The organism is Streptomyces sp. NBC_01808 (genome assembly GCF_035917395.1).
GTDB lineage: Bacteria > Actinomycetota > Actinomycetes > Streptomycetales > Streptomycetaceae > Streptomyces.
This window is the reverse complement of sequence record NZ_CP109072.1, coordinates 3,991,797-4,106,070: the sequence shown is the minus strand read 5'-3', so window position 1 is coordinate 4,106,070 and position 114,274 is coordinate 3,991,797. Positions and strand designations below refer to the sequence as shown.

At 72.1% G+C, this 114,274-nt stretch carries 102 protein-coding genes, 1 tRNA gene and 2 pseudogenes (2 of these 105 only partly in view); 49 read left to right on the top strand and 56 right to left on the bottom strand.

The window, feature by feature from the left end:
• Positions 1-250 carry the 3' portion of an MFS transporter gene (locus OG946_RS17840; protein ID WP_326797065.1) on the top strand. It extends 1,265 nt beyond the left edge of the window, so only the last 250 of its 1,515 coding nucleotides appear in the window; its start codon lies beyond the left edge, outside the window; the stop codon is at positions 248-250.
• A gap of 67 nt (positions 251-317) precedes the next feature.
• Here OG946_RS17840 and OG946_RS17835 read toward each other — a convergent pair.
• The 9 genes from OG946_RS17835 to dnaA all read right to left on the bottom strand — a co-directional run bounded on the left by OG946_RS17835 (position 318) and on the right by dnaA (position 13,130).
• Positions 318-391 (bottom strand) — tRNA-Ile (locus OG946_RS17835).
• Between the two features lie 68 nt (positions 392-459).
• Positions 460-1,230 (bottom strand): DUF3566 domain-containing protein, encoded by a 771-nt coding sequence (locus OG946_RS17830; protein ID WP_326797064.1) that lies wholly within the window; start codon positions 1,228-1,230, stop codon positions 460-462.
• Between the two features lie 3 nt (positions 1,231-1,233).
• Entirely contained in the window at positions 1,234-3,852 is a 2,619-nt protein-coding gene (gyrA, locus tag OG946_RS17825) for a DNA gyrase subunit A (protein WP_326797063.1), read from the bottom strand.
• Between the two features lie 104 nt (positions 3,853-3,956).
• Complete coding sequence (gene gyrB, locus OG946_RS17820; RefSeq protein ID WP_326797062.1) at positions 3,957-6,086, bottom strand: DNA topoisomerase (ATP-hydrolyzing) subunit B; 2,130 nt, start codon at positions 6,084-6,086, stop codon at positions 3,957-3,959.
• A gap of 292 nt (positions 6,087-6,378) precedes the next feature.
• On the bottom strand, positions 6,379-6,975 hold the full coding sequence (locus OG946_RS17815; RefSeq protein ID WP_326797061.1) for a DUF721 domain-containing protein: 597 nt from the start codon (positions 6,973-6,975) through the stop codon (positions 6,379-6,381).
• Complete coding sequence (recF, locus tag OG946_RS17810) at positions 6,972-8,105, bottom strand: DNA replication/repair protein RecF (RefSeq protein ID WP_326797060.1); 1,134 nt, start codon at positions 8,103-8,105, stop codon at positions 6,972-6,974. Before recF ends, OG946_RS17815 begins: the two co-directional genes overlap by 4 nt.
• A gap of 96 nt (positions 8,106-8,201) precedes the next feature.
• Positions 8,202-9,080: a phosphogluconate dehydrogenase (NAD(+)-dependent, decarboxylating) gene (gene gnd, locus OG946_RS17805; protein ID WP_326797059.1), complete on the bottom strand. Its 879-nt coding sequence runs from the start codon at positions 9,078-9,080 to the stop codon at positions 8,202-8,204.
• A gap of 54 nt (positions 9,081-9,134) precedes the next feature.
• Positions 9,135-10,274, bottom strand: a complete 1,140-nt coding sequence (gene dnaN / locus OG946_RS17800; RefSeq protein WP_326797058.1) for a DNA polymerase III subunit beta — start codon at positions 10,272-10,274, stop codon at positions 9,135-9,137.
• Positions 10,275-11,168: 894 nt separating this feature from the next.
• The gene (dnaA, locus tag OG946_RS17795; protein ID WP_326797057.1) at positions 11,169-13,130 is read right to left on the bottom strand and encodes a chromosomal replication initiator protein DnaA; all 1,962 of its coding nucleotides are present in this window, start codon (positions 13,128-13,130) and stop codon (positions 11,169-11,171) included.
• Positions 13,131-13,500: 370 nt separating this feature from the next.
• Between dnaA and rpmH the strand changes: the two genes are divergently transcribed.
• From rpmH to OG946_RS17750, 9 genes are all read left to right on the top strand, one after another.
• Positions 13,501-13,638 (top strand): 50S ribosomal protein L34, encoded by a 138-nt coding sequence (gene rpmH / locus OG946_RS17790; RefSeq protein ID WP_027741629.1) that lies wholly within the window; start codon positions 13,501-13,503, stop codon positions 13,636-13,638.
• 15 nt (positions 13,639-13,653) lie between these two features.
• The gene (gene rnpA, locus OG946_RS17785; protein ID WP_326797056.1) at positions 13,654-14,022 is read left to right on the top strand and encodes a ribonuclease P protein component; all 369 of its coding nucleotides are present in this window, start codon (positions 13,654-13,656) and stop codon (positions 14,020-14,022) included.
• A complete protein-coding gene (gene yidD, locus OG946_RS17780) occupies positions 14,019-14,303 on the top strand; it encodes a membrane protein insertion efficiency factor YidD (protein WP_018838819.1) in 285 nt (94 codons plus the stop codon). Before rnpA ends, yidD begins: the two co-directional genes overlap by 4 nt.
• Positions 14,304-14,306: 3 nt before the next feature.
• Positions 14,307-15,578 carry a membrane protein insertase YidC gene (gene yidC / locus OG946_RS17775; RefSeq protein WP_326797055.1) on the top strand — a complete coding sequence of 424 codons (1,272 nt, stop codon included), beginning with the start codon at positions 14,307-14,309 and terminating at the stop codon, positions 15,576-15,578.
• Between the two features lie 56 nt (positions 15,579-15,634).
• Positions 15,635-16,150 carry a Jag family protein gene (locus tag OG946_RS17770; RefSeq protein WP_326800294.1) on the top strand — a complete coding sequence of 172 codons (516 nt, stop codon included), beginning with the start codon at positions 15,635-15,637 and terminating at the stop codon, positions 16,148-16,150.
• 108 nt (positions 16,151-16,258) lie between these two features.
• On the top strand, positions 16,259-16,987 hold the full coding sequence (rsmG, locus tag OG946_RS17765) for a 16S rRNA (guanine(527)-N(7))-methyltransferase RsmG (protein ID WP_326797054.1): 729 nt from the start codon (positions 16,259-16,261) through the stop codon (positions 16,985-16,987).
• A gap of 236 nt (positions 16,988-17,223) precedes the next feature.
• Positions 17,224-18,267 (top strand): ParA family protein, encoded by a 1,044-nt coding sequence (locus tag OG946_RS17760; RefSeq protein ID WP_078898328.1) that lies wholly within the window; start codon positions 17,224-17,226, stop codon positions 18,265-18,267.
• Positions 18,264-19,364, top strand: coding sequence for a ParB/RepB/Spo0J family partition protein (locus tag OG946_RS17755; protein WP_173534860.1), 1,101 nt, complete (start codon positions 18,264-18,266; stop codon positions 19,362-19,364). Before OG946_RS17760 ends, OG946_RS17755 begins: the two co-directional genes overlap by 4 nt.
• Before the next feature lie 121 nt (positions 19,365-19,485).
• Positions 19,486-20,103, top strand: coding sequence for a GNAT family N-acetyltransferase (locus OG946_RS17750; protein WP_326797053.1), 618 nt, complete (start codon positions 19,486-19,488; stop codon positions 20,101-20,103).
• 114 nt (positions 20,104-20,217) lie between these two features.
• Here OG946_RS17750 and trxA read toward each other — a convergent pair whose 3' ends face one another.
• The 7 genes from trxA to OG946_RS17715 form a co-directional block, all read right to left on the bottom strand.
• On the bottom strand, positions 20,218-20,577 hold the full coding sequence (gene trxA / locus OG946_RS17745; protein ID WP_346429540.1) for a thioredoxin: 360 nt from the start codon (positions 20,575-20,577) through the stop codon (positions 20,218-20,220).
• Positions 20,578-20,589: 12 nt separating this feature from the next.
• Complete coding sequence (gene trxB / locus OG946_RS17740; RefSeq protein WP_326797052.1) at positions 20,590-21,567, bottom strand: thioredoxin-disulfide reductase; 978 nt, start codon at positions 21,565-21,567, stop codon at positions 20,590-20,592.
• A 119-nt stretch (positions 21,568-21,686) separates the two neighbouring features.
• Positions 21,687-22,643: an anti-sigma factor family protein gene (locus OG946_RS17735; protein WP_326797051.1), complete on the bottom strand. Its 957-nt coding sequence runs from the start codon at positions 22,641-22,643 to the stop codon at positions 21,687-21,689.
• On the bottom strand, positions 22,640-23,326 hold the full coding sequence (gene sigM, locus OG946_RS17730; protein ID WP_326797050.1) for an RNA polymerase sigma factor SigM: 687 nt from the start codon (positions 23,324-23,326) through the stop codon (positions 22,640-22,642). The genes OG946_RS17735 and sigM overlap by 4 nt, the downstream gene beginning before the upstream one ends.
• A gap of 32 nt (positions 23,327-23,358) precedes the next feature.
• Entirely contained in the window at positions 23,359-25,224 is a 1,866-nt protein-coding gene (locus tag OG946_RS17725; protein ID WP_326797049.1) for a protein kinase family protein, read from the bottom strand.
• A gap of 111 nt (positions 25,225-25,335) precedes the next feature.
• Positions 25,336-28,173, bottom strand: a complete 2,838-nt coding sequence (gene murJ / locus OG946_RS17720; protein ID WP_326800293.1) for a murein biosynthesis integral membrane protein MurJ — start codon at positions 28,171-28,173, stop codon at positions 25,336-25,338.
• Positions 28,174-28,221: 48 nt separating this feature from the next.
• A complete protein-coding gene (locus OG946_RS17715; RefSeq protein WP_326800292.1) occupies positions 28,222-30,630 on the bottom strand; it encodes a DUF6049 family protein in 2,409 nt (802 codons plus the stop codon).
• 232 nt (positions 30,631-30,862) lie between these two features.
• Here OG946_RS17715 and OG946_RS17710 point away from each other — a divergent pair, with 232 nt between their 5' ends.
• Positions 30,863-32,323, top strand: a complete 1,461-nt coding sequence (locus OG946_RS17710; RefSeq protein WP_326797048.1) for a CCA tRNA nucleotidyltransferase — start codon at positions 30,863-30,865, stop codon at positions 32,321-32,323.
• Positions 32,324-32,384: 61 nt separating this feature from the next.
• Here OG946_RS17710 and OG946_RS17705 read toward each other — a convergent pair whose 3' ends face one another.
• The 3 genes from OG946_RS17705 to OG946_RS17695 all read right to left on the bottom strand — a co-directional run bounded on the left by OG946_RS17705 (position 32,385) and on the right by OG946_RS17695 (position 35,596).
• The gene (locus OG946_RS17705; protein ID WP_326797047.1) at positions 32,385-33,719 is read right to left on the bottom strand and encodes an MFS transporter; all 1,335 of its coding nucleotides are present in this window, start codon (positions 33,717-33,719) and stop codon (positions 32,385-32,387) included.
• Between the two features lie 84 nt (positions 33,720-33,803).
• The gene (locus OG946_RS17700; protein WP_326797046.1) at positions 33,804-34,886 is read right to left on the bottom strand and encodes an inositol-3-phosphate synthase; all 1,083 of its coding nucleotides are present in this window, start codon (positions 34,884-34,886) and stop codon (positions 33,804-33,806) included.
• 47 nt (positions 34,887-34,933) lie between these two features.
• Positions 34,934-35,596 carry a PadR family transcriptional regulator gene (locus OG946_RS17695; protein WP_047016789.1) on the bottom strand — a complete coding sequence of 221 codons (663 nt, stop codon included), beginning with the start codon at positions 35,594-35,596 and terminating at the stop codon, positions 34,934-34,936.
• A gap of 399 nt (positions 35,597-35,995) precedes the next feature.
• On the opposite strand from OG946_RS17695, the gene OG946_RS17690 reads away from it, so the two are divergent.
• Positions 35,996-38,710 (top strand): transglycosylase domain-containing protein, encoded by a 2,715-nt coding sequence (locus OG946_RS17690; RefSeq protein ID WP_326797045.1) that lies wholly within the window; start codon positions 35,996-35,998, stop codon positions 38,708-38,710.
• 149 nt (positions 38,711-38,859) lie between these two features.
• Positions 38,860-40,452: a glycosyltransferase family 87 protein gene (locus OG946_RS17685; RefSeq protein ID WP_326797044.1), complete on the top strand. Its 1,593-nt coding sequence runs from the start codon at positions 38,860-38,862 to the stop codon at positions 40,450-40,452.
• A gap of 158 nt (positions 40,453-40,610) precedes the next feature.
• Here the strand turns inward: OG946_RS17685 and OG946_RS17680 are convergent, their stop codons facing one another.
• The 3 genes from OG946_RS17680 to OG946_RS17670 all read right to left on the bottom strand — a co-directional run bounded on the left by OG946_RS17680 (position 40,611) and on the right by OG946_RS17670 (position 43,380).
• Positions 40,611-41,642 carry an alanine racemase gene (locus OG946_RS17680; RefSeq protein WP_047016786.1) on the bottom strand — a complete coding sequence of 344 codons (1,032 nt, stop codon included), beginning with the start codon at positions 41,640-41,642 and terminating at the stop codon, positions 40,611-40,613.
• 82 nt (positions 41,643-41,724) lie between these two features.
• Complete coding sequence (locus OG946_RS17675) at positions 41,725-42,843, bottom strand: lipid II:glycine glycyltransferase FemX (RefSeq protein WP_326797043.1); 1,119 nt, start codon at positions 42,841-42,843, stop codon at positions 41,725-41,727.
• A 231-nt stretch (positions 42,844-43,074) separates the two neighbouring features.
• Complete coding sequence (locus tag OG946_RS17670; protein WP_326797042.1) at positions 43,075-43,380, bottom strand: hypothetical protein; 306 nt, start codon at positions 43,378-43,380, stop codon at positions 43,075-43,077.
• A gap of 294 nt (positions 43,381-43,674) precedes the next feature.
• On the opposite strand from OG946_RS17670, the gene rpsF reads away from it, so the two are divergent.
• The 4 genes from rpsF (at position 43,675) to rplI (ending at position 45,523) form a co-directional block, all read left to right on the top strand.
• On the top strand, positions 43,675-43,965 hold the full coding sequence (gene rpsF, locus OG946_RS17665) for a 30S ribosomal protein S6 (RefSeq protein WP_018838796.1): 291 nt from the start codon (positions 43,675-43,677) through the stop codon (positions 43,963-43,965).
• Between the two features lie 170 nt (positions 43,966-44,135).
• Positions 44,136-44,747, top strand: a complete 612-nt coding sequence (locus OG946_RS17660; protein WP_326797041.1) for a single-stranded DNA-binding protein — start codon at positions 44,136-44,138, stop codon at positions 44,745-44,747.
• Positions 44,748-44,820: 73 nt separating this feature from the next.
• The gene (rpsR, locus tag OG946_RS17655; RefSeq protein ID WP_018838794.1) at positions 44,821-45,057 is read left to right on the top strand and encodes a 30S ribosomal protein S18; all 237 of its coding nucleotides are present in this window, start codon (positions 44,821-44,823) and stop codon (positions 45,055-45,057) included.
• Between the two features lie 19 nt (positions 45,058-45,076).
• Positions 45,077-45,523, top strand: a complete 447-nt coding sequence (rplI, locus tag OG946_RS17650; protein ID WP_027741613.1) for a 50S ribosomal protein L9 — start codon at positions 45,077-45,079, stop codon at positions 45,521-45,523.
• Positions 45,524-45,712: 189 nt separating this feature from the next.
• On the opposite strand, the gene OG946_RS17645 is transcribed toward rplI, so the two are convergent.
• Complete coding sequence (locus OG946_RS17645) at positions 45,713-47,086, bottom strand: MATE family efflux transporter (RefSeq protein ID WP_326797040.1); 1,374 nt, start codon at positions 47,084-47,086, stop codon at positions 45,713-45,715.
• Between the two features lie 505 nt (positions 47,087-47,591).
• Between OG946_RS17645 and dnaB the strand changes: the two genes are divergently transcribed.
• Complete coding sequence (gene dnaB / locus OG946_RS17640; RefSeq protein ID WP_326800291.1) at positions 47,592-50,216, top strand: replicative DNA helicase; 2,625 nt, start codon at positions 47,592-47,594, stop codon at positions 50,214-50,216.
• 125 nt (positions 50,217-50,341) lie between these two features.
• Here dnaB and OG946_RS17635 read toward each other — a convergent pair whose 3' ends face one another.
• Complete coding sequence (locus OG946_RS17635) at positions 50,342-50,905, bottom strand: dihydrofolate reductase family protein (RefSeq protein ID WP_326797039.1); 564 nt, start codon at positions 50,903-50,905, stop codon at positions 50,342-50,344.
• Between the two features lie 327 nt (positions 50,906-51,232).
• Here OG946_RS17635 and OG946_RS17630 point away from each other — a divergent pair, with 327 nt between their 5' ends.
• The 3 genes from OG946_RS17630 to OG946_RS17620 all read left to right on the top strand — a co-directional run bounded on the left by OG946_RS17630 (position 51,233) and on the right by OG946_RS17620 (position 52,959).
• Positions 51,233-51,577: a hypothetical protein gene (locus OG946_RS17630; protein ID WP_326797038.1), complete on the top strand. Its 345-nt coding sequence runs from the start codon at positions 51,233-51,235 to the stop codon at positions 51,575-51,577.
• A 611-nt stretch (positions 51,578-52,188) separates the two neighbouring features.
• Complete coding sequence (locus OG946_RS17625; RefSeq protein WP_326797037.1) at positions 52,189-52,602, top strand: NADAR family protein; 414 nt, start codon at positions 52,189-52,191, stop codon at positions 52,600-52,602.
• Between the two features lie 54 nt (positions 52,603-52,656).
• Positions 52,657-52,959 (top strand): hypothetical protein, encoded by a 303-nt coding sequence (locus tag OG946_RS17620; protein WP_326800290.1) that lies wholly within the window; start codon positions 52,657-52,659, stop codon positions 52,957-52,959.
• Positions 52,960-53,005: 46 nt separating this feature from the next.
• Here the strand turns inward: OG946_RS17620 and OG946_RS17615 are convergent.
• A pseudogene (locus OG946_RS17615) lies at positions 53,006-53,134 on the bottom strand (peptide deformylase); the annotation flags it as partial.
• Between the two features lie 15 nt (positions 53,135-53,149).
• Between OG946_RS17615 and OG946_RS17610 the strand changes: the two are divergent.
• Positions 53,150-53,644 carry a winged helix-turn-helix domain-containing protein gene (locus OG946_RS17610; protein ID WP_442814628.1) on the top strand — a complete coding sequence of 165 codons (495 nt, stop codon included), beginning with the start codon at positions 53,150-53,152 and terminating at the stop codon, positions 53,642-53,644.
• A 25-nt stretch (positions 53,645-53,669) separates the two neighbouring features.
• Here the strand turns inward: OG946_RS17610 and OG946_RS17605 are convergent, their stop codons facing one another.
• Genes OG946_RS17605 through OG946_RS17585 form a run of 5 tightly spaced genes read right to left on the bottom strand, consistent with a single transcriptional unit; the run spans position 53,670 to position 58,011 of the window.
• On the bottom strand, positions 53,670-54,329 hold the full coding sequence (locus tag OG946_RS17605; RefSeq protein ID WP_326797036.1) for a hypothetical protein: 660 nt from the start codon (positions 54,327-54,329) through the stop codon (positions 53,670-53,672).
• A 40-nt stretch (positions 54,330-54,369) separates the two neighbouring features.
• On the bottom strand, positions 54,370-55,089 hold the full coding sequence (locus OG946_RS17600) for an ABC transporter permease (protein WP_326800288.1): 720 nt from the start codon (positions 55,087-55,089) through the stop codon (positions 54,370-54,372).
• A gap of 21 nt (positions 55,090-55,110) precedes the next feature.
• Positions 55,111-56,022 (bottom strand): ABC transporter ATP-binding protein, encoded by a 912-nt coding sequence (locus tag OG946_RS17595; protein ID WP_326797035.1) that lies wholly within the window; start codon positions 56,020-56,022, stop codon positions 55,111-55,113.
• On the bottom strand, positions 56,019-56,993 hold the full coding sequence (locus OG946_RS17590; RefSeq protein WP_326797034.1) for an ABC transporter permease: 975 nt from the start codon (positions 56,991-56,993) through the stop codon (positions 56,019-56,021). Before OG946_RS17590 ends, OG946_RS17595 begins: the two co-directional genes overlap by 4 nt.
• Positions 56,983-58,011, bottom strand: a complete 1,029-nt coding sequence (locus OG946_RS17585; protein WP_326797033.1) for an ABC transporter ATP-binding protein — start codon at positions 58,009-58,011, stop codon at positions 56,983-56,985. The genes OG946_RS17590 and OG946_RS17585 overlap by 11 nt, the downstream gene beginning before the upstream one ends.
• Positions 58,012-58,333: 322 nt before the next feature.
• On the opposite strand from OG946_RS17585, the gene OG946_RS17580 reads away from it, so the two are divergent.
• From OG946_RS17580 to OG946_RS17560, 5 genes are all read left to right on the top strand, one after another.
• Positions 58,334-60,103: an SDR family oxidoreductase gene (locus OG946_RS17580; protein WP_326797032.1), complete on the top strand. Its 1,770-nt coding sequence runs from the start codon at positions 58,334-58,336 to the stop codon at positions 60,101-60,103.
• Between the two features lie 239 nt (positions 60,104-60,342).
• The gene (locus OG946_RS17575; RefSeq protein ID WP_326797031.1) at positions 60,343-61,290 is read left to right on the top strand and encodes a MerR family transcriptional regulator; all 948 of its coding nucleotides are present in this window, start codon (positions 60,343-60,345) and stop codon (positions 61,288-61,290) included.
• Positions 61,291-61,508: 218 nt separating this feature from the next.
• On the top strand, positions 61,509-62,537 hold the full coding sequence (locus OG946_RS17570; protein WP_326797030.1) for a hypothetical protein: 1,029 nt from the start codon (positions 61,509-61,511) through the stop codon (positions 62,535-62,537).
• 59 nt (positions 62,538-62,596) lie between these two features.
• Positions 62,597-63,658: a CobW family GTP-binding protein gene (locus OG946_RS17565; protein WP_326797029.1), complete on the top strand. Its 1,062-nt coding sequence runs from the start codon at positions 62,597-62,599 to the stop codon at positions 63,656-63,658.
• A 166-nt stretch (positions 63,659-63,824) separates the two neighbouring features.
• Positions 63,825-65,000, top strand: coding sequence for a hypothetical protein (locus OG946_RS17560; RefSeq protein WP_326797028.1), 1,176 nt, complete (start codon positions 63,825-63,827; stop codon positions 64,998-65,000).
• 54 nt (positions 65,001-65,054) lie between these two features.
• Here OG946_RS17560 and OG946_RS17555 read toward each other — a convergent pair whose 3' ends face one another.
• Positions 65,055-65,408 (bottom strand): hypothetical protein, encoded by a 354-nt coding sequence (locus tag OG946_RS17555; protein WP_326797027.1) that lies wholly within the window; start codon positions 65,406-65,408, stop codon positions 65,055-65,057.
• Between the two features lie 248 nt (positions 65,409-65,656).
• Here OG946_RS17555 and OG946_RS17550 point away from each other — a divergent pair, with 248 nt between their 5' ends.
• Positions 65,657-66,208, top strand: a complete 552-nt coding sequence (locus OG946_RS17550) for a hypothetical protein (protein ID WP_326797026.1) — start codon at positions 65,657-65,659, stop codon at positions 66,206-66,208.
• Positions 66,209-66,290: 82 nt separating this feature from the next.
• Positions 66,291-67,184 carry an LLM class flavin-dependent oxidoreductase gene (locus tag OG946_RS17545; RefSeq protein WP_326797025.1) on the top strand — a complete coding sequence of 298 codons (894 nt, stop codon included), beginning with the start codon at positions 66,291-66,293 and terminating at the stop codon, positions 67,182-67,184.
• A gap of 43 nt (positions 67,185-67,227) precedes the next feature.
• Here OG946_RS17545 and OG946_RS17540 read toward each other — a convergent pair whose 3' ends face one another.
• Complete coding sequence (locus OG946_RS17540) at positions 67,228-68,112, bottom strand: serine hydrolase (protein WP_326800287.1); 885 nt, start codon at positions 68,110-68,112, stop codon at positions 67,228-67,230.
• A 116-nt stretch (positions 68,113-68,228) separates the two neighbouring features.
• Between OG946_RS17540 and OG946_RS17535 the strand changes: the two are divergent.
• A pseudogene (locus tag OG946_RS17535) lies at positions 68,229-68,660 on the top strand (penicillin-binding transpeptidase domain-containing protein); the annotation flags it as partial.
• A 108-nt stretch (positions 68,661-68,768) separates the two neighbouring features.
• Entirely contained in the window at positions 68,769-69,626 is an 858-nt protein-coding gene (locus OG946_RS17530) for an HAD family hydrolase (RefSeq protein WP_326797024.1), read from the top strand.
• A gap of 198 nt (positions 69,627-69,824) precedes the next feature.
• Here OG946_RS17530 and OG946_RS17525 read toward each other — a convergent pair whose 3' ends face one another.
• From OG946_RS17525 to hisC, 5 genes are all read right to left on the bottom strand, one after another.
• On the bottom strand, positions 69,825-71,564 hold the full coding sequence (locus OG946_RS17525; RefSeq protein ID WP_326797023.1) for a GAF domain-containing protein: 1,740 nt from the start codon (positions 71,562-71,564) through the stop codon (positions 69,825-69,827).
• Entirely contained in the window at positions 71,561-75,505 is a 3,945-nt protein-coding gene (gene cydD, locus OG946_RS17520; RefSeq protein ID WP_326800286.1) for a thiol reductant ABC exporter subunit CydD, read from the bottom strand. Before cydD ends, OG946_RS17525 begins: the two co-directional genes overlap by 4 nt.
• 1 nt (position 75,506) lies before the next feature.
• Positions 75,507-76,595, bottom strand: coding sequence for a cytochrome d ubiquinol oxidase subunit II (gene cydB / locus OG946_RS17515; protein ID WP_326797022.1), 1,089 nt, complete (start codon positions 76,593-76,595; stop codon positions 75,507-75,509).
• A gap of 17 nt (positions 76,596-76,612) precedes the next feature.
• The gene (locus OG946_RS17510; RefSeq protein WP_326797021.1) at positions 76,613-78,136 is read right to left on the bottom strand and encodes a cytochrome ubiquinol oxidase subunit I; all 1,524 of its coding nucleotides are present in this window, start codon (positions 78,134-78,136) and stop codon (positions 76,613-76,615) included.
• Positions 78,137-78,514: 378 nt separating this feature from the next.
• Positions 78,515-79,603, bottom strand: coding sequence for a histidinol-phosphate transaminase (gene hisC, locus OG946_RS17505; protein WP_326800285.1), 1,089 nt, complete (start codon positions 79,601-79,603; stop codon positions 78,515-78,517).
• A 513-nt stretch (positions 79,604-80,116) separates the two neighbouring features.
• On the opposite strand from hisC, the gene OG946_RS17500 reads away from it, so the two are divergent.
• From OG946_RS17500 to OG946_RS17485, 4 genes are all read left to right on the top strand, one after another.
• The gene (locus OG946_RS17500; protein WP_018838761.1) at positions 80,117-81,211 is read left to right on the top strand and encodes a LacI family DNA-binding transcriptional regulator; all 1,095 of its coding nucleotides are present in this window, start codon (positions 80,117-80,119) and stop codon (positions 81,209-81,211) included.
• A gap of 459 nt (positions 81,212-81,670) precedes the next feature.
• Complete coding sequence (locus tag OG946_RS17495; protein ID WP_326797020.1) at positions 81,671-82,675, top strand: metallophosphoesterase; 1,005 nt, start codon at positions 81,671-81,673, stop codon at positions 82,673-82,675.
• A 176-nt stretch (positions 82,676-82,851) separates the two neighbouring features.
• Positions 82,852-83,745: a hypothetical protein gene (locus OG946_RS17490; protein ID WP_326797019.1), complete on the top strand. Its 894-nt coding sequence runs from the start codon at positions 82,852-82,854 to the stop codon at positions 83,743-83,745.
• 92 nt (positions 83,746-83,837) lie between these two features.
• Complete coding sequence (locus OG946_RS17485) at positions 83,838-84,470, top strand: HAD family hydrolase (RefSeq protein WP_326797018.1); 633 nt, start codon at positions 83,838-83,840, stop codon at positions 84,468-84,470.
• A gap of 7 nt (positions 84,471-84,477) precedes the next feature.
• Here OG946_RS17485 and OG946_RS17480 read toward each other — a convergent pair whose 3' ends face one another.
• From OG946_RS17480 to OG946_RS17455, 6 genes are all read right to left on the bottom strand, one after another.
• Positions 84,478-84,951 carry an NUDIX hydrolase gene (locus tag OG946_RS17480; protein ID WP_326797017.1) on the bottom strand — a complete coding sequence of 158 codons (474 nt, stop codon included), beginning with the start codon at positions 84,949-84,951 and terminating at the stop codon, positions 84,478-84,480.
• Between the two features lie 165 nt (positions 84,952-85,116).
• Positions 85,117-85,815, bottom strand: coding sequence for a WGxxGxxG family protein (locus OG946_RS17475; RefSeq protein ID WP_326797016.1), 699 nt, complete (start codon positions 85,813-85,815; stop codon positions 85,117-85,119).
• 153 nt (positions 85,816-85,968) lie between these two features.
• Positions 85,969-87,225 (bottom strand): cystathionine gamma-lyase, encoded by a 1,257-nt coding sequence (locus OG946_RS17470; RefSeq protein WP_326797015.1) that lies wholly within the window; start codon positions 87,223-87,225, stop codon positions 85,969-85,971.
• Positions 87,222-88,232: a fructosamine kinase family protein gene (locus OG946_RS17465; RefSeq protein ID WP_326797014.1), complete on the bottom strand. Its 1,011-nt coding sequence runs from the start codon at positions 88,230-88,232 to the stop codon at positions 87,222-87,224. Before OG946_RS17465 ends, OG946_RS17470 begins: the two co-directional genes overlap by 4 nt.
• Positions 88,229-88,750 (bottom strand): low molecular weight protein-tyrosine-phosphatase, encoded by a 522-nt coding sequence (locus OG946_RS17460; protein ID WP_326797013.1) that lies wholly within the window; start codon positions 88,748-88,750, stop codon positions 88,229-88,231. Before OG946_RS17460 ends, OG946_RS17465 begins: the two co-directional genes overlap by 4 nt.
• A 104-nt stretch (positions 88,751-88,854) precedes the next feature.
• Positions 88,855-89,229, bottom strand: coding sequence for a phage holin family protein (locus OG946_RS17455; protein WP_326797012.1), 375 nt, complete (start codon positions 89,227-89,229; stop codon positions 88,855-88,857).
• 56 nt (positions 89,230-89,285) lie between these two features.
• Between OG946_RS17455 and OG946_RS17450 the strand changes: the two genes are divergently transcribed.
• A complete protein-coding gene (locus OG946_RS17450; RefSeq protein ID WP_101423481.1) occupies positions 89,286-89,603 on the top strand; it encodes a cupin domain-containing protein in 318 nt (105 codons plus the stop codon).
• Positions 89,604-89,739: 136 nt separating this feature from the next.
• Complete coding sequence (locus OG946_RS17445) at positions 89,740-89,952, top strand: DUF5326 family protein (protein WP_047020110.1); 213 nt, start codon at positions 89,740-89,742, stop codon at positions 89,950-89,952.
• A gap of 25 nt (positions 89,953-89,977) precedes the next feature.
• Here OG946_RS17445 and OG946_RS17440 read toward each other — a convergent pair whose 3' ends face one another.
• On the bottom strand, positions 89,978-91,471 hold the full coding sequence (locus tag OG946_RS17440) for a YibE/F family protein (protein ID WP_326797011.1): 1,494 nt from the start codon (positions 91,469-91,471) through the stop codon (positions 89,978-89,980).
• Between the two features lie 197 nt (positions 91,472-91,668).
• On the opposite strand from OG946_RS17440, the gene thiC reads away from it, so the two are divergent.
• A complete protein-coding gene (gene thiC / locus OG946_RS17435) occupies positions 91,669-93,477 on the top strand; it encodes a phosphomethylpyrimidine synthase ThiC (protein ID WP_326797010.1) in 1,809 nt (602 codons plus the stop codon).
• Between the two features lie 208 nt (positions 93,478-93,685).
• On the opposite strand, the gene OG946_RS17430 is transcribed toward thiC, so the two are convergent.
• Positions 93,686-94,366, bottom strand: a complete 681-nt coding sequence (locus OG946_RS17430) for a hypothetical protein (RefSeq protein WP_326797009.1) — start codon at positions 94,364-94,366, stop codon at positions 93,686-93,688.
• A 206-nt stretch (positions 94,367-94,572) separates the two neighbouring features.
• On the opposite strand from OG946_RS17430, the gene OG946_RS17425 reads away from it, so the two are divergent.
• Positions 94,573-95,457 (top strand): IS982 family transposase, encoded by an 885-nt coding sequence (locus OG946_RS17425; protein ID WP_326794281.1) that lies wholly within the window; start codon positions 94,573-94,575, stop codon positions 95,455-95,457.
• Positions 95,458-95,644: 187 nt separating this feature from the next.
• Positions 95,645-95,791, top strand: coding sequence for a hypothetical protein (locus tag OG946_RS17420; protein WP_326797008.1), 147 nt, complete (start codon positions 95,645-95,647; stop codon positions 95,789-95,791).
• Positions 95,792-95,978: 187 nt separating this feature from the next.
• Here OG946_RS17420 and OG946_RS17415 read toward each other — a convergent pair whose 3' ends face one another.
• Positions 95,979-96,554, bottom strand: a complete 576-nt coding sequence (locus OG946_RS17415) for a DUF4240 domain-containing protein (protein WP_326797007.1) — start codon at positions 96,552-96,554, stop codon at positions 95,979-95,981.
• Positions 96,555-96,884: 330 nt separating this feature from the next.
• Here OG946_RS17415 and OG946_RS17410 point away from each other — a divergent pair, with 330 nt between their 5' ends.
• Complete coding sequence (locus OG946_RS17410; protein WP_326800284.1) at positions 96,885-97,643, top strand: GNAT family N-acetyltransferase; 759 nt, start codon at positions 96,885-96,887, stop codon at positions 97,641-97,643.
• 22 nt (positions 97,644-97,665) lie between these two features.
• On the opposite strand, the gene OG946_RS17405 is transcribed toward OG946_RS17410, so the two are convergent.
• Both OG946_RS17405 and OG946_RS17400 read right to left on the bottom strand, forming a co-directional pair.
• Positions 97,666-98,421, bottom strand: a complete 756-nt coding sequence (locus OG946_RS17405; RefSeq protein ID WP_326797006.1) for a hypothetical protein — start codon at positions 98,419-98,421, stop codon at positions 97,666-97,668.
• A 250-nt stretch (positions 98,422-98,671) separates the two neighbouring features.
• On the bottom strand, positions 98,672-99,292 hold the full coding sequence (locus OG946_RS17400; protein ID WP_326797005.1) for a Repetin: 621 nt from the start codon (positions 99,290-99,292) through the stop codon (positions 98,672-98,674).
• Positions 99,293-99,666: 374 nt separating this feature from the next.
• On the opposite strand from OG946_RS17400, the gene OG946_RS17395 reads away from it, so the two are divergent.
• On the top strand, positions 99,667-101,220 hold the full coding sequence (locus tag OG946_RS17395; RefSeq protein ID WP_326797004.1) for a VWA domain-containing protein: 1,554 nt from the start codon (positions 99,667-99,669) through the stop codon (positions 101,218-101,220).
• A 174-nt stretch (positions 101,221-101,394) separates the two neighbouring features.
• Here OG946_RS17395 and OG946_RS17390 read toward each other — a convergent pair whose 3' ends face one another.
• Complete coding sequence (locus tag OG946_RS17390) at positions 101,395-102,291, bottom strand: alpha/beta fold hydrolase (protein ID WP_326797003.1); 897 nt, start codon at positions 102,289-102,291, stop codon at positions 101,395-101,397.
• A 102-nt stretch (positions 102,292-102,393) separates the two neighbouring features.
• Here OG946_RS17390 and OG946_RS17385 point away from each other — a divergent pair, with 102 nt between their 5' ends.
• Positions 102,394-103,062 carry a winged helix-turn-helix transcriptional regulator gene (locus OG946_RS17385; RefSeq protein WP_326797002.1) on the top strand — a complete coding sequence of 223 codons (669 nt, stop codon included), beginning with the start codon at positions 102,394-102,396 and terminating at the stop codon, positions 103,060-103,062.
• A 100-nt stretch (positions 103,063-103,162) separates the two neighbouring features.
• On the opposite strand, the gene OG946_RS17380 is transcribed toward OG946_RS17385, so the two are convergent.
• Complete coding sequence (locus OG946_RS17380) at positions 103,163-103,636, bottom strand: MarR family winged helix-turn-helix transcriptional regulator (protein WP_326797001.1); 474 nt, start codon at positions 103,634-103,636, stop codon at positions 103,163-103,165.
• Between the two features lie 69 nt (positions 103,637-103,705).
• Between OG946_RS17380 and OG946_RS17375 the strand changes: the two genes are divergently transcribed.
• On the top strand, positions 103,706-104,083 hold the full coding sequence (locus tag OG946_RS17375) for a cupin domain-containing protein (RefSeq protein WP_326797000.1): 378 nt from the start codon (positions 103,706-103,708) through the stop codon (positions 104,081-104,083).
• Between the two features lie 101 nt (positions 104,084-104,184).
• Here the strand turns inward: OG946_RS17375 and OG946_RS17370 are convergent, their stop codons facing one another.
• Positions 104,185-105,525, bottom strand: coding sequence for an MFS transporter (locus tag OG946_RS17370; RefSeq protein ID WP_326796999.1), 1,341 nt, complete (start codon positions 105,523-105,525; stop codon positions 104,185-104,187).
• A 159-nt stretch (positions 105,526-105,684) separates the two neighbouring features.
• Between OG946_RS17370 and OG946_RS17365 the strand changes: the two genes are divergently transcribed.
• The 3 genes from OG946_RS17365 (at position 105,685) to OG946_RS17355 (ending at position 108,041) form a co-directional block, all read left to right on the top strand.
• Positions 105,685-106,146 carry a MarR family winged helix-turn-helix transcriptional regulator gene (locus tag OG946_RS17365; RefSeq protein WP_326800283.1) on the top strand — a complete coding sequence of 154 codons (462 nt, stop codon included), beginning with the start codon at positions 105,685-105,687 and terminating at the stop codon, positions 106,144-106,146.
• Positions 106,147-106,236: 90 nt separating this feature from the next.
• Entirely contained in the window at positions 106,237-106,689 is a 453-nt protein-coding gene (locus tag OG946_RS17360) for a GNAT family N-acetyltransferase (RefSeq protein ID WP_326796998.1), read from the top strand.
• 197 nt (positions 106,690-106,886) lie between these two features.
• Positions 106,887-108,041 (top strand): winged helix DNA-binding domain-containing protein, encoded by a 1,155-nt coding sequence (locus OG946_RS17355; protein WP_326796997.1) that lies wholly within the window; start codon positions 106,887-106,889, stop codon positions 108,039-108,041.
• Between the two features lie 184 nt (positions 108,042-108,225).
• Here the strand turns inward: OG946_RS17355 and OG946_RS17350 are convergent, their stop codons facing one another.
• Entirely contained in the window at positions 108,226-109,596 is a 1,371-nt protein-coding gene (locus OG946_RS17350; RefSeq protein ID WP_326796996.1) for a serine hydrolase domain-containing protein, read from the bottom strand.
• Between the two features lie 9 nt (positions 109,597-109,605).
• Positions 109,606-110,691: a DMT family transporter gene (locus tag OG946_RS17345; RefSeq protein WP_326796995.1), complete on the bottom strand. Its 1,086-nt coding sequence runs from the start codon at positions 110,689-110,691 to the stop codon at positions 109,606-109,608.
• Positions 110,692-110,764: 73 nt separating this feature from the next.
• Here OG946_RS17345 and OG946_RS17340 point away from each other — a divergent pair, with 73 nt between their 5' ends.
• Entirely contained in the window at positions 110,765-111,712 is a 948-nt protein-coding gene (locus OG946_RS17340; RefSeq protein ID WP_326796994.1) for a LysR family transcriptional regulator, read from the top strand.
• A gap of 64 nt (positions 111,713-111,776) precedes the next feature.
• On the top strand, positions 111,777-112,334 hold the full coding sequence (locus tag OG946_RS17335) for a GNAT family N-acetyltransferase (RefSeq protein WP_326796993.1): 558 nt from the start codon (positions 111,777-111,779) through the stop codon (positions 112,332-112,334).
• A gap of 55 nt (positions 112,335-112,389) precedes the next feature.
• Here OG946_RS17335 and OG946_RS17330 read toward each other — a convergent pair whose 3' ends face one another.
• From OG946_RS17330 to OG946_RS17320, 3 genes are all read right to left on the bottom strand, one after another.
• On the bottom strand, positions 112,390-113,070 hold the full coding sequence (locus tag OG946_RS17330; RefSeq protein ID WP_326796992.1) for an HAD family hydrolase: 681 nt from the start codon (positions 113,068-113,070) through the stop codon (positions 112,390-112,392).
• A 75-nt stretch (positions 113,071-113,145) separates the two neighbouring features.
• A complete protein-coding gene (locus tag OG946_RS17325; RefSeq protein WP_326796991.1) occupies positions 113,146-113,838 on the bottom strand; it encodes a response regulator transcription factor in 693 nt (230 codons plus the stop codon).
• On the bottom strand, positions 113,835-114,274 hold the final stretch of the coding sequence (locus tag OG946_RS17320; protein ID WP_442814627.1) for a sensor histidine kinase. The gene runs 853 nt beyond the window's last position; the window shows 440 of its 1,293 coding nt (coding positions 854-1,293); its start codon lies off the right edge, out of view; its stop codon occupies positions 113,835-113,837. Before OG946_RS17320 ends, OG946_RS17325 begins: the two co-directional genes overlap by 4 nt.

The following is a 114,274-nucleotide window of genomic DNA, read 5'->3' as shown; positions in this document are numbered from 1 at the left end:
CTCCGGCGTCGGCGAGCGGGACGCCGGCGGCGTCTCGGGCCTCGTCAACACCTCGCGCCAGATCGGCGCGGTGCTGGGCCTGGCGATCCTCGGCGCGGTCGCCTCCGCGGGCCACGGCGCCCCCGAGGACGGCTACGCCCGCGCCTTCCTGGCCGCCGGCATCATCACCGCCGCCTCGATGCTCCTGGTCCCCTTCCTCCCCCGCCCGGGCAAGCAGACCCGGCCGGTCTCCGGGTCCGTAGCCGCATGAGTTCAACTGCATGACAAAGGCGAAGGGCGCCTCCTCGTCACGAGAAGGCGCCCTTCGCCATTTCCGGTGCGGCTACCAGGACTTGAACCTGGGGCCTCATCCTTATCAGGGATGCGCTCTAACCGACTGAGCTATAGCCGCGCGCTGCACAGAGATTACCCCACCGCCGAGCCGCGGCCCAAATCCATAGCGGGCGTACCCGGCGGGCGCTACTCGTCCTCCGCCAGCGTGACCTCGATGCCGCCGACGAAGCCCGCGGAGAGGTTGTAGATGAACGCGCCCAGCGTCGCCAGTGCCGTGGCGAGGACCACGTCGATCAGCGCCACCACCGCCGTGAACCCGACCACCCGGGGCAGCGACAGGAACGACTCCAGGTCGAAGCCTGCCGAGTCGTCCGAGCCGGTGGCCTCGCTGATCGTGCCGCCGACCGTGCTGAAGACGCCCATCGCGTCCAGCACCATCCACAGCACCGTCACCGCCACGATCGTGCAGATGCCGAGCGCGATGGAGAGCAGGAAGCTGACCTTCATCACCGACCACGGGTCGGCCTTCGCGATCCGCAGCCGCGCCTTGCGGGTGCGCGGGACGGTCCTGGCGCCGGTACGCGACCTGCGTACGCCGGCGGCCGTCTGCTGCGCCTGCTCGTACGCCTGACCGCCGCGCCCCGCCGTATGCCCCCCGGCGTGCCCGCCGCCGTCCACGCCGGCCGGCGGGGTGTACGCCTGCGGCGGGTGGTGCGGCGCCGCCGGGGCCCCGGGGGCCGCCGACGGCGGGGGCATCGGGCCCTCGGGGGCGCTTTCGTACGGATACGCGTGCCCCTGCGGGTCCTCCGCGCCCCCGGCACCCGCGGCACCAGAGGCGCCGCGTCTGCGCCGGCCGCCGTGCCCGCCGCCGGCGTCGTCCGGACCCGGCGGGGGGTTCGGCTGCGCGTACCCCTCCGCCCTTGCCGGCCCGGCGCCGGCACCCGTGGCTCCACTCACGACCTACTCCTCGCCTTCACCGTCCGCGGCGGGGCCCTGGGCCCCGGCGTCCGCGCTCCCGGCCTCGTCGGCGGCGTCGGCGGCCTCCTCGACCTCCTCCGCCTCCCGACCGGCTTCGGCGTTCCGCGCGATGCCGACCACGGCGTCCCGCTTCCCCAGGTTGATCAGTTGGACGCCCATGGTGTCACGGCCCGTCTCCCTGACCTCGTCGACCCGCGTACGGATCACGCCGCCGCCGAGCGTGATGGCGAGGATCTCATCCGACTCCTCCACCACCAGCGCGCCCACCAGCGAACCCCGGTCCTCCACCAGCTTCGCCGCCTTGATGCCGAGGCCACCTCGTCCCTGAACGCGATAGTCGTCCACGTTCGTGCGCTTCGCGTACCCGCCGTCGGTGGCGGTGAACACGAACGTACCGGGCCGCACGACATTCATCGAGAGGAGTTCGTCACCCTCGCGGAAGCTCATGCCCTTCACGCCGGAGGTCGCGCGGCCCATCGGGCGCAGCGCCTCGTCCGTTGCGGTGAACCGGATCGATTGGGCCTTCCTGCTGACGAGCAGCAGGTCGTCCTCGGGCGACACCAGCTCGGCGCCGATCACCTCGTCCGGCGAGCCGTCGGGCATCTCCCGCAGGTTGACGGCGATCACGCCGCCCTGGCGCGGCGAGTCGTAGTCCTTGAGCACCGTCTTCTTCACCAGCCCGGCCTTGGTGGCGAGCACCAGGTACGGGGCGGCCTCGTAGTCCCGGATCGCCAGGATCTCCGCGATGTGCTCGTCGGGCTGGAACGCCAGCAGGTTCGCGACGTGCTGGCCCTTGGCGTCGCGTCCCGCGTCCGGCAGCTCGTACGCCTTGGCGCGGTACACCCGGCCCTTGTTCGTGAAGAACAGCAGCCAGTGGTGGGTGGTGGAGACGAAGAAGTGGTCGACGATGTCGTCCTCGCGCAGCCGCGCCCCGCGTACGCCCTTGCCGCCGCGCTTCTGCGCGCGGTAGTCGTTCGTCTTCGTCCGCTTCAGATAGCCGCCGCGGGTGATCGTGACGACGATGTCCTCCTCGGCGATCAGGTCCTCGATGGACACGTCGCCGTCGAAGGGCACGAGCTGCGTACGCCGGTCGTCGCCGAACTTCGCGACGATCGCCGCCAGCTCCTCACTGATGATCTGCCGCTGCCGCTCGGGGGAGGCGAGGATCGCGTTGTAGTCGTCGATCTTCGCCTGCAGGTCGTCGTGCTCCGCGGTGATCTTCTGCCGCTCCAGGGCGGCCAGCCGGCGGAGCTGCATCTCCAGGATCGCGTTCGCCTGGATCTCGTCGATCTCCAGCAGGTCCATCAGGCCCCGGCGCGCCACGTCCACGGTCTGGGAGGCCCGGATCAGCGCGATGACCTCGTCGATGGCGTCCAGCGCCTTCAGCAGGCCGCGCAGGATGTGCGCCCGCTCCTCGGCCTTGCGCAGCCGGAAGGTGGTGCGGCGGACGATGACGTCGATCTGGTGCTCCACCCAGTGGCGGATGAAGGCGTCCAGCGACAGCGTGCGCGGCACGCCGTCGACCAGCGCCAGCATGTTGGCGCCGAAGTTCGTCTGCAGGTCGGTGTGCTTGTAGAGGTTGTTCAGCACGACCTTCGCGACGGCGTCCCGGCGCAGCACGATGACCAGCCGCTGGCCCGTACGCGACGAGGTCTCGTCCCGGACGTCGGCGATGCCCGTCAGCCGGCCGTCCTTCACCCCGTCGGCGATCTTCTGCGCGAGGTTGTCGGGGTTGACCTGGTACGGCAGCTCGGTGACCACCAGGCACTGCCGGTCCTGGATCTCCTCGACCTCGACCACCGCGCGCATCGGGATCGAGCCGCGGCCGGTGCGGTACGCCTCCTCGATGCCCTTGCGGCCGACGACCAGCGCGCCGCTGGGGAAGTCGGGGCCCTTGATGCGCCCCAGGAGGGCTTCGAGCAGCTCGTCGTTGGACGCCTGGGGGTGCTCCAGGTACCACTGCACCCCTTCGGCGACCTCCCGCAGGTTGTGCGGCGGGATGTTCGTCGCCATGCCGACCGCGATCCCCGCCGAGCCGTTGATCAGCAGGTTCGGGAAGCGGGCGGGCAGGACGGTGGGCTCCTGGGAGCGGCCGTCGTAGTTGTCCCCGAAGTCGACGGTCTCCTCGTCGATGTCGCGGAGCATCTCCATGGCGAGCTGCGCCATGCGGCACTCGGTGTAGCGCATGGCGGCGGCCGGGTCGTTGCCCGGGGAGCCGAAGTTGCCGTTGCCGTCGACGAGCGGCATCCGCATCGACCAGGGCTGGGCCAGCCGCACCAGGGCGTCGTAGATCGCCGAGTCGCCGTGCGGGTGGTAGTTGCCCATGACGTCGCCGACGACGCGCGCGCACTTGAAGTAGCCGCGCTCCGGGCGGTAGCCGCCCTCGTACATCGAGTACAGGACGCGGCGGTGCACGGGCTTCAGGCCGTCGCGGATGTCCGGCAGCGCACGCGAGACGATGACGCTCATCGCGTAGTCGAGATAGCTGCGCTGCATCTCCGTCTCGAGCGAGACGGCGTCCACGCGCAGCACGATGCCGCCGTCTTCGCCCTCGCCGTCCGGCTGCGGGTCGGGGTTCTGGGGAGTGAGCTCGTCGGCCATTGCGGGTCTTTTCTACCTTTTCGAAGAGGTCTCGAAGGCGGTCGGTCGCACCCGGGCGGGGACCCCGGGAAACCCGGGCGGAGGGCCGCCCGGGCGGGGCCGACTCAGATGTCGAGGAAGCGGACGTCCTTGGCGTTGCGCTGGATGAACGAGCGGCGCGCCTCGACGTCCTCGCCCATGAGCACGGAGAACAGGTCGTCGGCCGCGGCGGCGTCGTCGAGCGTCACCTGGCGCAGCACGCGGTGCGCCTGGTCCATGGTGGTGATCCGCAGCTCCTCCGCGTTCATCTCGCCCAGGCCCTTGAAGCGCTGGATCGAGTCGTCCCTGATCCGCTTGCCCTGCGAGCGGCCCAGCTCGATGAGCTGGTCCCGCTCGCGGTCGGAGTAGGCGTACTCGAACTCGTCCCTGGTCCACTTGATCTTGTACAGCGGCGGCTGGGCCAGGAAGACGTGCCCGCCCTCGATCAGCGGGCGCATGAAGCGGAACAGCAGCGTCAGCAGCAGGGTCTGGATGTGCTGGCCGTCGACGTCCGCGTCGGCCATCAGCACGATCTTGTGATAGCGCAGCTTGTCGAGGTCGAAGTCCTCGTGGATGCCGGTGCCGAACGCCGAGATCAGCGCCTGCACCTCGGTGTTCTGCAGCACCCGGTCGATCCGGGCCTTCTCCACGTTCAGGATCTTGCCGCGGATCGGGAGGATCGCCTGGTACCGCGGGTTGCGGCCGGACTTCGCCGAGCCGCCCGCGGAGTCGCCCTCCACGATGAAGATCTCGCACTTGGACGGGTCGTTCGACTGGCAGTCGCTCAGCTTGCCCGGCAGCGACGCGGTCTCCAGCAGCCCCTTGCGCCGCGTCAGGTCGCGCGCCTTGCGGGCGGCCACGCGGGCCGTCGCCGCCTGGATGGACTTGCGGACGATGTCCGCGGCCTCGTTCGGGTTCCGGTCGAGCCAGTCCGTCAGGTGCTCGTGCGTGACCTTCTGCACGAAGGTCTTCGCCTCCGTGTTGCCCAGCTTGGTCTTCGTCTGGCCCTCGAACTGGGGCTCGCCCAGCCGGACCGAGATGATCGCCGTCAGGCCCTCGCGGATGTCCTCGCCGGTGAGGTTGTCGTCCTTCTCGCGGAGCAGCTTCTTGTCCCGCGCGTACCGGTTGATCAGCCCCGTCAGCGCGGCCCGGAAGCCCTCCTCGTGCGTACCGCCCTCGTGGGTGTGGATGACATTCGCGAAGCTGTACACGCCCTCGCTGTACTGCGTGTTCCACTGCATCGCGATCTCGACGGACATCAGCCGCTCGGTGTCCGCGGCCTCGAAGTCGATCACGGAGGGGTGCACCGGCTCGCCCTTGCGCGAGTTCAGGTGGCGTACGAAGTCGGAGATGCCGCCCTCGTAGTGGTACGTGACGCTGCGCGCCTTGTCCTCGTCCTCGTCGCCCGCGGTGTCCGCGCCCGAGGTCTGCTTGGCCGCCGCCCGCTCGTCGGTGAGCGAGATGGTCAGGCCCTTGTTGAGGAACGCCATCTCCTGGAAGCGGCGCGACAGCGTCTCGAACGAGTAGTCCGTCGTCTCGAAGACGTCGCCGTCCGCCCAGAACGTGACCGTGGTGCCGGTCTCGTCCGTCTCCTCGTTCCGCGCCAGCGGCTCGGTCGGGATGCCCAGCTTGTAGTCCTGCGTCCAGCGGTAGCCGTCGGTCCTGACCTCCACCGACAGCCGGGTCGAGAGCGCGTTCACGACCGAGACGCCGACGCCGTGCAGACCGCCGGAGACCGCGTAGCCGCCGCCGCCGAACTTGCCGCCGGCGTGCAGGACGGTCAGCACGACCTCCACCGCCGGCTTGTTCTCCGACGGCACGATGCCCACGGGGATGCCGCGGCCGTTGTCGACGACGCGCACGCCGCCGTCGGCGAGCAGCGTCACCTCGATCGTGTCCGCGTGGCCGGCCATCGCCTCGTCCACCGAGTTGTCCACGACCTCCTGCACCAGGTGGTGCAGACCGCGCTCACCGGTCGAGCCGATGTACATGCCCGGGCGCTTGCGTACGGCGTCGAGGCCCTCCAGGACCGTGATCGCGTTCGCGTCGTACGCCGCGTCCTCGACGGCCTCCGCGTCCGCGCGGACGTGCGCCCGTGCGGCCTCAGCGGCCGCCTCCGCGGCGCCGTCGGCGCCTGGAGGCACGTTCTCGCTGGTAGGGATGTTCTCGTTGGAGTTGCCGGAATCGGCCACGAAGCGCCCTTTCTGGCACAGCACGGGCTACTCTCCTGGCTGAGCGGGAGCGGCCGCGTCGTTGTTGGTCGGCGTGTTCCGCAAGTGGGCGGGTTGCTCCCCAGTCTACCGGTAGGCCACGACAGAATGGCGGTTTGCCGGTGCCTGAACCCGCATGTGGCGCCCTGAACATCTGCCCGCCGAGGGGGACTGCACACACCGGGGCCTGCAGAGCCTCTGAGCGCCACTCAGCGCTTCGGGGCGTCAACCATCAGCTACTGTGACCGACCTCACTCCATCACAGGTTTACCGCCGGGGTTCAGCAGAAGGTACGGGCCTACCCGTACGTGTCCCCGGGCCCCTGGCTCCCCGGCGCCCGCAGCGGCCCGAAGCGCCGCCCGCCGCCCCCGGGACCCACCACTTTGATCAGCTTCACGGTGCCGTGGCCCAGCTCCTCGTTGAGCCGCGCCACCAACTGCGGCGCCAGCAGCCGCAACTGCGTCGCCCACGCCGTGGAGTCGCACTTCACCACGAGCACCCGCTCCTGCTCGTCGTACCGCTCGGGCGCGCAGTGCTGCGCCACCTCGGGACCGACGAGCTGCGGCCAGCGGCCCATCACGCCGCCCACCGCCGCCGGCGCCTCCCAGCCGCGCTCGGTGATCAGCCTGCTCACCGCGGCACCCAGCGGCAGCGGATCGCGGCCGTCGGCGCGGGCGCCCGAGCGCAGCCCGCCGCCGCGGCGGGCCTGCCGGCGCTGCTGCGCCGCCGCACCCCGCGCACGGGCCTCCGCCCGCGCCGCCCGCAGGGCCACGCGCGCCAGGTCGACCCCGGAGGGCTCGGGAGCGGCGGGGGCCTCCGCGGACTCCGCGGCCCCGGAGTCCGCGGACGGGGCCGGGCGGGCGGCACCCCCGGGGCGTACGGGCTCCTCGCTCATCCGCGCTCCACCCGCCCGTCGGCCACCGTGAACCGCACCCCCGCCAGCGCCCCCGGCACGTCCTCCGCCACCGCCGCCGTCACGAGCACCTGCTCGCCGGGCGCCACCAGCTCCGCCAGCCGCTCCCGCCGCCGCGCGTCCAGCTCCGCGAACACGTCATCCAGCACCAGCACCGGCTCCCCGCCGCCCTCGCCGCGCAGCAGCTCGTACGACGCGAGCCGCAGCGCCAGCGCGTACGACCACGACTCCCCGTGCGACGCATAGCCCTTCGCCGGCAACTCGCCCAGCTTCAGCACCAGATCGTCGCGGTGCGGACCGACCAGCGTCACGCCCCGCTCGATCTCCTGCTTGCGCGCCTCCGCCATCGCCTCCAGCAGCAGCCCCGCGAACTCCTCGCGCGTACGCGCCTCCGCGAACCGCCCGCCCGCCGGCGACCTGTACTCGCACGCCGTCGGTCCGCCGCCCGGTGCCACCTGCTCGTACGCCTTGTCCACCAGCGGCTGCAGCACCGCGATCAGCTCCAGCCGCTGCGCCAGCAGCTCCGCCCCGGCCCGCGCCAGATGCTGATCCCAGACGTCCAGCGTCGACAGGTCGAGCTGCCGCCCGCCGTGCCGCCGCGCCATCGCGGCCGTCTTCAGCAGCGTGTTGCGCTGCTTGAGCACCCGGTCGTAGTCGCTGCGCACCCCCGCAAGCCGCGGCGCCCGCGCCGTGATCAGCTCGTCGAGGAAGCGGCGCCGCTGGTCCGGGTCGCCCTTGACCAGCGCCAGGTCCTCCGGCGCGAACAGCACGGAACGCAGCACGCCCAGCACATCGCGCGGCCGCACCTGCGACGAGCGGTTCAGCCGCGCCCGGTTCGCCTTGCCCGGGTTCAGCTCCAGCTCCACGAGCTGCTGCCGGCCGTCCTGCGTCACCGCGGCCCGTACCACCGCACGCGCCGCGCCCATGCGCACCAGCGGCGCGTCCGCGGACACCCGGTGGCTGCCCAGCGTCGCGAGATAGCCGACCGCCTCGACCAGGTTCGTCTTGCCCTGGCCGTTCGGCCCGACGAAGGCCGTCACCCCCGGGTCGAGGGGCACCTCCGCCCGCTCGTACGAACGGAAGTCGGCCAGCGAGAGATGAGTCACGTGCATAGCCCGACGCCGACCTCCCCAGGCACTCGGCCGATTCAGCTTCGACTCAGCTTGGGCGAACAACGGGCCGGTGCTCCCGCCGGCCGCCCGGCAGAGCTACTTCTCCTCCTTGACCGCGTGGCCGCCGAACTGGTTCCGCAGCGCGGCGATCATCTTCATCTGCGGCGAGTCGTCCTGGCGCGAGGCGAACCGGGCGAAGAGCGAGGCCGTGATCGCCGGCAGCGGCACGGCGTGGTCGATCGCCGCCTCCACGGTCCACCGGCCCTCGCCGGAGTCCTCCGCGTACCCGCGGAGCTTGCCCAGGTGCTCGTCGTCGTCCAGCGCCCGGACCGCCAGGTCCAGCAGCCAGGAGCGGATGACCGTGCCCTCCTGCCAGGAGCGGAAGACCTCGCGCACGTCGGTGACCGAGTCCGCGGCCTCCAGCAGCTCCCAGCCCTCGGCGAAGGCCTGCATCATCGCGTACTCGATGCCGTTGTGGACCATCTTCGCGAAGTGCCCCGCGCCGACCTTGCCGGCGTGGACGGCGCCGTACTCGCCCTCCGGCTTCAGCGCGTCGAAGACGGGCTGCACCCGCGCCACGTGCTCGGCGTCGCCGCCGCACATCAGGGCATAGCCGTTCTCCAGGCCCCACACGCCCCCGGAGACACCGCAGTCCACGAAGCCGATGCCCTTCGCACCCAGCTCCTCGGCGTGCTTCTCGTCGTCCGTCCAGCGCGAGTTGCCACCGTCCACGAGCACGTCGCCGGGCTCCAGCAGCTCGCCGAGCTCGTCGACGGTCGACTGCGTGGCCGCGCCCGCGGGCACCATCACCCACACCACACGAGGGGCGGGCAGCGCGTCCACAAGCTCCCGCAGGCTGTGGACATCGGCTCTGTCCGGGTGGTGGTCGTACCCCACGACGGTGTGGCCCGCGCGCCGGATGCGCTCACGCATGTTCCCGCCCATCCGGCCGAGACCCACAAGACCGAGCTCCATCACTGCCCCTTCGTCCGTCTGCGCGTCCTATCGGGTCCGAGCCTACGCCGGACCTCAGCCGCTCAGCCGCACGGGCATGATCAGGTACTTGTACGCCTCGTCCGCCTCGGCGTCGAGCGCGGGCTTGCCGCTGAGCAGCGCCGGCTTCGTCGACGTCGTGAACGAGAGCTGCGCCGCGGGAGAGTCGATCGCGCTCAGCCCGTCGAGGAGGAACACCGGGTTGAAGGCGATCGAGATGTCGTCGCCCTCCAACTGCGCGTCCACCCTTTCCACAGCCTGTGCGTCGTCGCTCGACCCGGCCTCCAGGGTCAGCACGCCCTGCTCGAAGCTCAGCCGCACCGGCGTGTTCCGCTCGGCCACCAGCGCCACGCGCTTGACGGCCTCGACGAACGGCGGGGTCTCGATGACCGCCACCGAGTTGAACTCCGTGGGGAACAGCGTGCGGTACTTCGGCAGGTCGCCCTCGATCAGCCGCGTCGTCGTCCGCCGGCCGGCGCCCTCGAAGCCGATCAGGCCCTCGCCGGCACCGGCGCCCGACAGCGCGAGCGTCACGATGTCGCCGCTGGTCAGCGACTTGGCGGTGTCCAGGAGCGTCTTGGCGGGGACGAGCGCCACCGAGGAGGCGTCGGCGGTCTCCGGCTTCCACAGGAACTCGCGGACCGCGAAGCGGTACCGGTCCGTGGAGGCCAGCGTGACCGTGTCGCCCTCGATCTCGATGCGCACACCCGTGAGCACCGGCAGGGTGTCGTCCCGGCCCGCGGCGATGGCGACCTGGGCGACGGCGGCGGCGAAGACCTCGCCGGAGACCGTGCCGGTCGCGGTCGGCATCTCCGGCAGCGCCGGATACTCCTCCACAGGCAGGGTGTGGAGTGTGAACCGCGAGGAGCCGCAGACCACGGTGACCCGGACGCCGTCGGTGGAGATCTCCACAGGCCTGTTGGGAAGTGCACGGGAGATGTCGGCGAGCAGCCGCCCGGAGACGAGGACCGTGCCGTCCTCCTCCACGTCCGCCTCCACGGAGACGCGGGCGGAGACCTCGTAGTCGAAGCCGGAGAGGCTGAGCGTCCCGCCGTCCGCGCCGTCGGCCTTCAGCAGCAGTCCGGCGAGCACCGGCGCGGGCGGCCGGGCCGGGAGGCTGCGCGCTGCCCACGCCACTGCCTCCGCGAGTACGTCGCGCTCCACCCGGATCTTCACGGAGACCGCCTCCTGGTGCTCTCGGCCCTTGCCGGCTCGGTTGGTGTGGGGGACCAGTCTGACGCACGGCACCGACACAGGGGGCAGGTCGGGGTCAACTCGTCGCTGCCGCTCTTGGAGGCCGTCGACCGCACTTGTGCACAGGCCCCGCTTCGAAGCGGATTCCGAGCTAGCTACGTGTAGAGGTAGTAGTAGGGCTTGTGGAAACCGTGGAAAACCCTGTCTGAGCAGGTCAGCCCGCGAATTTTGCCCACAGGCGGGTTGGGGACGAAGAGTGGATAACCCGCTGTTCCTGTGGACGATGCCCGGCTGTACACAGGCCGTTCACAGGCGGGGGCCACTTAGCCACAGCTCCATCCCCAGAGTTACCCGGGTTTCTGCACAGCCAATCCTGCCTCTCGGTGTGACGGCTTTCACTCGATCCGGTGAAGGGGCGCGTTGCGTTGCCGAACAGTGGACAAACTTGTGGACAGGCTGTGTACAGAGCGGGGTTTTCTGTGGGTGAGTGGTCTTCCGCGGTGGACAGCGCTCGGCACCGATCGAGCCGGTGGCGGGTGTCCACAGGTTGTGGGCAACGCTCGCCCACAAATCCACACCCCGATGAGCTGCGCGGACGCGAGTTGTCCAGACCGCGTCCACACCCGCCCGTGGGTAACTCACCGATCCCCAGGGTGTGGACGGCGAAAAAGCCGCCAAGGTGTGGAGAAGTGCCTGGTCAGGGCCTGAAATCGAACAGGGCGCGGGGGCTCGGCTGTTCGGGTACGTGCCGGGGGCAGCAGGACGCGTGCGGAGGACCTGTGCAGAACCGGCTGCCGGGGGACGCATGGGACCCCGCGAGGCGCTGTGGAGCGGCGCGGGGCGGGGTGCGGGACGTACGGAACGGCGGCGGGGCCGCTAGCTGTTCTTGATGCGGTTGGTCAGCTCGGTGACCTGGTTGTAGATCGAGCGCCGCTCGGCCATCAGCGCCCGGATCTTGCGGTCCGCGTGCATGACCGTGGTGTGGTCCCGGTTGCCGAACTGGGCGCCGATCTTCGGCAGGGAGAGGTCTGTCAGCTCCCGGCACAGGTACATGGCGATCTGGCGCGCGGTGACCAGCACACGGCTGCGGGAGGAGCCGCACAGGTCCTCCACCGTCAGCCCGAAGTAGTCGGCGGTGGCGGCCATGATCGCGGCGGCGGTGATCTCCGGGGCCGCGTCCTCGCCGCCGGGGATGAGGTCCTTCAGCACGATCTCGGTGAGCCCGAGGTCCACCGGCTGCCTGTTGAGCGAGGCGAAGGCCGTGACCCGGATCAGGGCGCCCTCCAGCTCGCGGATGTTGCGGGAGATCCGGGAGGCGATGAACTCCAGCACCTCCGGCGGGGCGTTCAACTGCTCCTGGACCGCCTTCTTGCGCAGGATCGCGATCCGGGTCTCCAGCTCCGGCGGCTGCACGTCGGTGATCAGGCCCCACTCGAAGCGGTTGCGGAGCCGGTCCTCCAGGGTGATCAGTTGCTTGGGCGGCCGGTCGCTGGAGAGCACGATCTGCTTGTTCGCGTTGTGCAGGGTGTTGAAGGTGTGGAAGAACTCCTCCTGCGTCGACTCCTTGCTCGCCAGGAACTGGACGTCGTCGACCAGGAGGATGTCCATGTCACGGTAGCGCTTGCGGAACGTGTCCGCCTTGCCGTCGCGGATGGAGTTGATGAACTCGTTGGTGAACTCCTCGGAGCTCACGTACCGCACCCGGGTGCCGGGATAGAGGCTGCGGGCGTAGTGGCCGATGGCGTGCAGCAGGTGCGTCTTGCCCAGGCCGGACTCGCCGTAGATGAACAGCGGGTTGTACGCCTTGGCCGGAGCCTCGGCGACGGCGACCGCCGCGGCGTGCGCGAAGCGGTTGGAGGCGCCGATGACGAAGGTGTCGAAGAGGTACTTCGGGTTCAGCCGCGCGGTCGGCTCGCCGGGTCCTGTCGCCGGGGCGGGCTGGGCGGCGAGCGGGCCGGGCGCGCCGCTGGGCGCGGGCAGCTCGACGTTCCCCATGGCCTGCACCAGCGGCGGGATCGGGGCGCCGGAGGGGCTGTGGCCGCCGGGGTGGCCTCCCGTGTGCCCGCCGGGGTGGTTCCCGGGGTGCGCGTACCGGTCGTGAGCGGGGCGCTGCGCGAGGTGGTCGTGGGCCGAGTAGAAGTCCGTGCGGTCGGTCCCCGCCGAGGTGTCCGGCTGGGCGCCGGGCGGGCCCGGGTGGTGGTCGGCGCGGGGCCAGGCGGCCGGCGCCGGGCGCGGCTGCGCGTACTCGGGGTACGTCGGGGCGGCGGTGGGGAGGCGGTCGTCCCCGGGTGCCGGGCGGCTGTACGCGTCGTACGGCGGCTCGGGCAGCGGCCCGCCGTGACTCTGGTGCGGCGGCTGGTGGGTCTGGTGGGCCTGGTGGGCCTGGTGGCTCTGGTGCGTGGGCTGCGCGGCGGGGTGCGGCAGCGGGAGGTGCGGGGCGCCGGGGTGCGCGGCCTGCTCGTGCGCCGGCGGCTGCGGAGCCTGCGGGGAATGGGGTACGTGCGGGGCGTGCCCGCCCGCCTCGGGGCCCGGCTGCGGCGGCGGGGCCTGCTGCGGCTTCGACTCGGGCTCGCCGGGGCTGACGGTGACGGCCAGCCCGATGGGCTGGTGGCAGGCGTGGCTCAGCGCATCGGTGATCTTGGAGGCGAGGCGGCCCTCGAAGACGCCCTTCGCGTACTCGTTGGGCACGGCCAGCACCGCGGTCCCGGCGACGAGAACGAGCGGCTGGCAGTCACGCAGCCAGCGGTGGTCCTTGGCCTCGATGCCCTGGTCGTCCGCGAGCAGCCGCTCGAGCACGCGTGGCCACACTGCAGCGAGATCGGCAGGCAGGTCGGCCACGGGGCACGCTCTTTCAGGTCACGGCAGGTCACGAAGGTGTGATCTCGGGACGGGTGGGATGGATCCGCGCAAGGGTCGGAAGTCCAGCCACGGTAGTCACGCCGAGCTGCCCCATTCAAGTCGCTGTCCACAGGCTGTGCACAGTGTCCTGTGGCGTGTCGGTCGCACAGAGCGAGTTTGACCGGACGGCGGCTGCCCGCGTACCGTGTCGAGGTCGAGATGTCGACGGCTGCTGCCGCCTGCCTCCGATCAGTCTCAGGCCGCGACAGTGATCATGTCACGTGTCGGGCGATGACGAGCCGGCTCGAGGGCGCACGGTGGCAGCCGTTCGGCGCCTAACCACCCGTGCCAACTTTCCTGGAGCCCCCGAGTGAGCAAGCGCACTTTCCAGCCGAACAACCGCAAGCGTGCCAAGACGCACGGCTTCCGGCTGCGTATGCGTACCCGCGCCGGCCGTGCCATCGTCACGGCCCGTCGCAACAAGGGCCGCGCACGCCTGTCCGCCTGACCCCTTGGTGTGCTCGTGCTGCCCGCTGAGCACCGGCTGCGGCGGCGCGAGGACTTCGCCCGAGCGGTACGCCGCGGACGACGGGCCGCCCGCCCGCTACTCGTCGTCCATCTGAACAGCAGCGGAGACCCGCATGCCGTCGGGGAGGACGCCTCCCCGACGCGTGCGGGTTTCGTCGTCAGCAGGGCCGTCGGACCGGCGGTCGCGCGCAACCTCGTCAAGCGTCGCCTGCGTCATCTCCTACGGGATCGGTTGGATCTGCTGCCCGCAGGTAGCCTGGTGGTCGTACGGGCGCTGCCCGGCGCCGCGGAGGCCGGCTACGACCGGCTGCGCGATGACCTGGACGCAGCGCTGGGGCGGTTGCTGGGAAGGGCGCCGCGATGAAGTATCCGCTGCTTTGGTTGATCAAGCTGTACCAGTGGACCATCAGCCCGCTGCTGGGGCCGGTCTGCAAGTACTACCCGTCGTGCTCGCACTACGGCTATGAGGCGATCAGGCTGCACGGTGCGGTCAAAGGCACGGGCCTGACCGCCTGGCGCATCCTGCGCTGCAACCCGTGGTCGCTCGGCGGGGTCGATCACGTTCCGCCCCGCAAGCATCCGGTCTGGCACCAGCGGCTGCGCAGCCGCCTGGGCAAGACGCAGCCCAAGGCCCAAGGAGCCTGATTCGTGGACACGGTCCTCAAACCTCTCTATATCGCCGTTTCCTGGATCATCGTCCAGTTCCACTCGCTGTTCAGCCTGGTCTTCGACCCGGCCAGCGGCTGGGCATGGGGGCTGTCCATCGTGGCGCTGGTGGTCGTGATCCGGATCGCGCTGATCCCGCTGTTCGTGAAGCAGATCAAGGCGACGCGGAACATGCAGGTGCTCCAGCCGAAGATGAAGGCGATCCAGGAGCGCTACAAGAGCGACAAGCAGCGCCAGTCCGAGGAGATGATGAAGCTGTACCGGGAGACGGGTACCAACCCGCTCTCGAGCTGTCTTCCGATCCTCGCCCAGTCCCCGTTCTTCCTGGCGCTCTTCCAGGTGCTGAACAAGATCGCCGGTAACAACGAGGTCGGCGTCCTCAACGCGTCGCAGGTCGCGGAGGCCCGGCAGGCCCACGTCTTCGGTGCCCCGATCGCGGCGAAGTTCATGGACAGCGCGAGCAAGGTGGAGAGCCTCGGCGCCACGCTCGCCGACGTGCGGGTCGTCACCGTCATCATGATCGTGCTGATGTCGGGGTCGCAGTTCTACACGCAGCGCCAGCTCATGACGAAGAACGTCGACCTCACGGTCAAGACGCCGTTCATGCAGCAGCAGAAGATGCTGATGTACATCTTCCCGGTCATGTTCGCCGTCTTCGGCATCAACTTCCCGGTCGGCGTCCTGATCTACTGGCTGACGACCAACGTGTGGTCCATGGGCCAGCAGATGTACGTGATCAAGCGGAACCCCACCCCGGGCAGCAAGTCCTACGGGCACCTGCTGGAGCGCATGCAGAAGCACGTCATCGACCGCGGCGGCGTGCGCGGCCGCCGCGACCGCTACGTCGTCAAGCAGATGGTCGCCAAGGGCAAGGACCGCAACGAGGACGAGCGGAAGTTCGTCTCCGCGCTGGCCAAGCACGACCTGCTGCCCCAGGCGGACGGCACCATCGTCAAGAGCGAGACTCCGCTGGCGGACGCCAAGCCCGGCGGCGGCGACCCCGGCCGGCGGCAGCAGCCGAAGCGGCAGTCGAAGTCCCAGCGCCGCAGCCACGCCCAGTCCGGCGGCTCCGGCCAGCAGCAGGAGGACGCGGACGGCGCCGCGGAGCCCGAGGACAAGAAGCCCGCGTCGAGCGCCGCGAAGAAGAAGGCGGGCGGCTCATCCGGCCGCGGCGGTGCGGGCGGCAACGCCCGTAACGGGAAGTCCGGTCAGCGCAAGGGGCCGCAGCGGCCCAAGCACCCGTCGAAGAAGTAAGAAGGAGTCCCCACGTGACGGACACCGCGTCCACGACCGGCGAAACCGGTTCGGACATCGAGGCCCAGCCCGAGCAGCCCGAGGCCACGGCCGAGGACGTCCTGACGCGCCTGGAGCAGGAAGGCGAGATCGCCGCCGACTATCTGGAGGAGCTGCTCGACATCGCGGACCTCGACGGCGACATCGACATGGACGTCGAGGGCGGCCGGGCCTCGGTGTCGATCATCGGCGAAGGGTCGTCGGACCGCCATCTGCAGAAGCTGGTGGGGCGCGAAGGCGAGGTGCTGGAGGCGCTGCAGGAGCTGACCCGGCTGGCCGTGCACCGGGAGACGGGCGACCGCAGCCGGCTGATGCTGGACATCGCGGGGTTCCGGGCACGCAAGCGCGCGGAGCTGACCGAGCTGGGCACCGAGGCCGTCGAGCGGGTCAAGGAGAGCGGCGAGCCGGAGAAGCTGCGGCCGATGTCCCCCTTCGAGCGCAAGGTGGTGCACGATGCGGTGAAGGCCGCGGGGCTGCGCAGCGAGTCGGAGGGCGAGGAGCCCGAGCGCCGCGTGGTCGTGCTCCCGGCCTGACCGGAACGTCGATGCTCCGCCCCTGGGCCGGTTGATCCGACCGGCCCAGACTGCTCCCTGTCACCTGCCGTCGCCCGCCCACCCGTGCTCCAGCGAGAGGACGTTCCCGTGTCCGAAGTAGCGGATCTTCCGCCGGCGCCGGAAGCCGCCGACAAGGTCTTCGGCGGTGCCCTTCCGGACGCGGTGCGCTACGCCGAGCTGCTGGCCGACACGGCGGTGACCCGCGGGCTGATCGGCCCGCGGGAGGTCCCCCGGCTGTGGGAGCGGCACCTGCTGAACTGCGCGGTGCTCGCCGAAGTGGTGCCCGACGGCGTCGCGGTCTGCGACGTGGGCTCGGGCGCGGGGCTGCCGGGCATCCCGCTGGCCCTCGTCCGTCCCGACCTGCGGATCACGCTGCTGGAGCCGCTGCTGCGGCGCACCCGGTTTCTGCAGGAGGTCACCGAGCTGCTGGGGCTGGAGCAACAGGTGACCGTCGTCCGCGGCCGGGCCGAGGAGGTCCTCGGCACGCTGGAGCCCGTCCATGTGGTCACCGCGCGGGCGGTCGCCCCGCTGGACCGGCTGGCCGGCTGGGGCGTTCCGCTGCTGCGCCCGTACGGTGAGATGCTGGCGCTCAAGGGCGAGAGCGCCGAGGAAGAACTGCGCGCCTCAAAGGCCGCGCTGCACAAGCTCGGCGTCACGCAGACCGAGATCGTGCAGGTCGGAGCCGATGTGGTGGACCCGCCGGCGACTGTCGTGCGGGCCGTGGTGGGCGAGAGTCCCGGAGGCGTGCGCTTCGCCGCCAAGCGGGCCCGCGCCGCTCGTAAGGGCGGTCGCGGTGGGCACGGCCGACGCCGTTAGTCTGCTCGTATCCGAAAGAGGGCCGATCGGTCCATTAAAGCCGCCTACCGTACATGCACCGGAGTGTCGCTGCGGTAGGGCCCGCGGGGCTGTGCATCGTGTTTCACGTGAAACATCGTTCGTTGCTCCCCGGGATCCTCAGCCGAGGACGCGGTGCCGCAGAGGCCCGCGAGTCGGCTGTGGATAAGGAATCATCCACAGGAGAACGGGCCTCGCTGGTTCGCGACCCCGAAAGCATGGCAGGCTCTGTGCAGTGCGAGTCTGAAGTCGAGGAGAGTGAATCCTTGCGGTCCGACGCCAATGTCGCGGGGCCGATGGCCGATCCGGTCCCCGGTCCCCGCTCCGAATCGGCGGATGTTTCACGTGAAACACCGCCTCCGATGGACGACACTCCGATCGGCCGTGCCGCTCAACTCGCCGTAGAGGCGCTCGGGCGGGCCGGTCAGGGTCTGCCGCGCCCTGAGCAGACCCGTGTGATGGTCGTCGCCAACCAGAAGGGTGGGGTCGGCAAGACCACCACCACGGTCAACCTGGCGGCATCACTGGCCCTGCACGGGGCCCGGGTGCTGGTCATCGACCTCGACCCGCAGGGCAATGCCTCGACCGCACTGGGCGTCGACCACCACGCGGAGGTGCCTTCGGTCTACGACGTGCTGGTGGAGGCCAAGCCGCTGGCCGAGGTGGTGCAGCCGGTCCCCGATGTCGAGGGGCTGTTCTGTGCGCCGGCGACGATCGATCTCGCGGGCGCGGAGATCGAGTTGGTCTCGCTGGTGGCGCGGGAGAGCCGGCTGAAGCGCGCGATCGACGCCTACGAGCAGCCGTTGGACTACATCTTCATCGACTGCCCGCCCTCGCTCGGCCTGTTGACCGTCAACGCCATGGTGGCGGGCAACGAGGTGCTCATCCCCATCCAGTGCGAGTACTACGCGCTGGAGGGGCTGGGCCAATTGCTCCACAACGTCGACCTGGTGCGCGGGCATCTCAACCCCCGGCTCCATGTGTCGACGATCCTCCTCACGATGTACGACGGGAGGACGCGCCTGGCCTCCCAGGTGGCGGACGAGGTCCGCGGCCACTTCGGCAACGAGGTGCTGAGGACCAGCATCCCGCGCTCGGTGCGTATCTCCGAGGCACCGAGCTACGGGCAGACGGTCCTCACCTACGATCCGGGGTCGAGCGGCTCGCTCTCCTATCTGGAGGCGGCCCGCGAGATGGCCCTGCGCGGTATGCCCAGACAGGGCGAAGCTCATCACGAGCGGCACGACGGAGGGGCTCAGTGACGGAACGACGCAGAGGGCTGGGTCGCGGGCTGGGGGCGCTGATCCCCGCCGCCCCCACTCCCGCCGATGACTCGGGACCGCTGGTCGGCGGCGCCACCATGTCGCCTGGAGCGGTGCCGGTCATAGTGTCGGAGCGGGCGCCGCAGCCCGAGCCGCAGGGGTACGAGGAGCAGGTGCCGCCGGAGCACGCCTACGAGGCGCCGCCGGCCGTCGAGGGTGCCGCGGACAGCGGCGAAGTGGCCGGTGCGCACTTCGCCGAGGTTCCGCTGGACGCCATCACGCCGAACCCGCGGCAGCCCCGTGAGGTGTTCGACGAGGACTCTCTCGCCGAACTGGTCACCTCCATCCAGGAGGTCGGGCTCCTCCAGCCGGTCGTCGTCCGCCGGCTGGGCTCGGACCGCTATGAGCTGGTCATGGGTGAGCGCCGCTGGCGTGCCTGCCGCGAGGCGGGCATGGAGCGGATTCCCGCGATCGTCCGCGCCACGGACGACGAGAAGCTCCTCCTGGACGCGCTGCTCGAAAACCTGCATCGAGCACAGCTCAACCCGCTGGAAGAGGCCGCCGCCTACGACCAGTTGCTGCGGGACTTCGAGTGCACGCACGACCAGCTCGCCGATCGGATCGGCCGCTCCCGTCCCCAGGTCTCCAACACGCTGCGGCTGCTGCGGCTCTCGCCGCCCGTGCAGCGGCGGGTGGCGGCCGGGGTGATCTCGGCGGGCCATGCGCGGGCGCTGTTGTCCGTGGAGGACGCCAGCGAGCAGGACCGGCTGGCGCACCGCATCGTGGCCGAGGGGCTGTCGGTGCGGGCGGTTGAGGAGATCGTGACCCTGATGGCGTCGGAGCCCAAGACCGGGCGCCGGCCGAAGGCGCCGCGTGCGGGCAACCGGATGTCTCCGGCGCTGACCGATCTGGCATCCCGGCTCTCCGACCGCTTCGAGACCCGGGTGAAGGTCGACCTGGGGCAGAAGAAGGGGAAGATCGTCGTCGAGTTCGCCTCGATAGAGGATCTGGAGCGCATCCTCGGATCGATGGCGCCCGGCGAGGGTAGGGTGCTGGAGAAGAAGCTGAGCGACGAGGACGCCGACGAGGACGAGTGACCCCTCCCCTCGATACCCACGAGACAGGCCGCGGATGGAATCCGCGGCCTGTTTTGTCGTCTCCGGATACGATGCATACGGGTATCGAGGGGGATGCCGGTGAAGGAGAGGATCGGGCTGCATGGGGCGAAGGCTCGTACCGCTCACCCTGGACAATCTCCCGGACTTTCCCAGGCGGTGCCGTTCGTGTGTCTTCTGGGAGCTGGATCCTGTCAGCGGTGAAGCGGCCGCCAAGTCCGGGAACCCTGAGCGGGAGAAGGAGGCATGGATCTCCTCCGTCCTGCTGGAGTGGGGCTCCTGCGGCCGGGTCCTCTACGTCGACGATGTGCCGGCCGGGTTCGTGATGTACGCCCCGCCCGCCTACGTGCCCCGCTCCCTCGCCTTTCCGACGAGCCCGGTGTCGGCGGACGCCGTCCAGCTCATGACCGCATGGCTGAACCCGGGATATCAGGGGCAGGGCCTGGGCCGGACCCTCGTCCAGACGGTCGCGAAGGATCTGCTGCGCCGGGGCGTCAAAGCCGTCGAGGCGTTCGGAGACGCGGCCTGGAAGGAGCCCGCGTGCGTACTGCCGGCGGACCATCTGGTGGCGGTCGGCTTCAAGACCGTACGGCCCCACTACCGCCATCCCCGGATGCGGCTGGAGCTGCGCTCCGCGATCTCCTGGAAGGAGGATGTGGAGCTGGCGCTCGACAAGCTGCTCGGCGGTGCGCGCAAGGATCCGGTGCTGCGGCCGCTCTGACTCCGCGTCCCGGCGCGACGAAGGGCCCGTCCCCCACGGGGACGGGCCCTTCGGCTTCGGCGGCTGCGTTTCACACGCCGAGCGGACGTTTCACGTGAAACGAGGTTCGCTTCGTCAGCCGATGAACTCGCTGAGGTCCCGCTCCAGGGCGGTCTTCGGCTTGGCGCCGACGATGGTCTTCACGACCTCGCCGCCCTGGTAGACGTTCATCGTCGGGATCGACATGATGCCGTACTTCGCGGCCGTCGCCGGGTTCTCGTCGATGTTGAGCTTGACGATGGTGATCTTCTCGGGGTTCTCCGCGGCGATGGCCTCCAGCGATGGGGCGATCTGGCGGCACGGGCCGCACCAGGCAGCCCAGAAGTCAACCAGTACGGGCTTGTCGCTCTTGAGGACCTTCTCCTCGAAGTCCGCATCGGTTGCGGTCACCGTGGCACCGGCCATGGCGTACTCCTTACGTCGTTGTGCGTTGATGGCTGCTCGGTCTCAGACGGCGTCTGCGACCTTCTCCGGCTCCGCCGACTTCTCCTTGTCAGCGATCGCGGCGAGGTAGCGCTCGGCGTCCAGCGCCGAAGAGCAACCCGTCCCGGCGGCGGTGATCGCCTGGCGGTAGGTGTGGTCGACAACGTCGCCCGATGCGAAGACCCCGGGGAGGTTGGTGCGGGTGGAGGGGGCGTCGACCGTGAGGTAGCCCTCCCCGTCGAGTTCCAACTGCCCCTTGAACAGTTCCGTGCGCGGGTCGTGCCCGATGGCGATGAACAGACCCGTGACCGCGATCTCGGACTCCTCGCCTGTCTTGGTGTTCCTGAGGGTCAGACCGGAGAGCTTGTCGCCGCCCTGGATGGCGGAGACCTCGCTGTCCCAGATGAACGAGATCTTCGGGTCCGCGAAGGCCCGCTCCTGCATCGCCTTGCTGGCGCGCAGGCTGTCCCGGCGGTGAACGACCGTGACGCTCTTGGCGAAGCGGGAGAGGAACGTGGCCTCCTCCATCGCGGTGTCGCCACCGCCGACGACCACGATGTCCTGCTCGCGGAAGAAGAAGCCGTCACAGGTGGCACACCACGAGATGCCCCGGCCGGACAGTTCGTCCTCCCGGGGCAGCCCCAGCTTGCGGTGCTGCGATCCGGTGGAGACGATCACGGTCCGCGCGCGGTGCACCGTGCCCGCGGTGTCGGTGACGGTCTTGATGTCGCCGGTGAGGTCCACGGACACCACGTCGTCGGGGACGAGCTCGGCGCCGAAGCGCTCCGCCTGTGCCCGCATGTTGTCCATCAGATCCGGGCCCATGATCCCGTCGCGGAACCCCGGGAAGTTCTCCACGTCCGTGGTGTTCATGAGCGCGCCACCCGCGGTGACGGCGCCTTCGAAGACCAGCGGCTGCAGCGCGGCGCGGGCGGTGTACAGCGCGGCGGTATAGCCCGCCGGCCCCGAGCCGATGATGATCACGTTGCGAACGTCGCTCACGGACTCTTCCTTGTCTACGACCGGCTGCCTGAAGGGGCGGGGAACGCTTACGTCCTGTCCCTCTCGCCCACTCAACGGATCCTACGGGCCGGACATTCCCGTGGGTGGGTGGGCGCGGCTCAGGGTCGCTGGAAGGTGTCGCGGTGCAGAATCTCGCCCGGCTGGTCCGGGGAGGCGGCGCAGGAAGAATCCACCACGTAGGCGTCCACTCGCTGAGTGTCGCCGGGGTGCGGCAGCACGACGACGTAGACGGGGGTTCCCTCGTACGTGTCGCTCTCGGCAGCGAGCGGCGTCTCGGAGCGGTTGACGGCGGCCCGTACGCACTCGGGCATCTGCGGGGCGTCCCCCTCGGCGACGAACGGGTCGTCGCCGCTGTCGGCCGTGCCCTCGCCGGCGCCGCCGCCCTCGCGTCGCTCGGGCTGCTGGAGCATGCCGAGGACGCGGGACTCCAGCGAGTCGGCGCTCAGCGGCCCCTGGCTGCTGTCGCTCGGCGCGACCTTCGGGGCGTTCCCCTGGGACTGCTCTTGGTTGGCCGTCATGTCTACGGCCCTGTCGTCGTTGCCGCCGCTCTCCGGGAGCTGGAAGAGGACGACGGTGAGCGCGACGAGCGCGGCCGCCCCGGCGGCGCCGAGGAGGACGCGTGGCCAGCGCCGGGCACGCCGGCCGGGGCCGGCGGCGTCCGTGCGGTGTGCGGCGGGCCGGCGGTGCGAGCGGCGGGGTCGTGTTTCACGTGAAACGGCCTCGCGCGGCGCGGGCACATGGGTCTCCGGCGGCGCGGTTTCACGTGAAACATCGGCGGCGGACACATCAGCGTCGTACCGCGCCTCGGCCGCCAGCGCGGCGTCGATACGCCCCGCGATCTCGGCCGGCATCGGGGCGGGCTCCGGGAGGCTGCCGAGGAGCCCGCGTACGCCGTCGAGGGCCTCCTGGATCTCACGGCAGGTGGCGCACTCGTCGAGATGGCGGTGGAGCTGCTGCGTGCGGGCGGGGGAGGTCAGCCCCTCGGCGAGGTCGGCCAGTTCTTCGACCTCCGGGTGGCCGTCGTCGGCGCCGGAGGACTGCGGGGGCTGCGTCATGGCTTCTCACCTCCACCCTTCGCCGCGCGTACGTCGTTCTGCTCTGCCGTCGGTGGGACGGATGTCCCCTGCGCCGGGTTCCGTCCGCCCGCCCCGGAGTCGGCGGCGGACAGCCGCAGATGACGTACGAGAGGAAGGAGACGGGCCCGACCGCGGGCGCAGCGACTCTTCACGGTACCCGCGGGAACGCCGAGGATGTCGGCGGCCTCCGCCACGGGATAGCCCGCCATGTCGACGAGCACCAGGGCGGCCCGCTGGTCCACGGGCAGGGTCGCCAGCGCCTCGCGTAGCTCCCGGCCGGTGTCCTCCCGCTCTGCGGGCGCCTCGGCGGACTCCTCCGGCTCCAGCAACTGCTCGAAGTGCTCGGTGTCCGCAACCGGTGCCGCGCGGCGGCTGGCGGCCTTGCGGGCCCGGTCCAGACAGGCGTTCACGGTGATGCGGTGCAGCCAGGTGGTGACGGCGGACTGGCCGCGGAAGGTGTGCGCCGCGCGGAAGGCGGAGAGCAGCGCGTCCTGCACCGCGTCCGCGGCCTCCTCGCGGTCGCCCAGGGTGCGGAGCGCCACCGCCCACAGCCGGTCCCGGTGGCGCCGGACGATCTCGGCGAAGGCGTGCGGGTCCTCGCCGGAGACATGGCGGGCGAGGAGCGTGCGGTCGTCGACGTCGCCGCCGCTGGCGTTCTCCAACGCCGACCCCTCCCCCTGGTCGAGTACTGCGCTCAGCTCCGAATCTGGATGTCGGAGATCTTGCCACGGAAGTTGCCCTCGTTCGACGGCGGAATCTCCGTGAGCCACAGCAGAACGTACTGGGTGACGACCGGCTTGGTGGGCTTGAGCGTCAGATTGGTGCCGTTCGCCGCGTCGAACTCCTCGAAGCCGGAGAGATCCGTCGGCATCGACGCCGTGTCCTGAGGGGTGGCCATGGCCGTCAGCTTGCTGTCGCCGATGAGGGAGACCTTCACGCTGCCGACGCGCTGGGGCTCACCGAGGTCCAGGACCAGCCCGACGCCCTCCTTGAGGTTCCCGAAGACCGCGCTGGTGTACCACTTGGTCTCCCAGTAGCTCGACGGGTCGGAGTCGTAGGCCGCGGGCACGCTGCTCGGGGACTCGCTGCCGGTGCCGTACGGGTCGAAGTCCTGGGCGCTCTCGATCTCCACCGGCTTGCCGCCCTCGCGGCCGCCGCCGGAGCCTCCGCCCCCGCCGCCGGGCTGGGCCGCGGAGTTGCCGGTGTCGCCGCTGCGGCCGTCGTGGTTGATGAGGGCATCGGCGAGCTGCCAACTGCCGAGGGCGAGCGCGACGATCAGCAGCACGGACACGCACCACTTCACGGCCTTCCCGGTCCGCCCCGGCAGCGTGGGCGGGGCGGTCGGCGGCACGGCGGCGGCGGGGCGCGCGGCGGGCCCTCCGGGGCGGCCGCCGCTCTGCGCGTAGCCCTGCTGGTACGTCGTCTGCTGGTACGGCGCGGGCCGCGGGTACTGCGGCTCCGGCGGGCGGATGCGCGGCAGCTCGGCGCAGGCGGCGCTCAGCTCCGCGGGCGTCGTACACGGCCGCGGGTGCGCCGCGGCGGCGGGGGAGCCGGCCGCGAGCGCGCGCATGGCCAGCTCCGAGAGCCCGCGGTGCACCCCCGCGCGTACCTTCTCCGGCGCGATGAGGCCCACGTGCTTGGGCAGCCCGGCCAGCCCGTAGGCGTCCCCCTCGTACGGCCAGCGGCCCGTCAGCGCGGCGTACAGCAGCGCGCCGACGGCTTCGGTGTCGGTGCGCTGCGGGTCGTCCGCCTCGGTGCCGTGCAGCGCCGCGTGGATGGACAGCCCGCGGATGCGCCACTGCCCGCTGCCCGTCCGCAGCACGGCGGACGGCGTGAGCCTCAGATGCGCGAGGTCCTTGCGGTGGGCGGCGGCCAGCGCCTGGGAGACCTGTGTGACGAGTTCGTACGCCTCGTGCGGCTCCATCGGCGCGCCGCCGGCGAGCAGCGTGGACAACTCGGTGGCGTCGGGGAGCCATTCGTGGACCACGTAGACGACGTCGTCCTCCTCGACGGCGTCGAGGACCTGGACGAAGCGCGGGTCGCCGATGAGGGCCGCGGCGCGGGCGGCGTCGAGGACGGCCTCGGCGTGGTCGTGCCCGGCGGCCAGGACGTGGACGCCGACGGCGCGGCGGAGTTTCTCGTCGACCGCGCGCCAACTGCTGAAGCCGTCGAGGCGGGTGACGCACTCCTCCAGCCGGTAGCGGTCGGCGAGCTTGTGGCCGCTGTGCATGTCGGCGACGGGAACTCCGGCCCGTGGCGGCTCCTCGGGTGCGGGCGGCTCCGTGGCCGGGGCGTCCGCGGCGGGAGGCTCCGCGGCGGCCGGTTGCGCATCACCGGCTTCCGCATCACCGGCTTCCGCATCACCGGCTTCCGCATCACCGGCTTCCGTCTCGGCGGCTTCCGCGGTGCCGGAGTCGGGGGCTGCCGCGGCACGGGCCCCGGCAGCGGGCGTCTCCGCGGCGCCCGTTGGGTCTTCCGTGTCCGCCGCCCCAGTCGTGTCGGCCGCATCGCTGCGGTCGGCCGCCGAGCCGTCGACGGCTGCCGTGCTCCGTTCCGCCACCGCCGTTCCTGCCTCCCCAACTCTCGTGTCGTACAGCCGCGCCATGACAATTGTGCCCACAGCCTCACGTCATCCACGACACACGGCGATGACGGAAGGTTGTGCCCCCGGTTACCGGCCGAGGCGGCCGCGGACCATCCCCATCATCGCGTTCAGCTCCTGGATCCGCATCCGCCGGGCGGCCACGTAGAAGATCGCGCCGAGCACGAGCGAGCCGGCGACGAGCGCCGCGAGGGACCCCGTGACGCCCTCGCCGAGCTTGTCCGTCACGACCCACGCGGTCGCGCCGCCGGCGAGCGCCGCCGGGATACTGGCGCCGATGAGGCGGGCGTACGTGCGAACGACGCGGGAGCCGTCCAGGTCGTTGGTCCGCATCCGCTGCTTCAGCCGCCGCCAGGCGACGCCGACGCCGACCAGGTACGCGATGCCGTAGCAGGCGGCGAAGCCGATGACCGCCTGCCGGTCGGGCAGCACGAGGAAGCAGATCCCCGAGCCGGCCGCGAAGACAGCGGAGACGATCAGGGTGTTGTAGAAGGGCGTGCGGGTGTCCTCGTAGGCGTAGAAGCCGCGCAGCACGACGTACTGCACGGAGAAGGGGATCAGCCCGAGGCCGAAGGCCATCAGGACGTAGCCGATCGAGGTGGCCGCGTCGCTGCCGACCGCGGCGAAGAGCAGGGTGCACATCGGGATGCCGAGGGCGACGAGCGCGAAGGAGATCGGGACGATGGCGACGGCCGAGGTGCGCAGGCCGTGCGAGATGTCGTCGCGCACCGCGTGGGGGTCGCCGTCGGCCGCGGCCCGGGAGATACGCGGCAGCATCGCGGCCATCACCGAGACCGTGATGATCGCCTGCGGCATCTGCCAGATCAACTGGGCATTCTGGAAGGCCATGATGCCGGTGCCCTCGTGGCCCTCCTCGGAGGCGGACTCGCCGGCCCAGGTGGCGAGCTGTGTGACGACGATCATGCCGGCCTGGTTGGCGAGGACGAAGAAGAACGTCCACTTGGCGAGCGTGGCCGCCTTGCCGAGCCCGTGGCCCTTCCAGTCGAAGCGCGGCCGGATCTTGAAGCCCGTCTGCCGCAGGTACGGGATCATCGCCAGCGACTGCACCACGAGGCCCAGGAGCGTGCCGACGCCGAGGAGCCGCACGCCCTCCGCCGGGATGGTGGTCTCGTCCATCGCCGAGGAGTCGGAGGTGCCGTAGACCCAGAGGAAGAGGCCGAAGGTGGCGATGATGACGATGTTGTTGAGGACCGGCGTCCACATCATCGGGCCGAAGCTGCCGCGCGCGTTGAGGATCTGCCCCATCACCACGTGGATGCCCATGAAGAAGATGGTGGGCAGGCAGTACTGCGCGAAGGTGATCGCGACCTCGTTGGAGTGCGGGTTGTCGGCGATCTTCACCGACATCGCGCGGATGAGCAGCGGGGCGGCGAAGACCGCGATGAGGACCATCCCGCCGAGGATCACCGAGACGAGGGTCAGCAGCCGGTTCGCGTAGGCGATGCCGCCGTCGGGGTCGTTCTTCATCGCGCGCACGAGCTGCGGGACGAAGACGGAGTTGAGGCCGCCGCCGATGGTGAGGATGTAGATCATCGTCGGCAGCGTGTACGCGACGGTGTAGGTGTCGCCGAGGACCGCGACGCCCAGGGCCGCGGAGATCACCAGCGTGCGCAGGAACCCCGTGATGCGTGAGACGAGGGTGCCGGCGGCCATGACGGCGCTGGAGCGCGCCAGGCTCGCGACGCGGCCGCCGCGGCGCTGCGGCGGTACGGGCGCGGGCGCCGCCGCGGGCTGCGGCTGGAGGCCCAGCGGCGGCGGCTGCGGGGCGCGCTGGTCGCGGAAGAGGTGGGCGAAGGCGTCCGGCTCCGGCTGCGCCGGGCGGCCGGCTCCGGTGACGAGGTCGTCCATGCCGACGAACTGGGTGGTCTCGTCGCCGTAGCGCAGGTGCCGGGTGGGTCCGTCGGGCTCGGGCGCGGGCGGGTCGGCCCACTGGCGGGGGTCCGTGCGGTAGTGCGGCGAGGGCGGCTGCTGGTACGGCGGCTGGGCGGCGGGCTGGCTGCCCGCGGGCGGCGGGGGGTGGGCGGCGTGGTCGTAGAACGCGTCGCCGAGGGGGTCGGCGCGCTGCTGGTACGGGTCGGGCGCGTAGGCGTCCTGGAGGTACGGGTCGTGGGAGTAGGGCGCCGACGGGTTGGGCGCTGCCTGGGCGGCGGCCTGGCCGTACGGGTCCCGGGGGTCGGCGTGCGGGTGCTGCGGCTGCCCGCCCTGAGGGTGGTGCGACTGCTGCGGGTAGTGCGGGGCCCGGGGGTCGCTCTGCTGGTACGGGGAGCGCGGGTCGTGCGGCGCCTGGGGGGCGGAGGGCTGAGGGCCGGCGGCGTACGGGTCGGCGGGACGGCCGTAGGGGTCCTGGCCCGGCCTGCCGTACGGGTCGGGCGCGTGCTGGCCGCCGGGCTGCTGCCCCTGGTGCGCGGGGGGCACGGGCCTGCCGTACTGATCGGGATGGCCCTGCTGCGGGGGACCACTGTGCTGCTGCTGCGGCTGCGGCTGCCCGTAGTGGGGCTGCTGGCCGTGCTGTCCGGGCTGTGGGTGCTGACCGTGCTGTGCGTGCTGGCCGTGCTGGCCGGGCTCACCGTGCTGCGCGTACGGGTCCTGCGCCCCCGGGTGGGCCTGGGGCGGGTGCTGGGCGTAGGGGTCGGGAGCGGCGGGGTGTCCGTAGTGGCCCGGGGTGCCCTGGCCGTACGGGTCGGCGGCGGGCGGGGCGTAGTGCTCCTGCGGGTACTGCGCGTACGGGTCCTGGACGGGCTGCGCGTAGGGGTCGGGCGCGTACGGATCGGCGTTCTGCTGGTCGGCCGGGGACTGCTGGTGGGCAGGCGGAGGCGACCCGGCGGGCGGAAGGTTCGCGGGATCGCCGGCGCCCTGACTGCGGTCACCGTCGTACGGCGCGTTCATCGACACCCCACAAGGGTCATGGCCGGCCTGGAAACGGCCTGGTCGTTCTCACCGCTCCACTCTCTCACTGGCACCCGACCGGGCACCGCTTTCCGTGTCGGTGTCGTCGGCACGGTCGCCCCCGGTGAGGTGCGTTCCGTGTGCCTCCTTGTCAGCTTCCCCGGTATCGCCGTCGCTACCGGGATCCGCCGGGTCCTCCGGGCTCCCGGCACCCCCGGTGCCGCCGCCCCCGTCCCCGTTTTCGTCCTCTTCCCCGTTCCCGTCCGCCTCTTCGTCCGCCTCGTCGCCCGCCTCCGCGGTCCGGGCGGCGCGCTTGCGCTGCGAGTACATGCGTACCCCGGCCAGGACGAGCAGCAGGATCCCGGCGCCGATGACGAGCAGCACCGTGGAGGTGATGGACGTCACCTCCACCTGGAAGGTCTTCTCCGCGCCGAAGGGCCTGCCGTCCGCGGTGTAGAGCTGGGCGGTGATGGTCACCGGGCCGCTGGCCCGCGCGGACGCCTCGAACTTCACGGAGGTGCTGTGGCCGCCCGCCACCTCGATGGACTGCCGCTCCTCCTCGATCCGCAGCCGGCTGGGCACGTCCGACGTCAGCCGCAGCTCCAGCCCGCGGACGTTCTGCAGGAGGTTGTTCTGCACCGTCACCGGGATCGTGCCGCTGTTGCCGGAGAGGGTGAGGTCCGACTTGTCGATGAGCTGCACCTGCGAGGTGAGGTCCTCCAGGTAACCCTGCACCTCCCGCCGGAACGCCTCCGCCTCCGTCTTCCGCCCGCGCCACTGCGTGGACATCTCGCGCAGCAGCGCGTTGCCGAAGGGAACGGTGACCCGGAGGCTGTTGTCGAGGATGACGGAGAAGTTGTCGAGGTGCTGCCGGGTGTCGAGGATCCGCTCGAAGGCCTCGCGCGGGATCTCCTGCTTCCGCAGCTTCTTCGGGTACGCCCCGGTGCTCGGCACCGCCCTGTTGGCGCCCGGGTCCGCCGGCTCCACCGCGGCGCTGCTGAGGTTCAGCGGCGTCATCCACGTGCTGGTGTCGAGGTCGCCGAGCGCCTCGGCCATCGCCTGCACCTGGCCGAGCGTGGGGGTGCGCTGCGGGGCGACCACGATGCTGCGCTGCAGATTGGGCTGCTGCAGCGTCGTCACGAGGGTCTGGGCCAGGTACTCCTGGATGGCCAGGGAGTACGTCTCCGCCCGGCTCATGTCCCCCTCGAAGGCCCGGGAGAGCTGTGCGTCGGCCACCAGCGCCGTCCGGCCGCCGCCGATGGGGCGGGCCGCGGTCGGCGTATACGACAGGCCGCTCTCGGTCATGCTGTCGCTGCGGGCGAGGACCCACTGTGCCCCGGCCGCGCCCGCGACGCCGACGATGCGCTTGTCGATCGCGCCCTCCGCCGGCCAGGCGAGGTCGGTCTCCGGCTCCAGGTGCAGGACCGACCCCACGGTCTTTTGGGCCAGGGTGGTGGCGTCGCCGAGCTGGTCGAGGGTGCCGGGCACCTTGCGGCCGCGGTGGGCGATGGCGGCCAGGTCGGGGTCGCCGAAGGGCAGCGCGACGACCTCGCGGCCCTTCACGGCGTTCTGCAGGTCGGCCAGCCACTGCCGGGCGGTGTCCTGGCCCTTGCCGGGTACGGTCTCGCCGTCCTCGTCCACCACGTTGTACGCCTCCGTCATCGCGGACGCCGTGGCCAGCAGGTCCGGATCGATGACCCACGTCACGGGCAGCTCCTCGCCGAGCGCGACCATCTGCTGCAGCCGGCCGCCGGGCTCCATCTGCTCCAGCAGCCGGTCGCTGGCGAGCACCGGCGTCTGCTGCTCGTCCGCCTCCGCCTCGGTGCGCGCGGTGAGCTGGGGGGTGGCGATGACGGGCCAGACGAAGGTGAGCCGGGTCTTGGTCGACAGGTCGTCGGGCTGCCAGGGGAGGAAGGTGTGCTCGATGCCGAGCACCTGCTCGTAGCCGGCGTCCGCGGAGGTACCGCTGAGGGAGACCGCGAGCTGGTAGACGCCGGGCGCGTCCAGCGGCAGCCGGTTCACGGGGATCGTGATGCTGAAGTCGCGGCTCATCCCGGGAGCCAGGGTCTTCAGCTCCTCGGTGCCGGGGCCGTCGATCTCCGCCCCGTCGTAGTCCGAGAGCCAGCCCGTGCGCTCGCTGGCCTGGGTGACCTCGCTGCGGCTCGTCAGCGGGCCGCTGAGGCGCAGGGAGACATGCGGGTCGGTGATCTTGGCGTCGGTCTTGTTGGTGACCTTGCCGGAGACCGTCAGGTCGTCGCCCCCGGAGGGGACGGAGGGGTTCAGATAGTCCACGGACACGTTCACCGAGCGGGAGCCGGACGGCTGCGCGTGGGCCGTGCCCGCCGTCGGCACCTGCACGAGTGCGGCCGGCAGCAGCAGCGCCACGAGCAGCAGGGCGGTCAGCAGCCGCCGGTGGGCCGGGGGACGGGCGGGAAGGCCGCCCGGGGACCCGGTCAAATGTGCCAGCTCGGCCACGCGCTCGCCCGTCCTCATTGTCCTCGTGCCCGGCCCGCGGCCTTGTGCCGCCTGCCTTGGACCCCGATGGTAACGAGGTACGGGACGCCGGGTGGCGGGGACCGCGTCAACCCTCGGGCGCTCCGCCACCTGATCGGCACCGGGGGCGTACGGAGAGGCCGCGGAGGGTGGCCAGTTGCGGTCACGCGGCGCACGGGCCGTACCCTGTTCTGTTGTGCCGAATGCCCGCGAAGACCACCGAACCCAGCAGGCCACGCTCAGCCGTGCCCAGCGCAGCGCCGTCAGCGAGCTGCTGCGCGTCTCCCCCGTCGCCGACGACCTGGCGCACCGCTTCCAGGACGCCGGCGCCCGGCTGGCGCTCGTGGGCGGCTCCGTACGGGACGCGCTGCTCGGCCGGCTCGGCAACGACCTCGACTTCACCACCGACGCCCGCCCGGAGCGGGTGCTCGACATCGTCCGGCCGTGGGCCGACGCGGTGTGGGAGGTCGGTATCGCGTTCGGCACCGTCGGTTGCCGCAAGGGCGATCTGCTGATCGAGATCACCACGTACCGCTCCGAGGCGTACGACCGGACGTCGCGCAAGCCCGAGGTGTCGTACGGGGACTCCATCGAGGAGGACCTCGTCCGCCGCGACTTCACGGTCAACGCGATGGCCGTGGCGCTGCCGGAGAAGGAGTTCGTCGACCCGCACGGCGGTCTGGACGATCTGGCGGCCCGGGTGCTGCGCACCCCCGGCACCCCGCAGGAGTCCTTCGGCGACGACCCGCTGCGGATGATGCGGGCCGCGCGGTTCGCGGCCCAGTTGGGCTTCGAGGTGGCGCCGGAGGTCGTCGCGGCGATGACGGACATGGCCGCGCGCATCGAGATCGTGTCCGCCGAGCGGGTGAGGGACGAGCTGAACAAGCTGCTCCTGGCCCCCCGCCCGCGCCTGGGTCTGCACCTCCTCGTCGACACCGGGCTGGCCGGGCACGTGCTGCCGGAGCTGCCCGCGCTGCGGCTGGAGCGCGACGAGCACCACCGGCACAAGGACGTCTACGAGCACTCCCTGATCGTGCTGGAGCAGGCCATCGCGCTGGAGGAGAACGGGCCCGACCTGGTGCTGCGGCTCGCGGCGCTGCTCCACGACATCGGCAAGCCGCGTACACGCCGCTTCGAGAAGGACGGCCGGGTCTCCTTCCACCACCACGAGGTGGTGGGCGCCAAGATGACCAAGGCCCGGATGACGAAGCTGAAGTACGCCAACGACCAGATCAGGGACGTCTCCCGGCTGGTCGAGCTGCACCTGCGCTTCCACGGCTACGGCACCGGCGAGTGGACCGACTCCGCGGTGCGCCGCTATGTGCGCGACGCCGGGCCGCTGCTGGAGCGGCTGCACAAGCTGACCCGCTCCGACTGCACCACGCGCAACAAGCGCAAGGCGCTGGCCCTGCAGCGGGCGTACGACGGGCTGGAGGAGCGCATCGCCCGGCTGCAGGCGCAGGAAGAGCTGGATGCGATCCGCCCGGACCTCGACGGCAACGAGATCATGAAGATCCTCGGCATCGGCCCCGGGCCGGCGGTCGGTGGCGCGTACCGGCACATGCTGGAGCTGCGGCTGGAGCACGGGCCGATGGGGCACGAGGCGGCGGTCGAGGCGCTGCGCGCGTGGTGGGCGGAGCAGAACCCGCCGGCGTAGGGCCTACGGTCCCGTAGGCCGGCGGCATACGGGGACGGCGGCACCGCCGCGGGCGCGGGCGTCACGTTTCACGTGAAACATGCGGCTCGGCGCCGCCCTCCAGGACCGGCGGGTGCCCCTCCTCCGCGGGCGCGTGTTTCACGTGAAACATCGACAAGGCGACGGCCGCGAAGATCACCGAGACTCCCACCACGAGCAGCGCCGAGCGTCCGTCCGCGGGCAGCAGCGCCGCCGCGGCCGCGGCAGCGCCCACGAAGGCGACGTTGAAGAGCATGTCGTAGAGGGAGAAGACCCGGCCGCGGTACGCGTCGTCCACCGACGACTGCACCACCGTGTCCGTCGTGATCTTGGCACCCTGCGTCGTCACCCCGAGGACGAACGCCGCGACCAGCATCGGCCCCGGCGCGAAGGACAGCGCCAGCACCGGCGTCAGCACCGCCGCCAGCGCCGCGCACAGCGTCATCCAGCCGGTCCTGCCCAGCCGCGTCACCAGCGACGGCGTCACCACCGCCGCGACGAAGAACCCCAGCCCCGACAGCCCGACGGCCACGCCGAGCAGCGCCATGCCGTCGTCCTCGCCGTCGGACCAGGCGTAGCGGCAGAGCATCAGCAGCATCACGGTCAGCGCGCCGAAGCAGAAGCGCATCAGGCCCATGGCGGACAGCGCCTGTGCCGCCTCGCGCCGCTCACGCAGATGCCGTACCCCTGCGACGAGCCCGCGCGCGGTGCTGGCGACCGCCGCCCTTATCCGCGGCAGCACCAGCTCCGGGTCCGGCCCCAGCGCCCCCGGCGCCATCCGCAGCGACGCCAGCGCCGCGCAGAGATACAGCCCCGAGCCGACCAGCACCGTCAGCGCGTCCGCCGTGCCCCCCTGGGGCCCGGCCAGCCCGACGAGGAAGGCGACGCCGCCGCCGGCCGTGGCGGCCAGCGTGCCCGCGGTCGGCGACAGGGAGTTGCCGACCACGAGCTGCTCCTCGGTGTCCACCACGCGCGGCAGCGCGGCGGAGAGCCCGGACAGCACGAAGCGGTTGACGCCGGTGACGGAGAGCGCGGACAGATAGAACAGCCAGTCCGGCACCCCGGCCAGCAGCAGCGCCGCCGTGCCCGCGGCGAAGACGGCGCGCAGCAGGTTCCCGTACAGCAGCACCTGCCGGCGCCGCCAGCGGTCCAGCAGGACCCCCGCGAAGGGGCCGACGAGCGAGTACGGCAGCAGCAGCACCGCCATCGCGGAGGCGATGGCGGCCGGCGAGGTCTGCCGCTCGGGGGAGAAGACCACGTACGCGGCAAGCGCCACCTGGTAGACGCCGTCGGCGCCCTGGGAGAGCAGCCGTACGGCCAGTAGCCGGCGGAAGCCGTGCAGCCGCAGCAGGCTGCGGAGGTCGCGGACAACGGGCATGGCGTTCAGCATCACATGCCCAGGGGCCCCGGGCTGCAGCCCGGGGCCCCTGAAGACGGCGAGTCGTCGGCGGTGGAGTGGCGCTCAGCGCTCGACTTCGCCGCGGATGAACTTCTCCACGCTCTCCCGCGCCTCGTCGTCGAAGTACTGCACGGGCGGGGACTTCATGAAGTACGAGGACGCGGAGAGCACCGGGCCGCCGATGCCGCGGTCCTTGGCGATCTTCGCGGCGCGCAGCGCGTCGATGATGATGCCCGCGGAGTTCGGGGAGTCCCAGACCTCCAGCTTGTACTCCAGGTTGAGCGGCACCTCGCCGAAGGCGCGGCCCTCCAGCCGCACGTACGCCCACTTGCGGTCGTCCAGCCAGGCGACGTAGTCCGACGGGCCGATGTGCACGTTGTGCTCGCCCAGGTCGCGGTCGGGGATCTGGGATGTGACGGCCTGGGTCTTGGAGATCTTCTTGGACTCCAGCCGGTCACGCTCCAGCATGTTCTTGAAGTCCATGTTGCCGCCGACGTTGAGCTGCATCGTACGGTCCAGGATGACGCCCCGGTCCTCGAAGAGCTTCGCCATGACGCGGTGCGTGATGGTGGCGCCGACCTGCGACTTGATGTCGTCGCCGACGATCGGCACGCCCGCCGCGGTGAACTTGTCCGCCCACTCCTTGGTGCCCGCGATGAACACCGGCAGCGCGTTGACGAAGCCCACGCCGGCGTCGATGGCGCACTGCGCGTAGAACTTCGCGGCGTCCTCGGAGCCCACCGGCAGGTAGCAGACCAGCACGTCGACCTGCCGGTCCCGCAGCACCTGCGCGACGTCGACCGGCTCCTCGGCGGACTCCTCGATCGTCTCGCGGTAGTAGCGCCCGAGGCCGTCGAGCGTGTGGCCGCGCTGCACGGTCACGCCGCTGTTGGGCACGTCGCAGATCTTGATGGTGTTGTTCTCGCTCGCCCCGATGGCGTCGGCCAGGTCGAGGCCCACCTTCTTGGCGTCGACGTCGAACGCCGCGACGAACTCGACGTCACGGACGTGGTAGTCGCCGAACTGGACGTGCATCAGCCCGGGCACCCGGCTGCCGGGGGCGGCGTCCTTGTAGAACTCGACGCCCTGCACGAGGGACGCGGCGCAGTTGCCCACGCCGACGATGGCTACACGAACCGAACCCATTGACGGTTGCTCCCTGTTTTTCGTTGAGGCCGTGCCAGGGCAGGGCCTCAGATGGCGGTGTCGTCGGACGGATCCGGCCGGGTGCTGTCCCGGTCACGGGGCAGGCCGCCCGTCTCTGCTGAACCGGCGTTCCCCGAAGGGCGCTCGTCGCGCCCCGCCCGTTCGCTCTCGATCAGCTCGGTCAGCCAGCGCACCTCGCGCTCGACGGACTCCATCCCGTGCCGCTGCAGCTCCAGGGTGTAGTCGTCGAGTCGCTCGCGCGTGCGCGCCAGCGACGTCCGCATCTTGTCCAGGCGCTCCTCCAGCCGGCTGCGCCGGCCTTCGAGCACCCGGACCCGTACGTCACGCGACGTCTGGCCGAAGAAGGCGAAGCGGACGCCGAAGTGCTCGTCCTCCCACGCCTCGGGCCCGGTTTGGGCGAGCAGTTCCTCGAAGTGCTCCTTGCCCTCGGCCGTCAGCCGGTAGACGATCTTGGCGCGCCGGCCCGCCAGCGGTACGGCGGGACCGTCCTGTGGTGCAGGAGCGGTCTCCTCCGTCAGCCATCCCTGCGCGACGAGAGTCTTCAGACAGGGATAAAGGCTGCCGTAGCTGAACGCGCGGAACACCCCCAGCGAGCTGTTGAGCCGCTTGCGCAGCTCGTAGCCGTGCATGGGGGACTCGCGGAGCAGGCCGAGGATGGCGAATTCCAGGATGCCTGAGCGCCTGCTCATCGCCGCCTCCTTCCGTGCCGCGGATGTCCCGCTCTGGTTATACCGGGCCGATGTGTCGCACCGATGTGTCGCGCGGATGTATCGACTCGATACATCTAAACGATAGGCCGGTGCTCGGGCAGCAGCAAGTGAGGGTTCTGTGAACGGCGTCACATCGGCTTGACCGGGCGCGCCGAAGTGTCCGGTAAAGCGCGTAATACCCGGCGCAAAGCGGGCAACGCCGGTGCGTACTCTGTTCCGCATGCTGTCCGAAGGGAACCGAGAGCCGCATGCGGACGTCTTCGTCCTCGGTACAGTGCGGCTGGTTGCCAGAGGACAGAGAACCGGTCGTGCATCGGGGGGACCGGCTGACAGAAAACGCCCACAGGCGATGCCACCTGTTCGAGGAGTAGTCCCTTCATGAGCGAGCACCGTCGCAAGCCGCCGAACAGCGGCCGCGGAGGAGGCCGTCACGGCGCGCACTCCGGCCGCCGCGGGACGCCCGGCGCGGACGGGGGCGCCGCGGCCGGCCGCCGGGCCGCCGGAGGCGGCGGTGGCAGAAGGAGAGCCCCCGACGGGAACACCGCCTACGGCGCGGGCGCCGCAGCCGGTGCGGGCGCGGGCGCGGCAGCCGGAGCAGCCGCCGGACACGGCCGCAGCCACTCCGCCGCCGGCGGCTACGACGGCCCGCGCCGCAGGCGCCGCCCCGAGCCGCCGCCGCGGAAGCGGTTCATCGACTACCCCCGCTCCAACCACACCGGCCTGCGCCGCTGGCTCCCCTCCTGGAAGCAGGTCACGGGGATGTGCGTGCTCGGCTTCGGCCTGCTCGTCGGCCTGTTCATCCTCGGCTACATGCTGGTGACCGTGCCCAAGGTCGCCGATGCCGCCATGGCGCAGAACAACGTCTACTACTGGTCCGACGGCACCCAGATGGCCACGTACGGCGGCGAGAAGAACCGCCAGGAGGTCGATCTGGAGGACATCCCGAAGGAGATGCAGAACGCGGTCATCGCCGCGGAGAACGCCACCTTCTACTCCGACCCGGGCATCGACCCCAAGGGCATCACCCGCGCCGTCCTCAACATGGCAGGCGGCGGCTCCACCCAGAGCGGCTCGACCATCACCCAGCAGTATGTGAAGAACGCCATGCTCAACGACCAGTCGCAGACGCTCTCCCGCAAGGTCAAGGAGCTGTTCGTCTCCATCAAGGTGGGCGCGAAGGTCGACAAGAACGACATCCTCGCCGGCTATCTCAACACCGCGTACTACGGCCGCGGCGCCTACGGCATCCAGGCCGCCGCCCAGGCGTACTTCCGCGTCGACGCCGAGGACCTCAAGCCTGACCAGTCCGCCTTCCTCGCCGCCGTCCTCAAGGGTCCCGACCTCTACGACCCCCAGGGCGGCTCGGTCCCGGGGGCCTCGCCGGAGGAGAACCGCAAGCGCGCCGAGGCGCGCTGGGAGTGGATCCTCGACCGGCAGACCGAGGTCGAGCTGGACGGCCAGAAGATGATGTCGCCGGCCGAGCGGGCCAAGTACGACAAGTTCCCCGAGATCGAGGAGTACAACCCCAGCTCGGGTCTGACGGGGCAGAAGGGCTATCTCATCGAGACGGCCAACCGCTACGTCCTGAAGAACTCCAACATCGGCAAGGAAGAGCTGGAGCGCGGCGGCTACCGCATCTACACGACCTTCGACAAGAAGAAGGTCGCGCAGATGGAGAAGGCGGTCGACGACGCCCGCAAGGAGTACCTCGACCCGAAGACCCGGGACAAGGACAAGTACGTCCAGTTCGGCGGGGCCTCGGTCGATCCGGCGTCGGGGAGGATCGTCGCCCTCTACGGCGGCGAGGGCTTCGACAAGGACCACTTCTCCAACAACGCCGACACCCTCGGCGTACCCGTGGGCTCCACCTGGAAGCCGTTCGTCCTCGCGTCCGCCTTCGAGAACGGCACGTACCGCAGCGAGGGCGAGCCGATCTCGCCCGAGAGCAAGTACAACGGCAACAACGAGATCATCATCCGGGACCAGAACGGCGACCCGATGCCCGGTCCGGGAGGCGATGACTTCCGGCAGGTCAACGAGGCCGACAAGAGCTACGGCTACGTCGACCTCAACATGGCCACCGGGCTCTCCATCAACACCCCGTACGTCCAGCTCGGCATCGACGTGGGGCTGAACAACGTCCGCAAGACGGCCGAGAACCTGGGCATCCTCGAGGACTCGATGGACCCGAACAACAACGCCTCGTTCTCCATCGGCACCTCGACCCCCAGCGCCATCCGCATGGCCAGCGCGTACGGAACGTTCGCCGCCTCCGGCGAGCACATCGAGCCGTACTCCGTGACGAAGGTGGTCAAGGACGGCAAGGAGCTGGGCGGGTACGACGAGCACCCCACGAAGCGCGGCATCGACGCGGAAGTAGCCGACACTGTCACGAAGGTGATGAAGGAGAACGTCATCGAGGGTGAGTTCGGCGAGTACGGCAGCGGCACCGGCGCCGCCGCGCGCGACTTGGAGCGGCCCGCGGCGGGCAAGACCGGTACCACGGACAAGAACAAGTCCGCCTGGTGGGTCGGCTACACCCCGCAGCTCTCCACGGCCGTCACCCTCTTCCGTACCGATCCGCGCAGCGACAAGCAGGAACTGCTGTCGATGAACGGAACCGGCGGCTTCGACTCCATCCACGGTGGCCAGATCCCGACCGAGATCTGGACCAACTACATGAAGGCCGCCCTGAAGGGCGAGGAGGTCAAGGACTTCCCGGAGCCCGGCCCGCTGGGCGAGAAGGTCGACGGCGGCGGCGTCCCCAGCCCCACCCAGTCGTCGATCGAGCCCGAGCCGACCGAGACCGAGCCCAGCGAGGAGCCGGACGACCCCACCAGCAGCCCGCCGCCCTCGACCTCGCCCCCGCCGAGCCAGACGTGCGAGCCGTGGGACCTGGAGTGCCAGTCCGGCGGCGCCACCAACGGCGGTGATCCCGGCGGTGAGACGGACGGGGAGACGACCACCGGTGAGACGAACGGAGAAACGACCACCGGTGAGACGACCGGGGAGACGGACAGCGGCGGCCAGCCCAACGGCGGCGGCAACGCCGGATCGAACGGCGGCGACGACGGCGGAGGACTGATCCCATGACGGCGGTTCCCGGATCCCGGGGGCCGGCGGCCTAGCCGGGAGTCCCGTTTCCCGAAACGGCGGCGGATGGATCCCATCCGCCGCCGTCGGCGTGCAGGGGGAGCCCGTACCGGACAGACGTGTCGGCCCTCGTACGGCAGGATGGCTCCATGACGAGCGTGGACCACGACCCGGCCCGGCGGCCGGCCGCCGCCCCGGCGCCGGACGAGCCGCCCGTCGCCCCCACCCGGCACGACGAGATCGCCGCCCGCGGCAGCGAGGTCCTCGGTGGCCCGCTCGGGCGCCGGGCGCTGCTCGGCGGCTCCTGGTGGACTCCGGTGCGGGTGATCGCGCTCGTGGCGATCGGGATGTTCGCGCTCGGCATGGTGCAGAAGTACCCGTGCTACGACGGCGCCTGGTTCTCCGGCGCCAACGCCCAGTACACCCGCGCCTGCTACTCCGACATCCCGCACCTCTACCAGGGCCGCGGCTTCGCCGACGACCTCACGCCGTACTTCGACCGCATCCCGCCGGAGGCGTCCGGCGGGATGGAGTTCCTCGAGTACCCGGTCCTGACCGGGCTCTTCATGGAGGTCGCCTCCTGGCTCACACCCGGCGGCGACGACCTCGTGCACCGCGAGCAGGTCTACTGGCTCGTCAACGCCGGCATGCTGATGATCTGCGTCGCGATCGTCGCCGTCTGCGTCGCCCGTACGCACCGCCGCCGGCCCTGGGACGCGCTCCTCGTCGCCCTCGCCCCCGCGCTCGCGCTCACCGCGACGATCAACTGGGACCTGCTCGCCGTCGCCCTCACCGCCGCCGCGATGCTCGCCTGGTCCCGCAGCCGCCCCGTCGCCGCCGGCGTGCTCCTCGGCCTCGCCACCGCCGCCAAGCTGTACCCCGTGCTGCTGCTGTGGCCACTGCTGCTGCTCTGTCTGCGGGCCGGGCGGCTACGGCAGTTCGCCACCGCGACCGCCGCCGCGGCGGGCGCCTGGCTCGTCGTCAACCTGCCCGTGATGATCAAGGCGCCGGACGGCTGGGCGAAGTTCTACACCTTCAGCCAGGAGCGGGGCGTCGACTTCGGCTCGTTCTGGCTGATCATCTCCCAGCGCTCCGGCGAGCCCCTGGACGACGCCAACATCTACGCCGCCGCCCTGATGGTCCTCGGCTGCCTCGGCATCGGCGCCCTCGCGCTCACCGCGCCGCGCCGCCCGCGCTTCGCGCAGCTCGCGTTCCTGGTCGTGGCGCTGTTCATCGTCACCAACAAGGTCTATTCGCCGCAGTACGTGCTGTGGCTCATCCCCCTCGCCGCGCTGGCCCGGCCGCGCTGGCGCGACTTCCTCATCTGGCAGGGCTGCGAGGTCGCGTACTACATGGGGATCTGGCTCTACCTCGCTTACACCAACGGCGGCGAGGACGCCAAGGGCCTGCCCCCGGACGGCTACCACGTGGCCATCGCCGCGCATCTGCTGGGCACGCTGTACCTGTGCGCGGTGGTCGTACGGGACATCGTGATGCCGGACCGCGATCCCGTACGCCGCCTCGGCGACGACGACCCCGGCGGCGGCGTCCTGGACCGGGCGCGGGACGTGCGGGTGCTGGCCGAGGCCGGCCACGGGCGGCATGCGGCGGGCGTCCCCGGCGGGCCGGGCTTCGCGGGCGGGCCGGGTGTCCCGGGAGCGGGCGGAGCGCCGGGGGCGATGCGCGTGCGGTGGGGAGCGGAACGCAGCGCGAAGACGGGCCGGGTGTCCCCCATCGAGTGACGTCGTCCGGCGTCCGACCGGGCATCCTGAGCGGTTGGTCAGGCCGGACCGGCTTACTCCGGACACGAGCGAGGGCCCGAAGCCGCGGCGCCGGGCCCTTCGTGCGTCCTACGCCGCCGTACGCGGCACGCTCCGTGCCGTACGCGGCGAGCGAACCGCTAGCGCTCCACCACCCGGTCCGGCTGCGTCGTCGTGTGCCGCAGATGCGCCACCATCTCGTCCCCCTGCACCGGCGCCGACGACTCCGCCGGCAGGTACAGGATCGACACCTGCATGTGCGGCGGCTCCGCGAACCACCGCTGCTTGCCTTCCCACACGAACGGCGAGAGGTTGCGGTTCACCGTCGCCAGCCCCGCCCGCGCCACGCCCTTCGCCCGCGGCGCCAGCCCGTGCATCGCCTTCGGCGCCTCCAGGCCGACGCCCTGCGACGTACCGCCGGCGACCACCACCAGGTGGCCGTCGCCCGACACCTTCTGCTGCCGGTAGCCGAACCGGTCGCCCTTCGCCACGCGCGTGACGTCCAGCACCGTGCCCCGGTAATGCGTCGCGTCGTGGTCGCCCAGCCACAGCCGGGTGCCGATCCGCGCCCGGAAGCGCGTCTGCGGGAACTGCCGCTGCAACTGCTCGAACTCGTCCGCCCGCAGATGGCTCACGTACATCGTGTGCAGCGGCAGCCGCGCCGCGCGCAGCCGGTCCATCCACGCGATGACCTCGTCCACCGCGCTGGAGCCGTCCGTACGGTCCAGCGGCAGATGGATCGCGAAGCCCTCCAGCGTCACGTCCGACAGCAGCGACGCCAGCTTCGGCAGTTCCTCCTCCGTCACGCCGTGCCGCCGCATCGAACTCATCACCTCGATGACGACCCGGGCCCCGACCAGCCGCCCCACCGCGTCCACCGACGCGACGGTGCGGATCACCCGCGTCGGCAGCGGGACGGGCTCCTCGGTGAGCTGGTACGGGGTGAGGACGAGCAGGTCGCCGCTGACGAAGTCGCGCGCCCGCGCCGCCTCGTACACCGTGCCGACCGCCAGCGGGCTCGCCCCCAGCCGGCCGGCCTCGGCGGCCAGGCGCTCGTGGCCGAAGCCGTAGCCGTTGCCCTTGCAGACGGGGACGAGTCCGGGGAACTGCTCCAGGATGTGCTGCTGGTGTGCGCGCCACCGCGCGGAATCGACGTAGAGGGTGAGCGGCATGGCGGTCGATGTACCTTCCTTCGCGGTGTCGGGGGCTCTTTCCTTCGCGTGAAGTCCGCTGCTTCGCGTGAAGTCGCCGTGGTCAGCGGCGGGACATGTAGATGTCGAGAGCCTTGTGGAGCAGCTTATTCAGTGGGTAGTCCCACTCGCCCAGGTATTCGGCCGCCTGCCCGCCCGTGCCCACCTTGAACTGGATCAGCCCGAAGAGGTGGTCGCTGTCGACGAGCGCGTCGCCGATGCCGCGCAGGTCGTACACGTGCGCGCCGGCGGCGTGCGCGTCCTTCATCATCTGCCACTGGATGGCGTTCGACGGGCGCACCTCGCGCCCGTGGTTGGCGGAGGCACCGTACGAGTACCACACGTGCCCGCCCACCGTCAGCATCGTCGTCGCCGCCAGGCACTCGCCCTGGTAGAGCGCGAAGTACAGCCGCATGCGGCCCGGCTCCTCGGCGTTGAGCACCTTCCACATGCGCTCGAAGTACCCCTGCGGCCGGGGCCGGAACTTGTCGCGCTCGGCCGTGATCTCGTACAGCCGCTGCCACTCGCCGAAGTGCTCGAGACCGCCCTGCACCACCTCGACGCCGGCCTTCTCGGCCTTCTTCACGTTGCGCCGCCAGAGCTGGTTGAAGCCCTTGAAGATCTCGTCCAGGGACCGCCCCGCCAGCGGCACCTGGAAGACGTACCGCGGCTGTACGTCGCCGAAGCCCGCACCGCCGTCCTCACCCTGCTGCCAGCCCATCCGCCGCAGCCGTTCGGCGACCTCGAAGGCCTGCGGCTCGACGACGTCCGCGTTGACGTCGCGCAGCCGCTTGACGTCCGGGTCGGCGATGCCCGCCTTGATCGTCGGCGCCTCCCAGCGGCGGATGATCACCGGCGGGCCCATCTTCACGGAGAACGCGCCCTGGCTCTTCAGATGCGCCAGCATCGGGTTGAGCCACGCGTCGAGGTTCGGCGCGTACCAGTCGATGACCGGCCCCTCCGGCAGATACGCCAGATACCGCTTCACCTTCGGCAACTGCCGGTAGAGCACCAGAGCCGCGCCCACCTGCCGGCCGTCGGCGTCGAACCAGCCCAGGTTCTCCGCGCGCCACTCGGACTTCACGTCCGCCCACGCCGGGATCTGGCAGTGGCTCGCGGCGGGCAGACTGCGGATGTACGCCAGATGCTGCTCGCGGCTGATGGGCTGCAGGGTCAGGCTCATGGCGGCGCTCCTCGTGCTGCGGCGGGTTGCCGACTGCGGCAGGCTTCTCGCGGGTGAAGCCTACTGCGGGCGCACCTCACCCCAGGAGGGAAGGCCCCAAGCGGCGGGGCTACGCAGACACGGAGAGCGCCGGTGGTGTAAGGCGACGGTGTCGTACGGATCGGCGGCGTGCCGCACGGATCAGCCGCACGGATCAGCCGTGCGGATCAGCCGTGGGGACGGCCGTACGGATCAGAGGGAGAAGCCCCCGCGCGCCATCGCCAGGAAGAACCCGAGGCCGGACGCTCCCAGCCCCAGGAGCATCAGGAACCGCTCCCTGGTGGTCACGGAGATCATCTGTCCCCACGCCCCGGTGACGATCCCGATCAGTCCCGCCCAGGTCGCCGGCACGTGCAGGCCGCGCCACTGGGCCAGGACGAGCGCGACCGCCCCGACGGTGAGCGTGATGGCCAGGAGCGTGTCCTGGGCGACGTGATATTCGCCGTCGCTGGCGAAAAGTCCGATGTTGCGCTGCGGGGGCTGTACTGCCTGAGGCATAAGGGCACCTCCATGCCCGTATGGCGGCGCGGGCTCCAGAGTCGTACGTGGCGCCGCTCACACCCGATGTGTACAGATTGCCGGGAATCGTGGCCGGATTTCAACCGGAAGGGCCGCTGCGGGTACTGTGTACGGTCTGTAGCGGAGTCTGTCCAGGCCACCCCACCGCACCGGCGCCCCATCCGGCGCCGCCCCCGCGGTTGTCAGTGCCGGGCGCTACCGTTGCGACGCAATGAAGAACCTCCTGCCACGGAGAGACCGTGGCCGCCGAGTCCAGAGGAGGTGGGTTCCACAATGCGTCACTACGAGGTGATGGTCATCCTCGACCCCGATCTCGAGGAGCGTGCAGTCTCCCCGTTGATCGAGTCCTTCCTGTCCGTGATCCGTGAGGCCAAGGGCAAGGTGGAGAAGGTCGACACCTGGGGCCGTCGTCGTCTCGCTTACGAGATCAAGAAGAAGCCCGAGGGCATCTACTCGGTCATCGACATCCAGGCCGAGGCCGATGTCGTCAAGGAGCTCGACCGGCAGATGAACCTCAACGAGTCGGTGCTGCGGACCAAGGTCCTGCGCCCCGCAATCCACTGACCGCAACCGACGAGCAGACCGCGTACGGCCCGTCCGGCGACGGACGGACCGCGCACGAGTAACCGAACCGACTGAACCGACAGCGCTGGCTGTACTCACCGCACAGACAGCACTGACCGCACTGACAAGCCAGACCGCACCACCCGGCAGCAACCGCGAGAGGTCAAGACATGGCAGGCGAGACCGTCATCACCGTCGTCGGAAACCTGACCGATGACCCCGAGCTGCGCTTCACGCCCTCCGGCGCGGCCGTCGCGAACTTCACGATCGCGTCGACCCCCCGGACGTTCGACCGGCAGACCAACGAGTGGAAGGACGGCGACCCGCTGTTCCTCCGCGCGTCGATCTGGCGCCAGGCGGCGGAGAACGTCGCCGAGTCGCTGACGCGCGGCACGCGCGTGGTTGCCCAGGGCCGGCTCCGCCAGCGTTCGTACGAGACCCAGCAGGGCGAGAAGCGGACCGTGGTGGAGCTGGAGGTCGACGAGATCGGCCCCGCGCTCCGGTACGCCACCGCCAAGGTCACCAAGACCACCGGCAGGGGCGGCCAGGGCGGCGGCTTCGGCGGTGGCGGCGGCCAGCAGGGCGGCCAGGGCGGCGGCTGGGGCGGAAACCCCGGCGGCGGCCAGGGCGGCCAGGGTGGCGGCGGCCCGCAGGGCGACCCGTGGGCGACGTCCGGCGGCGGTGGCGGTCAGCAGGGCGGTCAGGGCGGCGGCTGGGGTGGGAACTCCGGCGGCGGCCAGGGCGGCCAGGGCGGCGGTTACTCGGACGAGCCCCCGTTCTGATCCCGGGCTTCCCGGGGCGTGACGAGCGTGCTCGTACACCACACTTCTTGATCACACTGGAGTAAGAGACATCATGGCGAAGCCGCCTCCGCGCAAGCCGAAGAAGAAGGTTTGCGTCTTCTGCAAGGAGAAGATCTCCTACGTCGACTACAAGGACACGAACCTGCTGCGGAAGTTCATCTCCGACCGCGGCAAGATCCGTGCCCGCCGGGTCACCGGCAACTGCACCCAGCACCAGCGTGACGTCGCCACGGCCGTGAAGAACAGCCGGGAGATGGCGCTGCTGCCCTACACCTCGACCGCGCGCTGACTGGGAGGGTGAGACAAGCATGAAGATCATCCTCAAGGGCGAGGTCTCCGGCCTCGGTGCCGCGGGCGATGTCGTCGAGGTCAAGGACGGGTACGCCCGCAACTACCTGATCCCCAACGGGCTGGCGATCCGCTGGACCCGCGGCGGGGAGAAGGACGTGGCGCAGATCCGCCGCGGCCGCAAGCTGCGCGAGATCGCCTCGGTCGAGCAGGCCAACGCCGTCAAGTCGGAGCTGGAGGGCGTGCAGGTGCGCCTGTCCACGCGCGCCGGCGCCAGCGGCCGGCTCTTCGGCGCCGTCACCCCGGCCGACATCGCCACGGCGATCAAGCAGGCCGGCGGCCCGGACGTCGACAAGCGGCGCATCGAGCTGTCCGCGCCGATCAAGAGCCTCGGCGCCCACCAGGTGTCCGTACGGCTGCACCCCGAGGTCGACGCGAAGGTCGGCGTCGAGGTCGTGGCCGGCTGACGCCGTTCGGCGACGGGTAGGACGAAGGACGGGCCGCGCCCTTGCGGGGGCGCGGCCCGTTCGCGTGCGTGCGTTTTCAGGGAAACGGCTCTGGACCCGGGGTGCTCAGCGGGACGGCGGCCCTCCGCGGGCCGGGGTTTCGGCCCGTACGGCGGCTGCGCCCGGCCCGTGCCCGTACCCACACCGCGGCTACGCCCGGACGGCGCCTGTGACCAGCCACCGCCCGGACCGCGCACGCAGCCACAGCGTCACCAGCCGCGTCAGCATCATCAGCCCCATCGACCACCACACCGCCGTCAGCCCCCCGCCCAGCGTCGGCACCGCCAGCGCCACCGGCGCGAAGACGGCCAGCGTCAGCAGCATCGCCCAGGCCAGATACGGCCCGTCGCCCGCGCCCATGAGCACGCCGTCGAGCACGAACACCACCCCCGCCAGCGGCTGCGTCACCGCGACGACCAGCAGCGCAGGCAACAGCACGTCGTGCACCCCCGCGTCGTCCGTGAAGAGCGGCAGGATCAGCGGCCGGGCGGCCACCACCAGCGCGCCCAGCACCGCGCCGGTCGCCACGCCCCACTGCACCATCCGCCGGCACGCCTCCCGTGCCCCGTCCACGTCCCCCGCGCCCAGATAGCGGCCGATGATCGCCTGCCCGGCGATCGCTATCGCGTCCAGTGCGAACGCCAGCAGCGACCAGATGCTCAGCACCACCTGGTGCGCGGCGACCGACTCGTCCCCGAGCCCCGCCGCCACCGCGGTCGCGATGAGGCCGATGGCGCGCAGCGAGAGGGTACGGATCAGCAGCGGTACCCCGGCCCGGGCGGAGGCGCGTATGCCGGCCGGCTGCGGGCGCAGCGCGGCGCCGTGCTTGCGGGCGCCCCGTACGACGACGACCAGGTAGACCGCGGCCATCCCCCACTGCGCGAGCACGGTGCCCCAGGCGGAGCCGGCGATGCCGAGGCCGGCGCCGTAGACGAGGGCGACGTTGAGCACGGCGTTGGCGGTGAAGCCGCCGATGGCGACGTACAGCGGGGTGCGGGTGTCCTGCAAGCCGCGCAGGACGCCGGTGGCGGCGAAGACGATGAGCATGGCGGGGATGCCGAAGGCGCTGATGCGCAGATACGTCACCGCGTACGGAGCGGCGGTGTCGGAGGCGCCGAAGAGCCCGACGAGCCCGGGCGCGGTGGGGACGGTGACCGCGACGAGCACCGCGCCGAGCAGCGCGGCGAGCCAGATGCCGTCGACGCCCTGCTGGATCGCGGAGCGCAGATCGCCGGCGCCGACGCGGCGGGCGACGGCGGCGGTGGTGGCGTAGGCGAGGAAGACGAAGACGCTCACGGCGGTGGTGAGGAGCGCGGCGGCGACGCCGAGCCCGGCGAGGTGCGGGGTGCCGAGGTGGCCGACGATGGCGCTGTCGGCGAGCACGAAGAGCGGCTCGGCGACGAGGGCGCCGAAGGCGGGGACGGCGAGGGCGACGATCTCGCGGTCGTGCCGCCGCCGGGTACGGCGTCGCTGCTCGCCGGGCGTGCCCTGGTCGGCGGCGGTGGGCGCGGGGACGTCCTGCATGCAGCAAATCTAATAGTCCACAGGTAACAGACGCAACAGGCTGCGGGCACTTACAAGATGACGTGTACGGGGTGATCGCGCGCGGCGTACGCCGCGACCTCGGCCCGGCGGGGAAAGTTTTTCTCCTCCACCGGGGGTGGACGAAGAATCAGCAGGTCAAACGGGTGATCGCGGAGCGATAGTGTGCTTGTCCACAGCACTGTCCCCCGGCTCGTACACAGCTTTCCCCAAGTAATCCACAGGTTGGGCGACGCTTTCCACACCCCCTGTGGATAGCGCAATTGGCGACAGCCCGCCGCGGACCTACCGTTGACCCTCCCCCCTGCCGGCAGCGGCGCCGCCGCCCCGCGGTCCGGGGGCCCGGCCGACGCGCCGGAAGCGGAACGCCGCGGGCGATTTGTCAGCGGCGTGCCGTAAGAAAGAGGGGCGCCCTGAGAGGTCCGCCGCGAGGCGGGTGGGAGGAGGTGGGGCAGCCGTGTCAGAGCACAGGGATTACGTGGACACCATGCCCGGGGACGTCCGTCCACTGCGCCGCGAGGCCGACCAGCACAGCCGGCCGGACCAGCCGGCGCCCGAAGACCCCTGGGGCCCCGGCGCCCCCGCCGCCTTCGAGCGCGTACCCCCGCAGGATCTGGACGCCGAGCAGTCAGTCCTCGGCGGCATGCTGCTGTCCAAGGACGCCATCGCCGACGTCGTCGAGGTCCTCAAGGGCCACGACTTCTACCGCCCGGCCCACGAGACGGTCTACACCGCGATCCTCGACCTCTACGCCCGCGGCGAGCCCGCCGACCCCATCACCGTCTCCGCCGAGCTCACCAAGCGCGGCGAGCTCGCCCGCGTGGGCGGCGCCTCCTACCTCCACACCCTCGTCCAGTCCGTCCCCACGGCCGCCAACGCGGAGTACTACGCGGAGATCGTCCACCAGCGCGCCATCCTGCGCCGCCTGGTCGAGGCCGGCACGCGGATCACGCAGATGGGATACGCGGCCGACGGCGAGGTCGACGACATCGTCAACTCCGCCCAGGCCGAGATCTACGCCGTCACCGAACAGCGCACCGCGGAGGACTACCTTCCCCTCGGCGAGATCATGGAGGGCGCCCTCGACGAGATCGAGGCCATCGGCTCCCGCAGCGGCCAGATGTCCGGCGTTCCCACAGGCTTCACCGACCTCGACTCCCTCACCAACGGCCTCCACCCCGGCCAGATGATCGTCGTAGCCGCCCGCCCCGCCATGGGCAAGGCCCTGGCCCTCGACACCCCGCTGCCCACGCCCACGGGGTGGACGACAATGGGGGAGGTTCGAGTCGGCGACTACCTGCTTGACGCGAAGGGCAGGCCCACACGCGTCGTTGCCGCTACCGACGTGATGAGAGGGCGTCCGTGCTACGAGGTCGAGTTCTCGGATGGCGCGAAGATCGTGGCAGACGCCGACCATCAATGGCTTACCTGGGATCGGAGCACCCGCAAGGCGTACGACCACGCCGCCCCGGGGGCCGCCGCGTACCCGGACGACTGGCCTTCGTGGTCTCGCCGCCCGTCGTCCGCGCGACCTTATGCCGCTGGTGAGCGTGATCAGATGCGTGCCTGGCGTAGTGCCGGTCTTACATCCGCGCAGATCGGCGCCAGACTCGGCAGGACCGCGACGGCGGTGCAACAGCAGTGGAATCGCCCCGAACCTGAGAGCAGGGTGCTGAGGCCGCGTACCACAGCGGAGATTGCCGGCACGCTTCGCGTGCACGGCATGCACAACCACGCCATTCCAGCCGCGCAACCTTTGGCTTGCCCTGAAGCCGAACTGCCCGTGGACCCGTATGTGCTCGGCTATCTTCTCGGAGACGGCGACACGACTGGGAACGGACGAGTGGCTTGCGATCCACAAGATCGCGAGTGGCTGATGAGGGAGTTCCGCGCGGCTGGGCATGAGGCCATTCCTTATGGCAGTGCAGGCCACTTCGGTGTGCGCGGGCTGACAGAAACGTGGCGCTCGCTGAACCTGTCAGCGGGCAAGCACATCCCTCCAGCCTATCTGCGGGCCTCATTCGAGCAGCGTCTGGCGCTGGTGCAAGGGCTGGTGGACTCGGATGGTTACGTCGACGGGCACGGTGCCTATCGATTCACGAACACGAACCGCGTGCTTATCGACGGCTTCCGCGAACTCGTCGTCACCTTGGGTTGCGTCCCGCAGATCCACGGGCGCACCGGTCGGACCCGGGCGGGAAGGTCCTGCGCAGACTCGTGGGATGTCATCGTCCCGACCAGTCTCCCGCTGGCCCGGATGCCGCGTAAGGCGCGTTCTGCCCGGCGGCAATGGAAACGAGAGCAGGTCACTCGGTACATCAAGGCAGTCACACCTCTGGACAGCGTCCCGGTCCGCTGCGTACAGGTCGAGAATCCCGACCACCTGTATCTGGCCTCGCGGTCGATGGTGCCGACGCACAACAGCACCCTCGCCCTGGACTTCGCCCGCGCCTGTTCGATCAAGAACAATCTGCCCAGCGTCATCTTCTCGCTGGAGATGGGCCGCAACGAGATCGCGATGCGGCTGCTCTCCGCGGAGGCCCGCGTGGCGCTCCACCACATGCGCTCCGGCAGCATGACCGACGACGACTGGACCCGCCTGGCCCGCCGGATGCCGGAGGTGACGGGCGCCCCGCTCTACATCGACGACTCCCCGAACCTGTCGATGATGGAGATCCGCGCCAAGTGCCGCCGGCTGAAGCAGCGCAACGACCTGCAGATGATCGTCATCGACTACCTCCAACTGATGCAGACGGGCGGCTCCCGCCGCCCGGAGAGCCGCCAGCAGGAGGTCTCGGAGATGTCCCGGAACCTCAAGCTCCTGGCCAAGGAGCTGGAGGTCCCGGTGATCGCCCTGTCCCAGCTCAACCGCGGCCCTGAACAGCGCACCGACAAGAAGCCGATGGTTTCCGACCTTCGTGAATCGGGATCGATCGAGCAAGATGCAGACATGGTCATCTTGTTGCACCGCGAGGATGCGTACGAAAAAGAGTCGCCGCGCGCCGGCGAGGCGGACCTGATCGTCGCGAAGCACCGCAACGGCCCGACGGCGACGATCACGGTGGCGTTCCAGGGCCACTACTCCCGCTTCGTGGACATGGCCCAGACCTGACCCGCGGAGCTGTACCGCCTCAAATTTCGTGTCGGAATCTCACGCTTGGTGTCGGATGGGAGTCGGATCCGACACTGAGCTGGGACGGAGCATCCCGGCCAAGCCGTGAGTCAGCGGGAAGCTGCTCAGCGCCTCGTCTCGTACCTGGTCAGGACCACGCCGCCGGGAAACGTCCGCGTCTCCACCAGGTTGAGGTTCACCCAGTCGTCCAGCGCGGTGAAGAACGGCGTGCCGCCGCCTACCAGGACCGGATGGGCGGCGATCACGTACTCGTCGATCAGCCCGGCGCGCATGGCCGCCCCGGCGAGCGTCGCGCCGCCGATGTCCATCGGGCCGCCGTCCTCGGCCTTGAGCCGGGTGATCTCAGCGACCGCGTCGCCGGTGACCAGGCGGGTGTTCCAGTCGACCTTGTCGATCGTCGAGGAGAACACCACCTTCGACATGTCCCGCCAGCGGCGCGCGAACTCGATCTCCGCCGGGGTGGCGCTGGGCTGCTGGTCGCCGGTCGGCCAGTAGGAGCTCATCGTCTGCCACAGCTTGCGCCCGTACAGCGTCAGGTCGGTCGCCTGCAACTGGTCGGACCAGAACTGGAACAGCTCGTCGCTCGGCGCGCTCCAGCCGATGTCGTCGCCGGGCGCGGCGATGTAGCCGTCCAGGGTGAGGTTCATGCCATAGATGAGTTTCCGCATGGTGCCAGCCTTCCGTGAGTCGATCTCACGCGTACAGACCGGCGCGGCGCGGGAAACTCATCGGTGCGCGATCTGAGCTCACATGTAGTCCTCGTGCTCGGTGGTCAGCCGCAGACTCATCGTTCCGCCGAGGAAATCGCCCGGGCAAGTGGCTGTCGGACTGGTTGCCGATGCTGAAGGATCAGCGCCGTGGAAACAGTGGTCCAGTGGATCCGCACGTCTTGGACCAAACGATCCCGCGGCGAGCCGGGAGCCTCCCGCCGGAACGCGACCCCGACGGCCTTTCCCCTACCGCTTCTTACGCCGCCCTACATCCATGAAGTCCTCATGCACGAAGCCGAGGACTTCCAGCCGAGGTTCGTCACGCATGAGGGCCTGCCCGACTCCACCGCGGACACCGGCGTGCTGCTGCGTGAACACGAGGGGCTCCTGCGGGTTGAGCTGGTCGTTACACCATTCGGCATGCCCCGCAGGTGGCGTCGGCCGCCAGCAGTCCGGCTCGCCCGGGGCGAATGGCTCCGCTGGCAGGTCAACTACCGCTTCGCAGGCACCCACGGCGATGAATGGACCTACCGCCTCGACACCCTCAACATCGCTTACGGTCCGACGGCGACCGATCTGTTCCTGAGCACCCCAACGCACTCCGTCGATGAACTCGCCACGCTGCGATGATCGCGGCCACCGTGGACTCGTGACTTCATCGGCAGCATCGAGATCCCCGCACCTTCGAGGAGCTTCTCGACGCCATCGAGACCGTCTGCGGGTGGTTCCAGACGAAGGGCGCAGCAACTGCCGGACCGGTGACGTGATCACCCGAGTTGCGGGGCCTCTCCGGCTGCGAACTGCGCGCCGATGTTGTTCCACGTGAAACCGTCCCGCCAGCCCCTGCTGCCGGCAGCCCAGCCGAGCATCGCCGTCAGGACGCCCCACTAGTTGCGGTACCTCTCCGGCAGGTGCACCCACTGGGTAGCGGTCTGGAACTTGTAGGCGATCGCGTCGATCACCTGCCGGTGATTCCGCCAGCGGCCACCCCCGCTTCGGTGTCCGGTCCGGGAGCAACGGCTCGATGCGGGTCCGGCGTAGCGTGGGCGGATGACTTGGCGGACCCCTACGTACCGGATCGTCGACGGAGAGAAGATCGACGCGGGGACCAGGGCGTCCGGCGGCAGGAGGAGCGACGGGCCGTCCTCTATGCCGACGATCCTGCGGAACGCGGTCGGCCGGTTCTCGTCTCGTACGAAACCGTCTATCCCCGGGGGTGGCCCGAGGAACCCGGTCTGTTCATGCTGCGCAACGACTTCCCGGCGCAGATCACCTACGCCGGTGAGACCTACGCGTCCGTACTCCATGGTTACTGGTCCCTGTCGGCGGCCGATGCCTCCGCCCGAAGCGGCATCCGGGACGCGCCGTCCGGCCGGGAGGCGCAGGAGCTCGGTGGTCAGGCGGCGCGCCGGAAGGACTGGCCGGAAGCGCGGCTTGCGGTCATGGCCGGGCTCCTTCGGGCCAAGTTCACGCAGCACCCCCGGCTCGCCGAGGTCCTTCTCTCCTCGGGCGACGCGAGGATCAGCTACACCGGCATCTCGGAGTCGCCCTTCTGGCGGGACGTCCCCGACAGTCGTGGGCGAAACTGGGTGGGCCGGCTGCTTGAGCTGATCCGGGCCGAACTCGTCGCCCGGCAAACCGTCGGTCTTGCCTGACGGCCGGGACAGGAGGAGCCGGTGGCAGAGGGCAGACGGCAAGTCTTCCAGTGGATGCGCTGCTACTGGGATGAAGAGGACATCTGGTTCTACTTCGAGTTCAGGGCCGATGGCATCGTGACGCGACAGGTCGAGCTTCAGGGCCCGATGCGCGTCCCGATTGCGGCAGCGTCCCTCGACGAACGGCAGCAAGCGCGGGATGCGGGCCGCCTTGCCGACTACGAGAAGAAGTACGGCCTCACCGCCGAACCACCCGTCTCGGAGTGGGAAGGCCACGATCCCGAGCCGCTGACCGCCGAAGAGTTCGAGACGGTCTGGGCCACTGCCCGCCGCCGGATCGCAGAGGGGAGCCTCTGACCGTGCCGATGGCTCACGGACGCGGCGCACGGGAGGTCGGCGACTTGGCGGCGAGGCCGGCGCCTTCGGCCACGTACATGGTCAGGAACATGTCGTCGATCAGCGCCGACAGCTCCGGGGTCCCGAACTCCCGCACCACCCGACCGCCGCCACCGGCGCGGAACTGCGCGTACACCCGGTCCGTACCGCCCTGTTGGACCTCCTCGCCGAAGTCGGCACCGTCACCGCGACCGAGGCCGCCGCCCGGCTCGGCCACAGCTCCGGCCTCTGCTCCTTCCACCTGCGGCAGCTCGCCCGCCACGGATACGTCGAGGAGGTCCCCACCCGCGGCGGCCGCGCGCGCCCCTGGCGCCTGACGCGGCGCGCGCCCGCTGCCGCCAGCCCCGCCGAGGAGCAGTTCGGCGATCTGGCCCGCGGGTTGGAGGACGAGAGCTGGCAGCGGTGGCTGGCGCGGCGGGACGAGGCTCCGGCGACGTGGCGGCGGGACGAAGCCTTCAGCGCCGTCGCCTATCTGACGCCCGAGGAGATGAGCCGGGTCGGGGACGCGATCCGCCGGGCGCTCCTTCCGTACCAGGACCGCGAGCAACGCCCCCTGGCGCGGCCCGGCGACGCCCGGCCCGTGGCCCTCGTCACCCGGCTGTTCCCCCTGCTGCCCGACCCGCAGGACGGCCCGGACCAGGACTGAGCCGCCGCAAGCCGCCGTAACGCAGTCAGCTCAGCCCGGCGCGGCGGAGCACGAGCCCGTAGTGCTCGGGGTCCGCCAGGATGAGGCTCCTGGCCCGGTCGTGGTCCGCCCGGAGGGTATCCGGCCAGGCGGCGGGATCCAGCGGGATCCACAGCGCGAGGTCCAGCCGCACCGCGGGTTCTTCGCAGGTCAGAAAGGCGGTCAGGACGGCCTCCCGGTAGGCCGCGCGCACGTCGGCGAGCGCGTCGAGGGCGGCCTGGCTCTCCGGGGTCGGCGTTCCGCTTCGTACGCCGTCCGCGGACGCGTAGCGCAGCGGGGGCCCGGAGAAGTACCAGGCCATGGTCGCCCCCGTCTTCTCGGCGGGCGTACCGGTGCGGACGTAGGAGACGATCCGCTCCTGCGTCCAGCGGTGCCCGGGGGCCTTGACCAGGGGGCGTACGAGCTGGTTGATCCCGCTGCGGCAGTGGTCGAGAACCGCGGCCTGGAGGAGCGGGGCCGCGTGCCGGCGCGTGCGGTCGGGGTCGGCCTCGGCGGCCCGGCCGATCTCCCAGCGCTTGACCTCGCACCGGCGGTACGCGTCCTCCCCCGCCTCGTCCGGAACGGCCCAGGCGGGGCTGAAGAGTTCCAGCAGCCCGTCCAGGTGCGGTTCGAACGCGGCGGTACGGGCCGGAGGATCCGGAATCATCTCGAACGTCTTAGGCATCGCCCGCCCCCCGCCCTGGAATCTACTCCTCGCCCGCCAGTGTCAGCGACCGCAGGCGCTGGGCAGCGAACCACGTCGCGCCCGCCGTGACCACGATCAGCAGGACCGTCGCCACCGGCAGCGCCACGTCGGAGACCACGTGGCCGCCCTGGCCGGTCTTCTCGCCCACCGCCAGCGCCCACTGCTGGATGCTGAGCGTCTTCACGCCGTCGACGAGGCTGCCGAGCAGGGCCTCCCACACCAGCGCGTAGACGAGTCCGAAGACCACCGCGTGCCGCGAGATCGTGCCGAGCATCAGGAAGAAGGCGGCGTAGGCGACGGAGGCGACCGCGGCGGCCAGGGCGTACGCGACCGCCAGGCGGCTGCCGTTGCCGCCGAGGATGAACCCGGCGACCAGCGTGGGCAGCGCGGAGAACGCGACGGTCACGCTGACCGCGACGATCAGCTTGGTGAGGATGATCGTCGGGCGCGGCACGGGCTTCGCGAGCAGATAGACGATCGAACTGTCGTCGATCTCCGGGCCGATGGCGCCCGTGCCGGCGATGACGCCGATGAGCGGCACCATGGTCGCCAGCGCGAAGCCGCCGAGGAGGTCGGCGGTGACCTCGTCGTCGGCGCCGACGAGGGCGCGTACGACGATGGCGATGACGATGAGCAGCACGGGCAGCAGGAGCAGGATGAGCGCCCGGCGGCGGCCGAGGATGGCCCGCTGGGTGAGCCGGGCGACGGTGGGGTGGTACAGCATCGCGTTCTTCGCTCCTTCTCAGGCCGCGACCAGGTACGAGAAGACGGATTCGAGGGACTCGTCGGACGGCGAGACCTCGTAGAGGCGGATGCCGTGGTCCCTGGCGAAGCGCGGCAGCAGCTCGGTGAAGCGGGCGAAGTCGACGGCCTGGATTTGCAGGACGCCGTCGCGCCGGTCGAGTTCGAGCCCGGCGGTGGACGGGTCGGCGATGAGCGCGGAGGCGAGCGCGCGGTCGTCGCTGGAGCGTACGGCGTAGTGGTGCGGGCGGTCGGTCATCAGCCGGCGGATCTTGCGGAAGTCGCCGGAGGCTGCGTGCCGGCCGGCGACGATCACCTCGATGTGTGCGGCGAGTTGCTCGACCTCCTCCAGGATGTGCGAGGAGAACAGCACGGTGCGGCCGGCGGCGCCCATCTGCCGTAGCAGGTCCATGAGGTGCATGCGCTGGCGCGGGTCCATGCCGTTGAACGGCTCGTCGAGGAGCAGCACGTCGGGCTCGTGGACGAGGGCGGAGGCCATCTTGACGCGCTGGCGCATGCCTTTGCTGTACGTGCTGATGCGGCGGTTCTGCGCGTACTCCATCTCGACCGTGGCCAGCGCCTTGCGCGCGGCTTCGGCGCCGAGGCCGTGCAACTCGGCGTTGGCGAGGACGAACTCGCGGCCGGTGAGGAAGTCGTACATCGCCTCGCGCTCGGGGACAAGCCCGATCTGCTTGTAGACCCGCTCGTTGCGCCAGATGCGCACACCGTCGAGGGTGACCGCGCCGGTGGAGGGGGAGAGGAAGCCGGCCATCATGTTGATGAGGGTCGACTTGCCGGCGCCGTTGGGGCCGAGGAGGCCCGTGACGCCCGGGCCGATGGCCATGGTCACGTCGTTGACGGCGACGACGTTGCCGAACCAGCGGGAGACGCTGTCGATCCGGATGGTGGTCACAGCCCGGCCTTTCGGTAGCGGCGCAGCAGGAAGAGGAAGCAGCCGGCGGCGAGCGCGAGCGCGACCAGCAGCGCGGCGCTTCCGGCCGCGGTGGACGGGTCGACGGGCTCGGGGGAGGCGGTGGCGGGGGTCGCGCCGAGGAACGTCGACTGGATGTTGTCGATGATGCCGATGGGCGAGAAGAGCGCGAACCAGCCGATGGCGCCGAGGTTGTCCTGCTCCCACGCGATGCCCTGCAGCGCGCTGACCGCGCCGAACGGCACGGTGAACGCGGCGATGACGGCGGCGACGCCGAAGCCGCGGCGCGGGGTGAGGGCGGCGATGGCCAGGCCGATGCCGGCGAAGAGCACCGACAGCAGGGCGACCGAGAGGAGCGCCTGGGCGAAGCCCTTGGTCTGGTCGGTGAAGTCGAGCTTCGCCAGCAGCGCGCCGACGTAGAGGATCAGCAGGGGGGTGGCGGTGAGGATGAAGAGCGCGCCGGCCATCGCCGCGTACTTGGCGGAGACGTAGTCGAGGCGCTCGACGGGGCGGGAGAAGTAGAGCGGGACGGTACGGAACCGCAGGTCGCGGGAGACGGACACGGGGGCCTGGGCGGCGATGAAGAGGAAGATGACGGGCTGGAGGTAGATCGCGTAGTCGGTGTACTCCAGCGGCAGCTCGTCCATGCTCGTGCCGATGGCGACGGCGACGAGGATGAGCGCGACCAGGCACATGATGCCGAAGAGGAGCGCGGGCGGGACCTTGGACTTGGCGGAGCGGCCGAGGCCGTACGCGGCGCGCAGGGACTGGGTGAACAGGGAGCGGCGGGCGTAGCCGCGGCCGAGGCGGGGGCCGTCGTAGTGGCGGTAGCCGATGTCGTGGATGACGTCGGTGGCGGCGGGGGTGCTCGTGCTCGTGCCGGGGGCCTGGGCGGTGGCGCCGGGCTTGCCGGTGGCGCCGGAGTTGCCGGTGGCGGGCGCGTCAGTGGGCATGAGGGCTTCCTGCGGGGTCGGTCGCGGACGTGCTCGCGGGGGTGCGGGGGTTCGTGTCTGCGCTCGCGTTCACGCTCGTGCTCGTCGGGAGGGTGTCGTCGTCGCGGAAGATCTCCGCGATGCGGTGCCGGCGCTGCTCCATGCGCACCAGCCCGAGGCCGAGCCCGGCCACCGCGTCCCGTACGACGTCGTACGTGCCGTCGTCCTCGGCCTCGACGTACAGCAGCCGGCCGTCCGCGGTGATCCCCAGGCCCGCGCCGGCGAGCGCCTTGCGCAGGGTGGCGGTGCCGTCGGGGTGGGCGTCGGTGTCGGTCACCTCGACCGCGAGGGTGGCGGTGGTCTGCGTGAAGTCGCTGGTGGAGCTGGAGCGCAGCAGCCGCCCGCCGTCGATGACGACGACGTGGTCGCAGGTGCGCTCCAGCTCGCCGAGGAGGTGCGAGGTGACGAGGACGGAGATGCCGAAGTCGGCGTGTACGCGGCGGATGAGGCCGAGCATGTCGTCGCGGCCGACGGGGTCGAGGCCGTTGGTCGGCTCGTCGAGGAAGACGAGCTGCGGGTCGTGCACGAGGGCCTGGGCGAGCTTGACGCGCTGCTTCATGCCGGTGGAGTAGCCGCCGATGGGGCGGTAGCGCTCCTCGTACAGCCCGACGTGGCGCAGGGTGTCGGCGGTGCGCTCGCGGGCCGCGGTGGCCGGGAGGCCGGACATGCGCGCCATGTGGACGACGAACTCCGTGGCGGAGACGTCGGGCGGCAGGCAGTCGTGCTCCGGCATGTAGCCGACGCGCTCGCGGATGGTGGCGGCGGTGTCGCTGCCGGCGGCCACGTCGAGGCCGAGCACGGTGGCGGAGCCCTCGGAGGCGGGCGAGAGCCCGAGCAGGATCTTGATCAGCGTGGACTTGCCGGCGCCGTTGGCGCCGACCAGGCCCGTGACCCCGGGGCCGATGTCGAGGGTGAGGCCGTCGAGCGCGGTGACCCGGGGAAACCGTTTGCTCAGGTTCTCGGTGGCGATGACTGTCACGTTGCACGACGGTAGTGGCGCGGGGGCGCGGGGTCGTCAGACCTGGCGATGGTTGCCGGATACGACCGGGGAGGGACGGACCCGTAGGGGGAAGGGGGCGGGAACCCTGAGGTTACCGACGGTATCCACAAGGCGACTGCGGGCATTGACGGAGCCATGGGGCGATGTCACAGTCATTGATGTCAGCTTTTGGGGCGGGTCGGGCTTCGGGCGAAGTCGGGCCGGGCGGGGTGGATTTGGGGCGGGACCGGGCGCCGGACCCGGCGCCGGGCGGCGGGCAGGGTGAAGTGCAGGGGCGGGCGCAGGAGAAGGGGTGGGTGGCATGAGCGAGTGGGGCGGCGTGGCCGTGCGGGAGCGATGGGTCAGGGCCGCCGGGGTCGAGCTGTGCGTGGCGGAGCTGGGGGACGCCGGGCAGCCGACGGTCGTGCTGCTGCACGGCTATCCGGACAGCAAGGAGGTGTGGTCCGCGGTAGCGTCCCGGCTCGCCGAGCGTTTCCACGTCGTGCTGTACGACGTCCGCGGCCACGGCCGCTCCACCGCGCCGAAGCCGCTGAAGGGCGGCTTCACGCTGGAGAAGCTCACGGACGACTTCCTCGCCGTGCTCGACGCCGTCAGCCCGGACCGCCCGGTGCACCTCGTGGGGCACGACTGGGGCTCGGTGCAGGGCTGGGAGTTCACCACGGTGGAGCGCACGGAAGGCCGTATCGCGTCGTTCACCTCCCTCTCCGGACCGTCCCTCGACCACTTCGGGCACTGGATCAACGGCCGGCTGCGCCGCCCCACCCCGCGGCGGGCCGGTCAACTGCTCGGCCAGACCGCCAAGTCCTGGTACGTGTACCTGCTGCACACCCCCGTCCTGCCCGAGATGGCCTGGCGCGGTCCGCTCGGCGCGCGCTGGCCGGCGATCCTGCGGCGGCTGGAGAAGGTGCCCGGCGACGGCTATCCGACGGCCTCCCTGGGCGACGACGCGGCGCACGGCGCCTGGCTCTACCGGGACAACGTCCGCGCCCGGCTGCGCCACCCCCGCGCCGACGCCTACGCGCACGCGCCGGTGCAGCTCATCACCCCCGCCGGCGACGCCTTCCTCTCGCCCAGCCTCTACGACGATCTGGACCGCTGGGTGCCGCAGTTGCTGCGGCGCACCATCGACGCCCGGCACTGGGTCCCGCGCACCCGGCCCGACCAGCTCGCCGCGTGGATCGGCGAGTTCGTCCTCGCCCACGAGGACGGCACGCCGGCGGCGGAGATCGTCCCGGCCGGGCCGTACGCGGACCGGTTCGGCGGCCGGCTGGTGCTGATCACCGGCGCGGGCAGCGGCATCGGCCGGGCCACCGCGTTCGCCTTCGCGGAGGCCGGCGCGCGGATCGTGGCGGCGGACATCGACGCCGAGGGGGCGGCCACGACCGCCGAGTTGTGCCGGATGATCGGCGCGGCGGAGGCGTGGCCCGAGGTCGTGGACGTCGCGGACGAGGAGGCGATGGAGAAGTTCGCCGAGCGGGTCGCCGCTTCGTACGGGGTGGTGGACGTGCTGGTGAACAACGCGGGGATCGGTCTCTCCGGCCCGTTCCTCGACACCTCGACGGCGGACTGGCGCCGGGTGCTGGACGTCAACCTGTGGGGCGTCATCCACGGCTGCCGGCTCTTCGGCAGGCAGATGGCCGAGCGCGGCCAGGGCGGGCACATCGTCAACACCGCCTCGGCCGCCGCCTATGCGCCGTCGCGGACCCTGCCCGCGTACGCCACGTCGAAGGCCGCGGTGCTGATGCTCTCGGAGTGCCTGCGCGCGGAGCTGTCGGGGCAGGGGATCGGCGTCTCGGCCGTCTGCCCGGGCTTCGTGCACACCAACATCACGGCCACCACGCGGTTCGCGGGTGTCTCCGAGGAGGAGGAGCAGCGCCGGAGGAAGAGCGCGCACCGCTGGTACGGGAAACGGAACTACCCCGCGGAGAAGGTCGCGGACGCGGTACTGCGGGCGGTCGCGCGCAACCAGGCGGTGGTGCCGGTCACGCCGGAGGCGCGGGGCTCGCGGCTGCTGTCGCGGTTCGCGCCGCGGGCGCTGCGGGCGATAGCCCGGGTGGAGCCGAAGATCTAGCGCGGGCCGGCGCGTCCGTCGTCCACCCACCATCCGACCACATCCATCTGCCTTCCAGGAGCCGCATCATGAGCACCGAAGCACGTCCCCCGCCCGCGGAGCACGGCGCGAGCACGCCGCACCAGGTCTCGTTCGGCCGGCTGGAGCCTCCGGTATTCGCGCCGGCCGTACCATCCCTCCCAAGAAGGCTTGCCGCGGCGGCAAGCGGGCCGGGGGACGGGCCGAGGGGCAGGCGAGCGGTGCTGGAGGAGCAGACGGCCGGTGAGTACCGGATCGAGGGGCTGGCGCACGCGAGCGGCACGACCGTACGCACCATCCGCGCGTACGCCGACCGCGGGCTGCTGCCCCGGCCGGAGCGGCGCGGGCGTACCAACGTCTACGGCGAGGAACACCTCGCCCGGCTGCGGCAGATAGCCGGCCTCCTCGACCGCGGCTACACCCTGGCGTCCATCAAGGAACTGCTGGAGGCGTGGGACGAGGGCCGGGGGCTCGGCGGTGTGCTGGGCCTGGTCGCCGAGGTGCAGGGGCCGTGGACCGACGAGGAGTCCGGGCAGTTGAGCCGGGCGGAGCTGGCGGATCTGTTCGGCGGGGCGGCGGACGAGTCCGCGGTCGCGGAGGCCGTCGAGCTGGGCGTGCTGGAGCGGGTGCCGGGCGAGCCGGAGATGTTCCTCGTGCCCAGCCCGCAGCAGCTCACGGTCGCCGCGGAACTGCACGCGGCGGGCGTCCCTTTCTCCGCCATCACCGGGCAACTGCGCGAGCTGCGGCTGCGGGTGGAGGAGATAGCGGCGGGCCTGCTGGACTTCACCGCCGAGCACGTCTTCCAGCGCTACCTCGACCATCCCCCGTCGGATGCGGAGGCGACCGAGGCCGCCGGGCTCGTCCGCCGGCTGCGGCCGCTGGCGCAGCAGACGATGGACGCGGAGCTGGCCCGCGCGATGCGCACCCTGGCCACGCGCCAGCTCCACGAGCACCTCGCAGGACCGCCCCAGCCCCAGGCAGCCGCTCCGGTGACGGTCCCGGTGAGCCTGCCGGCGGCCACGGTGGCGGCGGTCCGCGATCTGGTGGGCCCGGCGGCGACGGCGGAGTTCGTCACCTCGGCGACGGAACGGGAGCTCCACAAGCGCCGCATGGACGCCCTGGCGGGGGGCGCGGGCGGGGAGGACGGCGCGGCCGGAGGCGGGGGTTGACCCCTGGTTACTGGCGGGTCACTCTGGGTCAGCCGTACAAGGGGAGGAGAACACCCATGCGCAGACGCAGCTTTGTCACAGGGTTAACCGCTACGACCGCCGCCACCGGGCTCGGCCTCACCGCCGCCGGTCACGGCCACGCCACCGCAACTACCGCCCCCGCAACCACCGATGGCCGGTCCGGTCGCGGTGTCGGGCCCCGGACTGCCTGGCGGGAGATGTCCGTGCCGGCCGGGGCGCCCGCCGTCCTGCTCAGCGCCGTTGCCGCCGCCGGGCCCGATCTCGCGTGGGCCGTGGGTGAGGAGGCCCGTAGCGGCTCGACGTCCGGCCGGCCCGTCGCCCGTACCTGGGACGGCGCCGCCTGGCAGGCCACCGATGTCTCGCACCTCGCCTTCGCCGGCAGCATCCGCAACGTCGCCGCCGCCCCCGCGGGCGCCGCGGGGGCAATCGCGGCCTGGGCCGTGGCGTACGACCGGGCCGGTGCCGATCACCTCCTCGCCTGGGACGGTGCCACCTGGCGCGAGCACGACTTCCCCGGACGCGGCGAGTCCGGTGCGGAGTTGTGGTCCGTCGCCGTCGCCCCCGACGGCACCGTCCGGGTCTCCGGCACCCGGGACGGCGCCTCCCGCGTGCTGCGTTCCGACGACGCGGCCGGCACCCGCTGGAGCTGGTCGCCGCCGCTGCCCACCGACGACGGTTCCGTCCCCAGCCTGTGGAACGTCCACGTCGACCGCGCCGGTGCCACCTGGGTCTCCGGTGACGTCGTCGTCGCCCGGTACGACGACCGCTCCTGGCTCGTCCTGCCCCGGCTCGCCGGGCTGCGCCTGTCCGTCACCGACCTGCTCCCCGTCGCCCCCGACGACATCTGGCTCACCGGCCACGACTACGGCGTCGGCGGCCCGCCCGGCAAGCCGCCGGGCGTCGTCCTGCGCCACTACGACGGCACGGCGTGGAGCGATGTCGCCGCCCCCTTCACCGTCGGCTCCCTCGGTGCCATCGCGCCCGACGCGGCCGGCCGCCCCGCCGTGATCGCCGGCTGGGACTTCTGGGACGGCACCAGCGCCCACTACCTCCGCTGGGACGGAGCCGCCTGGACCAGCGAACGCGGGCCCGTGGCCGCCCAGGGCACGACCCCCGTGATGTCCGCCCTCGCGCCCATACCCGGCACGGCCGGCTTCTGGTCGGCGGGTACCACGGCGCAGTCGCCGTTCCCGCCCGCCCAGGCGCGTATCGAGCGCTACGGCTGACGGTCCCGCCCTCTACGCTGGACGCCGGCAGAGAGCGGACGGCGCCGGGAGGGTGGCTGGTGGGCAGCGGACGGATCCCCGTGGTCGTCCTCGCGGGGTTTCTCGGCTCCGGCAAGACCACCCTCCTCAACGGGCTGCTGCTGGGCGGCGGCGGCACCCGGATCGGCGCCGTCGTCAACGACTTCGGCAGCATCGAGATCGACGCCATGGCCGTCGCCGGCCAGGTCGACTCGATGGTCTCCCTCGGCAACGGCTGCCTGTGCTGCGCCGTCGACACTTCCGAACTCGACGCCTTTCTCGACCGGCTCGTCGGCACCGGCAGGATCGACGTCATCGTGGTCGAGGCCAGCGGCCTCGCCGAGCCGCAGGAACTCGTGCGCATGGTGCTGGCCAGCGAGAACGACAGCATCGTGTACGGAGGGCTGGTCGAGGTCGTGGACGGCGCCGAGTTCGCCGCGACCCGTGAGCGGCACCCCGAGATCGACCGCCACCTCGCCGTCGCCGACCTCGTCGTGCTCAACAAGACCGACCGGATCGACGACGCGGAACGCCGCCGCCTCCACGAGGCGATCGGGGAACTGGCCCCCGGCACCCCCGTGGTGGCGACGGCGTACGGGCGCGTGGACCCCGAGCTGTTCTTCGACCCGGGGGGCGACGACGCCCCCGGCGCCGCGGCGCCCCGCCACCGCCAGCTCTCCTTCGCCGACCTGGCGGCCGAGGAGTGCACCGGCGACGACCACGGCGCGCACCTCCACGCGGCGTACGAGAGCGTCGAGTTCGCCACCGACCAGCCCGTCAGCCCGCGCCGCCTGCTGGACTTCCTCGACACCCGCCCCGCCGGCCTCTACCGCGTCAAGGGCTTCGTCCACTTCGGCATCCCCGGCCACCCGCAGAAGTACGGGCTGCACGCCGTCGGCCGGTTCCTGCGCTTCCGCCCCGCCCCCTGGGGCCGGGGCGAGGAACGCGTCACGCGGCTGGTGCTGATCGGCGCGGGGATCGACGCCGACGCCGTACGCAAGGAACTCGACGCCTGCCGCGGCCACGCGCCGCAGGACGGCGGCGAGGACGCGATGTGGGGAGTGCTGCGTTACGTGGACGGAGACGAGGATCCGGCGGCATAGCGACCGGACGGCGTAGCGGCCGGGCCGCGTAGGAACCGGGCGCCGCAGCGACCGGTGGTGTGGCCCATCGCCCGGGTTCAACTGCCCGTCGCGGGACAGAAAGTCTGCGGGCCCCGAGACCCAGCAAGCCGGCCCGCGTCGCGTATCCGACCGAGAGGGATCCCGCATGAGCACGTTGAGCCGCCGCGCCCTGGTCGCCGGGGCCTCCGCCTCCGGCCTCGCCCTGGCGCTGCCCCACTCCGCCGCAGTCGCCGAACCCGCCGCCGGCACCGCCGAATCGGCACCCGCGGCCCCCGGTGCCGCCGTCGCGTACGCCGCCTTCCGCCTCGTCCGCCTCCGCCCCGGTGACCCCGCCGTGCCCGAGGTGACGCTCCCCGAGGGCTACGAGTTCGTGCCCGGTGACCGCTACCACGTCGCCAGCCGCGCCGAGTACTACTCCTTCGTCCGCGGCCCCGCCGCCCCCGACGGCATCGAGGTCTCCGTCCGCTGGCCCGGCGTCACCGTCGCCGCCGTCGTCCACATGGACACCCGGCTGCGTCTCAGACGCGACCGCGCCGGCCGCCACCGCTTCGCCTTCACCCTCCCCGTCACCCAGCCCTCCGCCGACGCCAACCAGCCCACCCTGCAGATCTGGAGCCACCCCGACATATCCCCGGGGATGTACTACAAGCTCGACCACAACGACCCCGACCGCGTCGCGGGACCCTGGACCACCGTCGCGTGGCCCGCCAACCAGGCCCGCTCCCAGCTCCACCAACTCGTCGCCGCCCACCGCATCCTCGTCGACTCCGGCCTGAAGGCCACCGCGGCGGCGAAGGGTCACCGCTGGTTCGTCGCCGGCTTCGAGACGAACAACACCCTGCACGTCGACAACCCGCCCCACTGGCACATCTCGTACAACTCCGGCAGCGACTTCAACTCCCCCACCCACAACACCCACTTCTGGCTCGATGCCGAAGCGAAGAACTTCTACAACGGCATGGACGTCACCGGCCTCGGCCGCCTGCGCCACTACGTCGGCGACCCGGCCCGCCTCTACGACTTCGCCGGCGACGCCAACGGCGGCCGCGGCGAACTCGTCGCGACCATGACCATCCGGGAGGACGGCGGCATCGACATCGCCCCGCCCGCCGGCCCCGTCTACGCCCTCGCCGCGGGCCGCGACGGCTCACTGATCGAGGAGGTCACGCTCCTGCGCGACGGCCGCCCCTGGCTGCGCGTCGCCACCGAGGACCGCTACCGCGTCGGTCTCATGACCCTCCGCACCCGGGGCCTGAGCCATCCCGCGGAGAACGACTTCACGCTCCTGCGCTACGACCCCCTCACCGGCGTCCTCGTCTGAGCGGCCGACGCCCCGCAGCCGGCCCCCCCGACCCCCACCCCCGGGTACGCGACGTCAGATCCCCGGCCCGTACCCGGGGTCGGGCGGCCGCCGCGGCGACCACCACTCCGTGAGCCCCCACACCCCAAGACCCAGCGCCACCACGGCCGCCACCGCCGCCACCCACGGCCGCCCCACCCACCGCAGCCCCAGCACCCAGACCCCCAGCGGCAGCAGCGCACCGCCGAGGACGACGAGCGGCAGGTCGACGTAGAGCACGCTCAGGTCGCGCGCGTGCCCCTCGAACCCGCCGCGTACGCTGACCGCCGCCCGCGGCGCCCACGCGAGCGGCGCGACGGCCGCACCGAACAGCGCGAGCGCGCACCCGCCCAGCCCTGCCCCCGTACCGCCGCGCACCTCTGCACCCATGCCGTCGCCACCCACGCCGTCACCACCCCTCTTCACCCCTCGTCACCACCCGTCTCGTCACCCTCCACCCCGCCCACGCCCCACACCACCCCCGCCGGAAACAGACGCGTCCAACCCGCGCGAAGTTCCCCCGTCTCCGTGCCCCGCACCTCTGGCGACGCGCGTAGACATCGGGCATCATCCTGCGGTGTACCACCTGCTCAGCAGCAAGACCCCCACAACTCCCCCGCACCAGCAGGAGGTTCCACATGCGCGTACGTTCCGCACTCACCGCCCTCGCCCTCGTCGCCGGCGCCTCGGTGGGCCTGGCGGCCGCCCCCGCCCAGGCCGCGGCGGCGCCCGCCGCCCCCGCGGCCCCCACCAAGGCCGCCGCCCCCGCCGCGCCCCTGGTCACGAAGATCAGTCACTCCCAGGCCACATCGATGTTCCGCTCCTCCGGCATCACCTGGTCGTCCTCCGGCGGCTGCTCCGACCGCAACAACCCCACCTGCACCTCCTTCGAGCAGCTCAACCTCGCCTCCGCCCAGGGCGCCCAGACGCTCAAGTCCGCGAGCGGCTGCGCCCTGAACATCACCGGCGGCACCGAGACCGGCCACGCCGGCGGCACGTACAGCCACTGGAACGGCTACAAGCTCGACTACTCCCTCGGCACCTGCGTCAACAACTACGTCACCGGCAACTTCGCCTACATCGGCGTACGCGGCGACGGCGCACCGATGTACAAGTCGGGCTCCGGCAACATCTACGCCCGCGAGGGCAACCACTGGGACGTCACGTACTACAACTGCGGCGGCTGCTGACCTGCCAAAGCTCCGCCCATAGCCCGCCACAGCCCCCCGCCGCGACCCTGCGGCCGCGCAACGCAGGCCGTAGGGTCGCGGTATGCGACTGAGCACCCTGATCCTGCCCGTCCGGCGGTGGCACTCCGGCGGTCGTGCGCCATGGCAGCGGGCGGAGGAGCTGGGCTTTTCCGCCGCGTACACCTACGACCACCTGTCGTGGCGGACGTTTCGCGACGGGCCCTGGTTCGGTGCCCTGCCGACCCTGACCGCCGCCGCCTGCGCGACCTCCCGGCTGCGCCTCGGCACGCTCGTGACCTCGCCGAACTTCCGGCATCCGGTCACGCTCGCCAAGGAGTTGATCTCGCTTGACGACGTGTCGGGCGGGCGGATGATCCTCGGGATCGGCGCGGGGGGCTCCGGGTTCGACGCGACCGCGCTGGGGCAGCAGCCGTGGGCGGGGCGGGAGCGGACGGAGCGGTTCGGGGAGTTCGTGCCGCTGCTGGACACGCTGCTGACGCAGGACACCACGTCGTACGCGGGCACGTACTACTCGGCGCACGAAGTGCGGATGATCCCCGGGTGCGTGCAGCGGCCGCGGCTGCCGTTCGCCGTGGCGGCGACCGGGCCGCGCGGGATGCGGCTGGCCGCGCGCTACGGGCAGTCGTGGGTGACGACCGGCGACCCGCAGACCTCCGCGACGGGCACCGCCGTTGACTCCCTGGCCGCCATCCGCGCCCAGATCGCCCGGCTCGCCGAGGCGGGGGCGGCGGTGGGGCGGGACACCGCGGCGATGGAGAAGGTGCTGCTCGCCGGCTTCACCCCGGACCGGCCGCTCGACTCCCTCGACGCCTTCGTCGACTTCGCCGGCAGGCACGCGGCCCTCGGCTTCACCGAGATCGTGCTCCACTGGCCCATTCCTGACTCTGTCTTCGCCGCCGACGAGCGCGTCTTCGAGCGCATCGCCACGGAGGCACCGGCGCAGTTGGGCTCCTAGGCGGCCCGTTGGCGGACCGGGCGGCCGCTGGGGGCCTGATCGCTTACGGGGCCCGCAGCGCGTCCACCGCCAGCCGGGCCGCGGTGCCGATCACCGCGTCGGCCGCCGGGAGCGTCACCGCGGTCGCCGCCGCGCGGGTGCAGACGGCGACCGCGTAGCGGCCCCCGTCCGGGTACTCCACGACCCCGATCTCGTGCCGCAGCGTCGGCAGCGTGCCCGTCTTCCCGCTGATGCGTACGTCGTCGAAGGGGAACCCGGACGCCAGCCGGTGCCCCCACGCCTGGGTGCCCAGCGTGCGGCGCAGATCGGCGGCGTACGCGCCGGTGCACACCTCGTCGCGCCAGACGGCGGCGAGGAGGGCGGTGAGTTCGCGCGGGGTGGAGCGGTTCGTACGGGCCGGGTCGAGGGCGCGGAGGCGGGCGACGCGGGCGGGGTCGAGGAGCGCGGGGGCGCCGGCGGGGCCGGCGTCCTCGGCGAGTACGGCGTAGAGGTCGCGTACCTTCTGCACGGCGGTGGTACGGGTCAGCCCCAGGGCGGTCATGGTGCTGTTGACGGCCTCGACGCCGACGGTGTCCCACAGCACGTCGGCGGCGGTGTTGTCGCTGACGGAGACCGCGAGGACGGCCAGGTCGCGCAGCGAGAGTCGGGCGGGGTCGCGCATGGCGCCCAGCCCGGTCGGGCCGGGGGTGCGGCCGTCGGCGGGGACGTCGACGGCGGCGGTGAGGTCGATGCGGCCGTGCTCGGCCTCGCGGTAGAGGGTGGCCAGGAGGCACACCTTGTGCACGCTGGCCGTGCTGACCAGGGTGTCGGCGGCCACGGCGAGTTCGGCGCCGGTGTCGATGTCGCGCGCGTGGAGCTGGCCGGTGACGCCGGCCTCCGTGAACGCCCGGCGGATGCGGGACCTGGCGGTGCGGTGGGCGGCCGGCATGCGGGGGCCGGGGGGCACGGGGGTGTCCGGGGGGCGCGGAGGGCCGGGGCGCTCCGGGGGCGGCGGCGGTTGCGCGGGAGGCGGCTCGGGCGGGGTCACAGCGGGAACTCCGATGGGAGGTGCCGGTGCCGGGGGACGAGACGGAGAAGGCGGCGTCGCTCTTCGGGCAGGGGCGGCTACGGGCGAACCCGCTGGTGATGGCGTCGGTCACGGCGACGGCGGCGACGGGGACGTTCCGGCAGCCGGTGATCGTGGCGGGGCAGGAGCGGTCGGCTTCGGCCGAGGACCTGCCGGAGGGGGTCGTGGAGCAGTTGCGGGCGCTGATGCGGGACACGGTGACGGAGGGCAGCGCGCAGGTGCTGGCGGGGCTGCCGGGGGACGTGGGGGCGAAGACGGGGACGGCGGAGGTGACGGCGACGGGGCCGAACAACGGGTGGCTGGTGGCGTACCGCGACGGGGTGGCGGTGGCGTGCGTGGTGGAGGACGCGGAGAGCGGGTCGGGGGACGCGGGTCCCGTGGTGCGGGACGTGCTGGAGGCGGTGGGGTGAGGTGGCGGGTGCCGTGGGGCGGGTGGTCGTGGTTCGTGAGCCGTGGCGGGGGTGGCGGCTGTCCGTACGCCTGTACGGTCCTCGCGGGCCGTACGCGATGATGGCCGGGTGACCGACGCCCCTGCCTCGACCTCCTCCGCCGCCTCCCCCTCCGCCTTCCGTCCCCGGCTCATCGCCACGGACCTCGACGGGACCCTGCTGCGGAACGACCAGACCGTCTCGGACCGCACGGTCGCCGCGCTGGCCGCGGCGGAGGAGGCGGGGCTGGCGGTGGTGTTCGTCACGGGGCGGCCGGCGCGGTGGATGGGCGTGGTCGCGGAGCACGTACACGGGCACGGGATGGCGATCTGCGCCAACGGCGCCGCGGTGGTCGACCTGCACCGCGGGCTCGAACTGGCGGAGGTCTGCCCGCTGCCGCTGGCCGACGCGGTGGCGGTGGTCGGTGTGCTGCGGACGATCGCGCCGGGTACGGCGTTCGCGGTGGAGTACACGGGCGGCTTCGGCCGCGAACCGGGGTATCCGCTGCACCGGGGGCCGGGGCCGATAGCGCCGGTGGAGAGGCTGCTGGCGGAGGACGGGGAGCGGGCGGGGGACCCGCTGCTGAAGCTGCTGGCGTACCACCCGAGCCTCGGCGCGGACGAGTTCCTGCACGCGGCGCGGTCGGGGGCGGCGGGGCACGGGGAGTTCACCCGCTCGACGTCGAGCGCGCTGCTGGAGGTGAGCGGGCTGGGCGTGAGCAAGGCGAGCACGCTGGAGCGCTACTGCGAGGCGCGGGGGATCGGGGCGGCGGAGGTCGTGGCCTTCGGCGACATGCCGAACGACCTCGAGATGCTGACGTGGGCGGGCAGGTCGTACGCGATGGCCAACGCCCACCCGGAGGTCCTGGCAGCGACGACGGACCGCACGGCGGCGAACGAGGACGACGGGGTGGCGCTGGTCATCGAGCAGTTGCTGCACGGGCTGTGAGGGGGAGCACCGCTCCGGACCGAGAGCGGCGCTCCACCGCGAGAGCGGGCACGGGGGCGGTGCTCCGGACCGAGAGCGGCGCTCTCTCGCGAGGGCGGTGCTCCATCAGGAGAGCGGTGATCCGCGATGCGGGTCGCTGTGAGAGCGGTGCTCTCGTACGTGAGCAGTGCTCCACGCCCGGAGCGCCCGACCCGCCCCCTACGCCGCGGCCGCCCCCGCCGCCCCCGCCGCCCCTGGGCCGCCGCCCGACTCGCCGGCCGGGGCCGTCAGCGGGACCTCCCAGATCAGTGACGTCCCCCCGCCGCAGTCCCCCAGCCCCGGCCCGTACGTCGCCTGCCCGCCCAGCTCCTCCGCCCGGCGCTCGATGTTCCGCAGCCCGCTCCGCCGCCCGTCCGCGTCCGGCGGCAGTCCCCGCCCGTCGTCCGCCACGGTCAGGCGCACCGCGTCCCGCCCGTCCGGCAGCTCCGCCGTCGCATCGACCACCACCCCCACCTGCCCCGCCCCCGCATGCCGCGACGCGTTCGACAGCCCCTCCCGCAGCGCCGCCAGCAGTTGCCGCGCGATCCGCTCGTCCACCCGCTCGTCCACCGCCCCCACGAAGCTCGTCGACGGCTGGAACCCCAGCGGCGCCGCCGCCGTCGCGACCTCCCGCAGCACCAGCGCCCGCATCCCCGTCGGCGCCTGCGCCGGCTCCTGCTGCAGCGCGTAGATCGTGCCGCGGATCTCCTCGATCGTCAGCTCCAGCGCGTCGACCGCCGCGTCGATCCGCTGCCGCACCTCCGGCGCCCGCTCCAGCCGCTTCGCCCCCTGCAACTGCATCCCCGTCGCGAACAGCCGCTGGATCACCAGGTCGTGCAGGTCCCGCGCGATCCGGTCGCGGTCCTCGTACACCGCCAGGCGCTCCCGGTCCCGCTGCACCTCCGACAGCATCAGCGCCAGCGCCGCCTGCCCCGTGAACTGCGTCGCCGACTGCTTCTCCGACTCCCGGTACAGCCGCGCCCCCGGCGCCCGCGGCAGCGACAGCGCACCGAGCACCTTCTTCCCGCTCCGCAGCGGCAGCATCATGCACGGCCCGAAGCGCTCCGCGCCGTCGCTCACCGCCCGCGGGTCGGCGCCGGCGTCGTCGAGGAAGACCTCCTTGCCGGCCAGCAGCGCCCGCACCGTCGGGCTGTACGACGGCAGCACCCGGCCCACGAGGTCGTCCACCCCCTCGCCGGCCACCGCCACGACCTCCAGCCACTCCGGCCCGGCAGCCCTGCCCGCACCACCCCGACCACCCGCACCACCCGCTCTCCCCCCAACGCCCACCTCTTCGCCCCCCGACCGCGGCAGCAGCACCACCCCCGCCATCGCGTCCGCGAGCCCCCGCGCCTGCTCCGCGATCACCCCCAGCGCATCCCGCGCGTCCGCGCTCGACAGCAGCGCGGTCGTCACGGCGTGCGCCCCGTCGATCCACCGCTCCCGCTGCCGCGCCTCCAGGTGCAGCCGCGCGTTGCCGATCGCGATGCCCGCCTCGGTGGCGATGATCCGGACGAGGTGCAGGTCGTCGTCGAGGAACCGGCCGCCGCCGCGCTTCTCCGACAGCACCAGGTCCCCGAAGTACCGCCCGTCCACGTCGATGGGCACCGTCAGCGTCGTCCCCGGCGCGTCCGGGATCGCGTCGAGCCGGGCCCGGTCCACCTCGTCCACGCCGTACGACGCGAACTCGTCGAGGTCACCGCTCTGCTCGTCGATCACCACGAGGGACGCGTACCGCGCTCCCGCCAGCTCCGCCGCCGTCTGCGCGATCACGTCGAGCGTGGGGTGGAGCTGCAGCCCCGTGCCGATGGACCGCATGGCGGCCAGCAACTGCGTCACGCGCTCGGCCAGCTCGCTGGAGACCCCCTGGAGTCCGCGGGTGGCGCGGGCGGCGGCGTCCATGGAGTCGGCAGCGGTCATGTCCCGAGGGTAATAAGCGGCTCTTGGTGGGGAAAGTCGGGATTGTCGGTTACGACGGGTGCGCCAGGTGTGCCGCGGCCGTCCGCGGTCTCGTACGGGTACGGGGACGGATGCGCCCGCTCCCGTAGCAGCGTGCGCCGGAACGGGCCGTCGGCCTCCGCCAGCTCCGCGTACGTCCCGCGCTGCACCACCCGGCCCCGCTCCAGCACCACGATCTCGTCCACCTCCTCCAGCCCCGTCAGCCGGTGCGTGATCAGCACCGTCGTCCGGCCCTCGGTGGCGGCGAGGAGGTCGGCGGTGAGGGCGTCGGCGGTGGGCAGGTCGAGGTGCTCGGCGGGCTCGTCGAGGACGAGCACGGGGAAGTCGGCGAGGAGCGCGCGGGCCAGGGCGAGGCGCTGGCGCTGGCCGCCGGAGAGCCGGGCGCCGTGTTCGCCGACCGGGGTGTCGAGGCCGAGCGGCAGGGTCTCGACCCAGTCGAGGAGGCGGGCGGCGGCGAGGGCTTCGCGCAGGATGTCGTCGGTGGCGTCGATGGGGGTACCGCCCATGCCGTTCAGGCTATGGGGGAGGGCGAGGCGCAGGTTCTCGCGCAGGGTGCTGTCGAAGAGGTGGGCGTCCTGGGCGCAGAGGCCGACGAGGCGGCGTACGGCGTCGGGGTCACAGGCGAGGGCGTCAGCGGTGCTCTCGTTCGAGAGCGCCGCTCTCGCGGGAGAGCGGTGCTCCGAAGAGCGGTGCTCCGAAGCAAGAGCGGTGCTCTCCCCCTTCCCGCCCAGCCGGTACGCACCCGCCACCGGATCCAGGAACCGCAGCAGCACGTGCGCCAGCGTCGTCTTCCCCGACCCCGACGCACCCACCACCGCGACCCGCCGCCCCCGCGTCAGCGTCAGATCCACCCCGTCCAGCGCGAGCCCGGCCTGCCCCGGATGCCGCGCCGACACCCCCGCCAGCGTCACCGGGAACGGATCCGCCGGCGGCCGCCCCGTACCCTCCGCGGCCGGCGGCGGCGCGTCCAGGATCTCGTCCACGCGCGCCGCGCTCCGCCGCACCCGGGCCCGCTGCTGCAGCGCCAGCGGCATCCCGTTCACCGCCTCGAACGCCGCGAGCGTCCCCAGCACCACCACCCCCAGCCACACGCCGGGCAGCCGCCCCTCGTACACCGCCTGCGCCCCGGCAGCCGCCGCCCCCACCACCGTCAGCCCGCAGATCAGCGCCGACAGCCCGGCGCCCAGCGCGAGCGCCGCGGCGCTGCGGGCGGCGATACGGGTGAGCCGGCGGTCGGCGTCGCGGAGTGCGGCGAGACGGCGGGGCAGGGCGCCGGCGACGGCGAGTTCCGCCGTGCCGGTGAGGACGTCGACGACCTCCGTCGCGAGCGCCGCCCGCGCCGGCGCGAGCCGGGCCTCCGTCCGCCGGGCCGTGGCCACGGCCAGCAGCGGCACCCCGACGCCCGCCGCCAGCAGCCCGGCCGCGAGCACGGCACCCGCCTCGGGCAGCAGCACGGCCGCCATCCCCACAGACCCGGCGCCGACGAGCGCGGCGGCGGAGACGGGCAGCAGCCAGCGCAGGTAGCGGTCCTGCAGCGTGTCGGTGTCCGCGACGAGCCGGGTCAGCAGGTCGCCGCGGCGGTGCGGGGCGAGGCCGGCGGGGGCGAGGCGTTCGAGCCGGGTGTACACGGCGACGCGGAGGTCCGCGAGGATCCGTAGTACGGCGTCGTGGGAGACGAGGCGCTCGGCGTAGCGGAAGACGGCGCGCCCGATGCCGAACGCGCGGGTGGCGGTCACCGCGACCATGAGGTAGAGCACCGGCGGCTGTTCGGAGGCCCGGGAGATCAACCACCCCGAGACGCCCATGAGTCCCACGGCGGACGCGAGCGCCAGCGCGCCGAGCAGCGCGGCGAGCGCCAGCCGCCCGCGGGCGGTGGTGGTACGAAGCGCGCTGCCGCCCCGGGGTGCCTCCTCCGGCTCGTACGACCCGCTGCCCTCCGGGTACGCACCCTCGCCACCCCGCTCCGGTACGGAACCGGCCGCCGGCACCGGCACCGGCACCGGCACCGGCACCGGCACCGGCACCGGCACCGCCGCCCCGGCCCGTACCGCGTCCGTCCCGGCGGCCACGCGCGCCCGGCCCTCCCCCAGCCGTACCACCCGGTCCGCCACCCCGAGCAGCGCCGGGCGGTGCGCCACGAGCAGCACCGTGCGGCCCCGGGCCAGCCGGGCGATCGCGGCGGTGACGGCGGCCTCGGTGTCGCCGTCGAGGGCGGCGGTCGGCTCGTCGAGGAGCACCACGGGCCGGTCGGCGAGGAACGCCCGCGCGAGCGCGACCCGTTGCCGCTGCCCGGCGGAGAGGCCCGTGCCGCCCTCGCCGAGGACGGCGGCGGGGTCGAGGTCGCCGGCGGCGGCGTCGCGGAGTGCCCGCGCGACCTCGGCGTCGGTGGCGTCGGGGCGGGGGAGGCGGACGTTGTCGGCGATGGTGCCGGCGAAGAGTGCGGGCCGCTGCGGTACCCAGGCGACCTGCGCGTGCCAGCTCGGCAGGTCCAGTTCGGCGAGGTCGTGCCCGCCGATGAGCACCCGGCCGGACGCGGGTCGTACGAGGCCCAGGAGGGCGGCGAGCAGCGTCGACTTGCCGCCGCCGGAGGGCCCGGTGAGCGCCACGGTCTGGCCGGGGCGGAGGGTGAGGTCCGTACGCGGAAGGGAGTCCTCGGCCCGGCCCTCGTGCCGGACGACGAGACCGTCGAGGACGAGGTCGGCGTGGCGGGCGTCGGGGCAGGCGTTGTCGGTGGGGGCGCCTACCCTTGGGCGGGTGTGCGGGGATGGGGTCGGGGTTGCGGCCGTTGAGTCCGTTGGCGCCGGGGTGGTGGCCGTGGCCGTGGCCGTGGCCGGTGGCGTCGAGTCGGCCTTGTCATCGCGGGGCTCGGCCCGTTCCAGGATCGCGAAGACCCTGTCCGCCGCTGCCAGGCCCTCCGCCGCGGCGTGGTAGTGCGTGCCGACCTGCCGAAGCGGCAGGTACGCCTCCGGGGCCAGGATGAGCACGACCAGGCCGGTGTACAGGTCCAGTTCGCCGTGGACCAGCCGCATGCCGATGGTGACCGCGACCAGCGCCACCGAGATCGTCGCCAGCAACTCCAGCGCGAACGACGACAGGAAGGCGATCCGCAGCGTGCGCATCGTCGCGCGCCGGTAGTCGGCGGTGATGGTGCGGATGTTGTCGGCCTGCGCCTTCGCGCGGCCGAAGACCTTGAGCGTCGGCAGACCCGAGACGACGTCGAGGAAGTGGGCGGAGAGCCGCGACAGGGTGCGCCACTGGCGGTCGGTGGCCGCCTGGGTGGCCCAGCCGATGAGCATCATGAAGACCGGGATCAGCGGCAGGGTGCCGGCGATGATCGCGGCGGAGACCCAGTCGTCGGTGACGATGCGCGCGAGTACGGCCGCGGGGACGACGACGGCGAGGCCGAGTTGGGGCAGGTAGCGGGCGAAGTAGGCGTCCAGGGCGTCGATGCCGCGGGTGGCGAGGGCGGCGAGTTCGCCGGTACGGAGTTCGCCCCCGGCGGCGCCGTCCGCAGCCTGCGTCTCCGGGGCGTCCGTGCCCTGCTTTTCGGGGTCCGCCGCGCCCGGCCGCGCCGGAGTACGGGAACCTCCGATCCGTACCGCCTCCGTCAGCAGCCGCATCCGCAGTTCCGACTTGACCGCCGCACTCGACCGGTGCGCGGCCAGCTCCGTCAGCCAGCTCACCACCGCCCGCCCCACGGCGACCGCCGCGAGGAGCAGCAGCGGCGTACGCAGGGCGGCGGCCGACAGGCCGTCCTCGAAGGCGCCGACGACGATCTCCGCCATCAGTACCGCCTGCGCGATGACCAGCCCCGCACCGGCCGCGCCCAGCGCGACCGTGGCGAGGAGGAAGAGCCGGGTGGCGCGGGCGTAGCGGGCCAGGCGCGGGTCGACGGGCTTCATCTCACCGGCCCGCCCCGCCGGTCCCCGTACCGTCGGTAGACGCACTCTCCGTACCGTCCGTGCCCGCCCCGCCCGCGGCGACCGCCGCGTGTGCCTCCGGCGCGATGTGCTGCGTACCGATGCGCTTGCGGAACACCCAGTACGTCCACCCCTGGTACATCAGCACCACCGGTGTCGCGATCCCCGCGCACCACGTCATGATCGTCAACGTGTACGGCGTCGACGAGGCGTTCTCCGCCGTCAGGCTCCACGCCGGGTTCAGGCTCGACGGCATCACGTCCGGGTACAGCGCCAGGAACAGCGTCGCGACCGTGGCCACGATGGTCACCCCGGAGTAGAGGAACGACCACCCCTCGCGGCCCGCCGCCACCGCGCCGATCGCGCAGAACAGCGCCGCCGCCGCCACGATCAGCGTCACCAGGCTCCGCCCGTCGCCGGTGTCCGCCTGGAGCCACAGCAGGAAGCCGAGCGCCAGCGCGGCCGTCACCGTACCGAGGACGGTGGCCAGCCGGCGCGCCCGCATCCGGATGTCGCCGACGGTCTTCAGCGCCGTGAACACCGCGCCGTGGAAGGTGAAGAGGAAGAGCGTGACCAGCCCGCCGAGCAGCGCGAAGGGGTTGAGCAGGTCGAAGACGTCGCCCACGTACTCCTTGTCGGGGCCGATCTGCACCCCGCGCACGATGTTGGCGAACGCCACGCCCCACAGGAACGCGGGCAGCAGGGAGGCCCAGAAGATGGCGAGTTCCCAGTTGCGCTGCCAGTGCTCCTCGGGGCGCTTGGCCCGGTACTCGAAGGCCACGCCGCGGACGATGAGGCAGACGAGGATGAGGAGAAGGGGCAGGTAGAAGCCGGAGAAGAGGGTGGCGTACCAGTCGGGGAAGGCGGCGAAGGTGGCGCCGCCCGCGGTGAGCAGCCAGACCTCGTTGCCGTCCCAGACCGGGCCGATGGTGTTGATGAGCACGCGCCGCTCGGTGCGGTCGCGGGCCAGCACCCGGGTGAGGACGCCGACGCCGAAGTCGAAGCCCTCCAGGAAGAAGTAGCCGGTCCACAGGACGGCGATGAGGACGAACCAGACGGTGTGCAGTTCCATGGCGTGATCTCCCCCCCTCAGTACGAGAAGGCCATGGGCCGGTCGGAGTCTTCGTGGTGGTGGCCGCCGATCTTCGTCGGCGGATTGCGGTCGGAGTCGGTGAGTTCGGGGGGTCCCGCCTTCACGTACCTGATCATCAGCTTGGCCTCGATGACGGCGAGGGCCGCGTACAGGAGGGTGTAGACGCTCAGCGAGGTGATGACCTCGCCCTGCGAGACGCCGGGGGAGACGGCGGAGGAGGTGGGCAGGACGCCGTAGACGACCCAGGGCTGGCGGCCCGTCTCGGTGAAGATCCAGCCCCAGGCGTTGGCGACGAGGGGGAAGAGGAGGGTGTAGAGGGCGAGGCGCCAGTACCAGGTGCCGAGCCGGGCGCTGAGTTCGCGGTCCTTGGTGAGGGCGAGTCTGGGGACGTCGTCCTCGCCGGTACGGAGCCGGTCGGCGAGCCAGAAGCGGCGGCGGGTGAGCCAGAGCCCGAGGGCGCCGAGGGCCAGGGAGGACATCCCGAAGCCGATCATCCAGCGGAAACTCCAGTACGCGACGGGGATGTTGGGCCGGTAGTCGCCGAGGCCGAACTTGTCGTCGTACTTGTCCCTGAGCTCCTCGTTGGTGGGGTTGATGCCGGGGACCTCGTCGGAGAAGTTGTCGTGGGCGAGGAACGACAGCACGCCGGGGACCTCTATCGCGACCCTGTTGTGGCCCTTGTCGACGTCGCCGATGGCGAAGAGCGAGAAGGGCGCGGGCGCCTCGGTCTCCCACAGCGCCTCGGCGGAGGCCATCTTCATCGGCTGCTGCTCGTACATGATCTTGCCGAGCCGGTCGCCGGTGAACGCGGTCAGCAGCCCGGCGACGACCATCGTCATCAGGCCCAGCCGCAGCGAGCTGCGCATGACGGCCACGTGCCGGCCGCGCATGAGGTGGTACGCGGCGATGCCGACGACGAACGCGCCGCCGGTGAGGAAGGCCGCGGTGATGGTGTGGGAGAACTGCGCGACGGCGGTGTTCTGGGTGAGTACGTGCCAGAAGTCGGTCAGCTCGGCGCGGCCGGACTTCTCGTTTATCCGGTAGCCGACGGGGTGCTGCATCCAGGAGTTGGCGGCGAGGATGAAGTAGGCGGAGAGCACGGTGCCGACCGCGACCATCCAGATGCAGGCGAGGTGGATCTTCTGCGGCAGGCGGTCCCAGCCGAAGATCCAGAGGCCGATGAAGGTCGACTCGAAGAAGAAGGCGATGAGGGCTTCGAAGGCGAGGGGGGCGCCGAAGACGTCGCCGACGAAGCGGGAGTAGTCGGACCAGTTCATGCCGAACTGGAACTCCTGCAGGATGCCGGTCACCACGCCCATGGCGATGTTGATGAGGAAGAGCTTGCCCCAGAACTTCGTCGCCCTGAGGTACTTCTCGTTGCCGGTGCGCACCCAGGCTGTCTGCAGTCCTGCGACCAGGGAGGAGAGGGAGATCGTCAGGGGGACGAAGAGGAAGTGGTAGACGGTGGTGATGCCGAACTGCCAGCGCGCCAGGGTCTCCGGGGCGAGTGCCAGATCCACGAGGGCTCCTCTCCGCGATCACGGGCACGGCTCTGACGATGATCCACGCGCCGGTCGGCCGGGTGGGGCCGTGGCGGCATGGCATACGGGGGGAAACCCCTACGAACAGCGCCGCTCGTGAATGCGTTCACATTCACAAGCCCCAGTGTGGCACAGCGGTTTTCCGGCCCTTCAGGGGGGTCCCCTACGTCGCGTTTCGGCAGGTCTAGGGGGTGATGCGAGGAGGGTGCGAGAGCGGTGCCCGCACGGGAGAGCGGTGATCTCGTGCGCCAGCAGTGCTCCACTCCGAGAGCACTGCTCTCGACGTAGAGCAGTGCTCACCACCGCGAGCACCGCTCCGGCCCCGCCCAGGCAGCCGGCCGCCGCCCCCGGCCCCTCCTACAGCTCCTTACGGAACTCCTCCGCCACCGCCAGCAGGATGTCGTTCGCCTCGCGTTCGCCCACCGACGCCCGTACCCCGTCGCCCGCGAACGGCCGGACCACCACCCCCGCCGCCTCGCACGCCGCCGCGAAGTCCATGCTCCGCTCCCCCAGCCGCAGCCAGACGAAGTTCGCGTGCGTCTCCGGCACCGTCCAGCCCTGCGCCAGCAGCCCCTCCCGCACCCGCGTGCGCTCCCCGACCAGCGCTTCCACCCGCTCCAGCAGCGCGTCCTCGCTCCGCAGCGACGCGATCGCCGCCTCCTGCGCGATCTGGCTCACCCCGAACGGCACCGCCGTCTTCCGCAGCGCCGCCGCCACCGGCTCCTGCGCCACCGCGAAGCCGACCCGCAGGCCCGCAAGACCGTACGCCTTGCTGAAGGTGCGCAGCACGCACACGTTCGGCCGGTCCCGGTAGATCTCCAGCCCGTCCGGGATGCCCCCGTCCACGCCGTCGTCCCGGACGAACTGGCAGTACGCCTCGTCCAGCACCACCAGCACGTCCTCCGGCACCCGGTCGAGGAACCGCTCCAGCTCCCCGCGGCGCACCGCCGTGCCCGTCGGGTTGTTCGGCGTGCAGACGAAGATCAGCCGGGTGGCGTCCGTCACCGCGTCCGCCATCGCGTCCAGGTCGTGCCGCTCCTCCGCCGTCAGCGGAACCTGCACCGACCGCGCGCCCGAGATCTGCGTGATGATCGGGTACGCCTCGAACGACCGCCAGGCGTAGATCACCTCGTCCCCCGGCCCGGCCGTCGCCTGCAGCAACTGCTGTGCCACGCCCACGGAACCGGTGCCCGTGGCGATGTGCTCGGGCGGCACGCCGAGGCGTTCGGCGAGCTCCGCGGTGAGCGCGGCGCACGCCATGTCGGGGTAGCGGTTGAAGCTCCCGGCCGCCGCGACCGCCGCCTCCAGCACGCCGGGCAGCGGCGGGTAGGGGTTCTCGTTCGAGGAGAGCTTGTACGCCGCCCCCGACCCCGCACCGCCGGCCCTCCGCGCCGCCGCCGGCTTCCCCGGCTTGTACGTCGGAATGCCCGCCAGCGCAGCCCGCAGTCTGGGCGTCGCAGCAGCCCCCGCAGCCGCAGCAGCCTCCGGAGTCTCAGCGGCCTCAGCGGCCCTGGGAGTCTTGTCGTTCGTCACCGCGGTCCTCCTCGACCGAGCCCGTACCCTGCCGTTACGCGCCGTTACGCGCCCTTCCCGCCGGCCCGTTCCGCACGCCGCGGACGGGGCCGCACCCGCAGGGGGCGCATCCACCCTGGCGCGCACGGGTGGCGGACGCCATGGCGCGCATCACCCGTGAAGGTGACTGAGACCTCTTCGAGACCTTCGTACCATGGCAGGTGCCACCCAGCTTGCGCCATGGACCGATGGCCGACAATGGTGCAACCACTTGGCATTCCATGGTCGTTTGACCGTTGCGCTCCTGCAGAATCGTGCCTGTCAGTTACGGTTCGGATTCTCCCGCAATCGAGCCATCCGAGCCCTACTATCAGCTCGCGATGACAAGCCTGCCTGACTACGCGGCTTGCACGGGGGACCACGTACGTGTTTGAAGAAAGAAGGCGCATGACCGGCTCGATCCAACCGCAAGTGAGCCGGCCGCCCAGCCGCAAGCTGGCGCGGGCGGGCATCCGGGATGTCGCCGCCGCCGCGGGCGTCTCGATCACCACCGTCTCCGACGCGCTGAACGGGAAGGGCCGGCTGCCGGAAGCGACCCGCCGGCACGTCCGCGAGGTCGCCGACCGCCTCGGCTACCGGCCGTCGGCCGCCGCCCGCGCGCTGCGCACCGGCAAGTCCGGACTCATCGGCTTAACGGTGACGACATACGGGGAAGAACCGTTCACCTTCACGGAGTTCGCGTACTTCGCCGAGATGGCCCGCGCCGCGACCTCGGCCGCCCTCGCCCGCGGGTACGCGCTGGTGATCCTCCCCGCGACCTCGCGGCACGACGTGTGGTCCAACGTGGCCCTCGACGGCACGGTGGTCATCGACCCGGCGGAGGGCGACCCCGTCGTCAGCGAGATCGTCCGGCAGGGCATCCCCGTCGTCAGCGACGGCCGCCCCGGCGGCTCCCTGCCCGTCACCGCCTGGGTCGACAACGACCACCAGGCCGCCGTCATGGAGCTGCTCGACCACCTCGCCGACGCCGGCGCCCGCCGCATCGGGCTGCTCACCGGCACCAGCACGGACACCTACACCCGGCTGTCCACCACCGCGTACCTCACCTGGTGCGAGCGCGTCGGACAGGATCCGGTGTACGAGTCCTACCCCGCCCACGACCCCCGCGCGGGCGCCGTCGCCGCCGACCGGCTGCTCGCCCGCCCGGACCGCCCGGACGCCGTCTACGGCCTCTTCGACCCCAACGGCACCGACCTCCTCGCCGCCACCCGCCGCTACGGCCTGCGGGTGCCCGACGACCTGATGCTCGTCTGCTGCAGCGAGTCCCCGGGCTACGCCTCCACCGACCCGCCCATCACCACGCTCTCGCTGAAGCCGCGCCGCATCGGCACGGCGGTCGTCCAGCTGCTGATCGACGCCATCGAGGGAGTCGACGCGGGCCGGCCCATCGAGCAGGTCATACCGACGGATCTGATCGTGCGGGCGTCCTCGCAGCGCCGCCCGCCGCGCACGGTCGTCAGCGCCCCGCGCCGCCCGGCGTAGCGAAGTACCCCGGCCGTACGACCCGGCTCACGCCCGGCTCGTACGGCCACCCGCACCACCCGCACCCCCGCCGCCGGACCCATGCCGTACGACCCCTCCGGCACTGCGACACACCTCGGGCGACGCCCCGCGCCGAGGCCCGCCCCGCCGCGTTCGCCCCGCCACGGACCCGCCCGCGCCCCGTGCCGTACGACAACTCATGCCCCCGGCGGCCCTCGTCCCGTCCTCCTTCACGCCGGTCGTGCCCCGTTTGCCCGGTTCTGGTGGTCCGGCGGGCGCCGTCTTCCGTAGCCGGAGCCAATTGGCGGCCCCTGGTACCGCACAAGGCGGGACAGGCATTTCTATGATGGGCGCACGCACACCGCGGATCTCCTCCACCAGCACGGGGGAGCGGCACCTGGTCCCATGGCGGCCGGGTCGTGTCCCGGTGGCAGAACGGCTAGGCGGTGGAGGGGTTCGATGCAACAGGGGGCCGGTCAGACGCCGGGGCTGCGGACCACGGCTGGGGTGCCCGCCGGGGCGGCGCCTCCCGTCCCCGCGGCACCGGCCGCCGGTGACGCCTTCGGGCACGCAGACGACGGGTACACCCCGACCCAGGCCGACCTGCCGGTGATCAGGCGCGGCGAGAGCGGCGGCTACGGCCCGCTGTACGTCGTCGGCGACGTCCACGGCTATCTCGACGAGCTGCGCGCCGCCCTGCGCGCCCAGGGCATCATCGACGAGGCCGACCGCTGGATCGCCGGGAACACCCGCGTGTGGTTCCTCGGCGACTTCACCGACCGCGGCCCCGACGGCATCGGCGTCATCGACCTCGTCATGCGGCTGTCCGCCGAGGCCGCGGCCGCCGGCGGCTACTGCAAGGCGCTCATGGGCAACCACGAGCTGCTGCTGCTCGGCGCCAAGCGCTTCGGCGACACGCCGGTCAACTCCGGCGCCGGCACCGCCTCCTTCCAGGCCGCCTGGCTCCTCAACGGTGGCCAGCGCACCGACATGGAGCGGCTGGAGGACGTCCACCTGCAGTGGATGGCGCGGCTCGACGCCATCCACGAGGAGGACGACCACCTCCTGGTGCACTCCGACACCACCGCGTACCTCGACTACGGCGACTCCATCGAGGGCGTCAACGACACCATCCACGACATCCTCGCCCGCTCGGACGCGGACGAGGTATGGGATCTCTTCCGCAAGTTCACCAAGCGTTTCGCCTTCCGTGACGAGGAGACGGGACCCTCGGCGGTACGGGAACTGCTCGGCCGGTACGGCGGCGAGCGGCTGGTGCACGGGCACAGCCCGATCCCGTATCTGCTCGGGGAAGTGCCCAGCGAGGACACGGATCCCGAGGAGCGCGGCGCCTCCGTGCAGGGGCCGCACATCTACGCCGACGACCTGGCCATCGCCATGGACGGGGGGATCACCATGGCCGGAAAACTGCTTGTCGTGCGACTTCCGCTGGTCGGGCGGTAGCGCGCGTCCGCCTGGCGTGCTCTAATACGGAACCTCCTTTTCTGAAAAGACACTTATCCGCCATACGCGAAGCGCTCTACCATCGGTAATAGGCTCTGCCGCCCAGGGCCTAGCGCCGCAGGCACGCTCCGTCCCCGTTTGCCTTGTTGCCTGCCCATCCGGGGGAGCACAAGCACATGACCCGTGCGTCGCATCTGCTGACCGAGGACCGCCCGGAGTTCGAGCGGCTCCTCGATACCGCGCTGCACAATGCCGAGTTCACGGTCGGCGCCGGCCGCGGGCGGCCGCTCAACCCCGAGCAACTCCGCACCCGGGCCCTCGGGGCCACGGCCGAGATTTCCGCGACCGCGTCGGCCGAATACGAGCGGTATGTAGGGCTGCGCACGGAGCTGCGCCGGCCCGCGGGGGGCGGCGGGACGCTGGGCGGCCCTGACGGTATCCGCTTCTCCGGCGCGCGGGGCGGCGCCCAGGGCGACAACTCCAGTGCGGGGGTGGCCGCGGCGGCGGCGGTGCTGGTGCCGGTGCTGGCCGGTACGGCGGCGGTGATCTTCCTCGTCGTCGGCTATCTGCTGCACTTGATGGACCCCGAGCCGTCGGTGGCCTCCTCGATGCGCCAGGCGGGCTGGATCTTCGCGATCCTCGCGGCCGCCGCCATCGTCATCTCGATGGTCGCGCTGCTGCTGACGGCGGTGCGCAACGGCTCGACGTCCATCAGGGCGGCGGCCAGCCGGGACCTGACCGAGCAGGTCGAACGCGCCCGCGAGGAGTGGCGCGCGGCGCTCCTCGAACGCGGCATCCAGCCCTTCATCGAGCAGGCCCTCGCCGGCGGCGCCGAGGGCGGCGGGCCCGACGGCGGCCCGGACGCGGGACCCGAGGGCGGTGGCGCCGGGGGCGGCGGGGCGTACCCCGCGGTGCGTACCGACCCGACCGCCACCCGCACCCCGCGGCTGGGCTACTCCCGCCCGGCGTTCTCCAGCCCCGACGACGGCCAGTCGCCGGACGGACCGAGCTATTCGAGCCCCGACTTCACCAGCCCCGACTACGGCGGTCCGGAGCACGACCCGGACTGAGCCCGGACCACCTAGGGCCGCCGCGGCGCGGCTCCGGGTGCGGCGCGAGTAATCGTTTGTCCGCGGGCGTCCGCACGTCCTAGCCTCACGCCATGTCCCGGCTGCACATCTTCGACATGGACGGCACTCTGCTGCACGGCTCCTCCGCGAACATCGAGATGGCGCGGCAACTGGGCCTGGTCGCGGAGTTCCAGGCGCTGGACGCGGCGTTCGGCGCCGGCGAGATCGACACGTACGACTACGCCGAGCACGCCCACGGCATGTGGAGCAGCCTCACGCCCGAGATCCTGGGCCGAGCGTTCGCGGGCGCGCCCTGGCTCGCGGGGATCCGCGAGGTGTGGGCGGACATCACCGACCGCGGGGAGCACTGCGCGGTCATCTCCCTGGCGCCCGGGTTCTTCGTCGAACGGCTGCTGGAGTGGGGCGTGCACGCGGCCCACGGGTCGCGGTTCCCGGCGCTGCCGTTCCGCGAGCCGGTCGACATGGCAGGCATCCTCGGGCCGCCCGACAAGGTGCGGATAGCGGATCTGCTCTGCGCGGAGTACGGGTTGACGCGGGCGGACTGCGTGGCGTACGGGGACTCCATGTCGGACACCGACCTCTTCGCGGTGGTGCCGCGGTCGGTCGCCGTCAACGCCGACCACCATGTGAGCGGCCTCGCCTCGCACGCGTACAGCGGCCGGGACCTGCGGGAGGCGTACGCGCTGACGCGTACCGGCGGATGAGGGGGCGCTAGCCGAAGTCGTCGGCGAGGACGGCGAGGACGCCCTCGATGTTCGTGCGCAGATAGGCGCGCAGGCTGGGCGGCACGACGTCGACGGAGTCGACGCCTTCGCGGGTGAAGGGGACGCGCACCGTCTCGTACTCGCCGCAGGGCTCGTCGACTTCGGGGCCGTGGCGCCGGGCCGGGTCCATGGACGCCAGCCGGCAGGCGAAGAAGTGCTGGACCTTCACGCCGCGTCCGTCCTCGGGGACGGTGTCGACGAAGACGGGGACGACGCCGGTGACGCGGGCGCCCAGCTCCTCGTCGACCTCGCGGTGCAGCGCGGCGACGACGGAGGCGTCGGCGGGCTCGACGCCGCCTCCGGGAGTGATCCAGTAGGGCTCGCGGCCCGGCTTGGTGCGCTTGATGAGCAGCATCTCGTCGCCGTCCAGGAGGACGGCGCGGGCGGTGCGCTTGACCACCGGCCGGTGGGACACGGTCATGGGATGTATGTGGCACGCGGGGCGGCGGTCGAAACCCGCGGCCGCCGCAGGAATGCGGCGGAGCGGTGCGTACGGCGGGAGCATCCCCGTCCCGCCGCGCCGGGCGCGCGCGGGGCGCGGGGCGCGACGGGACGGGCGGGATCCGGCGGTGGGGCGCCTGGGCGGTCACCGCCGCTTGTCGTCGTCGCCGGGGGCGGGCTCGTCCTGGCCGAAGACCCTGTGCGTGGTGCCGCTCTGGTCGGTGCCGGGCCTGCTCTCGTGCGCGGTGCCGCCGGTGATGTCGCTGTGCGAGGTACGGCCGGGGTCGGGCGAGGGGGACGTACGGGACGTACCGCCGGAAGCGCCGGATTCGCCGCCCTTCATGCCGGACGGACCCGAAGTGCCGGACGTGTCGCCGGACATGCCCTGCTTGTCGCCGTGCATCCCGTGCCTGCCGTGCTTGTCACCGTGCTTGCCGTGCTTCCCGTGCTTCCCGTGTTTGCCGTGCTCGCCGCCCTGCTCGCCGCCCTGCTCGCCGCCGTGCATCTCCTGCTTGCCGTGGCCGCGGGCGTGCCCGTGGGTGTCGTGCTCCATGCCGTACTCGCGGCGCGTGCCCGTCGTCTGGGCGGCGCGGTTGGAGACGTCGCCGCGGCGTTTGCCCGTGCCGGACTTCTTCGCGAGACCGGCGAGGCCGAGCAGGCCGGCCAGACCCAGCAGGCCCCAGTTGCTCGCACTGTCACCCTTCGGGCCGCGCGGGCCCTGATCCTGCTGCACCGTGGTCTGGGGGTTGTCCGCCGGGGTGGTGGCGGGCTGCGCGCTCGCGCCGGTCAGGGGAGCCAGGGCGATGACCCCGGCCGCGCCCAGTGTTGCGGCGATCTTACGCATGGTGTGATCTCCCTTGAGAGCTGTGCCGACGGGCGTCTCGACGCGGCTCCCGATCCGCGTGCCCGCGGCTCCCCCACACACCATGAACACACGCATTACCGATTTACGCGAGTTTTATCGCTTTTGCCGGGTTTTTGCCGGTCGCGTGCGGAGTCAGCGGGCGAGCGCGTACGCGAGCGCTTCGCGCAGGTCAGCGACGAGGTCCGCGGTGTCCTCGACGCCCGCGGAGAGCCTGACGAAGCCCTCCGGCACCGCGTCCCCGCCCCACCGCCCGCGCCGCTCCGCGGTCGAGCGCACGCCGCCGAAGCTCGTCGCCTCGTCGACCAGCCGCGCCGCGCCCAGGAACCGCTCCGCCGCTGCCCGGTCCGGCAGCGTGAACGCCACCACGCACCCGTACCGCCCGGCGCGCATCTGGCGCGCGGCGAGCGCGTGCGCGGGGTCGGACGGCAGACCGGGGTGGCGCACGTCCCGTACCCCCGCCGTCGCGCGCAGCGCTTCGGCCACGGCGAGGGCGTTCGCCGCCTGGCGCGCGGTACGCAACTCCAGCGTCGCCAGCGAACGGTGCGCGAGCCACGCCTCCATCGGCCCGGGGATGGCGCCCGCGGTCTTCCGCCAGGTGCGCAGCCGGCGGGCGAGCGCGGGGTCGCGGGTGACGGCGTAGCCGAGGAGGACGTCGCCGTGGCCGGTGAGCGCCTTGGTGCCGCTGGCGACGGAGAGGTCGGCGCCCAGCTCCAGGGGGCGCTGGCCGAGGGGGGTGGGCAGGGTGTTGTCGACGGCGACGAGCGCGCCCGCGGCGTGCGCGGCGGCGGCGAGGCGGCGGATGTCGCAGACGTCGAGGCCGGGGTTGGAGGGGGTCTCCAGCCACAGCAGGCGGGCGCCGTCGAGGAGTTCGGCCTGGGCGTCGCCGGCGGTGGGGGCGGTGCGCACGTCGGTGCCGTGCTCCTGGAGGAGGGCGCGGAGGCCGCCGGGGACGAGGTTGTAGCCGTCGGAGGGGAGGACGACGTGGCCGCGTGGCGCGCCCGGGTCCTGCGGCGGTCCGGGGACGGCCATGAGGACGGCGGTGATCGCGGCCATGCCGGAGGCGAAGGCCACGGCCTCGGCGGGGACGCCGGGCGACTCCAGCTCGGCGAGGGCGGCTTCGAGGCGGGTCCAGGTGGGGTTGGCGTCGCGGCCGTAGTCGTAAGGGGCGGCGGTGATGTCGCCGGGGAGGTGGTAGTGGGCGGCGAAGACGGGGCCGGGGAGGGCGGGTTCGTACGGCTCGGGGGCGGGGAGGCCGGCGCGTACGACGCGGGTGGCGTCGGCTGCTGTGGCTTGGGGGGCCTCGGCGGCCTCGGCGGCCTCGGGGGCCTCGGGGGTGCCGGCGGTGTTCCGCAGGGGCGGGTCGGCGTGCGGGGCGTCGTCCGGTGTCATCGGCCGGCTCCTTCCAGGGCCGCGCGCGCCGCGGCGCCGCACTGCGCGCCGTAGCCGGCGCCGAACAGCGCGGCGTGCACGAGCAGATGGTGGAGTTGGTACAGCGGCACCCGGCCGCGCCGGCCGGGCAGCGGGCGTACCTCCTCGTACGCCGCGAGCAGCCGCCCGAGCTGCGGGCAGCCGAACAGCTCCAGGAACGCGAGGTCGACCTCGGGGTGGCCGCCCTGCGCGGCGGGGTCGATGAGGTACGCGCGGTCGCCCGCCGACCACTGCACGTTGCCGGACCACAGGTCGCCGTGGATGACCGCGGGCGGCTGCGGCGGGCCCGTGACCTCGTCGATCACGTCGCAGAGGCGCTCGACGGCGCGGGTGTCGGCGGGTGTCAGGGCGCCGTTGTCAGTGGCGAGGCGTAGAAAGGGAAGCAGCCGGTGCCCGGCGTAGAAGGCGGGCCAGTCAGCGGGGGAGGCAGGCGCATGTCCGGTGTGCTCAGGGGGTGGTTCCGGAGCCGGAGCCGGAGGGCCGGGGGTGTCCGGGGTGTCGGGCGTGCCCGGTGTGTCCGGTGTGCCCGGGGACGGCAGCGGGAGCGAGCCGATGTAGGCGGGCCAGGGCGTGCCGAAGGCGGCGGCGGGGGTCGCGTGCAGCGCGGCGAGGTCGCGGCCCAGCCGCTCGGCCTGCGTGGGGGTCGCGGGTCCCGGCTCGATCCACTCCAGCAGGATCATCCCGGGCTCCTCGCCGAGCACGGCGGGGACGGGGACGGTGCCGGTGTCCGCGAGGAGGCGCAGGCCGTGCGCCTCGGCGGCGAAGAAGGCGGCGGGGGCGCCGGCGCGGGTCTTGGCGAAGACACGGCGGCCGTCGGCGAGTTCGAGGCGGTGCGCGGCGGAGATGTCCCCGCCGCCGACGGGGCGCGCGGTCCGTACGGGAGCGCCGGCGAGCGCGGCGGCGCGGGCCTCGACGCCCCGGGGGTCGTCCGCGGCGCCCCGCGGGGCGCCGGCTGCCGGGGAGCTCACGGGCGGGCGGTGAGTTCGTCGCGTACGGCCTGGAGCAGGCCCTCGGCGGCGGTCTCGATCAGGTCCAGAGCCTCTTCGAAGCCGCGGGTGCCGCCGTAGTACGGGTCCTCGACGTCGGTCAGGTCGAGGTCGGGCGCGAAGGAGAGCAGCAGCCGCACCTTCTCGGCGTCGACGGGCGTCGGCGCGATCTTGAGCAGCCTGCGGACGTGCCCGCCGTCCAGGCCGAGGACGAGGTCGCGTTCGGCGAACCAGTCCGGCGTGAACTGCCGGGCGGTGTGCGCCAGCTCGTAGCCGTGCCCGGTGAGCACGGCGTCGGCGCGCGGGTCGGCGGCTTCGCCGATGTGCCAGCCGTCGGTGCCGGCGCTGTCCACCTCGATCTCGCCGTCGAGCCCCGCCTCCGCGACGCGGGCGCGGAAGACGGCCTCGGCCATCGGCGAGCGGCAGATGTTGCCGGTGCAGACGAAGCAGACGCGGAAAGGCGCGGGGAGGGGGCGTTCGCTCGTTCGCATGCGGTCCATCCTGCCTCAGCCGGGGCGCGGGCGCCCGGTGCCGGCGGCCGGTTCCCGCGCCGGTTCCCGGCCCCGGAGCCCGCCGCTCCGGGCCGTACCGGCGCCCGCGGCCGTCAGTCCCGGTCGAGGGCCATGCTCGTCGCCCACGACACGATGCTGATCACCAGTCCGCCGAGCACCGCCGTCCAGAATCCGTCCACATGGAAGCTCAAGTCCGCTTTGTCCGCGATCCAGGAGGTGAGCATCAGCATCAGCGCGTTGATCACGAGCGTGAAGAGCCCGAGGGTCAGCACCAGCAGCGGCAGCGACAGGAGTTGCACGAGGGGCTTGACGATGAAGTTCACGACGCCGAAGATCAACGCGACCAGCAGCAGTGTGACGACCTTGTCGGCGTTGTCGTGACCGGTCAGCCCTATATCGGGGATCAGCCAGACCGCGACCGCGAGGGCCGCCGCATTGGCGAGGGTCTTGATCAGGAAAGTCTTCATGGGTTGATCGTTCCAGAGGTAGTCGGGAGCACCATGGACGCGGAGGACGGAGCACGATGAAGGCATTCCGGCTGGACGACCTCGAGGCGGAGCGCCGTGCGAACGACGGAGCGTACCTGCAGTTCGTGCGCGAGCGGAACATGTCGGTGGGCCTCTACGCGCTGGACGCCGGAGCGCCCGATCCGCAGCAGCCGCATCGCCAGGACGAGGTCTACGTGATCATGAGCGGTCGCGGCTCCGTCACCGTCGGCGACGAAACCCTGCAGGTCGGCAGGGGCTGCGTCGTCTACGTGCCGGCGGGCGTACCGCATCGTTTCCACCACATCACCGAGGATCTCCGGGTTCTGGTGGTCTTCTCTCCACCCGAGGCGTGAATCAGTCCCTCAGGGTTGCCTCGGGGTTCGTTCCGGGGTGGACCGGGGCAGGGGGCACTCCCGTCCGCCCGCCCGGCGTCCTAGCATCGAAGGCACCGGGACAACCCCGGCGTACCGGAGGAGGAATGACGTGTCCGTGAAAGAGATCACTGCGGGACTGCCGTGGTGGGTGACGTGGGTGCTGATCCCGGCGATCGTGCTGGTGGTCTTCGGCAGCCTGATCATGGCGCTGGTCGGCTTCATCATCGGCCTGCTCTTCAAGGTGCTGCTGGCCGCGGCTCTGATCGCGGGTGCGATCTTCCTGGTGCGGAAGTTCATGACCGCGTCGTCGTCGAAGAACGACTGGTAGGAGGCCGGCCTCATCATCTCCGGCGCTACCTCCGGCGCCGCCGTCCGCCGCCGTCCCGGCGGCGGGAGCGGCCCTCGGGAGGAGCCGCGGCAGCGCCGGAGCCCGTGCCCGCCGCCCAGCCCGCAGGGGCTCCCGGCCCCGGACCTGGTCCCATGCCGGCTCCCGGCTGCGGCCCTGATCCCGGTCCCGTTCCCGGTCCCGTACGAGGATCCGGCCCCGTTCCCGTACCGGCACCCGGTCCCGTACCCCCGCCCGGTGCCGCACCCGGCACCGGTGCAGGACCCGCCCCGTGGCGGCGGTCGGCGGAGACCACGAGCGCCGCGAGCCCCGTCGTCAGCGGCACCGACGCGACCAGCCCGATGCTGCCCACGAGGGTCCGCACGATCTCCTCGGCGACGAACTCGCTCGTCGCCACCGTGCCGACGCCCTGGTCGGCGATCGTGAAGAGCAGCAGCAGCGGCAGCGCCGCCCCCGCGTACGCGAGGACCAGCGTGTTCACCACCGACGCGATGTGATCGCGCCCGATCCGCATCGCCGACGCGTACAGCTTCCGCCACGGCGCCGACGGATCGGCCTGCCGCAACTCCCACACCGCGGACGCCTGCGTCACCGTCACGTCGTCGAGCACCCCGAGCGAGCCGATGAGCACCCCGGCGAGCAGCAGCCCGCTCATGTCGATATCCGGGTACTGGGTGTGGATGAGCCCCGTGAAGTCGTCGGTGTTCCCGGTCAGTTTCGACCAGCCGATGAACAGCGAGCCCAACAGCCCGATCAGCATCAGCGACGCGAGCGTGCCGAGGGCGGCCACCGACGTACGCACGTTGAAGCCGTGACACAGATAGAGCGCGATCAGCATGATGGCGCTGCCCCCGACCACCGCCACCACCAGCGGGTTCGACCCGTCCAGGATCGCCGGCAGGATGAACAGGATCAGGATCGCGAAGCTCACCGCGAGCGCCGCGAGCGCCGCCAGCCCGCGCAGCCGCCCGACGACGACCACCGCGACCGCGAACACCAGCGCCAGCGCCGTCATCGGCACGGTGCGTACCACGTCGGAGACGGCGTACTGCAGCTCACGCGGCGCCTTCGGCGAGTAGGAGACGACGAGTTCCTGCCCCACCTCGTACCGCCGGGACGCATCCGGCGCGACGATCTCCGTGAAGGTCCGCCCGGCGTGCTTGCCCGACGTCACCTCGATCGTCGCCTGCTCGCACACCGCGTCCTCGTCGGGCCGCGGCTCGTCGGTGTCGCCGCCGCCCGGCGGCCCCTGCTCCTGGATCTGCGCGCCCACGTCCGCGCACTTCACTTCCTCGACCTTCGTGACCTTCGCCCGCTGCCGCTCCTGGTCGAAGCCGATGCCGCTGCGCTCGCCCGCCGGTTCACTCCCCGGCCACAGCGCGATCAGCCCGGCGAGCACCGCCAGCGCGAACGGGACGAGCACCGCGGCGATCACCCTGCGCAGCCGGTGCGAGGCGGGCGGGGCCGGGGCGTCGTGGTGGTGGCTGTGCGAAGGTGTCACGGCCAGATCATCGCAGGAGCGCTCCGGGGCCCTCTTTCGTACCGGTGCGTGCAGCGGTTAGCGTGGTCGGCGAACTGCACACCGCGGGAGCTCGGAGCACCGGGCTGAGAGGGCGCTGACGGATCCGGATCCGGACCGAGGCTGCGCCGACCGCCGAACCTGTTACCGGGTAATGCCGGCGTAGGGAGTGGGTCTCCATGACCGTTTCGGATGCACGTACGCCCGCCACCGGGGACTCCGCGAAGTCCGCGGAATCCGCGGAAGCCACCGCGATCGGCTGGCACAAGGACCACATCGAGCACCCCGCGCGGCCCGACATCAGGGTCCCGGTGCGGCGCGTGCACCTCACGAACGGCGACGACGTGACGCTGTACGACACGTCCGGGCCGTACACCGACCCGACCACCGACACCGACGTACGCCGCGGGCTCACCCCGCTGCGCGACAACTGGATCATCGCCCGCGGCGACACCGAGGAGTACCCGGGCCGCCCGCCCCGCCCCGAAGACGACGGCCTCAAACACACCTCACCCCGCGGCGGCCTGCGCAACCTCGACGCCGTCTTCCCCGGCCGCCCGCGCCAGCCGCGGCGCGCCCGCGGCGCGGCCGTCACGCAACTCGCGTACGCCAGACGCGGGGAGATCACCGCCGAGATGGAGTTCGTCGCGCTGCGCGAGCGCGTCGAGCCCGCCTTCGTACGCGACGAGATCGCGGCCGGCCGCGCCGTGCTCCCCGCGAACGTCAACCACCCCGAGTCCGAACCGATGATCATCGGGAAGAACTTCCTGGTGAAGGTCAACGCCAACATCGGCAACTCGGCCGTCACCTCCTCCATCGAGGAGGAGGTGGAGAAGATGACGTGGGCCACCCGCTGGGGCGCCGACACAGTCATGGACCTGTCCACCGGCCGTAACATCCACACCACCCGCGAGTGGATCCTGCGCAACTCCCCCGTGCCCATCGGCACCGTGCCGCTCTACCAGGCGCTGGAGAAGGTCGACGGCCGCGCCGAGGAACTGAGCTGGGACGTCTACAAGGACACCGTCCTCGAACAGTGCGAGCAGGGCGTCGACTACATGACCGTCCACGCCGGCGTCCTGCTGCGCTACGTCCCGCTCACCGCCCGCCGCAAGACGGGCATCGTCTCCCGCGGCGGCTCCATCATGGCCGCCTGGTGCCTGGCCCACCATCAGGAGTCTTTCCTCTACACCCACTTCGACGAACTGTGCGAGATCCTCGCCGCGTACGACGTGACGTTCTCCCTCGGCGACGGCCTGCGTCCCGGCTCGATCGCCGACGCCAACGACGAGGCGCAGTTCGCGGAGCTGCGCACGCTCGGCGAACTGAACCGGGTCGCGAAGTCCCATGGCGTGCAGACCATGATCGAGGGCCCGGGACACGTCCCGATGCACAAGATCAAGGAGAACGTCGACCTCCAGCAGGAGATCTGCGAAGAGGCCCCGTTCTACACCCTCGGCCCCCTGGCCACCGACATCGCGCCCGCCTACGACCACATCACCTCCGGCATCGGCGCGGCGATGATCGCCTGGTGGGGCACGGCGATGCTCTGCTACGTCACCCCGAAGGAACACCTCGGCCTCCCGGACCGCGACGACGTCAAGACCGGCGTGATCACGTACAAGATCGCCGCCCACGCCGCGGACCTCGCCAAGGGCCACCCGGGCGCCCAGGACTGGGACGACGCCCTGTCGGACGCCCGCTTCGAGTTCCGCTGGGAGGACCAGTTCAACCTGGCCCTGGACCCGGACACGGCCCGCGAGTTCCACGACGCGACCCTCCCGGCGGAGCCGGCGAAGACGGCGCACTTCTGCTCGATGTGCGGCCCGAAGTTCTGCTCGATGAAAATCAGCAAATCAGTAATAGAGCGCTTCGGCGGCGACGTGCCCGCCGACGCCACCGAGGAGGAGGCTGCCGCCGGGATGCTCCAGAAGTCACGGGAGTTCGCGGAGAGCGGCCACCGCGTCTACCTCCCGATCGCGGACTGACCCGAGGTCGACGGACGGCCCGAGACACACGACTCTCGGGCCGTCCTCTTCGGCACAGTTGATGCAGCCTCATGACGGCGCGGGCCCTCATGCCCCTGTCCTGCGGGAACCTCGCAACTTGGCCTGAGTTTCAACCTGTGAACCTGTGACGGACGTGTGGGCACGAGCTTGCGCCGGCCGGGTCAGATGGTTCCGATCGGCGTGAGGGTCAGCGGCTGCGCCGGGGGCTGGCGGAGCGACCACGCTCGTTGGATGTGGATGCCGGAGAACTGGAAGAACCGGACGCCGCCGGAGCCCGCCGCCCGGGCCGTGAACCGACTCCTGGTGACATCCAGTCGTACCTCTGACCACCCAGCTGCGCATTCGCTGTTGCATTTGTCTCATCACGACCTACCGGGTGCCGCGCGTTGCGGGCTTGTTCGCGCTGCCGCCTCCGGGCCGCCCGCTCCGGATTAGCCGCCGCCCATTGCGCCCTTCGGCCGGCGATGGCCCGGTCGATCCGATCTTCCCGCTGCTCGGGATCCAGCGCATTCCACGGCGCACGGCGCCTCTCGGCCTCGGCTTCCCGCTCCTCGGGAGTCATCGCATCCTGCCGCGCACGGCGGGCATCGTTGCGCTGCTGCGTGTAGGCTCCCCGCTCCGCGGGGGGCATCCCATCCCACCAATCACGGTAGCCCTGGTGCAGCTTCCGGATCCGTTCATCGTGCTCCTCGGAATCCATCGCAGCCCACCAGTCATGGCGGCTATCGGTGAGCCGCTGGTTCACGGCTTCCCGCTCCTCGGGATCCAGCGCATCCCACCACGCACGGCGCCTCTGGGCCTCGGCTTGCCGCTCCTCGGGAGTCATCGCATCCTGCCGCGCACGGCGGTCATCGTTGCGCTGCTGCATGTGGGCTTCCCGCTGCGCGGGAGTCATCGCATCCTGCCGCGCACGGTGTCCTTGCGCTTGCGTACTTGTGACCGGTGCTTCCGCTGAGGGCTCACGGTCAGATTCAGTCTGAGGATTCGGCGGTGTGGTCACTCACACTCCTAGATGAATGAGTCCGATGTTTGTGCTGGTCGCGACCATCGCGAAGGGCGCCCGTTGGCTCGTGTGTGACTACCAGCCTGGACGCCCTTCTGGCGGCACTGTACGTGTTCATCGACGACCACGTGGCGCCTCGTCGCCGGATCGGGCGACCCCCGAAACTGACGGATGCCGAACTGCTGTGCCTGGCCGTCGCGCAGGTACTGCTCGGCTTCCCCTCGGCCCGGCACTGGATCCGCTTCGCCCACGCCCGGCTCGGGCACCTCTTCCGCTATCTGCCCCAGCAGTCGGCCTACAACAAAAGGCTCAACGCGGCGGGTCCGCTGATCAGCCAGGTGATCGAGGCCCTGGCCAAGCAGGTGCCGACCTGGCAGGACGACCTGCGGCTGATCGACTCCACGCCTCTGCCCTGCGCAGCCTCCCGCGAGACGGTCAAACGCTCCGCACTGGCCGGGCACGCCGGATACGGCTACTGCCGCAGCCACTCCCGCTTCTTCTGGGGGTTCCGGCTCTACCTGCTCACCACCGCCGAAGGCATGCCGGTGTCCTGGTGCCTGGCAAACCCCAAGCTCGGCGAACGCGAAGTGATGACCGCGCTGCTGGAACGCGACCACCACCTCGTCCGCAGCGGGCAGGTGATCCTCGCCGACAAGGGCTTCGCCGGGCGCGAGTTCGAGGCGTTCCTCACCGAACGGCTGGGCATCCACCTGGTGCGGCCGGACCGCAAGGACGAACCCGCCCGGCACGGCCGACTGGCCCGTGTCCGCCAGTGGATCGAGGCGGTGTTCGACACCCTCAAAGGTCAGCTCAGCCTGGAACACCATGGCGGCAGAACCCCCGCCGGGGTCTTCGCCCGCACCGGCCAACGCCTCCTCGCCCTGGCCGCCGGCATCTGGCACAACTGGACCACCGACGCCAAGATCAAACGATCTCTGATCGACTACGACCACTGAGAACATCGGACTCATTCATCTAGACGCTGGTATACGGGGAGATGGTCCACCTCGGACAACGGCTGTCACCTCTGCGAGGTTCACCGGCACGACACGCGACCGCGCGAGGCGACGCGTTGTTCGAGTTGCAGTAAGGAGCAACTCCCTGCTCGGTAGGTAGGCCATATCCGGTCTGGACCTGTACTCGATGAAGATCAGCAGGAACATCACGGAACGCTTCGGCTCCGACGACCAGGCGGAGCTGACGGCGGAGGAGATCGAACGCGGCATGCTGGAGAAGTCCAAGGAGTTCGCGGCCACGGGCAACCGCGTCTACCTGCCTCTCGCGGACTGACCCCGACCCGGAGCGGGCCTGGCCGGAGTGTTTCCTGAACGCTCCGGCCAAGCGCGGTTCCATCGCGACGGCCCCGGCGAGGGCCGGGAGTTGCGGCGACGGGCGGGTGCCGCGGGCGGGTGGGTGCCGCGGTCGCGTCGTCGGTGCGTTCCGGCCGTAGCCGGGTACGGCCGCTTCGTGCCTCCGGCTACGCCCGGTCGGTTGCGCCCAGGTAGAGGCGGGCGAGGCGCGGCAGGCGTTTCTGCATCTCCCTGTCGTCGTCGAAGTCGAAGTCCTCCCCCATGTCGGGTGCCGCCCCGCCCTCGCCGTCCGCCGGCCGGTACTCCGCCCACGCCTCGTGGAAGGCGTCCCTGCTGCCCGTCAGCCGCTCGAAGGCGGCGCCCGCCGCGTAGTTGACCTCCTCGTGGAACAGGACCTCGTCGTGGCCGTCCCGCGCGGCCTCGGCGACGGCCGGGTGCTCGGCAAGGCTGTCCGGCGCGGCCGCGGCGCGCTCGTACCACTCGCGGCCGAGGGATATCACCCCGGCGCGGAAGTCCATGAAGCTGTCGTCCGAGCAGCCCCCGCCGATGAGATACGCGGCCGCCCACACATCCCAGCGGTACAGGGCACCGTGCACCTCGCCGAACCGCTCCGCGTACGCCAGGATCTCCTGCCGGGGGAGCCCCGCGAGGAGTCCCACGAGCGCCTCGTCGAACGGCACGCCGTCCGCCGCCGCGGAGGAGCGCGCCGATTCGACGAGGTGCCAGAACCGGTCGATGTCCATGTCCCGTACTGTGGCACCCCCCACTGACATTCCGGTCTCATCACGTAAAGGCGTTGCACGGCCGCGGCCGGCGTGGGACATTGACCGCCGTCCGCGCGACCGCGGACGCATCCGCCGGCCACCCGCCGGCGCACTCACGGTGAGGAACGAAGCCTTTGATCCCGGCGCCCGTCAGCGGCCGCCGTCGGCGCCGAGTGGCCCGCCCGCTTCCGTAGCGGAGCCGCCCGCTCTCCCACGCCGGACACGCCCGTCCCGTACGGCGGCCCCACGCTCTCTCCTGTCTGCGCACGTCAGAGACTTCGTGAGGTCGATACCACCGTGGCCACCCCCATGGACAAGCAGGTCCAGAACTTCGCCGTCGCCAACCTCCGCCGCCGCCCCGACGTCGTCGAGACCGGCGGCTTCGTCGCCGGCTTCGCCGTCGACACCGACAGCCCCTACCTCAACTACGCGACCCCGCTGCCCGGCACCGCCCCCACCGCCGGCGACGTCGCCGCGCTCGTCGGCGCGTTCCGGGAGCGGGGGCTGCTGCCGCGGCTGGAGTTCGCGCCGCAGGCCGCGCCCCTGGTGGAGGGGGCGCTGCGGGTGGCGGGGTTCGAGACGGAGGCGGTGCACGAGTACCTCGTCTGCACCCCGCACACGTACACCGATCCCCTGCCGGGCGGCAATCGCCCGCAGGTGGAAACCCCCGCCACCGACGCGGAGTTCGAGGCGCTGGACGCGGCGCTCGCCGAGGCGTTCGGCGGTGCGTTCGCCGCGTCGGCGGAGGGCGCGGCGCGGCTGCGGCGGCTGGGGGAGGACGGCGGGGAGGTGCGGTTCGTACGGGCCGGGGAGGGCGGCTGCGCCGGCGGCGCGACGTGCTCGCCGCCGGCCGAGGACACCGCCGAACTCGCCGGCGTCGGCACCCGCCCCGCGTACCGGCGGCGCGGCGTTGCGGCGGCGGCGACCGCGGCGCTGACGGCGGCGATGTTCGACCGCGGGGCGGGATCGGTGTGGCTGGAGTACTCCGGCGCGGGCTCCCGCGGCACGTACACCCGCGTCGGCTACCGCCCCGGCGGCACCCGCCTGTACGTCTCCCTGCCCGCCTGACCCGGGGGCGGGGGCCGGGGGCTCACGTCTGGGGCGGGCGCATCAGGTGCAGGTCCTCGCCCCAGGCGTCGAGCACACCGCCGTGGCCCGCCCGCCGGGCCACCGGCTCGACCCGCGCGAAGACGGCGCGCTGCAGGCCCGCGTCGCCGGTGCACGTGATGCGGTCCACGGCCGCGGGTAGTTCGTCGCCCGCCCAGCCGGGCAGCGGGTGCCGGGCCAGCTCCCAGCGCAGGTACTTGTTGTACGGGCGCGGGCGGCGCTCCAGCGTGAAGAGCAGCTCCAGCAGGTGGCGGGCGCTGTCGGCGGCGTCGAGGCGGGCGGCGAGGGGGCGGCCGTCGCGGGTGTTCTTGACGGAGCGGTAGAGGGAGTTGGCGTACGCGTCCAGCAGCGCGGCGGTGGCGCGGAACGCCTCGCCGGCGTCGAGCTGCGCGGCGGCGGTGAGGACGCGGGCGATGCCGCCGCCGAGGCGGTCGAGGACGACGCGGGCGCGCGCGAGGGCGTAGCGCTCGAAGCCGGGCGCGCGCCCGAGTTCGCGGAAGTCGGCGAGGGGGAGGACGAGGAGGTCGAGGGCGGCGGAGCGGTGGCCGTGGAGGCGGGTGAGGCCACCGGCCGTACCGTCGGCGAGGACGACGTACAGGTCGTGGTCGGAGCGCTCGGTCGCCATGCCCTCGTGGGCGTGGGACCCCTTGAGGACGAGGCCGACGACGGCCTGGTCGGCGGTGGCGCGGGCGACGAAGTCGTCGTAGGCGAGGGGGTGCTGCTGCTTTTCGGCGGTCATGCGGTGGTCTCCCGGAGGGATCGGGGCGGGCAGGCCGGCCGGGCGGCTCCCCGCTGCCGGGAGCCGCCCGCGTCGTCCGCGGCGGGCCTGCGGCCACTGGCCGGGCTGCGGCCGCGCGGCCGGCTGCCGCCGCCCGGAAGATCACCTCACCCCGGGACCGTACCGCGGGCGGGGCGCGCGGGTCACCACTCCGCGCGCCCGCAGGGGGGCGTGACTCCGGTCAGAACCCCGGCGGCCGGGGCTCCGCTGGTCAGAGCTCCGGCTGCCAGGGCTGGACCCGGAAGTCGCCGGTGCCGCGCTTGACCTTCTCGAACGGCGCGGAACTCACGCACGGCGCAAGGTCCTCGTCCTCCACCGGGCTGCCCGTGCCCGCCCAGCTATAGCCGAGACGGTCGTTGCGGCCCTGGTCGTGGACGGTGACGCCGACGCGCAGGCCCTTCGCGCCGGGGAGGTCGGTGTCGGTGATGACACCGGAGACGACGGCGACCTTGCCGCCGGTGACGAGGCAGTCGACGTCGGCCTCCGCCCACGCGCCCTCGCCGCCGAGGTAGTGGCTGAAGCGGAACGTGCCGGTCGCCTGGCGGGGGTCGTCGTTGTGCTTCGCGGCGAGGCGCGCGTCGAAGGAGAACGTGATGTCGTCGCCGAGCGACCGGGTGAGCTTCGCGGTGCCGGTCAGGGAGGCGGCGGGCCGCTGCCCGCGGTCGGCGCTCGCGGCGCTGTCTGCGCTGCCCGCACCTTGGACGTTCCTGCCACCGCGGTCGTCGTCGGTGCGGGCGTCGCCGGCCGCGGCGGCGGTACCGGCGGTGGCCGTCGCGAGCAGGGCGGCGGAGAGGGCGACGGCGCGAAGGCGCTTGCTGCGTACGTAGCGCAAGAGAACTGCTCCTCAAGGGCTGTTGGCCCGGACGATCCGGGTGCCAGCAGCCTCGCCCGCGGCGGGGGCGCGCCGCGTCAGCCCGCGGCGGCAAGCGACGTACCCCCGTGGTCTGCCCCACCACCGGTTACCGCTACCTCCCCGGCATGACACGCTGTACCTGACCAGGGCAGGCTCCCGGCCACCGGCCGCGGAACCCCGCCGCGGCGCCGGGCGTTCCCCACGGAACCACGGTGCACCGCACACAGCACGCCCGCACACAGCACGCCCGCACGCAGCACGTCGCACACAGCACGTCGCACACAGCACGTCGTACGCCACGACAGCCACAACCAACAGCCGCAGCCCGACCGCATCGGAGAGGGACCGAGTCCATGGCCACCGCACCGCTCGCCAAAGGCGCCAACCTGCCCGTCGACGCCCCCGCGGTACGCGCCGAACTCTCCTGGTCCGAAGGCCCCGGCGTACCCGACGTCGACGCCTCGGCGCTGCTGCTCACCGCCGCCGGCCGGGTCCGCGACGACGGCGACTTCGTCTTCTACAACCAGCCGCAGCACACCTCCCAGGCGGTCACCCACCTCGGCAAGCAGCAGGCGGGCGGCCGCTACACCGACTCCGTCGAGGTACTGCTGAACTCCCTGGGACCGGGCATCGAACGCGTCGTCCTGTGCGCCTCGGCCGACGGCGGCACCTTCGGCCAGGTACCCGGGCTGTCGCTGCGGCTCCTGGACGCCGGAACGGGCGCCGAACTGGCCCGCTTCGACATGGAGGCGACGACGGAGACGGCGTTCGTCGGCGGCGAACTGTATCTGCGGGGCGGCCGCTGGAAGTTCCGCGCGGTGGGCCAGGGCTACGCCTCCGGACTCGCCGGCCTGGCCACCGACTTCGGCATCACGGTCGACGACTCCCCACCCCCTCCCTCCCCCACCCCGCCCCCAGCCGCCCCGCCGCCACCCCCGCCCTCGGCCCCGACCTCTGCCCCCGTCCCGCAGGCACCCATGCCTCCGGCCCCTGCCGGCCCTGCGCCAGCGGCGCCGCAGGCACCCTTCGCGGCGCCACCTCCCGCGCCCCACGCGCCGACTGCCCCCGCCCCCGCGCCACCGTCGCCAGGCACACACCCCGCACCGGCACCTGCCGCCTCACCCGGCGCGTCCGGCGGGCCGCGGCTGATCAAGGGCGAGGAGCACCTGCCCGTCGACATGCGCAAGCGGCTGTCTCTCCGCAAGGAGCAGGTGGCCATCAGCCTGCGCAAGCACGGGGCCGCCGATATCTCCGCGCGCGTCATCATCGTGCTGGACGCCTCCGGCTCCATGACCCGCCTCTACGCCCAAGGCGTCGTCGCCGACGTCGTCGAGCGAATGGCCGCGGTCGCCGCGGAGTTGGACGACGACGGGGCCATGCAGGCGTGGACGTTCGCCTCCCATCCGGCCCGGCTTCCGGACCTGCTGCTGGGGGATCTCCCCGAGTGGCTGCGACTGCACGTGCGGGTCGGGCAGCTCGCTCTCTTCCGTCCCCGCAAGAAGCGCAAGGGCCTGGAGAACGGCCAGATCGACATGCGGACGGTCGGTATCCAGAACGAAGAGCAGAAGGTCATCGCCGAAGTCCGCGCCTACGTCCGCGAGAACCCTGCCCCCGATCCCACACTCGTGCTGTTCTTCTCCGACGGCGGTGTCTACCGCAACGCGGAGATCGAGCGCGAGCTGCGCGAAGCGGTCGAGGAACCGATCTTCTGGCAGTTCGTGGGCCTGGGAGCCTCCGACTACGGCGTACTGGAACGGTTCGACAGCCTCGGTGGCCGCCGCGTCGACAACGTCGGGTTCTTCTCCGTCGACGACATCAGCGGACTGCCCGATCCGCAGCTCTACGACCGCCTCCTCTCCCAGTTCCCCGGCTGGATCACCGCCGCCCGCCACGCACGCATCCTCTGACCTGCCTCACCCCCGACTCCGCCAAGGGACAGCACCACTCGGCATCCATGGCATGCCCCGACATCACCGCATCCCGGCGCGCCGGCCCGATTTCCCAGGCCGGCACGATCGCCTGCACCCGCGCCCGCGACCCAATTCGTCGGGCCCACGGCCCCGTTCGGGCCGTCGGGCCGGTCAGCGGGCGGCCGCGCCCGTGTGGGGGACGAGCTCGGCTATGACCATGTCCCACAGCTCCGGGGGTGGCATCTGGTGGCCCATCCCCTGCAACGGTACGAGCCTGGCCCCCGGGATCTCGCGGGCCAGCGCCTCGCCGTGGGCGTAGGGGAAAAGGGGGTCGTGCGTGCCGTGGAGCACGAGGGTCGGCGCGGTGATGTCGCCGAGGGACAGTGCGGCCTGCTCCTTTCCGTCATCGAGCAGCCAGTGGTTGGCGGCCGCGGCGGGGGCGGGACTGCGGTCGAAGGCCCGCCCGGCGACGCGGCGCACACGCTCCTCGTCGACCGGGATGGCGCCGGCGAAGGTGTGTTCACCGGCGAGGAAGTAGGAGAGGACCGACTCGCGGTCCGACCAGTCCGGCCCCGGCTGCGGCTCCGCGAACTTCCGGGCCAGTTCCTCGCTCATCGGCGGCAACTCCGGGCGGTCGGGCCCACCCGGCGCCGCGGGGCTCGTGGCGATCAGCGTCAACGAGTCGACCCGGCCGGGATGTCGCGCCGCGATGACCTGCGCCATGCCACCGCCCATCGAGATGCCCACGAGGTGTGCGGAGCCGAGGCCGAGTGCGTCGAGCAGCCCGACCACGTCGGCGATCAGATCCTCGCCGCCGTACGTCGGCGCCCCGACCGGGAACGTCGTGGACCGGCCCGTATCGCGCGTATCAAAGCGGACGACGTACCTCCCGGCCGCGGCGAGGCGTGAGCAGAAGCCGTCCTCCCACCAGTCCATCGACGCTTCCGCGCCGCCGATCAGCAGGATCGGCGGATCCGCGGCCGCGCCGAACGTCTGCGTACAGATTTCCACCTCCCCGACCCGCACCAACCGCTCTGCGTCGGGCCGGACTTCCGCCGTGCCGTTCATGACTCGCCTCCCTCACCTGGCTTTTTCGAAGGCTACTACACTTCTCGAAGTGTGTGCTACATTTTTCGTAGTGAAATTTGGGAGCGTGGGAGGAGCGCGGAGATGGCGAGGGACGGCGGCGACGACAGGCGGACTTACGGGCAGGCGTGCCCGATCGCCCACGCGCTCGACATGATCGGCGAGCGCTGGGCGCTGCTGGTCGTACGCGAACTGCGCCTGGGCCCCCGCCGCTACGCGGACCTCCAGGCCGCGCTCCCCGGCATCGGGCCCAGCGTGCTGTCCCAGCGCCTGCGCGATCTGGAGCGGTTCGGCGTGCTCGCCCGGCGTGCGCTGCCGCCGCCCGCCTCGGCGAAGGTGTACGAGTTGACGGAGTGGGGCAGCGAGTTGGAGCCGGTCTTCGCCGCCCTGCGCACGTGGGGGCTGCGCTCTCCGGTGATACCGCTGGAGGGGGTGCTGACCTCCGACACCGTGCTGCTCGGGCTGCGCGCCTTCTTCCAGCCGCAGCCGCACGCGGCGTGGTCGGCGAGCTACCGCATAGAGCTTGAGCGCGAGGTGTACCGGCTGGAGGTCGCCGACGGCGAGTTGACCGCGGTGCGGCGCGGCGAGGAGCCGCCGTCCCCGGACGTCGCGGTGACCACGGACCACGACACGCTGCAGTCGGTGCTGTCCCACGAGCGCCCGCTGTCCGAGGCGGTCGAGGCGGGAGAGCTGACGGTCGAGGGCGACGGGGACGTGATGGAGCGCCTGGTGGAGGCGGTCCAGCGGAACTGACGCCCCGACCTGCCGCTCTGCGTCGGACAGGCGCCTCGATCGCCGCCCCGATCGTCGGCCTCACGCCGGTCGACCCGACGACCGGGCTTCTGGCCCCGAGTCACCAGACGGGGCGCAGCGGGGGGAGGTCGTCGCCGGCTAGGCCGTGGACGAGGCGGAGGAGTTCGGTGCGGAGGAGGGGGATGTCGGTGCCCGTGCGGCGGGCGAGTTCGGCTTCGAGGTCGTGCAGGACGTCCCCGGCGACGCGGAGGTGCCGGCGGGCGGCGTCGGTGAGGACGACGAGCTTGCGGCGGCCGCCGGCGGGGTGAGCGGTGCGGAGTACGTAGCCGCGGCGCTCCAGGTCGTCGACGAGTTGGCCGGCGGCCTGTTTGGTGACGCCGAGCCGGGTGGCAAGTTCGCTGCTGGTGGCGCCGTCGGCGCCGAGGATCTGGAAGATCATGCCGTGCACCGGCCGCAGGTCGGGGTAACCGGCGGCGGCCACCCGCTCGTTGAACTCGGTCAGCACGAGCTGGAAGGCCATGCCGAGCAGGAACAGCAGCTCGGGCGTCGGCGGGCTGTCGTGGTCGCGGGTCACGGGAACATCTTGACACGGTTGAGTAAAGCTCCTTTACTCAACCCATCCGAGTAAAGGAGCTTTACCCGCATGAAGGTCATCACCCCGGCCCCCGACCGCACCGTCACCACCCCGAACGCCTCCATGGAGTCCCTCGCCACCCCCTCCCAGGGCAGCACCGCGCTCAGCACCTGGCGGGTACGCATGGACGCGGGCCAGTCCGGGCCCGTGCACGCCATCGACCGCGAGCAGGTCTGGATGGTCATATCCGGCTCGCTCACCGTGACCTGCGACGGCCGTACCGAGACCGCGGCCGCCGGGCAGGCGGTCCTGCTCCCGTCCGGTGTGCCGCGGCGGCTCGGCGCGGCCGAGGGCAGCGCCGCCGTCGAGGTGCTGGTGGCGATGGAGGCCGGCGGCAGCGCCCTCACCGAGGACGGCACGCGGCACGCCCTGCCCTGGGCGGAGTAGGGCACGCCGCTACGTCGAGGGAGGCGACCGGTCGCCCCGGTCGGCGGTGCTCGGCGCTCTCGGTGACGGTCGCGAGGCGGTCGCCGAGCCTCCGGCGCGCGTCAGTCGGCGGTCGAGTGGGTCCGTACGGCGGCGGTGTCCTCGTTCCGTACCGCGGCGGTGCTGTCTTCGGCCCGTACGGCCGCGGTGTCCTTCCGCAGGTCGCCCCCTTCGTCGCGTACGGCGCTGCCCGCCACCCGTACCGTCCGGGAGGCGGCCGCCGTACCCGCGGTGCCTGCCGCGCGGCGTTCCAGTCTCGCGGAGAGGAACGCGAGGGCCAGGCCGGAGGCGGCGAGGGCGGCGCCGACCCAGTTGGGGGCGGTGTAGCCGAGACCGGCGGAGATGACGAGGCCGCCGAGCCAGGCGGCGAGGGCGTTGCCGAGGTTGAACGCGCCGACGTTGACGGCCGAGGCGAGGGTGGGCGCGGCGGCGGCCTGGTCCAGTACCCGCTTCTGCAGCGGCGGCACGGTCGCGAAGCCGAAGAACCCGACGAGGAAGATGCTCACGGCCGCCGCCGGCTTGCTGTGCGCGGTGAGCGTGAACAGCGCCAGCGTCGCGGTCAGGGCGCTGAGTGCGACGTACAGCATCGGCATCAGGGCGCGGTCGGCGAAGCGCCCGCCGATCAGGTTGCCGCCGACCATGCCGAGGCCGAAGAGGGCGAGGAGCCAGGTGACGGAGCTGTCGGCGTAGCCGGCGACCTCGGTCATCATCGGCGCGATGTAGGTGATCGCGGCGAAGACCCCGCCGAAGCCGACGACGGTCATGCCCATGGCCAGCAGCACCTGGACGTTGAGGAACGCGGCCAGTTCTCGCCGTAGGCCGGTTGCGCCGGGGGAGGAGGGTTCCCCGGGCGTCTGCGGCAGGTCCGGTACGAGCCTGGCCACACCCGCCAGCCCGATGACCCCGATCGCCGCGACCGCGACGAACGTGGCCCGCCAGCCGACGGTCTGCCCGAGGAGCGTGCCGCCGGGGACGCCGACGACGTTGGCCACGGTCAGCCCCGTGAACATCATCGCGATGGCACCGGCCCGCTTGTCCCGGGCGACCAGCCCGGCGGCGACGACCGCGCCGATGCCGAAGAACGCGCCGTGCGCAAGCGAGGCGACGATGCGGCCGGCGAGCAGGATGCCGAAGGCGGGCGCGAGCGCGGAGATGACGTTGCCGGCGATGAACAGGCCCATGAGGCTCATCAGCATCCGCTTGCGCGAGACGCGGGTGCCGAGCGCGGTGAGCAGCGGGGCGCCGCCGAAGACGCCGAGGGCGTAGCCGGTGGTGAGCCAGCCGGCGGTGGGGACGGAGACGGAGAACTCGTCGGCCACCTCGGGCAGCAGGCCCATGACGACGAACTCCGTGGTGCCGATCCCGAAGGCGCCGATGGCCAGCGCGAGCAGCACGAGAGGCATGCGGGGACTCCTGCGGTGGGTGCGGGGGGCTGCTATTTACCAAGCGCCCACAATAATTGCGTACGCCGATCCTTGCAAACGCGGTCTATTGCGTGGTGGAGTAAACTCGGGTCAGGACGGCGAATGCACGCACTGCACTCACGGGACGCGGAGGCGCTCATGGCGGCCACAGCCGAGCAGCTCGACGAACTGGCCCGGGGCTGGTCGGCCCTGGCATCCCTGTACGCCCGCATCGAGACCCACGTGGAGCGCACGCTCCAGCGCGCGCACCGGCTGAGCGCCCGCGAGTACTCCGTACTGGACGCCCTCAGCCGCCAGGACGACTTCCACCTGCGCATGAACCAGCTCGCCGACACCGTCGTCCTCAGCCAGAGCGCCACTACCCGCCTCGTCACCCGCCTTGAGGACCGCGGCCTGCTCAGCCGCTACCTCTGCCCGGACGACCGCCGCGGCATCTACACCGAGGTCACCCCCGCCGGCCGTCGCCTCCTCGCCGAAGCCAGGCCCGGATACGAGGCATCCCTGCGCGCCGCGCTCGACGAGGCCGCGAAGCGGCCGGAGTTGGCGCCGCTGGTCGCGGCGGTGGAGACGCTGGAGGCTCCTGCGGCGTACGCGAGATAGGAGCGTGTACGGCGGCGGGGCGGCGTGCAGGGCGCCGAGGGGCGCGTACGGCATGGGGCGCGCCCCGGAGGCACGCATAGGGTCGGCAGCATGACCGACCTGGCAATCCGGCACGCGACAGCCGCCGACGTCCCCGCCATCGTGGCGATGCTCGCCGACGACCCCCTGGGCGCCACCCGCGAGACACCCGACGACCCCGCCCCGTACGAGGACGCCTTCGTGCGCATCGAGGCCGACCCCGGCCAGCACCTCGTCGTCGCCGAACGCGACGGCCGCGTCGTCGGTACGGTCCAACTCACCGTCATCCCCGGGCTGTCGCGGCGGGGCGCGACGCGGGCGCTCATCGAAGCGGTGCGCGTGCACCGCGAGGAGCGCGGGGGCGGGCTGGGGACGCAGCTCATCGAGTGGGCCGTCGAGGAGGCGCGACGGCGCGGATGCGCGGTCGCGCAACTCACCTCGGACGCTACGCGCACGGACGCGCACCGCTTCTACGAGCGGCTGGGGTTCGCGGCGTCGCACGTGGGGTTCAAGCGGATGCTGTAGCGGCGGCGTCGGGGGCGTGGCCAGGAACTGTGGCCGGGGCCGGAGCGGGTTCGCAACCGGCCGGAGGGCTCGTTACCGAGCCGGATGAACTCGCCCCTTGCGTCGAATCTTCCCTGGTCAGGGGGGTATCGGCGGGCAAGATCCGAAGTTGTCCACAGGCCCGAGCGGGGCGGCGTGAGCTTCGGCATACTGCCACTATGCAGATCACGACAGAGCAGCGACGAGCCCGCATCGGCGTGCGGCATGCGCTGGCGCCGACCGCCCGCGCGGCCTCGCCCGTGGACGCCGCCGACGCGGTCGTCGCGCTGCATGCGACGGACGCGGCGACCGTCTTCCTCTCCGCCTGCGCGCGGATGAGGAAGCCCGGAGTCACGCCGGTAGAGCGCGCGCTCTACGAGGAAGTGGCGCTGGTGAAGCTGCTGTCCATGCGGCGCACGCTCTTCGCGGTCAGCCGCGAGCTGGCGCCGGTCGTGGACGCGGCGGCGGCCCGCGCCATAGCGGCGCGCGAGCGCGCCACCTTCCTCAAACACCTCAAGGACTGGAACGGCCTGGACGAGGCGTGGCTGCAGCGCGCCGAAGCCGCCGCGCTGGCCGTGCTCAAAGACAAGGGCGAGGCGACCGGCAGCGAGATATCCGCCGCCGAGCCGCTGCTGCGCACGAAGATCACGGTCTTCCCCGGCAGCCGCCAGGAGACGCAGCAGGGAGTGACGACGCGCGTGCTGCGGATGCTCGCCTGCGACGGGCACATACGCCGCGGGCACCCGCGCGGGTCATGGACGTCGAGCCAGTTCCGATGGGCGCCCGGCGAGGACTTCGGCGGCATGGACGTCGTCGAGGCGCAGACGGAGCTGACCAGACGCTGGCTGTACGCGTACGGGCCGGCCACCGAAGCGGACCTCGTGTGGTGGACCGGCTGGACGAAGACCGCCGCGCGCAAGGCCCTGGCCGCGACCGGCGCCGTGGCGGTGGAACTGGACGAGGGCACGGGGTACGTACTGCCGGACGACACCGAGCCGGTCGCGGAACCGGAGCCGTGGGCGGCGCTGCTCCCGGGTCTCGACCCGACGCCGATGGGCTGGAAGGAACGCGACTGGCACCTCGACGCCGACTACCGCAAGGCGCTGTTCGACGGCAGCGGCAACGTGGGACCGACGGTGTGGTGGAACGGCGAAGTCGTCGGCGGCTGGGCGCAACGACGGGACGGAGAGGTGGTGTGGCGGATGCTCACGGATGTGGGCGGTGACGCGGAACGCGCGGTGGCCGCGGAGGCCGAACGACTGGCGGCATGGGTGGGCGATGCCCGAATAACGCCGAGGTTCCGCACGCCGCTGGAGAAGGAGTTGGCCGCATAGGGGCTGCGGCGAAGCCACCCGCTTGATCCTTTGGCTTGGCCGGTGGGCACCGGGCCGGCATGCCCGCGTCTCCCAAGTCTGCTGCCGGGGCTTGTCGTTGTGCACGACGACAGCGGCGTGGCCCGCCGGGGCCTCGGGGCTGACCGGCCTCGCGTGTCGCGTGTCCCGTGCGGCGGGAGCGGGGTTACGTCCAGCCGCGGGTGCCGCCGGGGACGGGGGCGTCCGGGTCGTACGGTTCGCGGGTGAAGACGAAGGTGCCCAGGTCGAGGTGCGACACCTCGCCGTCCGCCGAACTCTCCACCCGCAGCGTCTCACCGGCGCAGTAGCCGTCGACCGCCGTCCACGTGCCGTCCGCCTCCGGGCGGAGCCGGGAGGCGTAGCCGTTGCCGGTCAGCGGACTCAGGTCCAGCCACCGGTCCTCCTTCAGCCGCAGCACGTGCGGGTTCGCGCCCCAGTACCACGGGCCCGTGAGGGCGAGCAGCTCCGGATCCACCGCGTCCGCGGCCAGCGGACGCCACGGCTCGGGGATACGCGGCTCGTGCCGCACCACGGTGCCGATCAGATCGGCCGCCAGGCCGGAGACGGACACACCGGAAGTGACGTTCGTGAGGACGACCGCGCTCACGTCCTCGTCGACATCGGAAAGGAGGCAGGCGAGGAACCCGGGCATGGAGCCGGTGTGGCCGGCGAGCACCGTGCCGTCGCGACGGATGAGCTGCACGCCCAGCCCGTACCCGCTGTCCCCCGACGCGGCCTCGGGAGCAACGGCGGGGGTGCGCATCTCCGCCAGCGTGTCGGCGCAGAGCACCCGGTCGTCGCCGCGTACGAGGAAGGCCGCGAACCGGGCCAGGTCGCCGACCGTGGACCACAACTGGCCCGCGGGGCCCATCCGGCCGGTGTCGTGCAACGGCTCGGGCTGCATGACGTCAGCCCACGGATGGACGGCGAACCCGCCGGCGTGCGGGGCCTCGGGCAGCAGCGTCGTACGCCGCAGCCCCAGCGGCTCCAGCAACTCGCGCCGCAGCACGTCGCCCCACGGCGCGCCGCGCAGTGCCTCGACGACCGCGCCGAGGTAGGCGAAGCCGGGGTTGGAGTAGTGGTACCGGCGGCCCGCCGGGTGGCGGGTGGGGTCGCCGTCGAAGAGTTCACCGAGTTCGGGGCGGAGCGTGCCCGGGGTCCGCTCCCACCAGGGGCCGCGGGGCTCGGCGCCGATACCGGAACTGTGAGAGAGGAGTTGAGCGATGGTCACCGCGGGGGCCTGAGTGCCCGGGACGTGCTTGCCCAGCGGATCGGCGAGGTCGACAAGGCCCTCGTCACGCAGCCGGAGCACCAGCACGGCGACGAACGTCTTGGTGATCGAGCCGATGCGGTACTGGGTGTCGGTGGTCGGCTCGTGCCCGTCGACCATCGAGCGGGCGCCGGACCAGACGGTCTCCCCGTCGCGTACGACGGCCGCGACGAGCGAAGGCGTACGTCCCTCGCTCTGCGCGACCGCCAGCCGGTGGCGCAGGGCGCGGGCGGTGGCGGGGAGCAGGGCGTCGTCATACGGCGGCATGGGCGCAGCCTAGCCGCGGCCCGCGGTGCGGAGCGCGGGAGTTCCGGCGCCGCGGCCGGCGGCGCCGCGGGTGGCGTACCAGACGGTGGCGATCACCAGCACGCAGCCGGCGTACTGCGTCGCCGTGGGCCGCTCGCCGAGGAACGCGACGGCGGTGGCGATGGCGAGCACCGGCTGCAGCAGGAGCAGCGCCGCCCCGGTGGCCGGGGCGAGCCGGGGCAGCGCGGGGGTGATGAGGAGCAGGGCGAGGACCTGGCCGAGCGTGGCCAGCGCGGCCAGCCAGCCGAGGGCGGCGGGCTCGGGCATCGGATCGATACCGGTCCACAGCGCGCCGAGGACGCCGGAGGCGACGGCGGCGGAGAACGTCGCGGTGCACACCGGCACGGCGATGTGCCGGCGGGGAGGGGAGTGGGGGGCCGCATCGAGGGCTGGGTTCCGGTAGGAGGTTGTGCGGGGGTGGGTGCCTGCCAGGCGGGTGAGGAAGAGGTAGGCGGCGAAGGCGACGCCGGCGGCGGTGCCGTAGAGGATGCCGGTGACGGGGTTGCTGCCCGGTTCCGGGTTGCCGATTGCGCCGCCCGCGAGCGCCACCCCGGCGAGCAGCACCGGCGCCGTGAGCCAGAAGCCGCGCGGCAGCGGCGTACGGGTCAGCAGGCGGGCCAGCAGCGGGAAGACGATCACCTGGATGTTGAGCAGCACGGTCGCGATGGACGCCCCGACGTCCCTGATGCTGGCCGCCCAGAACACGAAGTCGACGCCGAGCAGCAGCCCCGCCGCCAGGTCCGTGAGCACCGGGCGCCGGGCCCGGGGGCCGAGGCGGCGGAGTTCGACGGCCGCCAGCGGGGCGAGCAGCAGCAGTGCGAGCAGGCAGCGCAGGAAGGCGGCGGTGCCGGCGTTCACGTCGGAGAGCTTCACGAAGATCGCCGACAGCGAGATGCACGCCGAGCCGCCGATGACCATCGTCGCCGGGGTGGCCAGCCGGGTCAGGAGGCCCTGGGCGAGCCCGTGGTCGTGGTCCCCGGCGGCGGAGCTGGCGGCCGGTCGGCTTTCGAACGGTATGTCGCCCTGGCTGTCCCGGCTCTCCCCGTCGACTCGCATGCTCCTCACTCTGCCTGCCCGCTCCCCCAAGAAAAAGCGATGATTCGTTAGCCGCAAGCGTTAGCATCACTTTGTGTTCAGCCTGGAGCGCCTCCGCGCCCTCGACGCCGTCGCCGTCCACGGCACCATCGCCCGTGCCGCCGAGTCGCTGCACGTCACCGCCTCCGGCGTCTCGCAGCAGCTCGCCAAGCTGGAGCGCGAGTCCGGGCACCGGCTGCTGGAGCCGTACGGGCGCAGCGTCCGCCTCACCCACGCCGGCCAGGTGCTCGCCGCGCATGCGGCCCGGGTGTGTGCGCAGGTCGCCGAGGCCGAGGCGGATCTCGCCGATCTGCAGGACGAGATCCTCGGCCCGTTGCGCCTCGGCGGCGTCGGCAGTTCGCTGCGTGCGCTGCTGCCCGAGGTGCTGACCGCCCTCACCGCCTCCCATCCGCGGCTGGCCCCCACCGTCGTCGACGGCGAGGTCGTCGAGCTGGTGCCCAGGCTGGTCGGCGGGGAGCTGGATCTGCTGCTCATCGAGAGCTGGAGCAGCCGGCCGATCCGGTTGCCGCAGGGGCTGGCAGTGCGGACGCTGGTGGTCGAGGACGTGCAGTTGGCGGTGCCGGACGCCCATCCGCTGGCCGGCCGCGAGCGCGTCGGCCTCGCCGAGCTGGGTGATCTCGCCCATCCGACCGGGGCGGCGGTGTGGGCGAGTTGTCCGGTCGGCACCGAGCCGTACGAAGGGCTGACGCAGGCGCTGCGCGAGGTGGGTCTGGAGCCGGAGGTGCGGTACCAGGTGACGGAGTACGCCACGCTGCTTGCCCTCGTGCGGGGCGGGTTGTGCGTGTCGCTCGTACCGGAGATGGCGCAGCGGCCGTGCCCGCCCGGGGTGCGGTTCCTGCCCGTGCGGCCGTCGGTGCGGCGTACGGTGCAGGCCGCGTGGCGGTCCCGGGGCGAGAGTCCGGCCGTACGGGCGTGTGTCGCCGCCCTCGCCGAGGCAGGGCAGGCGGAGGCGACCCGGGCGGAGCCCGCGGCGGGCGGATGACCTGCGGAACCTGTCGGTGGCCCGTGCGAGGATCAGCGTACGGAGCACAGCCACTGGAGGACCGATGTTCGCGATACCCCTGGGTGACGACGGCGCCGAGCTGCGGCCGCTGGAGCCGTGGCAGGCCGAGGAGTTCCTCGCCCACATCGATCGCGGTCGCGAGTTCATCGGCCGCCACATCGGCCTCTCCGACGCCGCCGCCGACCTCGACTCCGCCCGCGCCTGGCTCCAGTCGTACGCCGACAAGACCGCCTCCGACTCCGGCCGCCTCTACGGGATCTGGCTCGACGGCCTCCTCGTCGGCGGCGTCCTCTTCCGCGTCTTCGACGCGCAGCAGCGCACCTGCGAGGCGGGTTGCTGGCTGGAGCCCGCGGCGGCCGGCCGCGGGCTGGTCACGCGCGCCGCACGCGTGATCATCAATTGGGCGGTGCACGAGCGCGGCGTGGAGCGGGTGGAGTGGCTCGTGTCCGCGAAGAACACCCCGAGCATCAAGGTCGCCCAGCGCCTCGGCATGAGCCGCGACGCGGTGCTGCGCGCGAAGCACCCCTATCGGGGGGTGCGGCAGGACACGGAGGTGTGGTCGGTGCTGGCGTCCGAGTGGGGCAAGGGGCAGGAGGCGTAGGGGGTTCCTGCTCGTACGGGCCGTCCCCCCGCCGGTCCGCCCCGCCCTCGCGCCGTCAGTCCGCCGTGCCGCCCGTACCCGCCGTCTCCAGCAGGACCGGCAGCTTGCGCATGTCGTCGAAGAGCACGGTGTCCGGCCCCGCCAGCCAGTCGGCCGGTGACAGCCCGCCGGTGAAGCCGTACGCGCGCATGCCCGCGGCGCGCGCCGCCTGGACGCCGTAGCGGCTGTCCTCCACCACCGCGCATCCCCGCGGCGCGTAGCCCATCTCCCGTGCCGCGTGCAGGAAGAGGTCGGGCGCGGGTTTGCCGCGGCCGCCGACGTCTGTGGCGGAGTAGATGCGTCCGGCGAAGCGGTCGTACAGACCGGTCCGGCCGAGGGTGCGGCGCATCCGCTCGTGCCCGCCGCTGGATGCGACGCAGGTGGGCAGGCCGGCGGCGGCGATGGCGTCGAGCGCGTCGACGACGCCGGGTACGGCTTCGAGGCGGTCGAGGCCGGCGAAGAACTCCTCGTAGTAGCGGGTGCGCCAGGTCTCGTCGGTGCCCGGGCCGAGGCGTTCGACGACCATGGCGCCGACGGATTCCTGGGACTTGCCCATGAAGAGTTCGACGGCGTCGGCTTCGGTGAGCGGCCAGCCGAGTTCCGCCCCCACGGTGACCTGCGCGGCGGCGGCGATGCGCTCGGAGTCGACGAGGACTCCGTCGCAGTCGAGTATCACGAGTTCGATGGCTCCGGGCATGGTCACGAGGCTAGCCGAGCCGCGCCGCTACGGGCCGGGCGGCCGGAGCCCAGGGGGCCGGCGGCCCTCTGGGCGTCAGCGGGTGCCGGGGACGACGAGGCCCGTTTCGTACGCCATGACCACCGCCTGCGTACGGTCCCGCAGCCCGAGCTTCGCCAGTAGCCGGCTGACGTGCGTCTTCACCGTCTCCTCGCCGACGTGCAGGCGGGCCGCGAGTTCGGGGTTGGACAGGCCCTCGGCGAGGAGCCGCAGCACCTCCGTCTCGCGCGGCGTCAGCGCGGCCAGCGGCGCCGCCGCCCCGTCCCGTTCCGGCCGCGCCGCGCGCAGCCGCGCGAACTCGGCGATCAGCCGCCGCGTGACCCCCGGCGCCAGCAGCGCCTCGCCGGCCGCGACCACGCGCACCGCGTCGAAGAGCCGCTCCGCCGTGACGTCCTTGAGCAGGAAGCCGCTGGCGCCGGCGGCGAGGGCGTCGTAGACGTACTCGTCGAGGTCGAAGGTGGTGAGGATCAGCACCTTCGGGTGCGGCGGCTCCGCGGTGAGGCGGGCGGTGGCCTCGATGCCGTCGACGCCGGGCATGCGGACGTCCATGAGCACGACGTCGGGCCGCCGGGCGCGGCAGACGCGGACCGCGTCGGCGCCGTCGTGTGCGGTGCCGACGACGTCGAAGTCGGGCTGGGTGGCGAGGAGTCCGGCGAAGCCGGCGCGTACGACCTCGTGGTCGTCGGCGACGACGACGCGCACGGTGTCCGTGTCCGCGGGGCCGGTCATGCGGCGGTTTCCTCCCTGCTCGTACGGGTGTGTGCGGGGAGCGTCGCTTCGAGGAGGAAGCCGCCGCCCGCGGCGGGGCCGCTGCGGAGCCGGCCGCCGACGGCGGCGGTGCGTTCGCGCATGCCGGGCAGCCCGTGTCCGCCGTCCGCGGGGCCGGGGCCGGGGCCGTGGCCGGGCCCCGGGCCGGGGCCGTTGTCGCGGATGCGCAGGCGCAGGGCGACGTCGGTGTAGTGGAGTTCGACGTCGACGGCGGCGCCGGGGGCGTGCCGGCGGGCGTTGGTGAGGGCTTCCTGCACGATGCGGTACGCGGTGAGTTCGATGCCCGTGCCGAGGGGGCGTACGGTGCCGCTGACGATGAGCCGGACGGCGGCGCCCGCGGCGTCGCGGGCGCCGTCGAGGAGTTCGTTGAGCTGGGCGAGGCCGGGCGGGGGGCGGC

Excerpts from the sequence above, each read along its gene's own strand:
- OG946_RS17335 (WP_326796993.1), top strand. The coding sequence starts at position 111,777 with ATGTTCGCGATACCCCTGGGTGACGACGGCGCCGAGCTGCGGCCGCTG.
- recF (WP_326797060.1), bottom strand. The coding sequence starts at position 8,105 with ATGCACGTGACTCATCTCTCGCTGGCCGACTTCCGTTCGTACGAGCGG.
- OG946_RS17545 (WP_326797025.1), top strand. The coding sequence starts at position 66,291 with ATGCGACTGAGCACCCTGATCCTGCCCGTCCGGCGGTGGCACTCCGGC.
- OG946_RS17660 (WP_326797041.1), top strand. The coding sequence starts at position 44,136 with ATGGCAGGCGAGACCGTCATCACCGTCGTCGGAAACCTGACCGATGAC.
- OG946_RS17645 (WP_326797040.1), bottom strand. The coding sequence starts at position 47,086 with ATGCAGGACGTCCCCGCGCCCACCGCCGCCGACCAGGGCACGCCCGGC.
- OG946_RS17550 (WP_326797026.1), top strand. The coding sequence starts at position 65,657 with ATGCGCGTACGTTCCGCACTCACCGCCCTCGCCCTCGTCGCCGGCGCC.
- rplI (WP_027741613.1), top strand. The coding sequence starts at position 45,077 with ATGAAGATCATCCTCAAGGGCGAGGTCTCCGGCCTCGGTGCCGCGGGC.
- OG946_RS17760 (WP_078898328.1), top strand. The coding sequence starts at position 17,224 with ATGGCAGGCTCTGTGCAGTGCGAGTCTGAAGTCGAGGAGAGTGAATCC.
- cydB (WP_326797022.1), bottom strand. The coding sequence starts at position 76,595 with ATGGAACTGCACACCGTCTGGTTCGTCCTCATCGCCGTCCTGTGGACC.
- OG946_RS17675 (WP_326797043.1), bottom strand. The coding sequence starts at position 42,843 with ATGAGCCTGACCCTGCAGCCCATCAGCCGCGAGCAGCATCTGGCGTAC.
- gnd (WP_326797059.1), bottom strand. The coding sequence starts at position 9,080 with ATGGAGCTCGGTCTTGTGGGTCTCGGCCGGATGGGCGGGAACATGCGT.
- OG946_RS17750 (WP_326797053.1), top strand. The coding sequence starts at position 19,486 with ATGGGGCGAAGGCTCGTACCGCTCACCCTGGACAATCTCCCGGACTTT.
- cydD (WP_326800286.1), bottom strand. The coding sequence starts at position 75,505 with ATGAAGCCCGTCGACCCGCGCCTGGCCCGCTACGCCCGCGCCACCCGG.
- OG946_RS17415 (WP_326797007.1), bottom strand. The coding sequence starts at position 96,554 with ATGGACATCGACCGGTTCTGGCACCTCGTCGAATCGGCGCGCTCCTCC.
- OG946_RS17460 (WP_326797013.1), bottom strand. The coding sequence starts at position 88,750 with ATGGACCGCATGCGAACGAGCGAACGCCCCCTCCCCGCGCCTTTCCGC.
- OG946_RS17395 (WP_326797004.1), top strand. The coding sequence starts at position 99,667 with ATGGCCACCGCACCGCTCGCCAAAGGCGCCAACCTGCCCGTCGACGCC.
- OG946_RS17700 (WP_326797046.1), bottom strand. The coding sequence starts at position 34,886 with ATGGGTTCGGTTCGTGTAGCCATCGTCGGCGTGGGCAACTGCGCCGCG.
- OG946_RS17590 (WP_326797034.1), bottom strand. The coding sequence starts at position 56,993 with ATGCCCACTGACGCGCCCGCCACCGGCAACTCCGGCGCCACCGGCAAG.
- OG946_RS17555 (WP_326797027.1), bottom strand. The coding sequence starts at position 65,408 with ATGGGTGCAGAGGTGCGCGGCGGTACGGGGGCAGGGCTGGGCGGGTGC.
- gyrA (WP_326797063.1), bottom strand. The coding sequence starts at position 3,852 with ATGGCCGACGAGCTCACTCCCCAGAACCCCGACCCGCAGCCGGACGGC.
- murJ (WP_326800293.1), bottom strand. The coding sequence starts at position 28,173 with ATGAACGCGCCGTACGACGGTGACCGCAGTCAGGGCGCCGGCGATCCC.
- OG946_RS17390 (WP_326797003.1), bottom strand. The coding sequence starts at position 102,291 with ATGAACGGCACGGCGGAAGTCCGGCCCGACGCAGAGCGGTTGGTGCGG.
- OG946_RS17580 (WP_326797032.1), top strand. The coding sequence starts at position 58,334 with ATGAGCGAGTGGGGCGGCGTGGCCGTGCGGGAGCGATGGGTCAGGGCC.
- OG946_RS17680 (WP_047016786.1), bottom strand. The coding sequence starts at position 41,642 with ATGCCGCTCACCCTCTACGTCGATTCCGCGCGGTGGCGCGCACACCAG.
- thiC (WP_326797010.1), top strand. The coding sequence starts at position 91,669 with ATGACCGTTTCGGATGCACGTACGCCCGCCACCGGGGACTCCGCGAAG.
- OG946_RS17560 (WP_326797028.1), top strand. The coding sequence starts at position 63,825 with ATGAGCACGTTGAGCCGCCGCGCCCTGGTCGCCGGGGCCTCCGCCTCC.
- OG946_RS17500 (WP_018838761.1), top strand. The coding sequence starts at position 80,117 with ATGACCGGCTCGATCCAACCGCAAGTGAGCCGGCCGCCCAGCCGCAAG.
- OG946_RS17815 (WP_326797061.1), bottom strand. The coding sequence starts at position 6,975 with ATGAGCGAGGAGCCCGTACGCCCCGGGGGTGCCGCCCGCCCGGCCCCG.
- OG946_RS17350 (WP_326796996.1), bottom strand. The coding sequence starts at position 109,596 with ATGCCGCCGTATGACGACGCCCTGCTCCCCGCCACCGCCCGCGCCCTG.
- OG946_RS17625 (WP_326797037.1), top strand. The coding sequence starts at position 52,189 with ATGCTGCGCAACGACTTCCCGGCGCAGATCACCTACGCCGGTGAGACC.
- OG946_RS17410 (WP_326800284.1), top strand. The coding sequence starts at position 96,885 with ATGGACAAGCAGGTCCAGAACTTCGCCGTCGCCAACCTCCGCCGCCGC.
- OG946_RS17605 (WP_326797036.1), bottom strand. The coding sequence starts at position 54,329 with ATGATTCCGGATCCTCCGGCCCGTACCGCCGCGTTCGAACCGCACCTG.
- OG946_RS17495 (WP_326797020.1), top strand. The coding sequence starts at position 81,671 with ATGCAACAGGGGGCCGGTCAGACGCCGGGGCTGCGGACCACGGCTGGG.
- OG946_RS17685 (WP_326797044.1), top strand. The coding sequence starts at position 38,860 with ATGACGAGCGTGGACCACGACCCGGCCCGGCGGCCGGCCGCCGCCCCG.
- OG946_RS17705 (WP_326797047.1), bottom strand. The coding sequence starts at position 33,719 with ATGCCCGTTGTCCGCGACCTCCGCAGCCTGCTGCGGCTGCACGGCTTC.
- yidD (WP_018838819.1), top strand. The coding sequence starts at position 14,019 with ATGAAGTATCCGCTGCTTTGGTTGATCAAGCTGTACCAGTGGACCATC.
- OG946_RS17430 (WP_326797009.1), bottom strand. The coding sequence starts at position 94,366 with ATGCAGCAGCGCAACGATGACCGCCGTGCGCGGCAGGATGCGATGACT.
- OG946_RS17470 (WP_326797015.1), bottom strand. The coding sequence starts at position 87,225 with ATGACACCGGACGACGCCCCGCACGCCGACCCGCCCCTGCGGAACACC.
- OG946_RS17325 (WP_326796991.1), bottom strand. The coding sequence starts at position 113,838 with ATGACCGGCCCCGCGGACACGGACACCGTGCGCGTCGTCGTCGCCGAC.
- OG946_RS17485 (WP_326797018.1), top strand. The coding sequence starts at position 83,838 with ATGTCCCGGCTGCACATCTTCGACATGGACGGCACTCTGCTGCACGGC.
- rpsR (WP_018838794.1), top strand. The coding sequence starts at position 44,821 with ATGGCGAAGCCGCCTCCGCGCAAGCCGAAGAAGAAGGTTTGCGTCTTC.
- OG946_RS17360 (WP_326796998.1), top strand. The coding sequence starts at position 106,237 with ATGACCGACCTGGCAATCCGGCACGCGACAGCCGCCGACGTCCCCGCC.
- OG946_RS17450 (WP_101423481.1), top strand. The coding sequence starts at position 89,286 with ATGAAGGCATTCCGGCTGGACGACCTCGAGGCGGAGCGCCGTGCGAAC.
- OG946_RS17330 (WP_326796992.1), bottom strand. The coding sequence starts at position 113,070 with ATGCCCGGAGCCATCGAACTCGTGATACTCGACTGCGACGGAGTCCTC.
- OG946_RS17365 (WP_326800283.1), top strand. The coding sequence starts at position 105,685 with ATGGCGGCCACAGCCGAGCAGCTCGACGAACTGGCCCGGGGCTGGTCG.
- OG946_RS17690 (WP_326797045.1), top strand. The coding sequence starts at position 35,996 with ATGAGCGAGCACCGTCGCAAGCCGCCGAACAGCGGCCGCGGAGGAGGC.
- OG946_RS17635 (WP_326797039.1), bottom strand. The coding sequence starts at position 50,905 with ATGCGGAAACTCATCTATGGCATGAACCTCACCCTGGACGGCTACATC.
- OG946_RS17455 (WP_326797012.1), bottom strand. The coding sequence starts at position 89,229 with ATGAAGACTTTCCTGATCAAGACCCTCGCCAATGCGGCGGCCCTCGCG.
- rpsF (WP_018838796.1), top strand. The coding sequence starts at position 43,675 with ATGCGTCACTACGAGGTGATGGTCATCCTCGACCCCGATCTCGAGGAG.
- OG946_RS17620 (WP_326800290.1), top strand. The coding sequence starts at position 52,657 with ATGCGCTGCTACTGGGATGAAGAGGACATCTGGTTCTACTTCGAGTTC.
- OG946_RS17670 (WP_326797042.1), bottom strand. The coding sequence starts at position 43,380 with ATGCCTCAGGCAGTACAGCCCCCGCAGCGCAACATCGGACTTTTCGCC.
- OG946_RS17570 (WP_326797030.1), top strand. The coding sequence starts at position 61,509 with ATGTCCGTGCCGGCCGGGGCGCCCGCCGTCCTGCTCAGCGCCGTTGCC.
- OG946_RS17475 (WP_326797016.1), bottom strand. The coding sequence starts at position 85,815 with ATGCGTAAGATCGCCGCAACACTGGGCGCGGCCGGGGTCATCGCCCTG.
- OG946_RS17695 (WP_047016789.1), bottom strand. The coding sequence starts at position 35,596 with ATGAGCAGGCGCTCAGGCATCCTGGAATTCGCCATCCTCGGCCTGCTC.
- OG946_RS17735 (WP_326797051.1), bottom strand. The coding sequence starts at position 22,643 with ATGACGCAGCCCCCGCAGTCCTCCGGCGCCGACGACGGCCACCCGGAG.
- OG946_RS17385 (WP_326797002.1), top strand. The coding sequence starts at position 102,394 with ATGGCGAGGGACGGCGGCGACGACAGGCGGACTTACGGGCAGGCGTGC.
- OG946_RS17630 (WP_326797038.1), top strand. The coding sequence starts at position 51,233 with ATGCACGAAGCCGAGGACTTCCAGCCGAGGTTCGTCACGCATGAGGGC.
- OG946_RS17490 (WP_326797019.1), top strand. The coding sequence starts at position 82,852 with ATGACCCGTGCGTCGCATCTGCTGACCGAGGACCGCCCGGAGTTCGAG.
- OG946_RS17355 (WP_326796997.1), top strand. The coding sequence starts at position 106,887 with ATGCAGATCACGACAGAGCAGCGACGAGCCCGCATCGGCGTGCGGCAT.
- OG946_RS17370 (WP_326796999.1), bottom strand. The coding sequence starts at position 105,525 with ATGCCTCTCGTGCTGCTCGCGCTGGCCATCGGCGCCTTCGGGATCGGC.
- OG946_RS17375 (WP_326797000.1), top strand. The coding sequence starts at position 103,706 with ATGAAGGTCATCACCCCGGCCCCCGACCGCACCGTCACCACCCCGAAC.
- OG946_RS17420 (WP_326797008.1), top strand. The coding sequence starts at position 95,645 with ATGAAGATCAGCAGGAACATCACGGAACGCTTCGGCTCCGACGACCAG.
- OG946_RS17405 (WP_326797006.1), bottom strand. The coding sequence starts at position 98,421 with ATGACCGCCGAAAAGCAGCAGCACCCCCTCGCCTACGACGACTTCGTC.
- dnaB (WP_326800291.1), top strand. The coding sequence starts at position 47,592 with ATGCCCGGGGACGTCCGTCCACTGCGCCGCGAGGCCGACCAGCACAGC.
- OG946_RS17525 (WP_326797023.1), bottom strand. The coding sequence starts at position 71,564 with ATGACCGCTGCCGACTCCATGGACGCCGCCGCCCGCGCCACCCGCGGA.
- OG946_RS17345 (WP_326796995.1), bottom strand. The coding sequence starts at position 110,691 with ATGCGAGTCGACGGGGAGAGCCGGGACAGCCAGGGCGACATACCGTTC.
- OG946_RS17540 (WP_326800287.1), bottom strand. The coding sequence starts at position 68,112 with ATGCCGGCCGCCCACCGCACCGCCAGGTCCCGCATCCGCCGGGCGTTC.
- OG946_RS17480 (WP_326797017.1), bottom strand. The coding sequence starts at position 84,951 with ATGACCGTGTCCCACCGGCCGGTGGTCAAGCGCACCGCCCGCGCCGTC.